79 protein-coding genes and 1 pseudogene are annotated in these 108,492 nt (G+C 40.6%); 44 read left to right on the top strand and 36 right to left on the bottom strand.

Translation table 11 applies throughout. The features are described 5' to 3' along the window. Window positions 1–1,321: 1,321 nt before the first annotated feature. Both H6G96_RS26170 and H6G96_RS26165 read right to left on the bottom strand, forming a co-directional pair. Window positions 1,322–1,669 (bottom strand): GNAT family N-acetyltransferase, encoded by a 348-nt coding sequence (locus tag H6G96_RS26170; RefSeq protein ID WP_190914935.1) that lies wholly within the window; start codon window positions 1,667–1,669, stop codon window positions 1,322–1,324. 38 nt (window positions 1,670–1,707) lie between these two features. Then, the gene (locus H6G96_RS26165) at window positions 1,708–2,601 is read right to left on the bottom strand and encodes a helix-turn-helix domain-containing protein (protein WP_190914933.1); all 894 of its coding nucleotides are present in this window, start codon (window positions 2,599–2,601) and stop codon (window positions 1,708–1,710) included. Window positions 2,602–2,805: 204 nt separating this feature from the next. On the opposite strand from H6G96_RS26165, the gene H6G96_RS26160 reads away from it, so the two are divergent. Further along, complete coding sequence (locus tag H6G96_RS26160; protein ID WP_190914931.1) at window positions 2,806–3,084, top strand: hypothetical protein; 279 nt, start codon at window positions 2,806–2,808, stop codon at window positions 3,082–3,084. Here H6G96_RS26160 and H6G96_RS26155 read toward each other — a convergent pair. Continuing rightward, entirely contained in the window at window positions 3,081–3,695 is a 615-nt protein-coding gene (locus H6G96_RS26155) for an NUDIX hydrolase N-terminal domain-containing protein (RefSeq protein ID WP_190914929.1), read from the bottom strand. The two genes, H6G96_RS26160 and H6G96_RS26155, sit on opposite strands and share 4 nt — an antisense overlap. Window positions 3,696–4,073: 378 nt before the next feature. Between H6G96_RS26155 and acsF the strand changes: the two genes are divergently transcribed. Then, a complete protein-coding gene (acsF, locus tag H6G96_RS26150; protein WP_190914927.1) occupies window positions 4,074–5,108 on the top strand; it encodes a magnesium-protoporphyrin IX monomethyl ester (oxidative) cyclase in 1,035 nt (344 codons plus the stop codon). Between the two features lie 341 nt (window positions 5,109–5,449). Here the strand turns inward: acsF and H6G96_RS26145 are convergent, their stop codons facing one another. From H6G96_RS26145 to H6G96_RS26125, 5 genes are all read right to left on the bottom strand, one after another. Further along, complete coding sequence (locus H6G96_RS26145; protein WP_242063400.1) at window positions 5,450–6,577, bottom strand: alpha/beta hydrolase; 1,128 nt, start codon at window positions 6,575–6,577, stop codon at window positions 5,450–5,452. Window positions 6,578–6,616: 39 nt separating this feature from the next. After that, window positions 6,617–7,513, bottom strand: a complete 897-nt coding sequence (locus tag H6G96_RS26140; protein ID WP_190914923.1) for a helix-turn-helix domain-containing protein — start codon at window positions 7,511–7,513, stop codon at window positions 6,617–6,619. 388 nt (window positions 7,514–7,901) lie between these two features. Next, window positions 7,902–8,666 (bottom strand): hypothetical protein, encoded by a 765-nt coding sequence (locus tag H6G96_RS26135; RefSeq protein WP_242063398.1) that lies wholly within the window; start codon window positions 8,664–8,666, stop codon window positions 7,902–7,904. A gap of 176 nt (window positions 8,667–8,842) precedes the next feature. Continuing rightward, window positions 8,843–10,591, bottom strand: coding sequence for a ShlB/FhaC/HecB family hemolysin secretion/activation protein (locus tag H6G96_RS26130; RefSeq protein ID WP_190914921.1), 1,749 nt, complete (start codon window positions 10,589–10,591; stop codon window positions 8,843–8,845). A 405-nt stretch (window positions 10,592–10,996) separates the two neighbouring features. After that, window positions 10,997–12,337, bottom strand: coding sequence for a cytochrome P450 (locus H6G96_RS26125; protein ID WP_190914919.1), 1,341 nt, complete (start codon window positions 12,335–12,337; stop codon window positions 10,997–10,999). Between the two features lie 213 nt (window positions 12,338–12,550). On the opposite strand from H6G96_RS26125, the gene H6G96_RS26120 reads away from it, so the two are divergent. Continuing rightward, window positions 12,551–15,088: a filamentous hemagglutinin N-terminal domain-containing protein gene (locus tag H6G96_RS26120; RefSeq protein ID WP_190914917.1), complete on the top strand. Its 2,538-nt coding sequence runs from the start codon at window positions 12,551–12,553 to the stop codon at window positions 15,086–15,088. A gap of 9 nt (window positions 15,089–15,097) precedes the next feature. Beyond that, entirely contained in the window at window positions 15,098–17,602 is a 2,505-nt protein-coding gene (locus H6G96_RS26115; protein WP_190914915.1) for a CHAT domain-containing protein, read from the top strand. Here the strand turns inward: H6G96_RS26115 and H6G96_RS26110 are convergent. Next, the gene (locus tag H6G96_RS26110) at window positions 17,560–18,606 is read right to left on the bottom strand and encodes a hypothetical protein (RefSeq protein ID WP_190914913.1); all 1,047 of its coding nucleotides are present in this window, start codon (window positions 18,604–18,606) and stop codon (window positions 17,560–17,562) included. The two genes, H6G96_RS26115 and H6G96_RS26110, sit on opposite strands and share 43 nt — an antisense overlap. A 65-nt stretch (window positions 18,607–18,671) precedes the next feature. Beyond that, on the bottom strand, window positions 18,672–20,537 hold the full coding sequence (locus H6G96_RS26105; protein WP_347242279.1) for a tetratricopeptide repeat protein: 1,866 nt from the start codon (window positions 20,535–20,537) through the stop codon (window positions 18,672–18,674). 324 nt (window positions 20,538–20,861) lie between these two features. Here H6G96_RS26105 and H6G96_RS26100 point away from each other — a divergent pair, with 324 nt between their 5' ends. From H6G96_RS26100 to H6G96_RS26090, 3 genes are all read left to right on the top strand, one after another. Beyond that, the gene (locus tag H6G96_RS26100) at window positions 20,862–22,520 is read left to right on the top strand and encodes an ATP-binding protein (protein WP_242063396.1); all 1,659 of its coding nucleotides are present in this window, start codon (window positions 20,862–20,864) and stop codon (window positions 22,518–22,520) included. An 11-nt stretch (window positions 22,521–22,531) separates the two neighbouring features. Next, the gene (locus tag H6G96_RS26095; RefSeq protein WP_190914909.1) at window positions 22,532–22,837 is read left to right on the top strand and encodes a fertility inhibition FinO-like protein; all 306 of its coding nucleotides are present in this window, start codon (window positions 22,532–22,534) and stop codon (window positions 22,835–22,837) included. A gap of 775 nt (window positions 22,838–23,612) precedes the next feature. Further along, window positions 23,613–27,065, top strand: a complete 3,453-nt coding sequence (locus H6G96_RS26090; protein WP_190914907.1) for a plasmid replication protein, CyRepA1 family — start codon at window positions 23,613–23,615, stop codon at window positions 27,063–27,065. A 102-nt stretch (window positions 27,066–27,167) separates the two neighbouring features. On the opposite strand, the gene H6G96_RS26085 is transcribed toward H6G96_RS26090, so the two are convergent. Together H6G96_RS26085 and H6G96_RS26075 are read right to left on the bottom strand one after the other, a co-directional pair. Further along, entirely contained in the window at window positions 27,168–27,830 is a 663-nt protein-coding gene (locus H6G96_RS26085; RefSeq protein WP_190914943.1) for a site-specific integrase, read from the bottom strand. A 1,163-nt stretch (window positions 27,831–28,993) separates the two neighbouring features. Next, entirely contained in the window at window positions 28,994–29,131 is a 138-nt protein-coding gene (locus H6G96_RS26075; protein ID WP_190914902.1) for a hypothetical protein, read from the bottom strand. A 994-nt stretch (window positions 29,132–30,125) separates the two neighbouring features. Here H6G96_RS26075 and H6G96_RS41555 point away from each other — a divergent pair. From H6G96_RS41555 to H6G96_RS26055, 4 genes are all read left to right on the top strand, one after another. Then, window positions 30,126–30,431 (top strand): hypothetical protein, encoded by a 306-nt coding sequence (locus H6G96_RS41555; protein ID WP_242063395.1) that lies wholly within the window; start codon window positions 30,126–30,128, stop codon window positions 30,429–30,431. 89 nt (window positions 30,432–30,520) lie between these two features. Further along, the gene (locus tag H6G96_RS26065; protein ID WP_190914900.1) at window positions 30,521–31,072 is read left to right on the top strand and encodes a GNAT family N-acetyltransferase; all 552 of its coding nucleotides are present in this window, start codon (window positions 30,521–30,523) and stop codon (window positions 31,070–31,072) included. Between the two features lie 21 nt (window positions 31,073–31,093). Next, window positions 31,094–31,633 (top strand): hypothetical protein, encoded by a 540-nt coding sequence (locus H6G96_RS26060; protein ID WP_069068817.1) that lies wholly within the window; start codon window positions 31,094–31,096, stop codon window positions 31,631–31,633. A gap of 269 nt (window positions 31,634–31,902) precedes the next feature. After that, the gene (locus H6G96_RS26055; RefSeq protein WP_190914898.1) at window positions 31,903–34,860 is read left to right on the top strand and encodes a hypothetical protein; all 2,958 of its coding nucleotides are present in this window, start codon (window positions 31,903–31,905) and stop codon (window positions 34,858–34,860) included. Here H6G96_RS26055 and H6G96_RS26050 read toward each other — a convergent pair. From H6G96_RS26050 to H6G96_RS26040, 3 genes are all read right to left on the bottom strand, one after another. Then, window positions 34,857–37,700, bottom strand: a complete 2,844-nt coding sequence (locus H6G96_RS26050) for a DUF3962 domain-containing protein (RefSeq protein WP_190914896.1) — start codon at window positions 37,698–37,700, stop codon at window positions 34,857–34,859. The two genes, H6G96_RS26055 and H6G96_RS26050, sit on opposite strands and share 4 nt — an antisense overlap. A 115-nt stretch (window positions 37,701–37,815) precedes the next feature. Further along, complete coding sequence (locus H6G96_RS26045) at window positions 37,816–41,364, bottom strand: hypothetical protein (protein ID WP_190914894.1); 3,549 nt, start codon at window positions 41,362–41,364, stop codon at window positions 37,816–37,818. Beyond that, window positions 41,357–42,670 carry a Fis family transcriptional regulator gene (locus H6G96_RS26040; protein ID WP_190914892.1) on the bottom strand — a complete coding sequence of 438 codons (1,314 nt, stop codon included), beginning with the start codon at window positions 42,668–42,670 and terminating at the stop codon, window positions 41,357–41,359. The genes H6G96_RS26045 and H6G96_RS26040 overlap by 8 nt, the downstream gene beginning before the upstream one ends. A 292-nt stretch (window positions 42,671–42,962) precedes the next feature. Here H6G96_RS26040 and H6G96_RS26035 point away from each other — a divergent pair, with 292 nt between their 5' ends. After that, window positions 42,963–43,115, top strand: coding sequence for a hypothetical protein (locus tag H6G96_RS26035; RefSeq protein ID WP_190914890.1), 153 nt, complete (start codon window positions 42,963–42,965; stop codon window positions 43,113–43,115). 31 nt (window positions 43,116–43,146) lie between these two features. On the opposite strand, the gene H6G96_RS26030 is transcribed toward H6G96_RS26035, so the two are convergent. Next, complete coding sequence (locus tag H6G96_RS26030) at window positions 43,147–43,788, bottom strand: hypothetical protein (RefSeq protein ID WP_190914888.1); 642 nt, start codon at window positions 43,786–43,788, stop codon at window positions 43,147–43,149. A 346-nt stretch (window positions 43,789–44,134) separates the two neighbouring features. Here H6G96_RS26030 and H6G96_RS26025 point away from each other — a divergent pair, with 346 nt between their 5' ends. The 16 genes from H6G96_RS26025 (at window position 44,135) to H6G96_RS25950 (ending at window position 65,196) form a co-directional block, all read left to right on the top strand. Continuing rightward, window positions 44,135–45,754 carry an ATP-binding protein gene (locus H6G96_RS26025; protein WP_190914886.1) on the top strand — a complete coding sequence of 540 codons (1,620 nt, stop codon included), beginning with the start codon at window positions 44,135–44,137 and terminating at the stop codon, window positions 45,752–45,754. A gap of 3 nt (window positions 45,755–45,757) precedes the next feature. Continuing rightward, window positions 45,758–46,273 (top strand): DUF192 domain-containing protein, encoded by a 516-nt coding sequence (locus H6G96_RS26020; RefSeq protein ID WP_190914884.1) that lies wholly within the window; start codon window positions 45,758–45,760, stop codon window positions 46,271–46,273. A gap of 466 nt (window positions 46,274–46,739) precedes the next feature. Then, the gene (locus tag H6G96_RS26015) at window positions 46,740–47,336 is read left to right on the top strand and encodes a hypothetical protein (RefSeq protein ID WP_242063394.1); all 597 of its coding nucleotides are present in this window, start codon (window positions 46,740–46,742) and stop codon (window positions 47,334–47,336) included. A 135-nt stretch (window positions 47,337–47,471) separates the two neighbouring features. After that, window positions 47,472–47,798, top strand: coding sequence for a hypothetical protein (locus H6G96_RS26010; protein ID WP_190914882.1), 327 nt, complete (start codon window positions 47,472–47,474; stop codon window positions 47,796–47,798). Window positions 47,799–47,826: 28 nt separating this feature from the next. Then, window positions 47,827–50,649 (top strand): hypothetical protein, encoded by a 2,823-nt coding sequence (locus H6G96_RS26005; protein ID WP_190914880.1) that lies wholly within the window; start codon window positions 47,827–47,829, stop codon window positions 50,647–50,649. A 2-nt stretch (window positions 50,650–50,651) separates the two neighbouring features. Next, window positions 50,652–51,362, top strand: coding sequence for a hypothetical protein (locus H6G96_RS26000; RefSeq protein WP_069074539.1), 711 nt, complete (start codon window positions 50,652–50,654; stop codon window positions 51,360–51,362). A gap of 201 nt (window positions 51,363–51,563) precedes the next feature. Then, window positions 51,564–52,682 (top strand): hypothetical protein, encoded by a 1,119-nt coding sequence (locus H6G96_RS25995; protein ID WP_190914878.1) that lies wholly within the window; start codon window positions 51,564–51,566, stop codon window positions 52,680–52,682. A 67-nt stretch (window positions 52,683–52,749) separates the two neighbouring features. Further along, on the top strand, window positions 52,750–53,541 hold the full coding sequence (locus tag H6G96_RS25990) for a hypothetical protein (RefSeq protein WP_190914876.1): 792 nt from the start codon (window positions 52,750–52,752) through the stop codon (window positions 53,539–53,541). Beyond that, entirely contained in the window at window positions 53,538–55,118 is a 1,581-nt protein-coding gene (locus H6G96_RS25985) for a TrbI/VirB10 family protein (protein WP_190914874.1), read from the top strand. Before H6G96_RS25990 ends, H6G96_RS25985 begins: the two co-directional genes overlap by 4 nt. Window positions 55,119–55,132: 14 nt before the next feature. Further along, complete coding sequence (locus H6G96_RS25980) at window positions 55,133–55,846, top strand: hypothetical protein (protein ID WP_190914939.1); 714 nt, start codon at window positions 55,133–55,135, stop codon at window positions 55,844–55,846. After that, the gene (locus H6G96_RS25975) at window positions 55,843–57,057 is read left to right on the top strand and encodes a leucine-rich repeat domain-containing protein (protein ID WP_190914872.1); all 1,215 of its coding nucleotides are present in this window, start codon (window positions 55,843–55,845) and stop codon (window positions 57,055–57,057) included. Before H6G96_RS25980 ends, H6G96_RS25975 begins: the two co-directional genes overlap by 4 nt. Window positions 57,058–57,084: 27 nt before the next feature. Beyond that, window positions 57,085–58,872: a type IV secretion system DNA-binding domain-containing protein gene (locus H6G96_RS25970; RefSeq protein ID WP_190914869.1), complete on the top strand. Its 1,788-nt coding sequence runs from the start codon at window positions 57,085–57,087 to the stop codon at window positions 58,870–58,872. Window positions 58,873–58,974: 102 nt separating this feature from the next. Further along, window positions 58,975–59,484, top strand: a complete 510-nt coding sequence (locus H6G96_RS25965; protein WP_206757676.1) for a relaxase/mobilization nuclease domain-containing protein — start codon at window positions 58,975–58,977, stop codon at window positions 59,482–59,484. 28 nt (window positions 59,485–59,512) lie between these two features. Beyond that, window positions 59,513–63,085: a DUF3854 domain-containing protein gene (locus tag H6G96_RS25960; protein ID WP_190914865.1), complete on the top strand. Its 3,573-nt coding sequence runs from the start codon at window positions 59,513–59,515 to the stop codon at window positions 63,083–63,085. Between the two features lie 12 nt (window positions 63,086–63,097). Then, window positions 63,098–63,940 (top strand): hypothetical protein, encoded by an 843-nt coding sequence (locus tag H6G96_RS25955; RefSeq protein WP_190914863.1) that lies wholly within the window; start codon window positions 63,098–63,100, stop codon window positions 63,938–63,940. A 560-nt stretch (window positions 63,941–64,500) separates the two neighbouring features. Next, window positions 64,501–65,196 carry a response regulator transcription factor gene (locus H6G96_RS25950; RefSeq protein ID WP_242063393.1) on the top strand — a complete coding sequence of 232 codons (696 nt, stop codon included), beginning with the start codon at window positions 64,501–64,503 and terminating at the stop codon, window positions 65,194–65,196. Window position 65,197: 1 nt separating this feature from the next. Here the strand turns inward: H6G96_RS25950 and H6G96_RS25945 are convergent, their stop codons facing one another. The 5 genes from H6G96_RS25945 to mobV form a co-directional block, all read right to left on the bottom strand. Beyond that, window positions 65,198–65,809, bottom strand: coding sequence for a DUF6753 family protein (locus tag H6G96_RS25945; protein WP_190914861.1), 612 nt, complete (start codon window positions 65,807–65,809; stop codon window positions 65,198–65,200). Next, complete coding sequence (locus H6G96_RS25940; RefSeq protein ID WP_190914859.1) at window positions 65,739–66,515, bottom strand: hypothetical protein; 777 nt, start codon at window positions 66,513–66,515, stop codon at window positions 65,739–65,741. Before H6G96_RS25940 ends, H6G96_RS25945 begins: the two co-directional genes overlap by 71 nt. Continuing rightward, window positions 66,499–67,353 carry a hypothetical protein gene (locus H6G96_RS25935; RefSeq protein WP_190914857.1) on the bottom strand — a complete coding sequence of 285 codons (855 nt, stop codon included), beginning with the start codon at window positions 67,351–67,353 and terminating at the stop codon, window positions 66,499–66,501. The genes H6G96_RS25940 and H6G96_RS25935 overlap by 17 nt, the downstream gene beginning before the upstream one ends. 136 nt (window positions 67,354–67,489) lie before the next feature. Continuing rightward, on the bottom strand, window positions 67,490–68,314 hold the full coding sequence (locus H6G96_RS25930) for a hypothetical protein (RefSeq protein ID WP_190914855.1): 825 nt from the start codon (window positions 68,312–68,314) through the stop codon (window positions 67,490–67,492). Between the two features lie 237 nt (window positions 68,315–68,551). Next, window positions 68,552–70,345 carry a MobV family relaxase gene (gene mobV, locus H6G96_RS25925; protein WP_190914853.1) on the bottom strand — a complete coding sequence of 598 codons (1,794 nt, stop codon included), beginning with the start codon at window positions 70,343–70,345 and terminating at the stop codon, window positions 68,552–68,554. Window positions 70,346–70,860: 515 nt separating this feature from the next. Between mobV and H6G96_RS25920 the strand changes: the two genes are divergently transcribed. From H6G96_RS25920 to H6G96_RS25910, 3 genes are all read left to right on the top strand, one after another. After that, entirely contained in the window at window positions 70,861–71,307 is a 447-nt protein-coding gene (locus tag H6G96_RS25920) for a hypothetical protein (protein WP_069070611.1), read from the top strand. 16 nt (window positions 71,308–71,323) lie between these two features. Beyond that, a complete protein-coding gene (locus H6G96_RS25915) occupies window positions 71,324–72,544 on the top strand; it encodes a ParM/StbA family protein (protein ID WP_190914851.1) in 1,221 nt (406 codons plus the stop codon). 949 nt (window positions 72,545–73,493) lie between these two features. Then, entirely contained in the window at window positions 73,494–73,856 is a 363-nt protein-coding gene (locus H6G96_RS25910) for a hypothetical protein (protein WP_190914849.1), read from the top strand. Window positions 73,857–73,938: 82 nt separating this feature from the next. Here H6G96_RS25910 and H6G96_RS25905 read toward each other — a convergent pair whose 3' ends face one another. Then, window positions 73,939–74,469 carry a hypothetical protein gene (locus H6G96_RS25905; RefSeq protein ID WP_190914847.1) on the bottom strand — a complete coding sequence of 177 codons (531 nt, stop codon included), beginning with the start codon at window positions 74,467–74,469 and terminating at the stop codon, window positions 73,939–73,941. A 47-nt stretch (window positions 74,470–74,516) separates the two neighbouring features. Here H6G96_RS25905 and H6G96_RS25900 point away from each other — a divergent pair, with 47 nt between their 5' ends. Then, a complete protein-coding gene (locus H6G96_RS25900; protein ID WP_190914845.1) occupies window positions 74,517–79,709 on the top strand; it encodes a hypothetical protein in 5,193 nt (1,730 codons plus the stop codon). Between the two features lie 14 nt (window positions 79,710–79,723). On the opposite strand, the gene H6G96_RS25895 is transcribed toward H6G96_RS25900, so the two are convergent. The 4 genes and pseudogenes from H6G96_RS25895 to H6G96_RS25880 all read right to left on the bottom strand — a co-directional run bounded on the left by H6G96_RS25895 (window position 79,724) and on the right by H6G96_RS25880 (window position 83,741). Continuing rightward, complete coding sequence (locus H6G96_RS25895; RefSeq protein ID WP_190914843.1) at window positions 79,724–80,560, bottom strand: SWIM zinc finger family protein; 837 nt, start codon at window positions 80,558–80,560, stop codon at window positions 79,724–79,726. A gap of 5 nt (window positions 80,561–80,565) precedes the next feature. Further along, window positions 80,566–82,318: pseudogene (locus tag H6G96_RS25890) on the bottom strand (DEAD/DEAH box helicase). 159 nt (window positions 82,319–82,477) lie between these two features. After that, window positions 82,478–82,771, bottom strand: coding sequence for a hypothetical protein (locus H6G96_RS25885; RefSeq protein WP_190914841.1), 294 nt, complete (start codon window positions 82,769–82,771; stop codon window positions 82,478–82,480). 10 nt (window positions 82,772–82,781) lie between these two features. After that, window positions 82,782–83,741: a ParM/StbA family protein gene (locus tag H6G96_RS25880; protein WP_190914839.1), complete on the bottom strand. Its 960-nt coding sequence runs from the start codon at window positions 83,739–83,741 to the stop codon at window positions 82,782–82,784. A gap of 851 nt (window positions 83,742–84,592) precedes the next feature. Here H6G96_RS25880 and H6G96_RS25875 point away from each other — a divergent pair. After that, entirely contained in the window at window positions 84,593–84,871 is a 279-nt protein-coding gene (locus tag H6G96_RS25875; RefSeq protein ID WP_190914837.1) for a hypothetical protein, read from the top strand. 115 nt (window positions 84,872–84,986) lie between these two features. Here the strand turns inward: H6G96_RS25875 and H6G96_RS40930 are convergent, their stop codons facing one another. After that, window positions 84,987–85,130 (bottom strand): hypothetical protein, encoded by a 144-nt coding sequence (locus tag H6G96_RS40930; protein ID WP_206757675.1) that lies wholly within the window; start codon window positions 85,128–85,130, stop codon window positions 84,987–84,989. An 838-nt stretch (window positions 85,131–85,968) separates the two neighbouring features. On the opposite strand from H6G96_RS40930, the gene H6G96_RS25870 reads away from it, so the two are divergent. The 4 genes from H6G96_RS25870 to H6G96_RS25855 all read left to right on the top strand — a co-directional run bounded on the left by H6G96_RS25870 (window position 85,969) and on the right by H6G96_RS25855 (window position 91,223). Next, a complete protein-coding gene (locus H6G96_RS25870) occupies window positions 85,969–86,724 on the top strand; it encodes a ParA family protein (protein WP_190914835.1) in 756 nt (251 codons plus the stop codon). Beyond that, entirely contained in the window at window positions 86,721–87,650 is a 930-nt protein-coding gene (locus H6G96_RS25865; RefSeq protein ID WP_190914833.1) for a ParB/RepB/Spo0J family partition protein, read from the top strand. The genes H6G96_RS25870 and H6G96_RS25865 overlap by 4 nt, the downstream gene beginning before the upstream one ends. A gap of 190 nt (window positions 87,651–87,840) precedes the next feature. Further along, window positions 87,841–90,084, top strand: coding sequence for an ATP-dependent RecD-like DNA helicase (locus tag H6G96_RS25860; RefSeq protein ID WP_190914831.1), 2,244 nt, complete (start codon window positions 87,841–87,843; stop codon window positions 90,082–90,084). Between the two features lie 188 nt (window positions 90,085–90,272). Beyond that, on the top strand, window positions 90,273–91,223 hold the full coding sequence (locus H6G96_RS25855) for an RpoD/SigA family RNA polymerase sigma factor (protein WP_190914829.1): 951 nt from the start codon (window positions 90,273–90,275) through the stop codon (window positions 91,221–91,223). A 160-nt stretch (window positions 91,224–91,383) separates the two neighbouring features. Here the strand turns inward: H6G96_RS25855 and H6G96_RS25850 are convergent, their stop codons facing one another. The 9 genes from H6G96_RS25850 to H6G96_RS25815 form a co-directional block, all read right to left on the bottom strand. Beyond that, window positions 91,384–92,190 carry an SDR family NAD(P)-dependent oxidoreductase gene (locus H6G96_RS25850; protein WP_190914827.1) on the bottom strand — a complete coding sequence of 269 codons (807 nt, stop codon included), beginning with the start codon at window positions 92,188–92,190 and terminating at the stop codon, window positions 91,384–91,386. 124 nt (window positions 92,191–92,314) lie between these two features. Further along, window positions 92,315–92,440, bottom strand: a complete 126-nt coding sequence (locus tag H6G96_RS42455) for a hypothetical protein (RefSeq protein WP_277932945.1) — start codon at window positions 92,438–92,440, stop codon at window positions 92,315–92,317. Window positions 92,441–92,685: 245 nt separating this feature from the next. Continuing rightward, window positions 92,686–94,326, bottom strand: coding sequence for an iron uptake porin (locus tag H6G96_RS25845; protein ID WP_190914825.1), 1,641 nt, complete (start codon window positions 94,324–94,326; stop codon window positions 92,686–92,688). 175 nt (window positions 94,327–94,501) lie between these two features. Then, window positions 94,502–95,125 (bottom strand): FMN-dependent NADH-azoreductase, encoded by a 624-nt coding sequence (locus H6G96_RS25840; RefSeq protein WP_190914823.1) that lies wholly within the window; start codon window positions 95,123–95,125, stop codon window positions 94,502–94,504. A 12-nt stretch (window positions 95,126–95,137) separates the two neighbouring features. Beyond that, on the bottom strand, window positions 95,138–95,569 hold the full coding sequence (locus tag H6G96_RS25835; RefSeq protein ID WP_190914821.1) for a hypothetical protein: 432 nt from the start codon (window positions 95,567–95,569) through the stop codon (window positions 95,138–95,140). A gap of 181 nt (window positions 95,570–95,750) precedes the next feature. Then, a complete protein-coding gene (locus tag H6G96_RS25830; RefSeq protein WP_190914819.1) occupies window positions 95,751–96,650 on the bottom strand; it encodes an AraC family transcriptional regulator in 900 nt (299 codons plus the stop codon). A 13-nt stretch (window positions 96,651–96,663) separates the two neighbouring features. After that, window positions 96,664–97,116 (bottom strand): cupin domain-containing protein, encoded by a 453-nt coding sequence (locus H6G96_RS25825; protein WP_190727755.1) that lies wholly within the window; start codon window positions 97,114–97,116, stop codon window positions 96,664–96,666. 16 nt (window positions 97,117–97,132) lie between these two features. Beyond that, the gene (locus tag H6G96_RS25820) at window positions 97,133–97,549 is read right to left on the bottom strand and encodes a RidA family protein (protein ID WP_190914817.1); all 417 of its coding nucleotides are present in this window, start codon (window positions 97,547–97,549) and stop codon (window positions 97,133–97,135) included. Between the two features lie 70 nt (window positions 97,550–97,619). Continuing rightward, window positions 97,620–98,342 (bottom strand): SDR family oxidoreductase, encoded by a 723-nt coding sequence (locus H6G96_RS25815; RefSeq protein WP_190914815.1) that lies wholly within the window; start codon window positions 98,340–98,342, stop codon window positions 97,620–97,622. A gap of 105 nt (window positions 98,343–98,447) precedes the next feature. On the opposite strand from H6G96_RS25815, the gene H6G96_RS25810 reads away from it, so the two are divergent. The 7 genes from H6G96_RS25810 to H6G96_RS25780 all read left to right on the top strand — a co-directional run bounded on the left by H6G96_RS25810 (window position 98,448) and on the right by H6G96_RS25780 (window position 108,470). Then, entirely contained in the window at window positions 98,448–99,089 is a 642-nt protein-coding gene (locus H6G96_RS25810; protein WP_190914813.1) for a metalloregulator ArsR/SmtB family transcription factor, read from the top strand. 85 nt (window positions 99,090–99,174) lie between these two features. Continuing rightward, on the top strand, window positions 99,175–99,423 hold the full coding sequence (locus H6G96_RS25805) for a hypothetical protein (RefSeq protein ID WP_190914811.1): 249 nt from the start codon (window positions 99,175–99,177) through the stop codon (window positions 99,421–99,423). Between the two features lie 328 nt (window positions 99,424–99,751). Beyond that, window positions 99,752–100,369, top strand: coding sequence for a hypothetical protein (locus H6G96_RS25800; protein WP_190914809.1), 618 nt, complete (start codon window positions 99,752–99,754; stop codon window positions 100,367–100,369). A gap of 558 nt (window positions 100,370–100,927) precedes the next feature. After that, a complete protein-coding gene (locus tag H6G96_RS25795; protein WP_190914807.1) occupies window positions 100,928–101,104 on the top strand; it encodes a hypothetical protein in 177 nt (58 codons plus the stop codon). 1 nt (window position 101,105) lies between these two features. After that, entirely contained in the window at window positions 101,106–105,317 is a 4,212-nt protein-coding gene (locus H6G96_RS25790; RefSeq protein WP_190914804.1) for a DEAD/DEAH box helicase, read from the top strand. A 197-nt stretch (window positions 105,318–105,514) separates the two neighbouring features. Further along, complete coding sequence (locus H6G96_RS25785; RefSeq protein WP_190914802.1) at window positions 105,515–107,005, top strand: glutamine synthetase family protein; 1,491 nt, start codon at window positions 105,515–105,517, stop codon at window positions 107,003–107,005. Window positions 107,006–107,264: 259 nt separating this feature from the next. Then, entirely contained in the window at window positions 107,265–108,470 is a 1,206-nt protein-coding gene (locus H6G96_RS25780) for a glutathione S-transferase family protein (RefSeq protein ID WP_190914800.1), read from the top strand. Window positions 108,471–108,492 lie beyond the last annotated feature (22 nt).

Genomic DNA, 108,492 nt, shown 5'->3' with positions numbered 1-108,492 from the left:
TTTGCAGCTTGAAAAACTTGAAACTACTAAATTTACGTATTAAAGCCCAAAAAGAGCAGGTTTTAAAGCTCCATTTTCAACCATAAGCTGTCCATCGCGGACAACTTATGGTGTAAGTCACACACTCCCCTGCCTCTTTGCTGGGGTTCGTTGGTTTTAATCGTAGTTTTAGTCGGATAAAAGATAAGGGTATCTTATTTTGTATTTCACTCAAACGAGAACCGTGTGACTTTAGCCATAAGTTGTCACAATCGAACAACTTATGCCTTGGATTGAACTCGGACAACTTATGCTTGGATCGAGGAGTAGAAGGAGATATAACTTAGAATCCGGTTGATGTTACTGCTTCGGTTGCAGGCTGACTGTTGGTAGGGCTGAATAATCGGCAGGAGTGAGCCTAACTTTTGGACAACTTTTAGCTGGTTTTTCAACTGTGTGACAAGTGATGCCTTGCTTTCCAACTTTGAGGCAACTTTTGGCTGTATTAGTTTTATGGCAGAAGAAATTTGCCTACGATAGTATCAGTGTTGGGCATTCAAAGGCGGACAAGTGATGCCTTGTGGCTTGGGCAGATTTTGTCTAAAGTCACAATTGTCACTGTAGGCATAAGATGAGCAATTTGCTCACTTTATGGTTTCAACTGGGTTGCTCAAGTTATGCGCCCCAAAGTAAAGACGGTAAACCTAAAGAGGGGAAATACCTCTGATGAAGAATCTGATTTCTTTTTCGACAGAGCGATCGCTTTTGTACCCGCCTATCTCAAAGTCCTATTTCTTCATGGTTCATTGTCATTAAAATAAAGTTATTGAAAATACAATCTGCTGCTAAACTATTGCTATTTCTAGCTTTCACGGCTTAAAAGGAAAATTTAAGTTGCTTGGTATCCTGCGTGAGTATGTTTGCTCAGGTTACAGTTACAAAACAGAACCTTTGCTCAGGTTATTGTTTCAAAATCTATTTACAACTAATAACTCCCAACGCAATTAAAGCCTTTGGGCTGCTTAGTTGCTCAAGTTATACTTTCAAAGTTGCTCACCTTATCCTTACAGTGACAGTATATTTGTCACTGAAAACATAAGATGAGCAATTTGCTCACTTTATGCTTACAAAAAGAAAAGGGAAGCACCCATCCGCTCTTGAGTGTAGCGATCGCCAGTCGTGTACCAGCAATAGCGGGTGACATTCCCTGACCGTCTTATTGGTATATAGCAATGAATTTAAAAGCTTGAATTCTAGCAAAATCGTTAGTGATTGGCTTAAATATACTGATAAGACAGTCAGGGGTGACATTGGCTCAATGCAAATGGATTGGATAAGATTGTTAGCGATTAACAAAATCCCGCCACATGCCCGTCATAGAGTAAGTGTCAGTAATCTTGATGGGGCAATATTTTGCAAATCCATGTCGCTCGTAGAAGGAAATATTGCGAGTATTTGAGGAAACAAGATAACAGGGAACTTGGTTCTCATCAGCGTAATCGAGGACAGGTTTGAGTAAATCTTGACCGATGCCTTTTCCTCGTGCAGATGGCTTCAGCCCAAGAAAAAACACTTCACAATGGTGTTGCTGCGGTTCGTGTCTCCCAACTTGTTCAATCAGATATTGCCAAAATTGTGCTGTTTCTGTTCCAGCAACCTTGGCAAGGATCTCAATAATTTCCACCACCATTTGCTCTGCCTCAGTTACCTGATAATAACGCTCTTGATTTATTGCTGGCGATAATCACTAGGAGTCATTCCGGTTGCTTCTCGGAATGCCTTGCCTAAGTGGCTTTGGCTGTTAAATCCACACTGAAGCGCAATCTGTGCGATCGGCAATTTCAATGTTTTCAATAACTGTTTAGCTTGCTCCACTCGCAGTTGCAGTAAATACTGATGCGGTGACATTCCCATTGATTGTTTGAACAGGCGGCTGAAATGAAATTGACTCACCGACACAACAGTGGCAAGATCAACCAATTTGATTTCTTGATCGAGGTGGGCATGAATGTACTCCGAGACTTGTAGGAGTTGGCGATCGCCCAAGCCTCCTGGATGCCGTGGGATACGGGGCTGGGTGCTGGAATACTCCCGCAATAAATGAATGGCTAACACATTTGCCAGCGATTCGACATAAAGCCGCCCAACGCCGTCACCTCCTTTGTAGAGTTCTGCCTTAAGCAGCATCAAGATTTGCTCTAGTTGAGGATCGCGCATACGAAATTCCGTTACTAATTCCAGGCGAGTGGGGTCAAGTTCTGCTGTTTGTTGGGCAACGGATTGAAAAAATTGGGTAGGCACTAGGACGTGAAGATAGTGATCGTTCCCTTCTGCACGGTAGGATGCAGGAATGTCAGCCGGAGTAATCGAGATATCGCCTTTTGAGTAAAGACCAGTGTAGCGGCGATCTCCCACCACTTGAGAGATGCGATGGGGACGAGGGGCTAAACAAAGCGCGATGGAGTGTCCTGCCCAGGCTTCTGGTAGATCGGTTCCCCCAGGAGGTTGCTGAAATTCCTCAACTAGCAGTGGTTGCCAGCCAAGGGTTTCACTGGACATGATTGGGATAGGAATTTCTGACTTGTGTGGCGGGGTGCTATTGACCTGAGATGTCTTTGCCATAGGAGTTTTGAGTCATTCCAAAACTGACAGCAAGATTTTGACAAACGGGCAAGATTCAAGTATTCCAGAGCTTTTAGATTCTCTTAAATTGTAATTGTAATCGATCTCGTTACAAAGTGTTATGAAAGGGAAGTTACAAAACCAGCACAGGAACCTTCCCTCGAACACTTCAATTCCTAAACGATTTAACGAAGGATAATTAGCGTGGAAAAACGAATTTTGATCGCAAGTTGGTTATTTTTGCTCGGTTCTGGTTTGTTTCTAATTGATTCAATGTTTGAGATTGCTCAACATTTTTCACCCATGTCTCTACTGCACTTATCAGAGGGTGTTTTATTTTTGATTGGTTCTATTTTCTTCATGCCATCTTCTTCAAGTTCTTCTCCATCTCTCCCAAAAACTGACTGCAATAGCTATTTAAAAACTCAAGGAAAACTCGTACCAGTGGCGACAGATTACACTGATGAGTCACCACATACCTAGCCCTGACTGCGTTGATTGCGCCAATACTGGTGTGCTGCTTCGGCTTCAACCTGATGATCGAGATGCCATCTATTGATAGACCATATATAGTAGTACCCAATCTTCGTTGTTTCATGCGACTCTTGCAACGTTCCACCGACAACCGTGCAATAAAACTGGAGATGATAAGTGGTGTGCGGCTGCCCAAAATCTCCAGGCATACGCCAACCAAGACGAATCAACGAACCAACTTCCACAAGCAAACCCGTTTCTTCTAGCACTTCGCGCACAATCGACTGCTGTGGCGTTTCTCGAACTTCAGCCCAACCACACGGCAAGCACCACGTACTATCGTCAGTTCGCTGAACCAACAATAACTGACCCTGGTCGTTTAATATTGCAGCGGACACTCCCACTTTCGGCGTAATGTACCCCAGCTCTGTGCGAAATCGCTTCTCTACTTCTGAACTAGGGAGGGAACACAGTGCTGAATACTGTGCCGAAGCAAGAGCAAGAAGTCGCTCGTAGCGTTCGCGATCATAACCGTCTTTTGAATAGTTCAATCCAAGCTGTGCTATTGCTCGCAGTTCTTCTAGCAATTCGATAATGCTCAAGGTGTCATCGTTAGCCACAACGGGAGTCCTAACTATTAATTTAACAGCACTGCGGTCTAATACCGCCACTCACGTTCTTTAGCAGCAATTGCTGTGGTTTAACTTCCGCAAGGCAGGCAGTTCAACCGATATATTGACTGAAATTATTGTAAATCAATACATCTATCTCAGAGGATGTTTGAAAAGTCGGACAGGTTGTAAAAAAGCTCTCTCAGTATACGCGCTCGTATAGATAGTAGGCAGTACCAAGAGAGCAAGATGAGTGAAGCATCATCAGTGAGAGGTTAAGGTAATTGCACTAATGTCTGCGAGGGTGCAGGAAAAGGCGATAAATCAAGCTTAAGATTATTCTATTAAAGTAGTATCGGGACTGACATTTAATAGAGGATTTAGAATATGGGATATGTTGAAAATACACAGCCAAACACTGAGGTTTTAGCGAAAGAAACTCTCATTTGCCCAGGATTTTATACAACTAACATCAAAAAACTTTCTAGTACTGATACCTCAAGTTTTCAAGGAGCCTTTAGTACTGCTATCGCCAATCTAAAGAAGGACTACACTAAAGACAAGTATATACGTGACGAAAGATTTGAGCAGTCTTGGGATCACATTCAAGGTGAGGCGCGAGAACTCATAATTAAACTTCTGGAAATGTACTGTGCTGCTGAGTACTCAGGATTTATCCTATACAAAGAATTATCATCTGAACTTAAGGAAACAAACAGCGTCCTTTCAGATGGATTCTCCCTGATGTCTCGTGATGAAGCCCGTCACGCTAGTTTTCTAAATAAAGCCCTCTTAGATTTTCATATTAAACCTGGATTAGGTTTTCTAGAGAAAGAACATAGAAAATATATTTTTCTACCTTTTTCATGGTTTATCTACTCTACCTATCTGTCTGAGAGAATTTCTAGCTGTTATTACATAACCATTTTCGAGCATTTAGAATCTTATCCTGAATACTCTATTTATCCTATTTTTGGCTTCTATAAATCATGGAGTGAAGATGAGAATCGACATGGAGATTTTTTTGGTGCAATTATTAAATCCGAATTACAACTTTCTAATGGATTAAAGGCAAAGTTAGTCTGCAAGTTCTTTTTGCTGCTGATTTTTAGTATGACATACTTCAAGTATAAAAGTAATGATAAGCTCCTTGCATTGCTTGGGCTAGATGCTCAGGAATATTACGTATCTACAATAAGAAAGGTCAACAAATCTATCAGTAAAGATTTACCTGTAGTTCTCGATTTTGAAAAGTCACAGTTCTTTGAAGAATTAGACATTTGCTTGCTGCATATTTCAGAAAATGAAAAAATCAATATTTCAAATCAGAACGCTCTCTTAAAATGGATTAGAAAAATTCCGCATTATTCCACTATTTTATTAGTTATGTTACGTCTATTAATACGTAGTCAAACTAATTAAAACATTAACCTAAAGAAACACGGTTTTCAAAAAAGCGAACGATTCACTCTCTTTTACTACTTTAATTCTAGTCAAGTGTGCGTAACGATGATCTCAATTGGGGGAGATTGAGCAGCATTGGCTTAACACGAGTGGCGCGAGCAGGCTTTTTATCAGGCGGGCAATCGCGCCTTGTATCACTTGTATCAATTGAGAAGGCTTTGAGGCTCTTATTACACGTAATAGCTTCAACGTGCAACTACATACATATGATGTGATGATGTTTTGACTCAGCTTGCTCCCTAATTGCATGAGAGTCTCTCTAGCTTTACCTGGATTTAACCAACATCATAATTTTAGGACTAATTTCTACTGAGTGTTTGTTTGAGCCATGCTGTTGCCTTAACAGCCGCTTCCTCCACAACTTCTTGTTGGTCGTAAAAGGCAATGTGATTTTCTGTAGTCATCCAGTGTAAATTTTTTTGATTGGTTGGTATGCTCTGGAAAAAGCGACGCGCACCATCAGGAACTAAAGCGCTATCTGAATGAATCACCAAAGTTGGAGTCTTGATATCACGACCAGCATCAATAGCATTGAATTGTAAGAAAGGCTCAAAGAACATCACTGCTGAACGATTGACCCAGCCAGAACGCAAACCACGGTTAGTTCCATAATAATCATAGGCTTCTTGACCAGGCATAGCTACGTTAAGGTTGTTTTGCTCTACGTTGGTCATGTAATCAACTTGACCAGTTTTTTCATACTTAATACGAGCTTGTCTTCCCATATTGAGACGAGCTTCGTAGTTCTCACCCAACCATTGACGCATTACCTGCGGGTCATGATAGAAGCCAGCTACGGTAACAAGGGCATTAATTGAAGAGTCCATTGCCGCCGCTTTTGCAGAGTATCCACCACCTGAACAAATACCCATCAAAGCAACTGCATCAGGCTTAACTTCCGGTAATGCCCGTAAAAAAGTTACTGCACTGTGAATATCCTCAACTTTCATTTGTGGGTTTTCAAACTGGCGGGGTGCGCCACCACTTTCACCAAAGGTGCGATGATCAAAAGTCAAAGCCACAAATCCTTGTGCTGCTAATTGACGGGCGTAAACTTGACTTACTTGCTCTTTGACGCTCGACTGAGGCCCTACCACAACCACAGATGCTTGTGGTGCTTTGATGTTGGCTGACAGATAGAGATTACCTACTACCTTTGTACCCTGGCTGAGAAATTGAACTTTACGAACTGTGATCTCATTCGCTGCAACAGTTTGGCCTTGGGTAGGCATAGATTTTGCTCCAACAGTTTGTAAGTCAGCAGTAGCGGTATAAGGTAGAGCTAGTAAACCAAAAGAAGCCAGTACCAGCGTTTTTATAGCAATTTTTTTCATAGACAGCATGATGTTTGGCTCCTTGAGTTGAGGTATAGCTTGATTTACGGCTGTTGTGGTTGTGTTCCCTTGCCGATAGTTAGATACTCGCAGAACTCACTACTGAAAAACTTGGAAATTCTTGCTCAATTTTTAGAGTGTTTTAGCGAAAGCGCGTGGAGTGACACCAAAAGCACGTTTAAAGACATTATTAAAGTGTGACTGGTCAAAAAAACCTACAGCCAATGCTACTTCCGAAAGGGACAGTTGGCTTGTGAGCAATAATTTTTTCGCTCGTTCTAGCCGTAGGCGCAGGACAAACTGATGTGGTGCTAAACCTGTGGTGTTCTTAAACAATCGGGCAAAATAATAGTCGGAAACTTGTGCGGCACAAGCAAGTTGGCTGAGGCTCAATTCTATACCCAGTTGCATTTGTGCTGTTTCAATCACGTCTTTTAGTTGCTTCGACGATAGTTTCCCTTTTGGATTTAAAGGTTTTTTGGCATTGCGGTGATGTTTGCTCAACAGGTGCAATGTGAAGGACAGAGATAGAGTTTGTGCATACAAGGGTTCCCCCGGTTGGGCCAACTCTTTTGATAAAGCTCTAGCATAGTTGTATGCCAACTCATCTGTGATGCAGCGACGTTCGGCAAAAGTATCAATGGCAGTTGGGGCACGGTCTTCGAGAATGGCGGTGATCAAATCTGGTGAGAGTGCGATCGCTGCTACTGTCAGTTCATCCTGCCAGAAAGGAGCGTTGGTTTCGCCATCCGATTGAAGGCAAAACCCCCCAGGCGGCAAAATGGCTTCATGGGTTCTTCCGCCGCTATGCCAACCAAAACGCACAGAGTCACCTAAATTGATGATCAGTCGATGCCCTTCAATATAATGTTCTGTAAGTTCCATTGGCTTGAGCCGTTGTACCTCTAGGGTGAAGTTGTGATCCCATCCTGCTTGAAAACTAGACAGAACAACCGAACTATCTGGGGCAGATGGAAAACGCTGCCCTGTGTGCGGATTAATTAAATTAATACTGCTGTGCAACGTCATGGCTCGGTCTTTAATTAATTCTGGATGTTGCTATTATCTCTAATTTTCTTGAGCCAAGGTAACTCTGAGCCGTACTTTAGCTCAATATCACATTTGGCTATTGGGTAAGCACCATCCATAAATCATAATCAAGTGATTCCCCGTATGAGCCATTAGGTGTAATTAGTGACTATATATATATTGATCTAACGTGATCGTTTTGGGGCTTAAAAAACAATCAAACGCGAAAGGAAAGATTTTTTCGTTGGTTTTTAACTTTCTGACGTTCGGGCCACAGAGCGTGAATAATCACGGTGAGAATAACGAGCTTTGCGATCAAGTGCGGCATCCAGTATAGATCGCACCTCGCTTGGTGTAAAATACTCTCTCTTGTTTACTAGCTATACCGTCACTTCTGCTGCTTCCAAACAAGGTTATACTCCCTTTCAACAGCTGCCAGCAGCTTTGCCTGCAAGGATGATAGATACGGTTTGGCTTGTTTCCCCAACCCCTGCAACAGCCAATCTACAGAAGAGTTACGGCTGGGCACTTGATGCAATTGCCGTAACCTCATACATAACTGCTGCATAAAAAAGCAATCTTCATCAAGCAATTTCAGTGATTTCATCTGTTCGATTTTTACGGTGTAGTCGCCGTCCCAGGTCTGGACTGTACAGTTGTATTCTCCAACATGAGTTACCACGCCCCAATAACCTGTTTTACCTCTCAAGTCTGGGTTATCTTTGGGCAACAGAAGGCATATTTCCCCAATATGATAAGGATTGGGTACTTTCGGACTTTCGCGTATCTTATCCACCACGTCTTTCACGAGCCGACCGGATGGAATCTTATTGCCAGCTTGCTCTACTGCCTGCTGCCATACATTCGCTTGCACAGCCGGTTCCAACTCAGCTTTTGCTAAAAACCGCAGTTGTCGTTCGTTGGTCGGCATTGGAATTTGCTGACCATTGGTCGGCAAAAACTTTTTAAGATTCTCGTAAACAGCAGTAGCCGAAATCTTCAAGTACGCTGCATCACGGCTGTAACCAAAGCGTTCGCGGCAGTATTCCTTAAAAGTTCGGTGCGTGGAACGATATAGCCGTCTGTCTCTCAACTCCATTAACGCCTGACCTGCTGACAAAGGCAACAAAGGAATGGTTAGCTCTCGGCTCAATTTACTATATAACTGAGTACCTAGAGTCCTACAAAAGCTTCGATATATTAGTAGATTTACGACAAATATTCCCCAAACACTACGCGTCGCTAGCACCAAAGTCACTACTGATAAAAGAAAGAAAATTATTCTTTGGTTGCAGCAGTTCATCAATCACAAGCGGCATAGCCACACGTTCAAAACGCATTGTACTGAATAGAAAATAAAATCCCGTTCTCCTGCCAAGTTCTTCTGTCTGAAGAATCTATCGGCACCAACGGAATCCCCCAATCAATACGTGCATTAAAGTCACCCCCGCGCCACTGCAATCCCAACCCCACAGAAGCCAACATATTTGAGTCGGGATTTTCTGTACCTGCATTCCACCCAAATCCGAAGTCTGCAAAGGGAATCATTTGCAAAGTACCTCCAGCCCTGAGAATCGGCACTTGCACTTCAGCTGAAGCAAACACACCATTATCAACTAAGAAAAAATCTTGGCGATATCCTCGTACACTATCTACACCACCCGCGCCAAACTGTTCTAGCGGCAAAAGCGTAGTAGTAGCTAGTTGCGTATTCAGACGCAGTAACATCAGAGTATCTCGAGCCAACAGCCGTAACCATTGGGCAAGCCCTTGCCAACTGAAAAAACGACTGTCCGCTCTATCTGAATTTATCGTCGCGTCGAATGCATCAAGTCCCACGTTGAACTGCGATCGCACTCCAAATACTTCTCGGTTATTGCGAGATACCCACTCCTGGAAAAATCGCAATGCTGATACCCTCGTGTTCCCTTTGTCATCTGCACCATCAGAGGGGAACGGAATTCGCCCAATTTCAAAATCTACATACGAAGCCTCGCTTTCTTTCCTGGAAGCAGTTATGCCAAGCGCAAATTCCTGGTTGGAAGTTCGGACTATTGGCTGTCGATACGTCAGTTCGTACTGCCGAGATTCTGCTTGAATATCCAGGATGTCGAAAGGTTCTTCGACAACATTAGCTGCTGAAGTCCCGTAGGTAAAAGAAATTGTCCCATCTCTCGGATTGATGGGTATTGTGTAACTAGCATCAAACAAGTTACTACCATCAGTGTTGGTATAGCCCACACTTAAACCATCTCCTACTCCCAGTAAGTTTGTTTCAGTTACTTGCAGCCGACGACGAAAGCTACCTACAGATGGCGATCGCCCGTTGTCGAGTATGATTTGAGTGTTAAATGTGTCTGCTTCTTCTATGTTGACTGTCAAGACAGCTGTGTTGAGCTTCTCCCCAGGTGACAACTCAGCAGATAGTCTTTTGATCAAAGGATTGTTCTGCAAGAGTTGCAGTGCATCTAACAAACGTTTTTCGTTTACAGGTCCCGTAGTGTTTAATTTCAGGCGATCACGCACGTAATTAGGAGAAAGTCGTCGAGTACCTGTTATCTTAATGCTTTCAAGTTTACCTTCAACTACTTGAATTTTTACCACACCTGACCCCGGACTAATTTCTTGAGGTGGAATATATGCACCAGAAGCAATGTAACCGTTTCTGATGTATAGATTCGTGATTCTAGAACGAGCTTCATACAAGTCGGCTATATCTAGTTGCCGATTGAGAAAGTTGGACACAGCTTTAGCTAACTCTTCCTCGCTGAAAACTGTACTACCAACAATCTCGAAGTGTTTAACAGTGACTCTTTCTGTCGGCTTGCTAGGGAGTTCCTCTTCTGAGGGTAGAGTTGGTTGTTGTGGCGGGAGTAGTTCTGGTAAGGGTTGTCGTTGGGGTAGTTGAGGTAAGGGTTGTGGCTGCGGTGTAGGGGGCTGGATGTTTTGTGGAGGCGGGAGGTTTGGCTGCTGTGTAGTGGTCTGTGCATGTAGGGTTTTAACAGTACCACTAAGCACTATCAATATACTTAAAGGCAACCAAAACAATATGCGCCTTGTGGGAGATTTATCGGTCATCAGATTCGGTAGGATATTGCCGCAAACTCTGAAATTGTACAGGATTGCTGTTTTATCAGAACAAACGCAATCTCAAAATTTTCTTAGCTTCAAGCATTCAATATCAAGCAGATAAATGTTAGATATTAAGTTCAATGTTAAAATCCTGATTTTCAGTTGATAAGGTACTCCTAAATTGGCAACTATGATCAAAGAAAGTTTTATGGCAAAAAAATTGTAGTTAGCAGCAATTATGAACGCTGTTAATCGTAGGATAAACAATTAATTTACATAATTTTTATTCTTACGGATAAACTTTGCATTTTTACCTAACTCCCTAAGTTCCCTAAATCATGATTAACAAAATACACCTTGTTGGTATTCGGAGTGTTAGTGCAAGACTATATAGGCAGAAGCAAGAATGTTCTAATGCACTCCAGTTACTACCATTTCAAATGTTGGAGGAACCATAATTAGTCCTCGTCTAATAGGCTTCATAGGACGAGAACTCACTAATCCCAATTGCAAGCGTGACAGTATAGTTGCCAGAACAAGCTTGATTTCAAGTTGTGCTAATGCTGCTCCGATACAGCGACGACTGCCACCACCAAATGGCAAATACTCGTATGGAGAAAATTGACGATCTAGAAATCGCTCTGGTCTAAACATCTTTGGTTGTGGGTACACTTGTTCCCTTTGGTGAGCTAAGTAAATTGAAACATTAACGATTGTATTCGGTTCAAGCTGATAACCCATGATCTCCATAGGCTTTTGTACAAACCGTGAAAAAGGCATTAAAGAAATTGGGTAAAAGCGTAATGTTTCAGAACAAACAGCACTCAGATAAGGTAATTGTGCTATTCTACTCTTGTCATTGGTGGTGGTAAAGGAGTTAAGTTCAAATAGGAGATTTTTGTGAATTTCTGCCGAAAAATAACTCCAGTACAATCCCCAAGAAAGAGCAGATGACGTGGTTTCATATCCTGCGAACAATAGCGTTATCAAAGAATCACGCAATTCAATATTTGTTAGTGGTTCCCCAGATTCATGAGATGCTTCCAGAAGCATACTTAAAATATCCTTCCCTGGATAATTACGTTGCGCTTTTCGTTCAGCAATAATTGCATATACTAATTTATCAATTTGCTGGAGTTGACTCATTAGACTCTCTTCCAATCTCCAAAATTCTAGTTTTTTTTGTAACACAGGAAGAAACATCAAAAAAATTGAATTAAAAGGATTGTGAAGAACATCAAACAGGGAAACTAACAATTGTTTCAGGCAATTATAACGATCATCGTTTTGTAGTCCAAATACAACATCAAGAATGATGCGAATAGAAATTTCTTTCATAACTGAATTAACTACAAATATCTTACCTGGAATCCATTCTCCAATTATTTGTTCAGTAATTTCACAAATGACTTGACTATAATCACGCATTCGCTCTGAATGAAAAGGAGGTAGCAGTATTCGTTTGTGTCGTTGATGCTGTTCGCCACTAGAAGAGAGAATAGAATTTTCTCCTAACAAAAGCTTTAATAAATTATTATTTTGAGTAGATTCAAAATATTCATAGTTGGCTGTAAAAATTTTTTGTATAGCTTCTGGATTACTAAAGAAAATAGTGGCAGGAAGCTCGTTTCCCAATACCCTAAAAGTATCCCCATACATTTGATACCAAACATCTAATGTTTCTAGTGGTCGAAGAAAAAACTGAACTGTTTGTATCCAAGAGGAAGCTTTTGGCCCGTTAGGAAGAGACATAATTAATCAAGCTACTACAATGATTTATATCTGAATATACAGTATATACTAAGTAATCATATAGGCTTCAAACTAAAAACTGCAATTTTTACTTGTGAGACAAAGTTGATTTACAATCTTATTACCATTAGTAGTAACATGGTTAATTCAATGATTAAGCTAGGACAAAAAAACAGCGTTGCAATGCTGAAAAAATATAAAAGTATTGCTATAATGCTAATACTTTTTTCTTTATCAACAATTTTCCCGTCCGAAGCTCAACAAATTGTTCCAGATGCAAGTCTAACGAATAATACTCTAATAAAATCGGAGGGAAATATCAGTAATATTGAGGATGGAACTCAATTAGGTACTACCTTATTTCATAGCTTTAAAGACTTCTCTATTCCTACTGGTAGCACTGCTTACTTTAATAATACTCCGAATATTCAGAACATTTTTAGTCGAGTGACAGGTAAATCTATTTCCAATATTGATGGATTAATTCGAGCTAATGGGACAGCAAATTTATTTTTAATAAATCCCAATGGTATTATATTCGGTAAAAATGCTCGATTAGACATTGGCGGCTCATTTTTGGCAAGTACAGCAGATAGCATTAAATTTGATAATGATATTGAGTTCAGTGCTAAAAACCCTCAATCTTCTCCTTTGTTAAAAGTAAATATAGCGAGGGGGCTAGAGTTTGGTATAAATCCTGGGGCAATTAAAGTACAAGGAGCAGGTCACACTATTCAAGGCTTCGATTTTAATTTTCCTTTTGATGCTAGTAGATTTGCTAATGGTTTGCAAGTAAATCCTGGCAAAACTTTAGCCTTGTTAGGAGGAGACGTATCAATAGAAGGAGGAATACTTAGTACAAGAAATGGAAACATTGAGGTAGGAAGCGTCGCTCAAGGAAACATAGGCATCAAACCAGATAATAATAAATGGGTTTTTAATTATGAAAACAAACAAATATTTAGAGACATAAGTTTATCACAAAGCGCTTTAGTTTACGTTGGAAGTAATGAAGGTGTAGGAAAAAGTATTAATATCCAAGGACGTGAGATAAAAGTTTTAAATGGCTCCTTGATCGCTAGCCAAACCTATGGTTATAAGCAAAATGGAGAAACCACTATTAATGCCTCTAATTTTTTAGAAGTTAAAGGAGAATCTCAATTTAATACCAGTGCTATCTTTACTAGTAATTTTGGCAAGACACCAGGAGAAAATATTGAAGTCAATGCAAAAAATTTTATCATTGAAGGAGCGCAAATAGCCACCACTACTTTTAGTGATACGCCAGGAGGAATAGTATCGGTGAATGCCAACAATTTAAAAATTGTTGGTTCTACTCCATCTATTATCAATCCTTCTGGCTTAGGTGGTATTAACACATTCAGCTATAGTTCTGGCAATGGAGGAGATATAACTGCAAAGATAGGAGAATTAATTTTAGATAACAGAGGAACTATTACTGCAATTTCCACTAGATCTTCGGGACGCAGTGGCAATTTAAATTTAACATCAGAAAGTGTCATTATTAGGAATGGAGGTAGCTTAGGCTCTCTTACTTTCGCTAACGGCAAGGGAGGAAATGTTTTAGTAAGCGCAAAAGATTTTATAGAGTTAACAGGACAATCTTCTTCTCTGGAGCCTAGTCTCATTCAGGCTAATACTTTTGGGAGTGGTAACGCTGGTAACTTAGAAATTAATACCCCAAAACTATTTATTCGAGATGGAGCAACTGTAAATACAACCACGGTATCTTATGGAAATGCCGGTAGCCTTACTATCAATGCTTTTGATTTTATAGAAGTTTCAGGCGTTAATCCAAATTCAAAGTTTCCTAGCTCCATACAGTCGTCAGCAGCTATTTTAAATGAAAGTTTAAGAGCAAGATTCCCCAGCGTACCACTAGCCCCCACTGGTGATGCAGGAAGCGTAACTGTCAATACCAGCCGCTTAAATATTATGGATAGCGGATCGTTGAGCGTCAAAAATGATGGAACTGGCGACGCTGGCACACTTCAAGTAAATGCCAATCGCATCAGCGTCGCCAGTTCCGGCGCTATTACTGCAACCACTGCTGTAGGACAAGGTGGTGATATTGACATCAATTCAAATTTTTTACAACTACGAGATGCCACCATCTCCGCAACTGCTGGGCAGCAAGGTAGTGATGGCGATGGTGGGAACGTAACTATTAATACGAAAAACTTATTCTCTTTAGGAGACAGTAGCATAACTGCTAATGCTTTTGAAGGAAGGGGAGGTAATATCAAAATCGATACTAAAGGGCTTTTCCTTTCTGCCAACAGCCAATTTACAGCCAGTTCTGAGCGAGGTGTTAACGGCACAGTTGAGGTTAACTTTTTAATAGGAAACAATGTACAACCCAAGATAGAACTAGAAGCAGTTCAAACAGATACAAAGATTGCATCAGTCTGCCAAGGGCGATCAGACACAATAGCAAGTACTTTCGTTGTTAGTGGACACGACGGTTTATTTCCTAGTCCTAGCAACCTGCTATCTCAAAACCCTATTTGGCAAGACAACTCTCTTCTAGATCAGTCCGACAATGATTTGGGAAAACTAAAATCAAGGGATCAAGAGCCTACGCAAATATTAGAAGCACAAGCTGTAGTACAAGAATCTGATGGCAGAATTTTTTTGACAACAAATTCTGGGTCAGTGAGTGCTAACAGTGCATCGTCTGCTAATCCATGTGCCGACGAAGTTAAAAAGGTAGGTTTGAATCAATTTTAGTAAAAATTAATGATTAAACGTCGAGATTGGGCTAAATACTTTTTTTTAAGCATTGCAGGGTTATTTACGTTTAATAACAAAGCATTTATTGCTCCTGCTTATGCTACAGATAAAAGACATAATCAGGCACGATTATTAACCCAAAGAGGAAAAAATTTTTTTGATGAAGGCCGAGCCGTAGAAGCACTTCAAGACTGGGAAGAAGCCACAAAAATTTATCGTCAAATTCACTATCAGGAGGGCGTTACAGGCAGTTTAATCAACCAGAACTATGCCCTACAAGCTTTAGGGTTAAATCGTCGAGCTTGTACTACACTTTTACAAGCTTTGAAGTTAGATACAGATGCCGATATTTGCGCCATCCCCTCAGAGCAATCTACTGAATCTACAACAGAACTACTGACGAAAGCAATTGATCAGCAAAAGCCAACACCTCTGAATCTGCTTGCATGGCATAACTTGGCAGATGTATTGCGCTCAATTGGCAAGTTAGATGAATCAAAAATAGTTTTGGCAAAAATATTGTCAACAGCTAAAAATCTTTCATCTGCTGACCATAGTAGAATTTTACTTTCTTTGGGAAATACTGAAAATTCATTTTACAAACAAGCAAGAGATAATTATAGTTCAATAGAAGAATCAGCTTTCAAAAAAGAAGCTAGCTTTTTAGTTCAAAAAAAAGCCTTAGAGTCCCTTGATATTTATCAGCAAATAAATAATTCATCAACGACTTCTCAAGAAGTACAATTACAATCTCAATTACAGCACTTGAATTTACTATTAGATTTTCAGGAATGGCTGACGATAGAGGTGAGATTAGGTAAAACGAATTTAGCTATTGTTCGCGCTAGTATTACTGAACAGATTCAGCCAGCAGTTGACTTAGTGTTAAAAAACTCCTCAATATTTTCTCAATTACCTGCTAGTCAATCTGTTTATGCCAAACTTAACTTTGCTAACAGCCTGAATCAAATCTCAGATCAACAATTACGCTCAGTAGCCATTGGATACGCTAAAAGCGCTTTGCGAACTGCTCAAAGCACGAACAACCATCGGCTAAAATCAGAAAGTTTTGGTATTCTAGGTAAATTAAATCCAAAGCAATCACAAACCTATTTTGAACAAGCTTTAAGCCAAGCTCAGTCAGTTCAGGCATCAGATATTGCCTACCAATGGCAACAGGAATTAGGAAAATTATACCAAAGGAAAAAAAGAACTAAAGCAGCCCTTCAAGCTTATGGTGCTGCAATTGAAAATATTACTCAAGTTCGTAAAAACCTCTTACCAAATAACGCAAATTTACAATTTTCCTTTCAAGAAAAAGTGGAGCCTATATACCGAGAATATATGCGATTACTCTTAGCTTCCCCTAATCCTGACTTAGAACGAGTAATCCAGACAAATGAACGATTGCATATAGCTCAACTAGAAAATTTTCTCCAGTGCGGAAATCTTGACATTATACCTTTGAACGAGGTTAAAAACTTGCCTACCGCTCCGACAGTAGTTCACATAATTGATTTGGATGAAAGTGTAGAAGTAATTTTACAGTTGGCTAATGGCTCCCTTCATAGCCATCCTGTTGATTCTAGGCTAGTTAAAACTAATGTTGATAATTTATTAGAAATCTTACAATCCCTTCGATTGTCCTCTACCGCTGAAATTGACATTCTTTCTTTTCCTCGGTCACTCTATGACTTGCTAATCGCGCCCATAAAAACATATTTGCCTTCATCAGGAACACTAGTGTTTACTTTAGATACATCTTTCCAAAGCTTACCAATAGGGCTGCTTCATGATGGTAACGATTATTTATTTAAATATTATAGTATTGCTCAAACTTTAGGCTCTAGAGTTCGACAACCCAAGCTCTTACTTAAAGAGCAGTTAAGAGCTTTAATTGGTGGACTGTCTGAAATCAATCCCAGTCTTAGGACTTTAAATGTTCTTGAAAATATGAAAGCACTACCAAAAGTGAAAGAAGAGATAGAATATGTAAAGCAACAAACTTCTTCTTCAAAAGTTTTGCTAAACGAAAAGTTTACTGGTCAAGCGCTTGGGCAACAGTTGAGTAGTTTTAACTTTCCTATTGTTCATTTAACTACTCACGCTCAATTTAGCTCTGAGGCTAAAAGGACAATGTTCTTTACTTGGGACAAAGCGATTAACGCACTAGAGTTTTATAGCCTACTAAAATTCAGCGCTCGATCCAATGAAGATGGAATTGAATTATTAGTTTTAAGTGCTTGTCAGACTGCCAAAGGCAATAAGAGGTCAGCACTAGGAATTGCTGGAGTAGCTGCACAAGCAGGCGCAAGAAGTACAGTGGCAACTTTATGGAAGGTAGACGCTGACTCCACTGCTTTACTTATGGAACAATTTTACAAAAATTTGAAAAATGGTGTTCCCAAAGCAGAAGCATTGCGTCAAGCGCAATTAAATTTAATATCAGACTCTAGATACAGCCACCCTTATTTTTGGGCAGGATTTATTCTTGTTGGCGGATGGTTGTAAAATTGTACTAAATTTACTCCTTGCTGCACTTTAGCTAATTCATCTAAGTTTCTACTACGTTTTGCCAATTCGTTTGCCACATTATAATTACGAAGCGCTTCATTCGGCAACCATGCTTCTAAATATCGATCTGCTAATACTCTATAAAGGGTAGGATTTTGACTTCCTACTGCTACTCGTGCTTCTAACGCCTCAATCGCTTCATTCAAAAGATTTCTAGACATATATATAGCATGTAGATCGAAAATGGCTGCTTCGTCTGGGGGTAAGTTTAATTCATTGATATGCTGGACTCTTTGTTTAATTTCATTTTGCTCTTTCTCTGGCAGAACAATAATTACTAACGGTTCGGAACTTGCTAGAGATTTATCCTTGTTTGCAATTACAGTAAAATTATACGTATTACCAAGTTTTAACTCTTTTTGTTCCTTGGGGTAAGGCAGGGTAGTAACAGTTTTATCTACTGTTTTCTCCCAATAAAATTCGTAGCTACTCACAATTACTGTATAGCTAATAGCATTAGAAACCGCATACCAAGATATTTTAGGCCGACTACTCAACATGGAACTGCCATAGGGACTAATTAATGTTGGTATATCCTGATCCTCATGCGGACTCTTAGTATTATTGCAACCGCTAGGGTTCAGTCCTGTGCATAGCTTTGCTTTTTTCTGAGGCAATGAACATTCGTCAGAGGCATCGAAAATCTTACTCTGTTTGAAATCTAAAAGTTTTCCGTTTAAATAACACAAAGCACTGACTGTGCGTCCATTAACTGGGTTAATACGATCTCCTGGGCACAGTTGACTACCTGCTGCCAAAAAACGATCTCCTGCATTAACAACTCGACCATTCGCCTTACACTCACGACTCCCTATTGATTTAAGTTGGCGACCCCATGCACTGCTCAAACCCAAAAAAAGGATTATTGATACAATCATTGAAATTGGGAAAATGTAGATTATTTTTCCTACTTTGTCTGTTCGCCTATCTGCCATTAACATAAAAACTGTTATGTTAGTACTTGCATATTAATAGCATACAGGAAGTTTAGGTATAAAATAAAGTGTCATTCTTCCCTTTGACGAATAGGATCTTTTAACCTGATTCTTTCTAATACTTGCGACCGCCAACCGAAAACCTCTGGCTCTCTAGACTCAGTTAGCAAACAAATTTCCCAAGAAATCCAGGCATAATCAACATCACCTAGAGCTTCTTGCACCTGCGCTAACAAGCAATGGGTAGATGTTCTGTGTATATCTAATTCTTTGGCTTTTTCCAGATATTTCTTTGCTTGGCTATATTCCTTTTGCTCAAAGAGCGCCCAACCTAAATTTTTATACAAAACAGCCCGTAATTCAGGCTCTTTAGCTTTTTGTAAACCTTGTTGCGCTAAAGCGATCGCTGCATTATAGTCACCTTTTATAATCTTCAATCTCGATAAATTATTGATGGGCAGAATGGCTTGGCTACTAGTTTTTATAGATAACTGATACTGTTTTTCAGCTAAATCATCTTTTCCTTGTTCATCATAAAATGTCCCTAGTCCGTAATGTCCTTGCCAATTATTAGGATCTAGCTCAATTGCCTTTCCATAGTTATCAGTTACGCATTCAAATTGCTGTAATTGTTGGCAAACCACAGCCAAATTAGTATAGATTTCCGAATTTTGATTATTATATTTAATTGCTAATTTATAGTATTTTTTAGCTAGGTCCAGGTTACTAGTACTACCACGCCCCTTCTCAAAATAGAATTCTGAAACGTCAGGCTTAAGTTGAGGATTAATTTTAATAGCCCAGTCAAAAGCCTCTTGCGCCCCCTGAGAATTATTTGCTGCTTCTAACTTTCGTCCTTGAGTTACTAAGTAGTTACTTAACAAGGGTATAGACAGAATAATACCCCCAACAATTATTAAACCTCTTAATGCAAGCTTGCTATATTTAACTATTTTAGAATTAGCTAATCTATAATTTTTAATTTGCTGAGGCAGATTTTTTAACCTCTGCAAAATCACTTGAGTACTTTGTGGACGTTGCCCTGGTAAAGGATCTGTTAACTCATCAATAAAATCAGCAAAAGGTTTGTCAATCTGCGGTGCTTTGTTTCTCCAGATTAATCTTCCTGTTTTTTTGTCTGTAGGTAAATCAATTAGTTGAATTGCAGTAAGTAGATGGATGAAAGTGCGACCTAAAGCATAAAAATCTGATTGCGGTACTGCCTGTCCATCCATTTGTTCTGGTGGAGAATAACGAGGTGTACCAACAGATGTAATTTCATACTTTCCTCCTCTAGTTGTGCTATCTCCTCCACTTCCACTTATTTTAGCTAGGTAAGTGCTAGTTACTCTTCGTACCACACCGAAATCCACTAATGCTAATTGATCATTTGACTGGAGAATTATATTAGAAGGCTTAATATCTCTGTGAAAAAAATTAGCCTGGTGTACTGCGACAAGAATTTCAACTAATTGTTTTACCCATTCTAATGCTTGAGATTGCGAAATACACCCGTTAGATTCTATCCACTGGTCTAAATTCTGTCCCTCGATTTTATCCATAACCAAGCAATGTAAGGTTAAAGAACTATTGATAGGAACAAAAGTGAAAAAGTCATCTAAGGTACTTTTGGGAATCTTTGGATGATGGATTAGCCGTAAACTAAGAGATTCCCGCTCGATTAACTCAACCAGTTTAGGCGAGTTCAATTTTAGAACTTTCATAACTCGCTGCTTGCGGACAGGATTCCATTGAGTACCAGCATCCTCCACTTCAAAAACTTCAGTATAGCTGAATGGATTTTCATTCAGAGGTCTTAATGGCTTAATCAAGCGGATGCGGTTATTAATTAGCAGCGAAGTACTACAAAAAAGACATTTTTCAATGTCTTTAGGATTTTGACGTTGCTCGCATAGGGGATTTATACAGTAACTCACATTCGCAGGAGGATAGCCAAATATAAACTACCTACCGTAAATCTAGTCTTTCTTCCTATCAACGATAATGTAAGTGAAGATTTAAAATTTTGAGTAGTCATTTTCAATAAATAAAGTATATTTTATAACTTCAAAATAAAGAATAACTAGGAAAGTTGTTAATATTTGTGTATCGGTAATAGTCTAACAGCAGCATTTAAAGTAATCCATTTGATAACTGCTACTGTGATCTAGTGACGGCAGTAGTTTTATTAACTACTTTTTCAAGATGTGCGTAAGTAATGATTCTACTCTATCTTTCGTCCCCTTTGCATAATTGGTGACTTGAGTTATTATTTGTTTGGAGCAAACAGCTATCAAGTAGAGAAATCAAGTATCACCGAGTTGTATTTGACACCATTAATTGGCGGCTGCATCAAGAAAAAGCGTATGGGGTTGGTCGCTCGCTCGAACAACAGAATGAGTATAACTATGGATTCTAATGCTGTCCAGATACTAAATTCACCAGTTTATTCTCCCCTTGTTTCAAAGAAACAAGAGCTTTTAGGGCAAAAACACTCTTCTGTGACAGTAAATTTTGATGAAACTTTAGTAATAGTCAATGATTTAGTACTTGCCAAAAGAGGTAGATACTTATCTCAACCAGAGATACTTATTATGAGGGGAGCGTGGTATAACCGTGAGTTTGTAGAGATAGCAGAAAATTCAGCTTATAGCGTCAATTACTTACAACGAGGTGTAGCTACTCGGTTATGGGATATACTCACGAAAACAATTGGAAATGGCAAGCGAGTTACTAAAAAGAATGTACGGAATTTTTTAGAGCAAGTTGCACAAGAGTATTATGCTCAATCTGCTTCTACTAGTGAAGAAAAAAGCTCCCCTGTCAAAAATCGGATACAAATTATAGGAAGTAAACCTCCTGACATCTCAAGTTTTTATGGACGCACAGGAGAACTATCTTGCTTAAAAGAATTAGTAATAAAGCAACGCTGCGTATCGTTAGTAGGGGTAGCAGGCATTGGTAAAACTGCATTAGCTGCAAAGCTAATACAAGAGATTAGTGTAGAATCAAAACCCAAATTTGATTGCATAATTTGGAAATCAGTTGCCCATGCACCACTGTTTGAAGACTTTATAGCCGAGCTAATAGAGCTAATCCAACCTTTAGAGCCTAAGCTAGACTCACCTAAATTTACTCAAGCAATGGTTTCAGCATTGATCAAGCAGATGCAATCGCGCCGATGTCTTTTGGTATTGGATGAATCTGATTCCTTGTTTGAAACAACTAATTTAGAGCAACACTTAGAGTACAAATTATTTTTTCGCAGATTAATAGAGGAAATGGATCAAAGCTGCTTGCTCTTAACTAATCGAGTCTTTCCTGATGAATTTGAGGATCTTATAATAGCAGGACGTCCTATTGAATATCTAAAAATAAAAGGTTTAGAGACTGATCCTGCAATGCAACTTTTATTTGATCAAGGATTGGATGACGAAGAGAAATGCAACGAATTAATTAAAATTTACTACGGCAATCCTTTAGAGCTAAAGACGGTAGTTACCCGAATTCACCATTTTTTTGGCGGAAGTGTTCAAAAGTTTTTTGAAAATAGAACTACACTTTTCAGTAGCCAATTTCAAGCAATGCTTGATAAAGCCTTTGGTTACTTATTGAGTAAAATACAACAACAAATTATGATTTATATAGCAGAGGAGTTAACTTTAAACTCAAAACCTGTTAAGTTTACTAACTTATTAAATGGCTTGAATCAAAAGGAATCAATATCGTTATCAGTATCAGATTTAATTACAGCATTAGAAGGGTTGGAAAAGCAGTTTTTAATTGAAATTATTAAGGATTCTGCGTCTGAAGAAGCTAGTTTTACTCTTCAACCTATAGTCAAAAAATATATTAGGAAAAATATACCAGGACTGGTGCATACATCTAATGCTTCACCAGAATTAGCGCTCACATTTTAACAGAGGTAGCTATGATTGCAGGCAAACTAGAAATCACAATTAAAATCAATGAACTGCCACAACCTAAGGACATAGAGAACGGTTGGCAGCATTTTGACTTAGACTGCAACAGACAAATCATTTCAGCCACAGCTAAAGTAAAGATTTGGAAGAAGCTGACCGATGCTGCAAGTAATTATTCTCAATGGGTAGGAGCAATTGTAGGTAAACTTGGACAGCAAGCAGAACAGGGTTTCGTGTTAGAGAAACCCAACATACAAGTTTTCGAGCGCAAGCCCAAGGCAGAAACAACCTCTGCGTTAGGTGCTACTTCTTGAAAAAGCGATTACCCAATCAGGGTAAGCTGGAACAAACGCTGATAAATATGGAGGAGTCAAACAAAAATCAGAATCTCGCTAGATACGGAAAGACCACAAGTTGTGTAAAATCAAGCTGAATAGTTACGTAAAGGAGATAGAGGTGAAGAATTTACAACAATACTCGCATTTAACGCACAAAGCGCCACTAGGGAGTCGCGCTTTGTACGAATCTTAAATTTCATATAACCTCAGAGCGGGGTTGATCTCGAAGGAACAAAATAAGTGGTTGTTAAAGTTTGGCGACTAAGATTACCACAATAATTTGTCCGACTGAGTTAAATCCGCGCTGCTTTCCCCATTATACAGGGGTTGTCACCAAATCGTCGAATTTTTGGTGGCGGATTTTTGGCTGTTGAAATTCTTTAAGTTAGTGAAATATTAAATTTAGTTAAGAAAAAACTCCGAATTTTGTAGCTAAAAGATGTAGCAGCGCGAATAACAGTTATCAGTTACCAGTTATCAGTAGGAGTAGACCTTTATTTGATAACTGTTAACTGTTGACTGATAACTGATAAAACCCCCTCTGAAGCTTGTCAACCAAGTTATCAGGGAAAAATATCATGGCAAACAGAGAACACCCTAAGAGCGCTGTAGTTAAGCGCATGGGGTTGAGTACAGCTTTCGCATGGCAATTTTGTGCTGTGACGAAGGGAAATTTTTGGAATATCCAGGCTAGAGCAAGAGTTTCGCAGCTTGAAAGAGTTCTCCCCAAAAAATTCCTTGGAGAGAACCGATGAATGCAGCGACAACTGAATATCCAAACAATCTCACGGCAGCCCAATACCATGAGTTGTTAGCTGGTAGCGCCATTCATCCGGCGTTGATTAAGCGCAACTTCTTTCACGTTGAGGGAGAATCAGTTTATGATTTCCTGTTCATATCTGATAAACTGCCACGCAAGAATGCGGGTCGGGTAACAGATGGATACATAAAAATGTATCAGCATCTATTACTGGGTGGAACCTGGATTCAATCACTTGACCCCTTTAAAAACTGGCAACCAATGGAGTGGGGAAGGATCAAGCCCAACTTCCCCCGTATTGATTGGCAAAAAGGTAAACCCGTCAAATACGAGTCACCACCCAAAACCCCCAACCGCGTTACCTACTTTGATGTCGCTAACCCCATCTGGGACAAAGTTGCAAAGCGTTATTTAATTAAGCGCTATCATTCACTTTTAACATTGCGCTTACTGGATCAACTCAATCCACTAATATTTTGGGAGTGGGTAAAGCAACATCCAGAGATTCCAGTTATCTTATGCGAGGGCGAAAAAAAAGCGGCCTGCTTGCTTTCTTTAGGGTTTGTAGCGATCGCACTTCCGGGAATTTGGAACGGGCGCGTGGGCAAACAAGATTTTGATGAACGGTTGCATCCTGACTTAGTACCAATGGCTCAGGCGGGGCGCAAGTTCATTATATTATTTGATTACGAAACTTCTTCTAAAACCAGGTGGTCAGTTTACCAGGCAACGGTACGGACTGCCAAAGCGATTGAGGCAGTAGGTTGTGAATGTGAAGTTGCGCTGTTGCCGGGGCCAGAAAAAGGTGTAGATGATTTCGTGGTAGCCAGGGGTCTTGATGCTAACGCTCTACTGACTGCAATTGTAGATGATGCCAAATCACTTGCCGATTACCAGCGCTCGTATCGGGCTAAGAAATGGGGACTTAGCAAATACAAACCAGATGTCACTATTAATATCAAGTATCTTTCTGAGGCTTTGTGCATTCCTGAACTTGAAGAAAAATGCTTGAGAGTACCTGAGCTTTATGATCTTGAAAAGGAACAACTTTTCACGCCATCTATAAAAGGACATCACAGAAAGAAGGAGTCTACGGATTCTAGCGGAGTTGATTCAGACAAATCGAAGAAATCCCCTACCTTCAATTTCCCAAAATCAGGACTAGTCGTACTCTGGAGTGACATGGGTACAGGCAAAACTGAACTTATGCGCTGGTGGCGTGACCAAAATCCTGATGCCAGATTTCTCAACAATGGACATCGGGTTAACTTGTTGAAAAATCTTGCCGAACGCTTGCGGACGGCGATGTATTCCGACTTGGGTTACACAGGTTTAGCCCAGGCTCAAGCCCTTAGTATTACTATTGACAGCTTGCATAAGCTGAATACCCAGTCTCTCACTTACGGCTGCATATTTATAGATGAAGCCTGCCAATACCTCACCCACCTACTGCACAGTAATACTTGCAAACAGCACCGTGCCGCCATTTTGGAGGTACTGGAATATATAGTATACAATGCGCCACTGGTCGTCATCGCTGATGCACACATGGATGATTTAACGGTAAACTTCTTTCTTGCAATGCGACCACTCGGTGAAGTACCTTACATCATTAAAAACGAGTGGCGAAACGGTTCACGCACAATTTATTGGTACGAGGGGGATAATTCAAGCGCCCTAGTCGCCCAAATATCGGCAGCGCTGATGCTTGGTGAGAAAGTCATGGTTGCAAGTGACAGTAAGCGTTTTATCAAAAAACTCGACAAATCCTTTACTATCAAGTACGAAGAATCTAACTCCGAAAAATCACATACACAAAAAAAATGTCGTATCTGGTCGGTTCACTCTGACAATTCTGGCAGTGATGAGAATGTCGCTTTCATCAAAGATATCACCAACGCCGTCAAAAACTTTGATGCCTTGTTCACCTCTCCCAGTCTCGGTACTGGTGTCGATATTTCTGAATATCATTTTGACTTAGTGTTCGGTGTCTTTCACGGCGTTTCCCAAACTGCTACTGAATGCGCCCAACAACTGTACCGCTATCGCCCAAAAGTCCCGTTTCATATTTGGGTGGCCCCGCGTCCTCCCTTTGGTTACAAGGATACAAACGCATCCAAGATTAAAGAGCGCTTGCTCCAAACCAATGAAATGACCGCTTTTCTGTTGCGGATTGACCGTCAAACAGGCAAGCGCGGAGCCGAGAAAGATTGGGCGCTTGAGGCTTACTGCCAAATTATGGCTAACCGCCACTATTCTCTCAATAATCTGCGCGATGACTTGCGATCGCTTCTCACCGAAATGGGCAATACATTTATATATGTGGGAAATGATTCAGATCCTCAATCTCTTGAAAGTCTAAAAGCAGCAGCACAAGCTTTGGATAGTGCCCACAATTCGGCTGTTGCCAAGGCGAACAATATTACTTTGAGTGAGTACCGCGCCCGTCAGAGCAAAGATTACCTTGACCCTAGCGAAATTTTTGAATGTGAAAAGTTCCGCATTTCTGATTCTTACGGCATCGAAGTAACCGAATCACTCGTAGAAATGGATAAAGGTGGTCGCTTAATAAGAGCGATCGCCGGACTTGAGGCCATTTTAGCCCCACCCGAAGAATCGTTTACTGACCCCAAAACTGGGCAAAGTTATCCTACCCCACCAACAATTGTCACCCAAAAAGACCGCACCGAGCGGGACAATCTACCTTTGTGCATCGACTGGGGTAATTACTCGGCACGGTGGCTTGCTAGATTTAACCTGGGACTGCATCAAATTCTCTTAAGTTTAATGAAGGGTGAAGAAGTTACCGCCGACGATTCCACCTTACTTAAGATGAGGGAGATCGCTATACATTGTGCAGCTCACGTCAAAGCAATTCTTGGGTTTACTATTCCCAGTGATTGTAAACCTATTTGGTTGCTAGCCACTTTAGTAGAGCAGCTGGGGCTAAAGTTGACTTTCCGCAAGCAGGGCAAGCGCGGTCAACAGGTGAAACTTTTCTCTTTATCAAAATCGGAATTAGAATTTGCAATGCATGTAATTGCTCATCGCGTAGAAAAGCGTAATCAAAAAGAAAATCCAACCTATTATGCCCCTCAAACCCCTGCTGCGTATAGTGTAAACCCTAATCAGCAGGCCGTATCCACACCCCCCCTTGATGCTATAGGGAACTCCCATTGCCAAGGGGAGGATACTACCGAATTTGAGTCGCCTCCGACCGATCGCATTACGCTACTCCACTGCGTGGAAATGCTTCGCTCTGGTATCAAGCAGGGGGTTGATGCGATTAAAGGCATTCTCAAGCGATGGGTTGAGGATTTGCGCTGGGAGACGGTGTTGGAACTTGAGGCGATCGCCGCGAGTGAACTGCGACTTGTGGAATCTCAAGTTCCTGAATTTTATGCCTTGCTGAATGAAGAAGTATTGCCGATGGAATTCTCCTAAACTTTCGTCATAACTAACCGCATCATTGAAGTAATTTCTACTTTTGCTTTCAGCAATTGCGCTGATGCTGCTTTGCTAAATCGATTTTTGGGTAAAATGGGGTCAAGAGCTTTCATGCACTGAATTATCGGTCACTTCGACAAAGCAGGATTTCCCGAAGTCGTCTTCATCAACCGGAGCAAGTAGTGCTAAAGATGATACCGCTCCCAATATTTGATCCTCTCTTACCTCCAGGTACTTGTACAGCTCGTCCAAGGTGCGATGCCCAGAAATTTCCTGAATCACTCTTAAGGGAATTCCGGCATTACTCATCGAGGTGAGTGCTGTGCGCCGAAAGCTGTGAGAGCTTACGCCTTCAACTCCTACTTTTTTGCAAGCGACTCGCACTATCCACAGTGCCGAATCTCGGTGCAGGTGGTTATTGGCTCTTGAGTGGTCAGCATTTCCAGGGAACAACCAAGGAGAATCATCACGCGGTTTATATGCTTGCAACCTGACTCGCAATTCTTGAATTACCGGGATGGCACGGGTAGCCAGTTTCCCTTTCGTGTTACCTTTGCGAAAGATGATTTTGGCTCTGACTTTTCCTTTGGCATCATATACGTCGCGCTTAAGCAACGTCACTGCTTCATTCACCCGACACGCTGTGTAAAGCATCACCGCAAACAGCGCTTTGTCTCGTAGCGAGTCTACCCCCTGCGAGAACAGAAGTTGGATTTCCTGCAAAGACAGAATCTTTGCTCGACCATGCCTATCAATTTTCAAGGTTGCTGTCCCATCAACACCCCGCCCTGTTCTTATTATCCCAGTCCACGGGACAGGTTTTGCCAGGAGTGCAATTTTCACAGTTATGGCCCTTACCAGTAATAAAATGCCCAGCCGTATCAATAATATTTTTGGCAAAACCGAGGTATTTAGGCGCTTTCGCCTTGAGGGCGAAAGCGACGGCTGGGCATTTTATCTCTTGGATCTCCCTATGCAGATGAGCAGTATGGGTATTTTCAGCAACTAGCGGAATTACTGTGAATATTTAATACCTAGTGTGTGGCGAAGATGGCTGATGCTGGAATTGCTACGGGGTGATGTCTATATTTATCAAGAAAGGCAGAGGGCAGGAGGCAGAAGGCTTTTATGGAATTCTGACTCAAGACTCTGCCCACGACAATCATGGAGTAAGGGTTTAAGACCCCCACCACAATCTCTGATTTGGTGGTCCCAAGTCAGGAGGGGTCTGAATCCCCTTCTGACTTGTTCCTTCTGCCCTCTGCCCTCTGCCCTCTGCCTCCTGCCTTCTTCAATTGCAATCGCCAATGGACAGTTGCGCTCCGTGCAATCGCCGCAGCTTTCACCTGAAAGCACCAGTTGTTGTGGTTAGCCAATATCAATATTGATTGATAACAATGCAGAAACGGCCGTTGGGACTTTACCGAATGGCAAGTTAGTTTTTGATGTCTGAAATTACAATGTGTTTTCAACGTGTAAGTACTTACCCAAGTAAGTGATCGGTTCGTCTTCAGGCAAGTCAATTTTCCCGATTTGGGTGGTAAGGCACTTACCCGCTCATAAAGATACGAAAGTACGAGCCAGATCCACGCCACACAACGAGCAATTAAGAACAAGGCTGGTATCTTTTTTTTGTGGTTCCCCCTAAAAATACACCTCTAAAATAAAAAACTAAAAATAGGTGAAAAAAATAAACCAATAATGACTTTATAGTTAATAAGTGATGCATTAGGTCAAAGAGCATACTCATAGCATTTAAATACACAAATATTACAGGTGTAGGTTTGGGTTAAAGAAAAGGGGCAAAGGTGCTTATTTTAAAGAACTTGTACAAAATTCTTCCCTGCTTCTGTTGCTTTCATACCAAATCAAGCTTATCGGAATAGCCCGCTATTTAATCGCTATCACGCCATAAAACTATAGAGTCATTTTAAGTTTATTTTTTGAGAGTGGTTTAATTCCTCTATAAAAAATTCTTCAAAAAACGGACGGGTAAAACTTGCTCCCCAAAAACTCAAACTTTTCTCAGCAGCGATCGCCACCGAAAAGAGCGAGTACGCCATCGCTTAGGCTTAGTATCAGCCATTCCCCAAAGTATAGTGTCAGAAACTCGCTCGGGAAGCCAGATCGCGATTTTACTGGAAAAGCTTGAGTGGATAATGAAGGCCTTTGTTGTAAGTGAAAGGGACATTAATTTTAAAAAACTGGATTTACAGAGCTAGACCATCATTTAAATTGCACAGAGCTAAAAAATCGAGCGTTTGGACACTAATATATTTAAAACTGACACAACTAATTCTTTAATGGACACCAGGGCTTAAAAGCAGGGGCAACTTTTAGAGACGCTATGCGTAGCAAGATCCCCGTAGGGGTACAGACTTACTGTACTGAATGCAATTATTGCTTTCTTACTCAGCAATCTAACTAGGTACTCAGCACTGTTTCGATGAGCAAAAATTAGATAAAGCAATCCTGCAAGTGTTTAAGCCTGAGATAATTTTTGATCGCCAATGGTAGCCGTTGGCAGTAGCATCTCTTTACAAAAGGCATCGCTTGAAGAATGCGCTGAGACATTTGGGGATGATACTATCAAGGTAATTCATCATGATGAATTATACGATTTAATAAGCGTGGAGAGTCCCAGTTTACCTAGATGATACGTGAACATGAGCAATACAGGGCGTAAAAAAAAAATTAGCATCTTTCAACTGTGACCAAAGGAAGTGGGAGCAGTTTATCGCCTGTTGCAACTCGAAAGGCACAACAGCAACAGCCACGCTGCTCGAATTTATCGATCTCTACTTAGGCGATTCCCAAGATAAGGTTGATGCAATAGGTGGTAACGATTTAGACGAACGCCTAGACTCAAAGATTAAGGCAAGTGTAGAGAAGTACTTAGTTAAAAGTAATAAAAATCACAGTAATTCTACTAATAAAACGATAAGAGCTATTTGCGAAAGACTTGATAAGCTTGAGTCAGAGTTTTCAAATGAATCTAATAGCAACCAAACCACAGCAATTGATAATCTCGCCAATTTAGAACAAAAAGTGGAGAGAATGACAGATCGAATGACACAGTTGGCTGAGGCGATCATTAAAATTCAAGACTATCTCAACAACCAACAAAAGCGGGGACAGAAATCGTACTACAATAATTCATCATTCAAAGTGCATACTCCCAGAATGCAACCGTTAACTGAAGAAGCTTTGGGCAAGAGACTTGGTGTAAGTGAGGAAACTGTACGTAAGGAGCGAATTAAACTCCCCCCACCGCTTTTTGTAGCATGGTGTAAGGGCAAAGATAGAGCAGGGCTAGGGTGGGAATTTAACGAAAATACGGGATTTTATCATCCGGTAAGTTAGTAATTTTATTCTTTTCAAGAATTTTGGAATTTACACTGATTCGCCCGCCGAATAGAGTGATTGCAGATAATGACAATTAGGAGCTTTAGGTGCAGCGAAAAATCGAATTAAAAAGGGGTTTTGATAATACAACTGTTGAAGAAGCATATTTGGTTGATTTAGAACAAAGACATGTTGATGATTATGTTAATGAGTGGGTCGAAAAATTAAGGTTATTTAGTCAAGAAGATAAATATTGGGACTGGATATTTAAATTAAGATATATTGGCAATCAACAAAATCTTGAAGGTTACGCAGTTGAGTGCGAAAACAAAACTCAAGGATTGATGATAATAGAAACACAAATGCACGGTTCTCGGTTGAATATTGGTAAGAGGTTAGTTTATATTGATGGCATTGCCACTGCCCCCATTAACCGAATCGAGATTCAACGCCCACCTCAATTCAAAGGTGTTGGTCAAGCACTGTTAAATTTCGCAAGAATTAGAAGTGTTGAGTTAGGGTATGAAGGTAGAGTTGGGTTGCATTCCTTACCAAGGTCTGAAGGATTTTACGAAAAACAAAACATGTTGAACTGCGGTTCGGAAGAAGAATATGAGAATTTAGTTTACTTTGAGTATGGTGTATTGAGACGAAGATAAAGTTCGAGCGGGTAAAAATTTATGAATCATCAACAGCAAAAGGATAATTTTGAGGCAAACGAGTCAATAACAACCCAAGAAGCTATAGATTTACTTTTTGGTGAAGGATGGCTCGAAGAGGCTGTTTGCATCGAAGATGAAGCAAATTGCACTATTGGCGCTGGTTTGGATTGGGGTAATGCATTACCACCTTTAATGCTCAACCTTCCTTTATTTGGCCGCCTATCAACGCTGCGTGTATCTCTCAACCGCGAAGTCAGGCTAATAATTGAAACATGGGATTTAGGTATAGGTACAACTTCTGCAACAGAAACTGCAAGGGCACGCATTAAAGAGCGGTTGCTATCCCCTTCGTCTGAGCTAATACCTCACTTGGAAGCTACTTTGTTGCAAGATGATTTATACAATGAAGAGTTTATATCTAACCGAGAAGCTCTAAAATCCTTACTTGCAGTAGTTCTTACTGATTCTGATAGAGAAGAAATTGCAGAGAAGGCTGCGAATTCAATACGCACACAAGTTATGTCTCAAGTGGATTTTTCCGGAAAACTTTCTGCGTAAATATAATCACAATAATATCGTGTCAAATTAAATAGTGCATTTTTGTTCCAGTGCTACTCCCGGTTGTCAACCAGCTTAGATCAAGGAGTTGACAAATATAAATCCTGATTCTTTCGTTGATTGATAAGTTTTGCTTAAGTCTCTTCTTTAAATGTGGTGCTTGACGGCTATTGATTTATGCTAAACAGCGTTTTATTCAGGGTTATTACGGTTGTTAATGTATAAAAAAGTATGAACTATTAATATATATTATATTTTAGTTCTAACGTATGAACAACCTTGATGTAATACTTAATAAGGCTTTGATGCTTGGTAGTTCGATGGCATTAGATTGCCATAATTCAGATGTCATTGAAAAACAACTAATTATAATTTCTAACACGATTTTAGATTTGCATCATATAAAAGGTGAGTTAGCACCTACACTAAAAAAACTCGATGAAGAAATTGCACGGATTGATGCTATTCGTTTGACAAAAGGTGTTGTAGGTGTTGGTTTAATTTTACTTGGTCAAAATGGTAGTGATGATGATAATATACTCTCACAAATAGCTTCAGAAATTGCTTTAGAAATTGGACATGATTTTTTGGATGAAGCGATTCACGATGAAAACCATCTGCGGGAGGTTCGGAAAAAATTTTGGGATTTGGTGCAGACGATTGATATTTTTATTCAGCAAGGTACATGGCTAAAAGAGATTAGCTCTCAATGTTTTCTGATTTCAGATAGTATTTTCGATACAGAAATTCAAAAACATTCCCAAAATTTACCGTCTTTGGCTGCACAAATATCCAAATTATCATTCAGCATTCGGTTAGATTTTAGCTTTAGCCAACCAGAATTAATGCAAGACAAAGCAGCAACAGCAATGCTTGCATTAGAGCGCTTAATCAAAATAAAAGATAAATTAAACAGTTTGTCATCTTCAATTGATAATACAAAAAATTTTTTGGTTAGCCATCATACTATAAATTCGTTATTTTTAGTATTTGGTGCAGCGATTACACGAATAGTATTTAATAATAAAAACGAAATAATTGTTTATATTGAAAATCAACAGTATAGGCTATTAGATATTATTAAAGAATGTGAAGAGTATGAGCATAAAATTATAAACATAATAGCACCTGCAAAGTTTTTACAAAATTTTATAGATACTTGTCTAAGTGATGCAGGCTTTTTACACATTCTTACGCAAGTACAGTCAAAAATTAGCATTGATCAATTACACGAAAAAGTTTCTGCTGTTTTAATAACAGCAGAAAAGCGATTAAATTTTGATAGTCTCCCTGTAATGCAGCAAAATTTACATCGGATGTCTCAAGTACAAGTACAATTGAGAAACGTATATAGACAACTAGATATAGTTACAAAAAAAATTAACAAGCAAGCGAATAATCCATTAAATATTGATGTTATAAAAGCCTTAATTGGTGTTCTTGGTAAATCCATTACGGCATTAGGTTTGGATGAAAACGGAGTTATTATTTTATATAATAATTATCAATACGAATCTGTAAAATCTATTATTAATAAATGTATTAATTTAAAGCAAATTATTGAAAATCCTATACTACAGTTAGCGTATCTTATTTCATTTGGAAAAGAATGCACTCAACATCCGGGACTGATAACCGCATTAGAAGAAATACATTCAAATAAATCAATAAGCGATATTAAAAATGATGTCAAAACCAAAAGTCGTATAATCAAGAACAGTTTAAGTTTTGGGAATCAAGGTGTCATGTTATGCCAGCTTGAACAAATCAAAACTGTACAGAAAGATTTAATATCAATAAACAAAAACTTCCAGAATATTATTAATACAGTTGAAAAAGGAAAAATTACTTATATTAAATCTACTACACTAGAAAGTTTGTTATTGCTTTTTGGCAGCATTTGTGCAGTAGAGTTTAGCCCAAAAGATGAATTATTTATTGATTTTAATAGTCAAAACGAAAAAGTTTTAGATATTTTAAGTTTTTGTCAAAAGCTACAACCAAAAATTGAAACTTTAATTCAAGAAGGAGAAGGAAAAATAAAAGAAGCACAGGAATGTTTAAAAAATCCACTATTGATGAAACAGTGTCAGCGACAACAACGAAGAAAATCTGTTCAGATTACAACTGCAATTGTTGCAAGTATTTTAATTTTAATTAGTCCTGGAGTTTGGTTTGGTTGGAAGCGTTTTTCTCAAGAGCAAGTACGTTGGAATGCACAAACGTTAATGTCAAGCATAGGTGATGTAACACAAGCAAAAGATATTAATGAAATCAGACTAATGCGTGACAAAATTAAACAGGCAATTGCATCAGTTGAAATAATTCCGAATTCATTTGCATCTGCATATCTTGCAGCACACCAGGATATTAGTAAATTTCGCGTGCAACTCGATCCAGTTGAAAAACGACTGCAAATAGAAGAAGATACAGTAGCTAAGTTTGAATCTACAAAACAGTTAGCAATGGATGCAGCTATTTTGGTGCAAAATCCACCGCACCCAGCAACAGTATGGAATGAAGCAAGTAATAAATGGCAAGAAGCAATTACTATCTTAGAGTCGATTCCCGAAGATTCATTTGTTAGCGTAGATGCAAAAACAAAACTTGAACAATATCGTAATAATTATGCTGTAATTTCAGCGCGTTTGTCATCTGAAATCCAAGCATCTGATTCGATTGAAAATGCCAAAAAATTGAGTTGGGAAGCAGTAAAAATTACACAGAACCCTCCACATTCTAGTACAACTTGGAAACAAGCCAGCAATAAACTTGAACAGGCAATAAAGCTTTTAGGAACAATGCCTAAAAATTCCCCTTTGTATGCACAAGAACAACAGCGGCTTCAAGAATATAAGGCTAACTATACTACAATTAATAAACGGCTAATAATTGAAGATAACGCTGTTTTAAAATTTAAACAAGCGCAAAAATTAGCTAAACAAGTTGAGAAAATTGCTCAAAATACGCCTTACACGTTAGCTGGACTGCAAGATGCACTTGCAAAAATCAAACAAGCAACAAATTTGTTAAGCACTATTCCTTCTGGAACAACAGTTTCAGTACAAGCATCAGAAGTTGTACAAATATATAGTCGTAATTACAACACAATTTACAACCGCTTTCAAGCTATCAACACTTGTAGTTCGCCACAATCAAGTGATTGTTTTGATGCCAATTACAGTTTTTATCTAGAATCTATAGACAGTAGTTTATCATCACTTTAATCAACAGATTCAGAAGAATCTTCCTCCTCGTCCTCCTCTTCTAAGTCAACAGATTCCACTCTATCTTTAGCACTCACAGCATATTGTTTAGCTGAAGTTGCAAACGGAAAAGGTAACGGTAAAGAAACCTCATTAGCAAAATATGGCCATCGATCTCTAAGATTATGAACAAAACAAGCTAACTTATCGTGTTCAAGACCTGGGTGATGAATAACAGCTATTTCTAATGGTTTTGGATTGCCGGCTTGTAAGCTGCCATTATCAAGTCGAGACTGTTTCTGTTGTAATGTATTTGTACCTTGCTCGGTATTTAACAGCTTCCTCATGCTGAGGTAAAGTGCTGTTGCCTCATCATCGCACACATCCTGCCAGCAGAATAAACCATTAGTTCTGCTACCAGGAGAACCCTTAGCAATAGCAACGGGAACTTCACCATTACCTGGAACTCTTAACCGCACAACCGAAAGCCGATTTATTTCCGATTCTGTCATGTGCCGTTTTAGTTGATCGGGTAAATTGTTAGCTGGTAGTTGGGGATTTTGTAACCATGTCAGCATTGTACGAGCATTTATGGCTTCAGCCATAAACAGCACATGGGGAGGTTTTTCCTCTTCAATTGATGTACTTAAACAATCACGCAAGCAATCGGTAACAAATTTATTGAGAAACTTCTGTTCGTTTTGGGTATCACTAGACTGTTGTGCATCGCTAGTATCACCAGTCGTTTCATCAGCATAGCTATTAGGTTCCCATTTTTCACTGAGTAAATATCCCAGCCCTGCTGAATACGATACCCAGCCTTGTGTAGCGAAGAAAGTAGGGGTAGTGACCTGTACCGTTCCCTTGATTGGGTTGACTCGTACCATCAACGCGACAGTAGAAGCTTGATTATTAGCTGTTGTTTTTCGAGTGCGGCGTAAAACATAAAAACAAGTCAGCCACATATTTGGATCTATGCCATCTTTTTCAAAGTCGATGAGAGGAGTAGGTAAAATTCCAAATTGTCGTAATAAGTCTGATACTGCTCTTTGCACTCGATTTTGAGATTTTTTCGGAATGTATTCTTTACCATTTGTTTGAGATGTTTTTAAAGCATGGATGTGCTGATTGACATAACCAGCCTGCATTACCCCAATTCGCACAGCAAGTTTTGGATCTGACTCCGGTGGAAAGAAATATTTCTTTGGTTTAATTTCTACTAAAGCACCACTTAATCCTTTTGGTGAGGGTAAATATGAGGTAATCTGATGAATACGCTTGTCTATCAAATTAGTGCGTTTTTGTTGTCGGTTATTGCCCTCAACTTCAGGATTATCAACATCTAGTCTTGCTGTTATGTCTGAGACATGCTGAGTTACAATCCGTAAACATACATCCTGATTTTGATAAAGAGTTTCTTCTCTTGTTAACCCAGTTAAAGTTTCGTAAGTGATTGTTTCTCCTTGAGGTGAGATTGAAAGTAATTTACAAATTTCTGCAATGAGTGCATCTCGACATTTTTGGGTTTCCCACAAAATTAAGATGGTATTAGGAGAGCTTTCAGGGTGTCGAAATGTAGCTGGGGCAGCAATTTTTGGACGCAACATTGGCGTAGATAAATCATCAGGATTTTTCGGTTCTAGACTACCTTTTTTTTGTGACTTTCCAGGCTCCCAAAAAGGTAAAGATTCACCAGATTTTCTCATCGCTTCACCTATACGGCGAACTGGGAAATTTCCTTGCTCGATCTTATTTTGAATAGCACTATCTAAACTAGCTAAATCTAGCGGACTCACACCAGGAAAACAAGGAAATTCACCAGAATGTCGAGAGTCATAAGCAATAGCAGCTTGTATTCCAGTGGGGGCAGCACCAAAGACAGACCAATTATAAACTGGCTCACTAGCTAAACTATCAGGATCGGGGAGTGGAGAATCATTAATTTTCAGTAATTCACTAATAGCGAATGGCCATCTTGCTTTCCTTCCTTCTTGTGTTGTAATTTGCTTAATAGGCATATTAATCAAGCAAAATGGTTGTTTTTTCCCATCTAACCACCGTCGATCATCACCAATAAAAGCGGTAACACCTCGATAAGGTAGGCGTTCCATAGTTGCGGTGAGCCATCGCCGAATCGAAAGTTGATGATAAATCATTGGCTGGCTGCGCCAAGGAACTGTTTGCAACTTGAAATGAATGACAAATGAGATATTTACTGTGCCAACTTGTTTTTTATTTTTAATTAGTGGAACCTCATAAGGAGGCCATGATATTAGTTCGGCTCCTTGCTTAAGGTTTACTACTTGGTAAAAAGTTAGTTGGTACTGATTATCCGAACCAAAAGTGACCTGTGGATTTTTGAGAAATTCCCCAGCCAGATAATCAGGTATTGCCTGCCAGCGAATGTCTATGCCATACGGGTTATTTGGTGGAAGTTGCAAAGGATAAACTGTTGATTTATCCTTCCATTCCCAAGCATTATTATCCAGTTGGTCGAGAATAGATTCAACTTCATCATCACCTAAACAGTAGCTAAATTCCTCACGCAACCAATCTTTGATCAAGTCAGGCAAGTTAAAAAGTTCAGCGCGTTCTGTCGCTAACATCCAAGGTACACCGGGACGTTGCCAGCCATTACGTACTGTATGAATGATTTTAGGAAAGCTAGCAGCTATAATTGGGTCGAGGGAGTATACGGGGACGGAGGGATAACCTCTACCTAGCAAATTGAAACGTTTTTGCGCTAGAGATTTAGCAACTTGCTGCCATGTAGTAGGGACATGGAGAGAAAAAAGCTCGTATTGTTGATCCTTAATCAGTTCCCAAGCTCCAGGAAGAAGAGTTTGAATTTTAAAGGGCATAATTTAACTCCTTATCTTTGAGTTTATTCTGTGCATTGAAGAAAGCACTATAGAGGGGGTTCGCTATTTTTTTTTGAAAATATTGTTTACCAATAAAATCGATAGCGAAATGATTTTATTGGTCATAGCGTAAATCCTTTGTTTGTTTGAGTGCATTGAAGAAAGCACCATAGAGAGATTTGGCTAATGTTTTTTCCCAAGGTTGTTTGTCTTCTGGCTCAATAGCAAGTTGAAGTTCCTTGATTATGCCTACTAACAGTGAGGTTCGTTCGTTGTCGAGTTCACTGTCAACTGATTGAGGTGCAAACTTTGCATCTAGAAAATGGACAATACAGGGAACTCCTCCACGTACCAAACGCCCGATAATTTGCCAAACACTTACCAATTGAGTCCAGCAGAGTATAGAACGTTCATCACTGGTTAACTGTTTGAAGGACATCGCCCGACAGTTTAAGTCAAGCATTTTCGCCACCGCATACTGGTAGAACTCATTTTCTATATTCGTCAGCGTGAGAGGATCGCCTCGTTTTTCTAGTGCCTCATAAAGCCTAGAATCTTCAGACTTTTCCAGCGCCCAATTATTGAGTTGCTGGACAGTAGTTTGCCAATCATCGGGAACTGGCATTGGTCGGCTCAAGAATACCGCCGCCCCAAATGCTGCTATCCGCTTCTCATTGAGAATGTTGTGTCCTCGCTCTAATGCCATCAAAGGTGCAACGACAATTGGAATAGACATTTGGGCGAGGTCACGAATTTGACCGCGACGAATACCACTCAAGTGAGCCGGAGCATTGTCACGGCGTAGGGTAGCAATGCCGTTAAGATTTTCAACATTACGGTAGAGGGGTTTTAAAATTGACTCCACCAATTCTGCTTCGTCATAGCTGTTGGTGATCAGCAATAAGCGTTGGCGATCGCCCCAACGTTCTGGATCTTGTTTGGCTAAATCACTCAAGGTTGCAAATAATTGATCGAGAAAGCTGTTGGCTTGTCCAGGATTGTGACAGATGGCCTTGACCATTTCGTTAACAGCTATTTTTCTCACATCTGGTGGCAGTCCCGATAGGGCGATGTACTTGCCGACTGCATTAGGTTGGGAACTGAAGAAAAAGTCGCTTTCGCCAATTCCGGCATCACCTGCTGTGTAATTATTGGTAGCTGGTTCTAGCAATATAGTCGGTTTTTTGCGGATGTGATAAGCAGGTGTCCCTGGAGCGTAGCTAGTGCCTGAAATCAAAACTGTATGGGGGCCATCCCAACCATCAACAGCAAAGAGATGGGGAAAATTCAGGAGTAAATAGCGTCCAACCCCAACGTAGCGAAAATATTCCAACTTCCCACCAGATTTGTGACTCCGATCTCGCGTATACCTGAAGCCTAAAATGTTTCCCACAGGTGAAGATGGCACAACTGGCAGATAATCACGGGGTGGGCGGTACACAAGGGCAAGACTCGTGTCATGCAAGTCAAGAACTCCCGCCCGCATGAGTGCATTCAGATTATCAACTAGAAAGCCCAGCTTATCGTTGAGTACCGTTACCAGAATTGCTAAGTGCAAATGGTGCGTAACTTCCTCGAGTTTAGTTTTTTCTGCGAGAGAAATCCCCAACAATTCCAGCCATTTGTGTAACCATTCAGCAACCTCAGTTAATGCCCTAGCATCATTTTCGGCACTCAGTAGAGTAAAGGCAAGGTCTGAAAGTTCTCCTCCTTTGCGACGATTAAGGGGAGCTTGCAAAAATCCCTCCAAAGTTTGCATGATTTTTTTACGGCGCTGGCGTTCCTCTTCGGGGGGTAAACCAGCCTGAATGCGTTTTTGTCGTTCCTTGCTGCGTTCCGCACGTTTCAGCTTGGGAGATGGTTCGTTCTGTTCTGTTTCTGGTGTTTCCAGAATGTCGCGGATTATATGGGCGAAGAGTGAACGACCTGTAAAGGGGTTTTGTCCCACCCATTCCACAAGTTTTGGCTGGTTATGGAGCCGGGGGAGAATTAGGTCTGTTGCAATTTGCGCGTAGTCATTAGCTCTTTTTGCAGTGGCAACGAGTTCAGCCGCCATGCTGCGGCGGTCAGAATTGTAAATAGTGGTAGCAAATTTGAGTCCTAGCTTATTTAATAGGGAGTTTCCAGAAGAATTTACTAAGACTTCATCGGGCGCACAAGCTTCATCAAACTGCACCTGTACCCTGTCGGCTTCATCAACAAAGAGAAAGTCACATTCACGGTAAACGGCTTCAGCAAAGGTCAGTTTTTCTGCAAAAACTTGCGGGGGAACGCGCGTATGAATGAAGCTGGCTGGTGTTAACACCCAAACCAATGCTGTAGCTATGTCTCGTTCTAATTGGTGACGCGGACATTTGTAATACAAGGGGCAAGTATATTTATCTTCACTCTCCCCCTCTTCCAAGTCCTCAAAATCCTCATCATCCTCTGCCTGAGAATTGCCGTTTTTAGTAGTGGGTTGTTTTTGGTAAAGATTGTGACATGGTTCTTCACCGAACTCCCATTTTTCTTCTGATTGCACTAAAGGTAGTAAGGGACAGACAGGACTAAACCAACGCCATGCTGGGTGGATTGCTCCTGTTTCGATTTCTTCACCTTTGGTTGCTAGAATTGGTTCATAAACTTTTTCTAAGTGTTGAAAGCGATCGCTGCTTCCCAACACAGGGGCCGCAAGAATTCCCAATCCATCTCGAAATAGGGAAGCCAGACGCACTGCTGCCACAACATCATTTACCAGCAATGCACAGCGATATCCAAGTTTCGCAAAATGGTAAATCAGAATATCAAGCAGTGTTGATTTACCCACATTCAATAAACCGACAATGTGGACAAGTTGCTCTAGTTTAATTACAGTGTTTGGTAGGGAAGGTTGAAAATCATCTATTGATACGTCATATAACTTTAAGGCAATTCCTGTTAGACGTTGATGATAATTTTCTGGCTCGTACCCAGCTTGGCCCAGTTTTTCATCCATTTCCTGAGCATCTTGTAGCAATTTTTCTAAGGTGACAAGATGAGAGGGATTCACAGCTGTGCGTGTGCCATGAAAAGATATCTGCGGAGAAAGAGCCAGATTAGCGACAGCTTCAGGAATATTGATCGGAACATCAACGGTAGTGTGACCTTTATGGGAAACTTTGGCATACCAATAACCAGAGGTTGCTAGTTTGACTTTTCCTTTTTTGTGCGATGGAGTTTTTGATAGGGTTTGGCGGTACAGTTGTAAGCGTTGGGGGTAAGTGCTACATGGAATCAGTTGAGCAACATCATTTGTATCCGTTAAGCTGAATATCCTGATAATTTCAGGTAATTTAATGTATTCAGCCAGAGTCCGCTCCCACTGTCTTCCTTTACGACGCACAAGATAAAAACGGGCTTTTTTTACGAGCAGCCAGTTTTCTTCACTTTCAAGTGCTTTGACTGGAAAACGATATCCTAAAAGTAACGCTGATACGGAAGTCGCTCTTTCTTCTGGAGCTACCTCCATCAGTAAGGTTAACCCCAATTCCACTTCCGCAATAAGTTGAGCAAGACGTGCTATTTCTAGTTGCTGTATATTATTAGCCTCCGCATCAGGTAAACTTTCTTTCACATAAGCTTTTAAGTCCTGCGATTTGCGAAGGGCTTGACGCAATGGTTTACCCCATTGAGAAATATCACGCATGATTTTTCTTCTCCAGAAGTTTTTTAGCTTGGGAGATAATTTCACTAATCAGCTTCAAGCGCACGCCACCCAATTCTGGTTCGAGTCTTTGGCGTTCCACCTCAATTCGTAAGACATCATTTCGCTCATCTGGGAAGACTATAAAGGTTTCAGTAGTATCAAAGCGATAGTCTACTTCCCGCAAACGCTCTTCATCTAAATACGACCAATCTTTAACGTCAATTGCCCAGCGAACTTTTTTACTAAACTCTACGAGTAAGTCAAATTGATCAATTTCAGGCCAAAGAGTAACGTGTACTCCCAGTTTTGTCAGGGTTTCTGCAAGCTGAATTTCCCAAAGTCCTGGCAGTGTCCCGTACCGATGCACGCCAGGGGTAAGGGCTTTCCAATCTTCTGCCTCATGCTTGGGAATTGACGCTTGGGGTGGGAGGCGGAGTTTCGCACTCAGCTGTTCACAGGTCATGTTTCGGCAGTTATAAGTCCCATCTCGACGGCGACGCATTACATATTTGCAGCGAGGGCAGAAGTGATAAGTGGGGTCACTTGTTAAATCAACCAAATCCACATACATTTGCAGCAAAAAATCACGCAGAGGTCTTAATTGGGATGAAGACAAAAGGCGACGGTATTGAGAGTAGGGGAGGACAGGACACTCAATAATCAGCTTTCGTAAAGCGCGATAAGCTTCTTCTAGTTGGTTTACCCGACAGTATTCCAGGACATCTTGCAGGACTTTCTCTTGCACCTGCATTTCTACATCAGCACCCGTAACTTGCCACTGGAGGGCAAAATCGGAAACTAACCCATCTTCTATAAGAGTGACTTCCGATGATAGGTGTTTAATCTCTGCTGCTGGTTGCCAGTCAAGAACTGGTTTTTTTGCCCAGTTAAAAAATTCTGGCAGGCTTGAAGGGGCTTGTTCGTCTCCAGAAAGCAAAGATGTTAAGTGCATTCTGGACATCCCAACACGAAGAGCTTTTGGAATATGCGCTCTGTTCATAGGTTCTTGTTTTTCCCACTCTACTAAGCCGGTTGCTAAATACCGCAATGTTTCCGTTACGGGTATTTGTAGTCCTGGTTCAATGTCCGGTTCAGGGGTGAGGAAGCGCAGACTACGGGCAGCATTATCTTCCCATTCCACATCGATACCTCGCATCGTCTGCAACCATCGTTGCAGTGTTGCTTTCTGGCGGGGTTGCATTCCCAGTTCAGCACAGAACTCCTCCAGAGTGGGTGCTTGTTTATGAATGCGAAACCATTCCCGTAGCGCTGCCAAAATTTTGTCTCGATGTCTAGTGACTTTCATCGATTAATCTCCTACTCGCGCTTGTTTGACCAATTTTGGCATCCCTTCACTGATAGGTCAAGAAAATTTTGCAATGTTTCCGTAATGTTTCCGATGTTTCCAAAATTATTTAAAAAAAACCTATGATGCCAACAAGTTTAGGCAGGCATTGCAAAGAATTCGGACTCTGACTGTGAAATAGAGATTTTCAGAATATTTATCAGTTAATAGGAAGAATTTAAATGCGTTCTCCCAACGGCAAATGGAAGCCGTGGATACGTCTACAACGTATACAAATGTAAACATTAGGGAGATGGTGAGACAGTTCTGGTCTGCGGCGATTGGCTTTCTTCGCACAGATGGAGGTAAACAAACGCGAAAGGAAAGATTTTTTCGTTGGTTCCTAACCTTCGTTGCGATCAAGAGTAATTCAGATGCGTTTGCTCTGGATGGGATGGGGACTTGACCCCAATATTAGTTAAATTGAAAGAGAGTTCCTAATCAGCTTTCTTCCACTCATCAAATGATTGACAAGCTTTCCCTGTAGGAATTAGTCCATTGGAGGATACACCAAAATTTGTAAGAGTTGCATTTTCTATTTGTGCATTTGCGACAGCATCTCGCAATATATTCTCTTTTTCCTGTTTTGGCACGATTTCTATTTTCGCATCTTTAGGTTGAGGATTACTGCCTTTCTTTAGTGGAAATTCTCTGACAACATATAATTGCTCTTGTTTAGCAGTACCTGATGCAAGACATCCCCTAGATTTGACAAAAAGAGTTGAGTCCGATGAAATATCAGCAAAGAAGCTAGGCTTAGTGATAAACTTTATTTCTCCAGCAGGGCCCCATACATAAATGGGTGTCTGGAAACCTTGAGTAGGAATATCTTTGGTTTCATCACAGCCCAAATTTATTTTTCTATTTAAATCTACGCCAGCATTTCCGCAAACTTTCCAAGTTACTTTGTATAAATCAGGTGTACTCTGGACAAACTGTTTGAACTTTTGCTCTCGCTCTGTTTCTACTGCTTTTTGAGTATAAGCAGCTTTTTGTTCTGGTGATTGGCATGAAGACACTCCTAAACTTAACAGTAATGCAAGTACATAAATCTGGTTTTTGTTAAGATTGAATCTCATAAAAACACACCTAATTTTGCACAGTTATTTGTTACTATTTTAACAGATAAAATAAGGTTAAAAATTAATTTGTTAAATATATCTATTTTATTTATAGATAAATATAGCAAATATTAAACACGAAAAATGTTGAGATTTAAATATTAATATGAATTGCATTTTTCTGATATATAGCGTTGATTTTAAGTAAAATTGCTCACTCAGACAATACGGATAAATTAAGAGAGAATGGCATATTGTAGTCAAAAAGCAAGAGGTAAAAGTACTGTATTTTTCAATACTTTTGTCTGTGGAAACAATTTTTTACAACTTTTATTATCAGGATGACCAACAAATAAAAAAACTGATGAATACTGCGCTGATAGAGCAAGTATTTGACCTGATAAAACTAAACAATCCTTTGATTGCGATAGAATCCCCACTGCAAGAAAGGGCAAGACTACTAAAAAGCATTGCTAGGGAATGTCAACAAAAGCACGTTTTATGCTATCTGTGGACACTATCAGACGATCAATTACATCAGTTAGAGGTTAATGGGCAGGACTTGATTTTACAACAAGTACTAGAGTATCAGCCGATGACCAAAAATAAACGCGAAGATTACTTTGAGATCCTGCGATTTTGGAAAGCTACTGAAAAAGAAGGCATTTTAATATTAGAGGGGATATTTCCTTGGTTGGGAAACTCAACTACTGACCCAGATTTTTTCTTAACCGCCGAATGGATTAAGTCTGCCCTTATAAATCTGAAACTTGACAACCGGAACTCAAATAGAACAGCTATCCTGTTGGGGCCAAACGCCAGTCTTTCATCTGAAATTACCGCATTTGTGCCGACGATTACACAAGAACTGCCAACAGTTGAAGAAATCAGCAATTATCTACAAGGGATATTGCCAAAAAACTATAGTGAAAAGGAAATTCATGAGATCGCCCTTGCTGCTGTGGGGATGTATTTAGCAGATATTGAGTATGGGATTAATTGGGCTACAGCTTCTTGTACCAAAGCCCAAGAACTGACAAAAAAACTTTCTCTTTACAAAACTGACCTGCTCAGGCGAGTTTACAATATTGAGTTTCTCCAGCCGCCAGCAATTGAAGTTGGCGGACTGGACTTGATGCAGGAATCTTTTAAGACATATAAGCGCTTATTAACGCCGTTAGCTAAAGCATATAATCTTCGGCTACCCAAAGGTATTTTATTGATTGGGCCCCCAGGCACAGGTAAATCTCATTCAGCGAAAGCTTGCTCCCAGCGATTGGGGATTCCGATGATCGTTTTAGAGTGGGGCAGTTTTCGTAGTTACGGCAACATGGCGGAGTACAAGCTAAAAAACTTGCTGGCACTAGTAGACAGGATTAACCGTGTAATTCTATACCTAGACGACTTTGACAAGGGATTTACTCTCGATGATGATTTGTCCCGAAGACTAGCAGGGATGTTGTTAACCTGGATGCAGGAAAGAAAGAGTGATGTATTAATTATTGCTTCTGCCAACAACATTGAATGGCTACCACCAGAACTGACTAGAAGCGGGAGATTTGACGACATTTTTAAGGTGGATTTACCCAATAATGGGGAACGACACTCGATTTTTAAAATTCATCTCGCTAGATTTGATTATCGGTTCCGTGATAGAGATGTGTTCAGCGATGAAGAATGGCGTAGACTACTCAAAGCGACCCATCGCTGTGTGGGTGCGGAAATCCAAGCAATTGTGGAAAGGGCGGCTATCTCTACTTTTTGCCTGATGTTCACAGACGATGTTCCACCTATGGGTGAACTGCCGCCGCTAGAAATTAGACTTGAAGCATTATTGTCAGCGAGAAATAATATGAATCCTCTGGCAATCCGGGAAGCTGAACGGATTGAGGCTATGCGAAACAAAGCTGATTTACAAGGTTTACCGTCCAGTCCCCTTGACTCAAGTATATATAGTGCCGGCAATGTCAATATTTTTGGTTAAATTATGCAATTAGTCAAAATTCCCACAACAATCGACTTATATGCTGCGGCTTACAAACTGTTAAATATTCTTGGCCCAATTGCGGGAATATCAATTATTGTCGCTTCATCAACTATCGCCTACTTGCAAACTCGTCCCCAGCATTTACCCATAACGCAGATGCTCACCTACAACAATCGCACATTCAAGTTGGAAGTAGCCACCACACCTGTTGAATTAGAGAAGGGGCTGAAGTTTCGCAATCATTTGCCCGGCGATCGCGGGATGTTGTTTAATTTGGGCAAGGAATACAAAAATGTCCCCTTTTGGATGGAGCAAGTAAAAATCCCCCTAGACATCATTTTCATCAAGGATAGTATGGTGACGACGGTGATTTACAACGCTCCACCCTGTGCAAAAAATCCTTGTCCAATTTACAAGGGTAGTGTTGCTACTCAGGTTTTAGAACTGCCCTCTGGTACTGTTAAAATTCAAATCGGCGACAAGCTCAACATCCAGCCTTTATCGGTTCCATACTGACCAAGCCCCGTTGGGGCGGTTATGAATTCACCGCAAACGAGTCGCACTACCCCCAATACGGTTCGGTGAAAGGTATTGGTATTGGTATTGGATACATCCTTTACCCAATACCTGCAAACCCATTCCACAAGGAAAGTGAAAAATGCTTATCTGAACTGTATTCGCACCACCCCACACCCTCCTGCTTGACGAGAAAACCAATAAAAGGAAAAAAGTCAATAGGCAATCTGACGCTTATTTCTCTAATTTTCATTAATGAATATAAAATTGTATACCTATATAATTTTAAATACTGATAATAAACAGCTATAACATCTATATAAGCAGTCTACTTGCTAGATTTGCTGTGAAATAGATTGTATTAAATATTCTATGTAGGCAAAGGTACGGTTTTTTTTAGTACTTTGGTTTGTAGGTTTTGTGGGTGAAAACCCGAATAATATGCGTATCGTTTCAGGAGAACGAAATGCATACTTACCGCAACGAGACTGAAGGTTTTGTTAATTCCGATACTGCTGCTGTACTGGCTTCAGGAAAAAATAACAGCACGATAACAAATAGTACACTAGTGCTAATGGGAGCGACGGGTGCGGCAATGATCGTGTCGATGTCAGTCCATAACATCCTCTTAGGTGGATTGATGATTGCTACGGCGATCGCTATAGCACTACCAAAGCAATCTCAAGCTCTGTTGACTAATTTTGAGCAGATACAACGCAAGTATGGAGTCAATCTTTATGCGGTGTTGTTTACGATTTTGACAGTTGTCTGTGTACTTGACTTTGCAGCAGCCCCAGCCGATGCACAGTTTTTTAACAATGCCCAAACCTGGATGACTAATACCTTTGGCAATGCTGGGAATGGGCAAACACAAGCAGTTGTAGAATTGTTCTTCAACGTATTGAGGGGTCTGTTCCTACTCTATGTAGGCATCAGCTTAGTCCGAATTGTTCAAGCGGCCCGCAACGATGAAGATTGGCAAACATTAGCCAGAACTCCATTAATTATTGTCCTTTCAGTTTTTGTAGGAGATTTAGTTACTGGCTTAATTACTGGAGCTTAAATCAGTGAACAATTATCAGTTATCAGTCTCTCATTGATAACTGTTAAAGAGAAGATCCATTTGGTTAGAGCATTTCTTGAATAAGAGAAATTGCCCATATTCAAGAAATGCTTCATCTCAACAAGTAGTAAAAAAATGAGAAATGAAAATAAATTTCGGATTGTAAATAGGATCTTAGGAGACAGACCCAGATTAGGGCCATTTCCCGCCGACCAGATTTTTCCTTGGTCAGTAATAGCAGTATTAAATGTATTTATTGTTGATTACACATTCAAAGCTGGATGGTTAGCAACTGGATTAAGTATTGCTTGGGGATGGGCTACTTGGTGGGTAGTTTCTACAAATAAAGATTTTTTGGGGAAATTTGTCGGTGTGCCTCGTTTAAGCAGAGGTTATATGCCTTTTAAAACCTTGAACAATAACACAGGGTTCAGAGATCAGAAGCCAGGATTAAGGAAATAGGTTGAACTACATAATTAATGCGCCCATCATGACACCTCAGAAACAATCCAAATATCCAGATAAATTAGGTAAAAAAATATTAGAAAAGGAGCAGATTGAGTTTGCTAAAGTCTTGACTCCCTTTGAGGATATTATTCATTTGGCGGGGATCTGTAACTTGAACTTAGGCGGCAGAAGAGGCATAGGTGCATTGATCCTCAAAAAAGGTGAATCGATTCAAATTAAATTTTGTTTTGATTGCTTAGGGATTCATCCGAATTTAGGCAGCGAACAGATGTTACCAATGTTTGAGGGAATAGAAGCCGGACTCAAGGAAATCCCGGAGCAAGAATCATTGACCATACATTTTGGTTCATTCACTTCCGATTATGAACGACAGCAGGAACTCAAGTCCATTGAGAATAATTGCTCAATCGAGCAACTTAAACTTTTAATCCGTAGTGAAAGATTACGAATAAAAGCTTTAACCAAAAGTGGAACTAGGAAAAACAAATTTTTGAGGTTATGGTGTACTTATACTGTTACCTCTGATGATGAACGAAGCCAAGATTTGGTGGAATCTATCATTAGGAAATTAGAAAAAGTTTGGTATAATTTTACCGGAGAAATTCATTCAATTAACAACACCAAAATTGAAACCATTTTGCAAAATTCATTTAATGATGGTTTTCAATCATGGGAGAATTTACTGAATAATAAGATGAAATTGGGGATTAAAGCTTTGAGTGCTGAAGAACTCTGGACGGTAATCTGGCAGCAATTTAACCATTCATCACCAGCAGTAATCCCTAATCCCTTAAAAATAGATGAAGTAGGTGGACTAATCGAAACCCAAACAAGCGATTTTCACATCCGGCATCATCTATTAGACAATGAGCAGTCCATACCATTTTTAGATCGCAAATGGGTAAAAATCCAAGATAAATATATTGGAGCGTTGAATTTTAGTCAAAAGCCGGGAGGTTGGATAGATGAACAGGCACAATTAAGATATCTCTGGTCACTGATATCTCGTGATAGTATTTTCGATACTGAAATCTTTTGTCAGGTGACAAAAGCTAACCAAGGAATCACGAAAACCAACCTCCAAAGACTAACTAAACAGTCGATTACTTCTACGACATTATCCAGTGATAAAGGTAATATTGATGTCAAGGCGGGACTGAATATTGAGTCAGCAGTAGAAGCCCAAAAGACGATTTATAAAGGAAATGTTGTCGTACACACGGCTGTAGTTTTTCTAGTACATCGTCAATCAACACGCTCTTTAGATGAAGCTTGCCGTTACCTTGCGAGTTACTTCTTGCGTCCGGCGGCAGTTGACCGGGAGATAGAATACGCCTGGAAGACATGGTTGCAGTGTTGTCCATTTGTTTGGGAACCACTGTTAACCAAGCCTTTTAACCGCAGACTGCCATATTTTAGTTCCGAAGCACCAGGGCTGATGCCTTTGATCCGCACAGCCACAGGAGATCGGACTGGGTTTGAGTTAATTGCAGAAGAGGGCGGAACACCTGTATATCTAGACTTGTACCAAAATCACAAGAATCTAGCTGTTTTCGGTGCAACTCGTTCGGGGAAATCAGTTCTGGTGGCTGGAATTCTCACACCAGCACTTGCCCAAGATATCCCAGTTGTCGCTTTAGATTACCCCAAACCAGATGGTACATCTACCTTCACTGACTACACTAATTTGTTAGGAAAAGACGGGGCTTACTTTGATATTTCTAAAGAATACAACAATCTTTTTGAGTTACCGAATTTGCAAGGACTAGAACCAGAAATTATCAATGAAAGATTGAATGATTTCAAGGAATTCTTGAAATCGGTGCTGATGACAATGGTGATTGGAACTAGCATGATTGGGGTTAGTCCTGGAATGATTACCAATATTGAGTCAATCATTGCTTTAACATTAAAAATATTTTTCAACGATGATGAAATCAAAATGCGCTATAAGTTAGCGCTCTCATCGGGAGTAGGAACTTTAGAATGGGCAGAGACTCCAACGCTGCAAGACTTTTACAAATACTGTTCCCCAGCTTTTGTTAAATTAGATTCTATTGCCAGTAACAGTCGAGATATAATGTCAGCTTTAGAACAAATTCGACTGAGACTTAGTTACTGGTTAAGCACAAGAGTTGGACAGTCAATTTCTCGCCCTTCTAGTTTTAGAACTGATGCAAAATTACTTGTTTTTGCATTAAGAAATTTATCAAGTGAAGCGGATGCAGCCATCTTAGCTCTGAGCGCTTATGCTGCTGCACTCAGACGAGCGTTAGCATCGAAAGTCAGTATCTTCTTCCTTGATGAAGCACCAATCTTATTTCAATTTGAATCAATTGCAGATTTGATTGGTAGATTGTGTGCAAATGGTGCAAAAGCGGGAATTCGCGTAATCCTATCTGCTCAGGAGCCAGAGAGTATTTATCAAAGCAAGGCAGCATCTAAGATTTTTGCAAATATTGGCACTAGATTAGTCGGGAGGATACAAACCTCAGCAGTAGACCCATTCATAGAGAGATTTAAATATCCTGCCGAAATCATTCGAGTTAACAGTACAGAAGCTTTCTATCCCCAAAAATCGGGAATTTATTCTCAATGGTTGCTTGATGATAATGGTAAACTAACTTTTTGCCGTTATTATCCCGCCCACTGTTTACTGGCATCTGTCGCCAACAATCCGCACGAGCAAGAATTACGGAGTCTTTTTCTGAAAAATTATCAAGATAATCCTTTGTTAGGAATGGTCAAGTTTACTGAGGATTATATCAAGATGATTCGAGAAGAAGAGTTGTCTGAGGAAGGTAAAAAACTCATGTTTCAATTAGAAAAAACAAAGGTGGCTTAACTATGAAGAATCGTCAAAAAGTTGCTGTACTACTTTCTGTTACTGTAGTAAGTTTATTACTAGCTACACCCAGTTATGGATTAGTCATTAGTGACTTTTTTAGCTCTCTAGTTGATGATATTAAAGGTGAAGTAAGCCAGATCCAAACTTGGACAAAATTGCAAATAGATCAAAGTTGGGCTGGGATTAAGAAAGATGCTCAAGCTGCAATTGATAATACTGTCGGAGAGATGGGAGCGCCAGATCCGATTGCTAGTAGCGATGAACTCAAAAATCGGATTGCTGATACTTACTCTTTACCAGTCGCCAAGGAAAAGGGGCAAGATTTAGAGCGAGAACTCACAAGAGCTTCAATCATCAGTGTTGTAGGTAAAACTGGGCAAGCAGATACGTCTCAAAAAATAGAGAAAACAACACAAATAGCTCAAGACGCGAAAACCATTGCTGACCAAGCTCAAGACATGGATGCTTCTCAAAATGTCCTGAAAGCGATCGCGGCTCAAAATGGTCTGGTGGTTTCCATGTTGGCACAACAGCGCACTGATTCATTGCAAGCAAGGCAGGATAATTCATACTCCAATCTCATGCTGACTCAAGTTGCAGAAAACACAGCAAATGCACGCAAAAAACAAGATTTGAATGAATTAGGTACTCTTTCTTTGACCCATGAACTTATCGGTATATCTCGTTTAGATCCAACGCAAGAAAATTAACCAGGAAGAGGGAAATCTTAACAAGGAACTCTTAACAAGGAACTCTTAATAGGAAACAGCAAGAAAAATGTGCAATCGATGTTTCTCCACCTCTAGTTATTGTAGAGATTGTCTAGTTTTAATTATTGAATTTTCTCTATTCCCTGTTGCCTGCTAAGAGTTAACTCTTAGTCTTCTTTATCATCAATTCACCCTTATCTTATGCTTTCAAAAAATTACTTATTCGCTCAATCTCAGTTTGCTGGTGCAGATTTACTTGAACAAGCAAGTAATACAGCAGATTTTATTGCTCAAGGTTTTAATCAGATTTGGGAAGAAACTATCACAGGTGATTTATATGCTGCTATGTGCAAAGTCGGTGTATTATTCGCCGTTGCAACGTTTGTTTTTTTCATGGTTGAGTGGACAAAGAAAATGCTCTTAGGTGATGAACAACGTGCATACACAGATTTTATTTGGGTGTTGATAGTTATAGTACTCTTAGCAAATAATGGCAAAGCTTTAGGAGCAGGTACTCTCGGAATCAGAAATTACATTAACAGTACAAACCAATACATGCTAACACGTACAGCAAAAGGTATTGATTTAAGAGCTGCATATCAAAAAGCTTTGGGTGTAGAAGCGGTGCGTGGAGCTATTGCGAAAGAAATAGAAAATTGCAAAACCTCGTCTTTGAGTCCAGAAGAATCTGTTAAATGTCTGTCGGATGCTAAAGATAGACTTCAACAAGACTATCCGAGTTATTTTACTGGTGAAAGCGGCCCGTTTTCGTGGGTCATTCAAAAAATAGACAGAATTATTCAAGCTCCAATAGAGGCAATTAAAGGTGGGGCTAATCCTATACAAGTAATACTTTCTCCTTTCAGTGCTTATATTGGTTCTTCGGTCATCGAAATTGTTTCCATTGTACTGATTGGGTTGAACGGAGCTTACCAATGGGCGATTGAACTAACGATGTTGTTAACAGCACTTCTCGGCCCTTTAGCTGTAGGTGGTTCTTTGTTACCTTATGGTGGAAAAGCAATTTTTACTTGGCTTACGGGTTATTTCGCTGTAGGAATGGCAAAACTTTGTTTCAACGTAATTGCCGGATTAGCCGGACAATTAATTGCTACCTCTAGAGCAGATCAACCTCTATTCTTTCTTTTTACAATTGGGATTTTTGCTCCTTTCTTAGCAACTGGATTAGCTGCTGGTGGTGGTTTAGCTGTACTTCAACAAATCAACAAAGCGGCTGAAACCTATAGCACAATCGCTATTGATGCTACTAAAGCTATAACAACATCTGGTGGTAGTTTAGTATCAAAATTCAGTAAATAGAGGTAATACCTAGATTAAGAGTTCTCTATTAAGAGTTAAGAGTTCCCTCTTCACCAATAATCTAACAATGTTTAATACAAAGAATGGTACAAAGGCAAAACCAGAGCCGTTACAGCTTCTGCAATATAACAAATCTGTCCCAACTAGAATCGGAATAATTTCACTAGCTGGATTTTCGATGGCTTTGTTCTCTTTATTACTACAAATCCTTAATTATGGGGCAGTGAGTAGTTTAGGTAAAAAGCAGTTAGCTCTAGTGCAATTGTCATCAGGAGAATCAGTTGTTGCCCAAGCAGTAGAACCGAATGAACGCTCCGATGAGGTTATTAAAAAATTTATTTCTAACACATTTATCAAGATGTTTAACTGGGATGGACTTGTTCAAACTTTTAATGAAAAAGGAGAACCCATTACTAAACAAGATGCTGGTATAGATGTAGGTAGAACTGAACGTTCTAATGGCAGAGTAACTACTTCTTCTTATGAAGCTGCTTATGCAATCAGTGAAAAGCATGATTTTCGGACAGCATTTTTGCGTAAGCTAGCTCAAATGACCCCAGCAGGGGTATTTAACGGTGATACACAAGTATCTTTGATTCCCCGCTTCATTTCATCACCTCGCAAAATTAAAGATGGTCAATGGTCAGTAGATTTAGTAGCTACTCTCGTTACTTTTAATAGAGTTGATAATGCAGGCAAAGGTATCTCCTTTAACAAAACTATTACTGTAGAAGCCATTAGTACACCGCAAAACATCCCTAATGATACTACTGCTCTAGCAAAGAAAATATATCAAGTCAGGCAAGCAGGATTAGAAATTACGCAAATTGTTGATTTAAATTTGGCTAACAGACAATGACAAATACTCAGATTAATAGCTCATCAACTGTAGATGATTTTCTCCAAATAGATGATGACTTAAAATCTTCAGCAATGATTTCAGATTCCAGCCCAAGGGAAATTACGTCAGAGGGAGAATTAGATAATCCATCAGTCACAACTAAACATACAGTAATTACTTCTCCCTGGTCAAGATTGTTGGTCATAGCACTCCCTTTCGGATTGACCTTCCTAGCTATATTTTGGCTGCTGAATGGGATTTTTAATCCTGATAGCCGCGATACTACTAAAACTATTGAAGAACCAAAGTCTTCAGAAACTAAAGAACAAGTTGAGCAAACAGATGGGGATGTTTACGCTAAGTTAGCGCTGAATCAGCAAGAAGATGAATTAAATAAAATTAATCAGAGTAAGCAGGAAGTTAAAGTTAATAATAAACCTGTCAGTGTTGCAGCTTCACCACCACCAACAGCTAGACCTGTGGCACAAACACAAAGTCTTAGTCCTAGACGAGATTACGTTCCAAGTAGAACTAACCCGACTATTTCATCACCACCTCGTAATCAAACGTTGCCAAGAATTAGTAATCCTTTTAGGACTGTTACGCCGAAAACAGAAACGCCAACAGACGTGATAGCTGAATTTAATCGACTTCGCAGCTTAGGATCTTACGGAAAAATCGCTTATACACCTACTTCAAATAACCAGCAGATATCAACAGAGGCGACATCCTTTCAAACACCGAATATAACACGAATTCAAGTACAGCCACCCAATAGTGCTTATACAACACAGCAAACACGCCCTAACTTCTCTAACAGTACATCCACAGAAATTGAGAAAATTCGCCCTCGTTGGTTAGCCGATTCTAAATCTGATAAACAAATAGCAGATGGTAATTACTTGCCTCAAGAAAACCAAATTCTGCAACAGCGTAAAACTCGCTATTTAGTTGTTGGGGAATTCGCAAATGGTATTTTAGTGACTTCAGTCATCAAGCAGCAAAGCGAAAATCGCTTCCAACAACAGCAAAATCCAGATGATAGTAAACGCTATGTTGCTAGATTAACGGCTGATTTGCATGACAACTATGGAAATGTGGCAATTCATAAAGGCACTTTATTAGCCGTTGAACCCCTACAGGTTAATGGTGGCTCTTATGTAAGTGTGCAAGTCACGAGCATTATCAAAGATAACACTGAGTACCCAATTAGTAGCGGTGCAATTTCTGTATTAGGAGAAGGCGGGAAACCGTTGTTAGCTAAACAGTTCCAAGATAAGAAAGGGGGAGGTTCTGACTTGACTGTGGGATTAGTCAGTGGTTTGGGTCAAGTAGGAACTATTCTGAATCAATCTGATTCCAGTAGCAGTGTAGTTAATTCTGCTACAGGGACATTTAGCTCTAGCACGACTTCAAACAGCCAGCGCAATATTGGCGGGGCATTTTTACAAGGTGCTTTTGGCAAGCTTAGTGACATTATTACTCGTCGTGCAGAAACTTCTAACCAACAAATCACCGCTCGTCCCAATGTTTGGTATATCCCACAGGGGACGAAGATTACCTTTTTGGTGAACCGTTCTCTGGAGTTGCCATGAAGAAGTTAAAACTCATGACAGCGTTCCAGCTTGGGGTTGCTGCTTTTTTGGCAGTGTGTCTAGTTCCAGTCAAAACCTATGCTCAAAGTACAGTCCGCACCATAAAGCAATCTCAGGTTAGTGGCAGTACTGCCAAGCTACAAAAAATTCAAGTCTGGAATGGCTCAGGCGTATCAATTTCATTTTATGAAGTCAATGAAATGGTAAAGCGGGTGTGGATTGACGATCCCTCGCAAGTTCTGATTGACACTGATGGTTGTTTAGAGGGAATCGACCAGAACTGTCAAAACAGTAGTGCTGGACTACTTCACTTACGCCGGATCAAAAAGGTTCCGGTTCCAGGACTGCCGCAAACAAGTGCAACTTTGCTTACAGTGATTACTCAAACTGCTTCTGGCTCGCGCAAAGTTTACCACTTTCAAGTTACCCCATCTAATTCCCGTCCTGAATATAGTCAAGTGTCAATTATTAACGACAAGCCATTTTCTCTAGTAGCTCGACCGAGATTATCGCCCTTAGTACAAACTATCAACACCATAAAACAAATCAGAGCGGGGATGAGAGTAGCGATTAGTAATGGTTTGCTCTCTTCATCTGATGAACTTCACAATCGGATTGAGCAATTCTTGACTCATTTTCAAGGTGGAGAGCAAATGCCTGCTGCTGCTGATAAAGCTGGTGTTTCACTTAAATTAGTTAACAAATTAATTGAGCTTGGACAAATATGAAAACATCAAAGCGTTCGCCCAAAATTAGTTTTGACACGATTCGCTATTTAATATTGTTTGGGTTGCTAGGAGGATTGTTTATTCACAGTTTTTGTAAGTATGGAATCATGAATCAGGTAATTGGATTTTTATTGCCCAAAGCATCAGCACAAGTCCCATTTGTTAGTAGCAATAATGGCTTGATTCCAGACTGGTCAAAAATGAAGTTTCAAGACATGATTGTATCTGAATCTGGTAATGTAACTTACCCAACTGACCGAGGGAATCAGACTAGAACTTGGCAAGCTGGACAAAGTATTGGCGATTTTATGGAGCTTGGGGATTTTGAAGATGCCAATCTGAATATTGAAAAGCTTACCCTTTCGACGATATCTCAGGCATTAGCTATTGATTTAGATAGTTTAAAGCTTGATGATTTTGGAATAATCAAAACTCAAACCCTTAGCGATTTAGTCAAGGCTATACCTGAATTAGCTAATCAATCAGCCAATAGTGTAGCACCAATAGCTGACTTTCTTAGGCAAATGGGTATCAGCACTAATCAAAGAATTGGTAATGTTGCTAATTATTACAATTTAGATAATATCACTCTCGGCAATGAAATTGATTTGTCTAAATACAAGCTGACATCGATTCCGGGGATTGAAAACTCATCATTTGATGAATTTGCTAATTGGCAAGATACTCTAATTTCAGACATCCCCGGATTAAAGGATTTATCTTGGAATAATTTTCCTAATGTGCCAGAGCCGGATCTTTCTTTCGTTGGTCAAGTAGATTTGCCATTGGGAGATATAGAAGCTAACCGGATTCGCAGCATTTCTGGCAGTTATCAAGAGGGTTTTAATGTCCCTTGCAATCAAAATAATTGCGTCCACTTTGAAGCTTCAGGTTTTGGGCAGACCACTGGAGCGCAATGGATTTCGGGTAAAGTCCAAAAAGTAAAAGGTGGCTATGGAATTTTAGCTGTAGCTAATGGTGGTCTTGAGCCAACAGGTCGTCATCCCTTTGGTAAATCATTTAAACAAGTTGTTTGGGATATAGATGAATCAAGCGGTTCCGTTAACACTGCTATGTTTTTCCGTTTCTGCAAGACTATTCCTTTTGTTGGTCGGACTTGTACTCCCTACTTTATTGGGCCAGTTCCGTTTATCAATTATCACGAAAAAGACCCAGTTATTTTTGGTAGTCCCTCTACTGTTCCTGATTAGCTATTCTTATTCCTGAATTTTTGCGTGATGAGCAATAATTTGACTACTTCTACAAACAACCAACCATTTCATTTTGAACAGCTACAAAATCCACATAGCGACATTGGCAAGTACACTCATCATTTATTTAAGCCAAGTGGATTAGCAATTATAAGTATGTTAGCTGCTTACATTTTAATGAGAGTATTTTTTGGCGATGGCAGTAATAAAAAGAAGATTGCGACTAGTTACTGGGGAGGTACTAAAGAAACTGCTGCTGCCAAGAAAAAGGCGCTACAACAAATAAATTCACCCAAATGTGATAGTGCTGCACTTTACATAGGTAAGCATAAATGCAAGGGTGCTAAACAAGAAAGTGGCGCTGGCACTACTTTTTATATTCCTGATGTTCAACGAGGAACGGCGGCAATTGGCGCTCCCGGTAGTGGTAAAACTTTCAGTGCTATTAACCCCGCAATTTACTCTGCCATTGACCAAGGATTTCCGATAATTGCTTATGATTTTAAGTATCCCTCTCAAGCCAAAATAGCTGCTTACGCTAAGGGTCAGGGCTATGATGTTCACATTTTCGCCCCAGGATTTCCAGAATCGGAAGTTTGTAATCCATTGGACTTTTTACGAGACAGTAGTGATGCTGAAACAGCTAGGCAAATCGCTACTGTAATTAATAAAAACTTCCGCATTCTTAGTAATAGTAATGAAGATGGTTTCTTTGCTCCAGCAGGGGATCAATTGACACAAGCTATCTTGATGCTGACTAAAGAGTTTGGCGAATGCGCTGATGTTATGACTAGTGCCGCCATCCTTTCTTCTGAACTTATGGTGCAAAGATTGATGGCAGCTAATCTCAATCCTTGGATTAAAATTGCCTTTGGTCAGTTGTTCAGTTCCGCCGCAAGTGAAAAAACTGTTGCTGGCATTGTATCTACCGCTAGCATCATGTTCACTCGCTTCATGGCCAAAAATACTATTGGTTGTTTCATTGGTAAGACTACTCTTCCCTTATCAATCAAGGGTAAACAGATGATTATCTTCGGGCTAGACAGAGAACGTCGGGACGCAGTTAGCCCTTTGCTCACCAGCATTTTACACATGACAATTGCTCGGAACATTGCTAAAAAGCGTTTTGACCCTCTTATAGTTGCACTCGATGAGCTGCCTTCTCTTTACTTACCAGACTTATTCAAATGGCTGAACGAATCACGCTCTGAGGGGTTCTGCGGTATCCTGGGCTGGCAGAATATGGGGCAGCTTGAGAAAAACTATGGAAAGGAAGTTGCTAAGACTATTCTTGGGGCCTGCGGGACTAAGTTTGTTTTCAATCCTGGTGAAAATGAGTCTGCACAATTATTCTCCAGTTTCTTGGGCGACGAGGAAATCAAGTACAAGCATAAAAGCCGTTCTACAGGTGGGGGAAAAGCAAACACTACTACTAGTGAGCAGGAAAAAACTAAAAAACTCTTTGAGTCAGCCCAGTTTTTGAAGTTGCCTCCAGGTAAATGTGTCTTCATTAACCCTGCTTATTCTAATAAAAATGAGGGGTCGGTTCCTTTGCTAAAATCTCTCAAAATACCTCAAGCTATTCGAGATATTGAAGAATATAACCAGCAGAGATGGACTAACATTGTCAGTCTTTTAGCTCAAAAAAGTACTCAGAAATTTCCAACTCAGCAAGACTTAGATATCCGAATTGCTAATATCAACAATCGTTTCCCTTTATCTCAAAAGTCTCCAGAAGTTTCTAATAACTCTTTGCCTTTGGATATGTCTGAAGTCAGTTCATTGATTGCTCCTGAATCAAAGGTTTTTATTTAAAAGAGTCAGTAGCGAATTGTAGATTGGGATAAATTCTCCTTTCCATTACCCCAGTTAAAAGTTCCTTATTCCCTATTTGCCTTTAATTGAGAACTTTTCCTTATGCGAATGATTATTGAAGAATCTGCTATTGAGAGTTTTAGTATCCTTGAAGAAATAGCATGGAATCGAAAGACTTGCTCAGTCAACTTTTTAGATATTCATGCTGAGACTTCCGAAATCATTGCCAGTTTTCAAGCTCTCTCTTATCGAAGGCCAAAACTTAAAAAAGTTGGCATTTACACCATAATTACTTTAAAAAATCTTCATCAGCCTCTGACAGAAGAATCTTGCCAACAAATTTTAAATCAATATGTTCATGGTATTGGTTGGGATGATTTGCAGTTTATTAGCTTTTTGGAAATTACATCTGATTCTTTTCATCTGCATATTATATTTAATCGCGTTACTCCGTCAGGTAAACTTATTGATTTAGTCTGCTTGGGAGCTGATTGGAAACAATATGAACTCCTCCAAAGGTGCTGTTCTCAGGCTATGCAAGAATCTTTATCTCAATGGTACGAAGAAAAACTGAACTCATCGGCAAGAGTTGGTATGAAAACATCGGTATGAAAATTAAAAATTAACAACTAATAGTCTTATGTTTGATGAGCGAAATTTACAGTTGAGTTCTGCTTATGCCAAAAGCAGTGAATACTTTGCCAGAGCAGTGATAGCTCCTTATCTAAAATTTGTATTTGACTCGATAGGGTTAGCAATTGATGATGAAATAAATAAGAGATTAAAATTGTCAATTGGTCAAGAAGCTTATGTGATGACTCCTGATGAAAATGGTGGTTGGAAATGGCAGAAATTTGACCCGCAAACTGAGGAATTTAGTCAAGCAGAGTTTGAAGAATTTGAGGAATTATTAACAGAACTATTAACTCCGCTTTTACCATCTTCTGGTGAAACTCCACTTTTACCACCAGATAATACAGATCCGCTTTTACCTGGCTCTAACACACCTCCTAAATTATCTCCGAGTGATTCACCTCCGCTTTTGCCACCCTCTGATAGACCTCCATTTTTGCCCAATTCTGCTACACCTGTTGAATTGGTGGCTATACCAATCGCTCAAGAGGCTGACTCAATTTGGCAGGAGGCAGAGAGCAGAGGGGCACAGAAGCAGAGGAGTAGAGAAGAGGAGGAGCAAACAAGTGAAGAAGAAATTTGTACAAGTTTTTTCCCTCCTGCCCAAAAGCCTCCTTCTCCCGTGCCCCTGCCTCTTCTGACATCACGCATAGATATAGATCCAAATCATTGGCAAGAATTAGTCGAGGGGAGTGGGATTGCTCCAGAAATTGTCGAGCTTAATTTTAAGAGTTTACATTTAGACCCAATAGAATTTGAGCATGAAGCATGGGAATATCTCATGTACAGCCCAGAACTAAAACGTATTAATACTGGACGACTATCTACTGGAATACTCAACCAATATTCTCACCTTGAAGATGGCGGGTGGTGGTGTAATGCTGGTGTAGATCCTCGCTTATTTGCTTTGCTCCAACCATCACAAAAGCCAACCCAGAAACTTTGGGGATGCTACAAACCTAATAACAAGAGAGAAAAGCTCGATAATCCAGGTAAGTTTATCAAATATGAGCATCCACCAAAGACTGGTTTAAGCATCTTCTTACTGGATGTGCCGATAAATATCGCTCAACAAATTTATGAATCGGCTGGAGTTGAACCAAGCATTAGCGATCGCACCAGTGGGTTTTGGTACTGTGTGTGGAAGCACAATGTTCCAGTCACACTCACTGAAGGAGCTAAGAAGGCCGCTAGCTTATTGAGCCAGGGTGAAGCAGCAATTGGATTACCAGGGATTTATGCTGGCTATCGTAGTAAAGATGGGCTGGGAAATCAAATTGTGCCTGTATTACATGATGAATTGGCAGTTTTTGCTACCTCAAACAGGGACATCAAAATTTGCTTTGACTATGAAACTCGGTATAAAACCAAGCGCAACATTGATATCGCTACATCCCGGACTGGTCAACTTTTATCTGATGCTGGCGCTCAGGTCAGTGTCGTTGAATTACCAGGGCCAGAAAAAGGTGTAGATGATTTGATTGTTGTACAGGGGGTAGAAGCCTTTAAGCAAGTATTTATGGCATCTGTCCCCTTGGATGATTGGATTAAGAAAAATCAGCCACCCGATTTACGCTTGACAGTCTTTCTTAAAAATGGTGAACAGATCCATCTTTATGAACAACTTGGTGATGGCACTGTTAATCTAAGTCCGTCAAGAGAAAGTGTGGAAGAAGAACAGACAATAGCTCTTTTTGGAAAAACTCGTTCCAAATTGTCAAACATACAACCAACAGACTTAATTACAACTCCAGAAACCTCATCTCAAAATATAGGAGGGCAAGTAATAGATGCTGAAGTACTTGCCGATGAAAGTAAAGAAGAAGTTGCTCCTGCTCAAAACGCTTCTCTACCTTTAAAGGAGGTATCGGTTGACTCCTTTGATTCTTGGGCAAGAAGAGAACAGGTTAAACAATACCAGCAGAATTTTTTCAGAAAGCGTTTAGAAGCTAGAGAAAATAAGGAAATTGCTTCTGTAGCTTATGCCCTTGTGAAGAATTATGGTGTTGAAAAAGATGGTAATTTAGTTTATCAGGCTGATGCTTTTACTATCATAAAATCCGGCAATAATTACAGTATTCATCGCCGCGCTGACGAAACCTTGGCACTAATGCAATTTCATGCCGATAAATGGGGAGCTATCACTCTGTCTGAGCAACCTAAAGATATGTTTCCAATCGAAAGGCAGGAGTTTTTGTTAGTTGCTGATTATCTCAAAAGTGGCAAACAACTACCTTCAGTCGATGAAGACCCCAGGAAGATTGCTAATACCCTTGGTTCACTCTCCCTTAATGGTACGCACACAATTTTAGAGAGCTTTAAAACTTCTGAAATCTTGCAAATCCTCACTCAAACTCTAAAAAGGACTGGTTGTGATGATTTGGAGTTGGGCAATTACCGTATTCTCTACCAGAAAAGTCAACTTGATACTACATCTACTCTGCAACTTCTGAAAACTGAACATACGGGTGCTACAAGAGTTGCTGCCAGCTTTGAATTCAGCAGAACAGATTCAGGTATGACACATCAACTTAAGACTCTTGCCCTTAGTGAACAAGACATAGCTAAACTCAGATTACTTGCTCAAAAGTTGGATATTCAACAACCTGCCAAGGAAGCAACTGCCAATCCTCATGCTACCCGTGATATAGAAGTGCCTATTCACCCGAAAATTGCAAAACAATGGAAAGACTTAGAAAATAGGCAACAAAAAAGTAATTCTGTTCCTTACACAGCAGCACAGGTTGAACAAAATTTTCTTTCCCCGGACTCTACGTTTGACCTAGCTAGCAACTCTCAAGATATCAATTTGCAGCCAGCCAATACAGCAGTAGCCAAACCAATCAAAAAAACATCTACTTTTCAACATCAATTAAGCAAATCTGACATCGAGAGCATTCCTTTACCCCTTCATCCTCTGCTTGGTCAATACTGGCAAGAGCTAGAAGATAATCATCGATGGGCTGATATCGCAAAACAGGAAAATGCCGAATTTCGTTTAAAGATTCAATCCAATGGCAAACTCTCCATTGGCGAACAACGCGAACTTTATCATAAAATTCAGGTTCAGGCTCAGACTGAAATCCGCCAACAACAAAGAACCAATCTCGTACTTCCACCTTTAAGCGAAATTACTCATGATTTGCGACAACAAATAAATCAACAACCTGATTCACAACATCTTACTGATTCTTCTAACTCTATTCGTAATACTCTCTTGCCCGTTCACCCGTTAATTGCTAAACCTTGGCAAGATTTAGAAACTACTGGCTTATGGGCGGGAGTCGCAGCGCAAGGTAATTATCCATTACAAGAGAAACTTAAACATACTGGCAAACTTACCCTTGGTGAGCAACGTGAACTTTACCATAAACTTTTAATTCATAGTGTTGTTGAGCAATGCCGCAAAGGATTAACTGATATTTCCCTTCCCCCATTAAGGGAAATTATCCAAGATTTGATGTCTACCCGTAGTGAAGTCATTCATAACACCTACACCCCAAAAGTTGAAGTGCATTCCCAAAAATCTCAACAATCACATCATAAGGCTCAATCTAATCCTGCTGAAAATGAACTGTAAACTACATTAGCCATGTATTCTAACCAATCATCTAATTTGCTTCAAGAAACAGTCAGCGATATCAATCGTGACAGTGGCATTTCTAACAATATGATGGCTTACAGACTAGCACTCTTTCTGGAGAAACATTCACCGTCGTTACAATCAACCACCACATTGGATGCATCTGAGCGAGAAAATCTTCAGTCAGAACTGAGAACAACCTTATCTCAAAATCTTCAAAATATTGAAAACTACAGACAAAATCTCAAACAGAAATATTACACAGAGTATTTAGAAAAATTTGCTGTAACTCAACAGTCATCTGTTACATCTCAACCAGATAATTCAGCAATAGTTGAAAACTTAATTGCCCAGAAGAAGAATACATTCCTCCAACAGATATTTGAATCGGGAGTGCAAAAACTACCTTTAGGCCAAAGGGTCAGCAAAGAAGAAAAGGAGCAGAGGACAGGGAGTGAGGCACAAAACAATATAAATAAATCTAGAGAAAAGAATGTCTCACCAGCTATTGATGTTGCTGAAAAATCTCTTATTAAAGCAGTCATGAGAACTGTTATGACAATGGGCAAGGATACTGAACAAGGACGCATTTATGAAGGCATAGCCTACAGATTGCAACTGTTTATTAAAGAAGGAATGCAACTTCTCAGTGTTCACAGAAAAACTGGTAATCCCGAAACAGCTTTTACAGCCTATAAAGATGACTCTAATGAGTTTCAAATTACACAAAACAACCTTTCATACTCAGAGACTAATCGACTCATTGCCTTTGATAAACAGCAAACAGCACGACAACCCACATCTCAGTCTAATCATATTGATAAGGATAATAGCACTGAGCTTGGTGACTAAGCCCCTTTGCGGAGTGTGGGAGGGGTGGGGCAATACGGTAGATAAGCTCTTGAGGCAAGGGGGTGCAGGGAGGAAAGAGAGTAGCAATCTCTCTTCCTTGCTCCTCTCAACAAATAACCAAATAACTTTGTTAACCGAACCGTACTGCCACACCTCCCACACCCATTTTTGACTAGCTAAAATAACCAGCCAATCTACCCAAGAAAAAACCACCAATCAATAAATAACGTTTTGTCCGCCTCTCTATTCTTGAGAATGGGGCAATTATTGTTCCCAACATTATGTAAAAGCTCGCCTCCATTATATTGCTACTAAATTTGAGCGTTGCCGCAATCATCAAACCTATAAATATCAGCCATTCCACTATCACTTCAATTTTATCCCAGAGTTTTGGGTCGTATAAATAGCGCATCTGGTATTTCTCTAGTTTTATAGAATCTACTTAATCTAATTTCATCATCTCCAAAAGGTTTCTAGCTTTTACTTTAATTTTACCTAAATTCTAAAAATTTTTTAATATTGCAACGATGGAAACATTTACTTAACTAAATATGTTATAAATGTTTTATGTTCCTGTAATCGAAGTAATCAAGATGATTCGATTAGTAATTATTGAAAATGAAGCTCTGAGTCGGCTCGGAATCAAATCAGTTATTAATCAAGAGCAAGACTTTGAAATGTGTGGGGAAGCTGATAACGGAAGTGAAGGGATGAGGCTTGTTGAAGAACTTAAGCCTGATATTGTTTTGCTCGATATTGCTTTGCCAGATATTAGTGGTTTGGATCTCATCTATAACATTAAGACGAGAACGGATAGTAAAGTCATTGTTCTCACTTATCACTCTAGTCAAGATGTAGTAAATTCTGCCTTCCAAAATGGCGCTGATTCATACATTCTTAAGAAAATGGATCTGCAATTAATTAAACACGCTATCAATACTACTCATCAAAATAGTTCTTTCATTGACCCAGAGATTGCTAAAAGATTTTTTAGAAACTTCGCTTCTGGCAACACAAAAATTAAGGGTAAAAGATACAGAGAAACCCTTACTGCTACAGAAGCCCAAATTCTCAACTTAATTGCCCGTGGTTTTTCTAATAAAGAGATCGCCGAAAAACTCTTTATTACAGTCAGTACAGTTAAGGGACACACCAGCCATCTTTTTTCCAAGTTAGGAGTTAGGGGTCGTGTTAACGCGATCATTATGGCTAGAGAACTTGGCTATTTAGAAACAGAAACCTCTAGAGTTAGTTGAGCTAGTTTTTGGGTTTGGTTTTCTTAAGCTGAATCAAGCAATATCCTTGTAATCGGTTTTCTTGTTGACAGGCTGCTACGGCTGATTGGTTGGACAACAATAACTGGTACATTTGTTTTCCTTCGCTTGATTTTGCCCACTGCAAAATCTTCATCTCATTTGCTGACACTACAACTGACTGAGTTCCACCCAAATTTGAGACAACATTCCAAGTTGTCAGCGAACCTAGAAGCGCTCCTACCGCCATTACTCCTGTGCATATCCCTGATATAGACCAAAGTTTCCACCAACCCAAACCTTTGAATGAGCTATTTAAGGTTGATGGTGTTACATTTTTCATTTCATCACGCACAGCTTCCGATACTACTGTATAGTGCATCGACTGAGCGGCTTTGCTAGTCGATTCTAATTTTTGGTCAATCATTACTGCCCAAGCTTCTACCATTGCCTCCATTCGTGCTTGCAGGTCAATCATTGTTTCTTCGTTTCTGCCTAATGTTGCCATCAACTTAAACATCGGGTCATCTTCAGCTATTCCTAATTCATGGGATATTTGAGCTATGCGTTGTTGTTCTGCTTCCGAATATCCTTGTAAAATTTGTTCTGTTCTCATTTTTTAACCCTAAATATTCAATTGCTTGATCATTATTTAAAATAGAATCGTAAAAGTTTTTAATCCAGTGGTAAATGTAAGTCCGGTAAACCAGATAAATTGACTTATCTCTACAAGCTAGTGAGTAAGGTTTTCCCGTCCTCTCCAATTTTTCGTAATGGTCACGATGTAACGCTGGCAAGAATATCTCAGTCCCACCCATTCTTTGTAACTTATCCTGCATTGATTGCTGATACTCTCCAAATCTCGTATCAAAATGCTGATTTTTTACTACTACATAGTTAGCATTATCAGTAGCAAACTCTCCCAAACTTTTTAGGTAAACTACACAATCTATTCTGTGTGAAATTGGTTGCAAAAAAGTTAGTTTCCATTGATATGTAATCAAGAGAGCGAACAGATCCGAACCCACAATATACTGACAAAGCTTATCTACATATTGCCCTGGCATATCAACAATAATTATATCTAATTCATCTTTGGTAAAATCATCTAAAATTTTATCCGTACCTCCATTAAAAAAGTTTAAGCTTTCAATTGCCACTAAATTTTCATAAGCCTTTAATCTCTCACGATTGTCATGATCGTAGACCTGAATTTTTCTTCCTTGAACTTGAAACCAATCAATTAATAGTTTCGTAACTGTAGACTTCCCCACACGAGAGTCTCCTACAGTCATAATCATTCGCTTAGGAGAGTTCAACATTATTTAAACCTAACGACTCTTTTACTGCTTCAATCTCTTCTTTGAAAGTTCTTAACCAACTTGTGACTCTACCTTTAACCGAAGGTAAATCTGTTTGCTCCATCCCTTGCCTAAAAGTCATGCTATTTTCATCCAAATAATCATAACTACGTTCTATTAGTTCTGGCATTTTAATGTCAGAAAATGGGCTGTTTTGCGACTTTAGTTGTTCCTTAATTTTCTGAACTTCGGGAGAGTTTTCGTATCTTGTAAATTCATCAGGCTCCCCAAAAAATAAGTTCTTTACTACTATGTAATCTACTTGATTTCCACAAAAGCTATGCAAATCTATTAGTTGATTTATAGAATCGATAACGCGGCTAATAACTACTACCATAGTCACACGGATATTGTAATGTTTTTCGGCTGTTTCCAGGAAAGTCATTTCTTCTACAAATTTCCGCAATATTCTTCTGGACTGTGGTGGTAATTCTAGTAAAAATAAAGATTCTGGCTGGATTATTTCACCATCTCCTCCTACCTTGGGATTCGCTTTTGTTTTCATTTCATCAAAGAACTGATCTATATTGCCTGTTTTAAAAATATCAAGTGGTTCTATATGGCAATGCCGACCATAAAATCTTAATAATTGAGAATTGGAGCTATCAGCATCAAAGCCGATAAATCTTTGTCCTTTATCCAAGTATGTTTGCACTAGTCCCCTTGCAAAAGTAGACTTACCTACACCACCCTTATCTCCAGTTACTATCACTAATCTCTTTTTGGTTATTTGCTCAATTGATCCTTCTTTCGCCTTGTCTTCTGAACCATTATTCATAAGTTCGATACTATCTGTCACTTTCTTTCTCCTCCTCATAATTATTAGTGGTCAAAAACTATAGGTTTAGGGGGTAGATAAATGGCACGCTTGATAACGTGAAACCTTGCCGTTAGAAGGCGTGGGAGGAAAAGAATCTATATTCCCCATACTCCCCTTAGTCCCCTGAGAAACATTCCAGTATTTGAAAGTAAAATATTTCTAAATATCTTTGTTTGCTAAAATCTGCTAAATTATCCGTAATTGGCTTGAAGGTTTGAAGAATTAAACCCTGCTCTATAATCTTCATCAAATCGTAATTACTATTTAACTTTAAAAATTTATATATAGAGAAATCTAATTCTTGAGCTATTAATAAGTTCGGAGCTAATGCTACTAATCTAGTATACAGTTCTTCGTAATTTATAACTTCCGATAAGACTATTTTTACCAATTCTAAATACTGCTGCCTGAAGGATAATTCTTGATAGTTACTAGTTCCCGGACAATTAGCAGCTAGGGGAACTTTCTTATAAATCAATTTTAAATATAATTCAATAATTTCTATTTCTACTTCCCATATCTTCTGCCCCTTTGAATATAGGTAGTTTATTAAAGAATCTCTCTTTGGAAAAATAATTCCTGAAGTTATATGCTTAATGTTAGTTTCTATATCCAAATTTGTCTGTTTTCTAAAAATTGGTACTATTTGGCTCCTTACCCATTGCATAAATTGCCTGACCACATCAGCTTTTACTATACCTGTCAATGAATGAATCCCCAAGGCATTCAAAGTATTAACGACGACTATTTTTTGATTCATCATCACTTGTCGCTGATTTGTTTTCGCATCTATTAATATTACTTTTCCATCGTTCAGGGCTGGAGCAATTATTTGGAATACATCAACCGCAAACAACTCTAATCCACTTGGAGCATCTATCACTCGTACTATATTGTTCGAGAAATGCTCAAATTCCCAAAACTGCCAAACTTCTACCATCGTTTTATGGCTCAGAACGATATTACTATCCCATATCTGCCAATCACAAAGGAATCGATAAAGGTACGGAAATAATCAGTACTTTCGTATCTTGATTTTTTACTTCTCTTTGTTATATATTTCTAGTTTTACTTTTTTTAATTTAAAGGGTAGGGTGAATGGCACTGCGCTATCACTGCCGGAACGCTTATGCTGACGCTTTACAATCACAAAACATAATTACGGATTACGAATTATTTAAAGCTCCATTTCCTGATTTTGATGCCGTTGTTGTTGTTGTAATTTCTGCGAGAGATTGACCAGTTCTTGGTTCCAATCTCTCGCAAAACATTTATTTCTTTTAGCCTGTGGCAGCAATTGTTTAATAGCCCGTGCATTTGCATGTCCAAGTTCCGAAGAATCAAATGCTACCTGTACATTAGGAATATGCTGCAATTGCTCAACAGGCAAGGTGTTGGGGCGATCTATTGCCAGGAAGAGCGTTCTTTTGAGCGGTACGTCGCCCTTGACAAGATATTCCAGCATGGCAAAAGAGATGGTATCAATGGGGGATTTACACAGCACTAACCTTTCTGCTGAATCTGTTGGCTGTCCACCTAAGTGAAAGTAAAACCAGCCCTCACGCCGCTTAGTCCCTTTCTCATACCCAAGAAAAGTGTTGTTTTCTCCCCGTGTTCCCCGCAGGAATGCTCCTATTGCCTGGGGTTCTTTGCCAAGATTTCGCATGACGAACACAGCGTTTTGCTGATCATCAGCGTAAACTAACCCCCTTTTATGTAGAAGTTCCACAAAATTTTCAGGTATTCCCCGTTTTTGGGTCAGGTAGTTGGAGACAGAAGACCACTTGCTTTTTTCCTCAACAGGTAGCTGAAACGGGGTTCGTGGTTCTAACTGGATAATCTCAGCAGCCACTTCACGAGTAAATGCTATCGCTGCTCGTTCTGCCCCAGCTTCACCAAATCGCTCATGCAACCAGACAACCGCCTGCCGTAGATTGCACTGGTTAACGTGCATCACCAAATCAATCGCACCCCCTGAGCCTTTCTGTTGTTCGGGTGCAAAGTCGTAGAATTTGGGCCCATCTATATTAATGATGTGTCTGTGACCCTTCCATTTTCCTTCCTCGTGGTGTAGCCCCAACTCCCAGGCGACATCAACAAGTGGCAAGTCGCGCAGTTGTTGGGTTTTCAATTCCAGCTCGCGCACAATTTCTTCTAGCCGTTGTCGTTCCTTCTCGCTGGCTCTTGCCCGTTGTTCTGCACTCTCTAGTCGCTCTTGCATGAAAGCCCGGTCAGCCAGTTGGTGATTAATCGCTTGAAACTGGTCATCAGACTGAATCCTGGCAACGTAACTCCTAGCTGATTCAAATGGTGTGGGTGCTAATTGGTTATTTGTAATGACTGCGGTGAGTGGTTCACTATTAACAGCTTGGTAATATTCTTTGACTTTGGTGTGGGTTGCTTTGCTGCCCTTTACCCCGCGTTCAATACCCAAAGGAGCGAGTGCAGCAGCATAACTATCTTGGAGTTTGGATAACTTAATTCTTCCCTGTCCACCTCTGCCCCCAAACATCGCGTCATGACTGACTCTCCCAGTTTTCTCGTTCAATGGCACGATGTAGGCGTGAATGTGTGGGGTACTTTCATCTAGGTGAAGCTCTGCCCTGACGCATTTTGATCCATAGTTTTGATCTAGCCAGTCACGAGATGCGATCGCCCATTCCTGCATCAGTGAATCAGACCACTGCCCCGACAGAGATGGATCTTTTGGGCGGAAATATTCAGGCGATGCCGAGAGAAACATTTCGGTGCATAACACTGCATCATGCCGAGGGCGATGCAGTAGCGTAGAGATTTTTTCTTTGACTATTTCCTCTAGGGCGCGATCGTCTTCTCCCCCAATCAACCGGACATTCTCTTTGGTTGGATCTGCGTTGGGTGTTTCTCTATTCCTGGTAACATGGTCATCACTTCCCGCAACGTTACCAAATGTTTTTAGTTTCTCTATTCTGAGAATTGTTAGTGGCGACATAAAAGTTTTATGCTACAAATGCAGTGCGTTGTAGTACTCAAAAACCCTCCAAGTGAACTGCTGTTTCATGTCATGAGCGCAGCGAGAGATGGCGCAGCCACCCGCAGGGCATGAAACCATAGTGAGTATGGTTACTTTATTCTCTAAGCGAAGAATTGTTGAGGGCAAAAAATAGCAATTAAGAGCGCTAAGTTTTGGCATAGTCTAGGAATAGTCCAGGCATAGTCTAAGGAACTTACTTTCTTGAAAAAACTGATTAAGAGCGCTAAGTTGTGGCATAGTCTAGGAATAGTTCAAGCTAAGTTGTGGCATAGTCTGGAGAAAATGTAGTTTGGTATACAATTTCCTTCTTCAAAATCCACTAATTACATAGATTTAGGGGAGATTATAACTCAGTTTTTAAAACAGAAAAAATCGATTAGACTTTAATAAGTGATTCTGCATTTTGATTTTCTGCAAGTAAAAAACCGAAGCAACGCGGCTGTAAATGTACAGAAACTTTTGCATGAAAAAAAATGGAACAGAACCAACAAGTCTTTTTTTCAATTAGGCGAAGGTTAGGCACTATTGATGGACAGATAATTAATTATCTCCACTCTAGACCCTTCGATTTAGGGAACCTACCTGAAATAGTAATGTTGACCCTGCTTGAATATTGGTCGCCCTTTGCCATATCTGCTGATGGAGTGGATGGTGACGAACTCAGGCAGAGGGCAATTTGGTCAATTAAAAAATTAGAAGCACAAGCGGCTTTGATTCGTGAAATTTTTTTGTCATCTCATGTCCAAACTGCTGTGACTGCGAACAACGCTGAAGTTGGCGACAGTGCCTCGGATCAAAGGCTGGTGTCCACCATTAATGATGAGGATGACCAAATCTTGGATGAGGACGCTGATGATTTGGCAGAACTAGTTCTGCCAGAAGAAATAAAGCAGATTAACAGCTTGTTTAATGTCGAGTAATAGTTGAGAAAAATTCATGAATACGTCGAAAAGAGAGATTGCACCCGTTTACACAAGGGTAGCTGTGTCCATTGATTTAGGTGGGAGTCAGAGCAAGGTAATTGTTCAGATATATCCTTCGGGTGTGCCGATAGTAATAGCAATGGAGCCAGAAATTGCAGATGTGGGAAAAAACTCAATTACTCAGTTGTCAGGAGACTGTACTTGGGTAGGAATAGATGATGAGTATTATGTCTTGGGCGCTCTAGCTAAAAATACTTTTGCTGGCACACCAGCGCTCAGGGATCTGAAATATTACTATGCTTTACCAAAAATAGCGGGATTATTATGGAAAATTTGTCTTCAATTGGGCTTGAGTAATGGTGTTGATGCTTCCGTGCAATTATTGCTACCACCAGGAGAAATGTCGGACGGCAAGGATTTGGGCAAGAAGCTGTCGGCAGCGCTAAGAAAAGGAATTGCCACACCTACAGGCAAGTTAAAACTTAAGCTACATAATTTTTACGTGGCTCCAGAGGGGAGTGGGATTATGGCTTACCGTAGTCGGACTTTGGGGGCATTGTTTGGGCAAAAAAGTATTGGTTTGTTGATGTTGGGCTACCGGAATGCTAGTTTTTTTGTTTCGGCTAAAGGTAATCAAGCAAAGGCTGAATCTACAGAGTTGGGGATGAATTGGTTAGTGCAGCAATTTGTGGAGCGTACTGCTGTTGGGCTAGCAAAAGATGATTTACGTATACCAAAAGCTTTAGTGTCAGCAAGCTTGGGCAACGTGAATGCATTACAGTCGTTATCACGTAAAGCGACATCTGCTGGAGTTGAATCTGATTTAAAGTTGTTTAACTCAGTTTTACTAGATGTCCGTGGTGATTACTGTCGAGCTTTAATTCGCTGGATTAGAAATATTGCCGTATTGGATGAAGTTATCATTTGCGGCGGGACTGCTGAGTTTGTGCATAAGGAATTAACTCAACATTTTGAAAAAGAGGGCATACCTATTGTTTGGAATGGCAACGTCGAGATGCCTAAGTATCTCGATACCCTCTCTCTAGGTAGCCGAGTTACTGATGTCTGGACTGCACACATTACCTATATCAAGATGTTAGACTACAATTTTGGCTACCAACGTAAAACTGATTTGGTTCCAGACTATCATCAATCCCCACCTGTAAAAAATTCCACCCCACCCAAAGAAGTTTGGGAGAAAAACGGGTTTTTGACCATGCACCCTGGTGTTTAAAGCCCTAATTTGAAAGTGATTGCCTATACGTAGATTCTCTGCGGCTTGCTCCCAGGCGATCGCTTTCAAATTTGCACACTATACAAATGCTGGTGCGCGGTTATTAGCTATATTGTTATACATTCTAGTAAGTTCCTGTAGACGCTCAACTTGATATGATTCAAGTGAGTAAAAAGAAGCTGATTTGATTATTTGTTTGAGTTCTTCTGCCCACTGGCTATAAGTTAACGAATTTAACTCTGTGGGCAAAACATTCAACCAGATGATGTTGACTAAATACCCCTTTGAATCCCTAGTATCCCTGAGTGGACTTGGCGCAGATGTGGACAAAGACTTGTGCTGGCAGAAAACTGAGCAGCAACGTAAAGCGTTATCAGAAAAACAATCCCTCGGCTGTAGATGTTATGGGGCAAGTGTGTTTAAAAAGTGCAAATTCCCAGGGATTGGTAAAGTAAAAACTCATCGTTTTTAAATGCTGATTTATTAAAGGTACGTTTGCTGATTCAGGGAATTTTTGATAGCTATGGGAAAACTTTTAAAATTGATTTGACAGAAAATCTATTTTCTATGTTGAGATTAATTTTTTTATTAATGATGTTAATTCTACTAGCCCAATTTTTCAAAGGTTAGCAAGGAAAAATACTTATAGCTGAAAGTTCGCTCATTCCAAGTAGCCTGTACGCTATCTCTAACACCCAGGAGAGAGTATTTGATTAACTCTGAAAAAATACTCAATCAGAGCTTTAGCATAAATAGACTTATTTTTCTACAGACAAAAGTACGGTTTTTTTCCGTACTCTTGTCGATTGATTTTTTCAGAGCAGAAAATATAAACTCTGCGGTGGGAGTAATTATAATTTCCATTTTTACTTGCAGAATCTGGTGTGGAAGAATATTCTTCTGCACCTTTCCCCACTTATTTTCATCTCAAATATTTCTTAAGGAAACCATGCAACAACTAAAATTATCAACCCACAACAACGTTACACACCCTCAAAAGTTAACAGACTCATTTACTATCTCTCAACAGAAAGAACAACTAGAGAATCTGTTGTATCAGAAGGTTCAACAAGGGGAAGATATATCCCCTTGTATTGAAGCTCTCTATTATTTAGCTTCAAAGCAGACAACAGAAGACCAACTGCAAGTAATGTGGGCTGAAGTAGCTAGAGAACGCTCGGCATTCAATTCACTGCAAAGAGTAATCATTACAGCCTTTGCCATTTTAGGAATGATTGCCTTTTTCAATGGAGCGTTTCGCTCCGTCAAACCATCGGCAGCTGCTAACCCACCTGCTGTTCAACCTCATTAAAAGGATTTTACCAAAAAGCTGAGAGCGTTTTGTTTGATAATGCTTTCAGCTTATATTACCACTCGCTCTGCATAGCTCCCGCTTAATATGCTGTGTCCTTGTCAAAAGGCAAACTGTCAACATCCTCAAAGTTACGCAGGTCTTGCTCCATCTGCTGCCGACGTTGGATGTATGTTCTGCTGTTGACAATCCTCCCTTCCATCAACCATTCACCAAAGTTGATACCTTGTTCTACGTGTGAGGCAGACATTTCATTGTAATCATCAACCTCTATTTTCTTACGCCACTCAAGCTGTTCCAGGGCACTTTCACTGATGCCAATTTGACGAGCATATTCTACATATTCAGGTCTGAGAGAACCATCTGGGTTAAATTCCTTTTTTTCTTGTTCAGTGAAGAAATCGTAGGCTGTGTAGATTGGCCACGGCTCTGGATCAGTCTCGTCCAAGTGCTTCCACTCGTCATACTCTTCTTTTACTCTACGAGCATAACTATCAATTGCTCCTGGATCTTCACCCTTGGATAACATTTCTTGCCGAGCTTCACTTTTCAAGCTTCCATCTGGGTTGAATTCTTTTTTATTCATATTTATCCAACGCTTAATCCTTGACATAAAAACCTCTCAAAAATTTAATTAATATTCATCAAATTTTAAATCTTATGACTCTGGAATTGAAGCATTTTGATCCTCGTTTAAATCAGTGGATCTATATAGACGATAGCAAAACTAACTCTCAATCAATTTTAACTGAAAAGCTCAGTAATACTTTACTAGAATTTTACTTTCCTGACAAAAAATTTTCATTTGGACATTCAGATGAATACAGCACTGCTGAAGAATTAAACAATCATCCAGATGGACAAATTTTATTACTGTCTTCTAAGACTCGCTTACTTTATGGAGATAAAGAATGTTTAGAAACGATTCAGAAAATTTGTCCAGACAGTAAAGACCGGGGCGCTTATGGTTCCATCTTCATTGGGGCTTGTAAAAATGCGATTTACGAAAAGCTAAACATTCTGGTAGTAGATGATTCTACTGATAACAGGGGTGAAAATAGAGGGATATTATCAAATGATTTGGCATATAAATTAGTTGGCGATTGTTATGGGCAGATTTCAACACAACTTTATGACAAAGTAACCTTAAGAGATTCTCTTGCAGATAAAAGCTATCGTGTGATTCAGCATCGATTTGGTTGGGTGGATGGAGTTGGAGAGGATACTACTAAATACCGTTTTGGCAAAGGAACACTCCGACCATACAGACTAGATAAAATAAAATATGCAGATACTAAAAATGAACCAAAAATCGATATAATTCTTCCCGTAAGCAGTTTTAAGGGAACAGACAAGGATAGACCCAAAGGCCCTACTAAACCTCAAATTCAACCAGGATTATATCAGCAAAATATTTGGTTAGCTGAAAAAGGGCAATCTCAGCAAGGTCAGATGTCTATCTCCCAACTGCTGGCATCTTTCCCCCAAGGAATTAAAGATTTTGCCGAGGAACTAGAGGTACAAGCTCAAAGATTAGCCTCTATTGAAGATGACCCAAGAATTGTTGCTGCTTACTATTGTGAAAGATATGAAAAACGTAAAGACTCGTTGAGCCAAAATAAATTAAAAACAGGAGAAGTCACAAATCTTGAAACAGATGTTAAAAACTTAGAGAGAAATGATGGCTTAGATGCAGATGAGGAGTTGGATGACGAGAGTACTAAAGATGACTTGTTCATGTACAAACTCATTAAAGCCGATTTACTAGGGCATCAACAGTTATTAGAGACTGAGAAGGTCAAACAGGAATTAAGTCGGTTTGTACAAAGTGAGTGGCGAGATATTGCTGTTGGGAAAACGCTTACTTTTGACCGAGGGATGATTATTCCCTCCAAGGAACTCAAAAATGGTGAAATCTGTGTCCCTTGGCTGAAGCTTGGAGAAAAAGTTCTTAACTTTCGCTCTCCTTTCCTCAACTCTAATGGATTGTGTGTCTCTACTAATAAACACGTTGAAGACCGTGTTGCTCCAGATGGTAAATCTTTGCAAGGCATAATTGTAGTCAATGACGAAGACCACAAGCGCATACAAGCCAGAATTACAGAGTTAGAAGCACGAGGGATTGATGTTGATTTTATCGACCCAGCAGAAACCGAATCAGAACGCCAAGCACGAGACTATGATGGTGATTGCATTGGTGTAGTAAGAGCTAGCTTATATCCTAATTTAACAGCAGAGGCAGAGCGAAGAAATCTTCCCCAAAACGCCTATTCGCCCACGGTTAAGCTCAAAAAACAATCATTTTATTTGGAAGATGGAAGCCAGCCCCCATTTGAAAAAATTGCTATTCACATGAGCGATAGCATCAGCGTAGGCATAATCAACAATCAAGTGACAGCACTGGAAGCATTAGAATCGGAAATTGAGGTACTTAAAACTTATGGGACTATCGAACAACAATCAACTTATTTAGACCAAGTATCTAAGCGGTATCAAAGTTTATTTGAACAGGAACATGACGAGAAGCCCAAACCAATTAGAGCAGAGTACAAACCTTTTATGCAATCTGTTGTAGCTCTAGCAGAGAATCCTAACAAAAGAAGAGAGATTATTCAACAGGCGATGGATGTTAACCGCCTGATGTACCGAGAAATGATTGGTGAGGGGTGTTATCAAAACCAAATAGCGGTTGATTTATTCAAAAGCGCTAAAAAACCTGAGATGAATAAAATCCGGGAAAACAGCCGCTACTTATATCGTGATGTTAATTATATTAAAGATAAAAAATCTTCGTCAGTTTATTTAAGCACGGGGATAACACCAAAGGGCTACTCACCAGTAGAATTATTGATTAGCCAAACCAATAAATATTTCCAAGAATCACAGTTAGAATCGCGTCCCATAGTCCAGTTTAAAGACTTATTCAAAGGAGTAGAATTTACACCACAGCAGAAATTTGCAGCGATCGCCGCCAAGTACGAGTTTGATCAGAAATTCAACGCTGCGGTTCGTGCCTCAAGGCGGCGAGAAACAGAGTCTGGCCCTAGCGCAATTGTTCAAACGGATTCAGGAACGCAACTCGAAATTACCAACCTCACCCGCTACGGGCATCCCCTAATCTGGAAAGCCCAGACGTTGAACATTCGCCTAGATGAGATTAAATTCACAAACAGTGAACGCCCCCATAAATTATTAGCGGTTGCACAGATAGATGGTGAGAAAGGTTCGGATGGAAAACCCGCATACCGTAACCTGGGGACAGTTAGCCAACAATCGCAAGTTCCTTACAATCTCAAGGCGGGGATGACCATGCAGGGAGCTAAACTCCTAGAACTAAAACCAGAACTTACTAGAAGCCAAACTAAATTACTTTTCGACAAGGCACAGGAGACGGCTCTCGCATTTTACGCGAAAATCCCAGAGTCAGAAAAACTTGCATCCGCCGCCGCCGCTTGGAACATCTGTGCATCTCGCCAGGATGAACTCGAAGTTGCAAGAAAAGAAAACGCAAACCCCCAGGCTTACGCTAAAAAAGTTTCCAATTTCGCCTTCGCTGCTTTCCCCAATGAGATTATTTCTCGCTTAGATAAATTGCAATTTACTGAGCCGAAGTTAGTCACATTAAATAATGAAGCGAATCATTTTTTGGGTCGAGAATGGAATCCAACCGAAAAACATCCTATAGAAATCAGAGCTTCTCACCACCTAGTCGGACATGAGCGCCATGTTTCCAGGCTAATGTTTGTCCAGGATAGTGACGGCGAATATAAGGAATTCGCCATGCTTTCAACCAGAACCGCACAGCTTCCCATTGGTACAAAAGCGCTCTCTTGTATGGTTGGGATAGAACCTGCTACCGCCAAAGCAACTATTGGACTGCCAGGAAACGAGCCGGTTGAAATTACTATCCGTGAACTCAAGAACTTCTCTTATGCAGGACTTGTTTTTAATGCCGAATCGGTCAACTTAGAATTTGGCACTGTGCCTGTTCCTGACAAAACAGTAAAAATCAAAATTGATGCTTTGACTTTGGGTGAGTTAGACAGTGATTCTGCCCAACAGTTAAAAGAAATTGATTACCTGAAAAGTGGTAATCCTCTAAAATTAAAGCTCACGTCAATTTCTGAAACTGGAGATCAAGCTTTTGTGCTGGGTGAGTCTCCCAATGGTAATCTCCTAAAAATCAATAAAATCAACTTTTATGATTTTTCTGGTCAAACATTCAATGATCAAGATTACCGAAAACTGACTATCGAAACCTCAGCTTCTAAAACTAGAGATGCTGTGTTTTTGAATGGTGAAGCCTTGGGGGTATTGCACTTCAAAAAAGACAAAGACGCGCTCAGACAACTTGGGCTACTCAAAACTGGAAAACTTACACCCGCCGACGCTATCATTGAAAGTAATTTTTCTGTTATTTGCGCTCAAATTGACCCTAATACCGTTGAATATCCCCAAAAGTGGACGAAGGAATTTCAGATTTTTGGGATTCAATCAGTTAACCCTCAGCAACTGTATATGATTGATAGTAGTGCGAAAATTCTACATCAGATTAAAGAGCGTCCTACCTTTTTATTTTCTACAGAATCAAACAAAAAACTTGGAGTCATGGGCTTGGCTGTTGACAACCAGAAAGCTGAGACTGTGACAAAATGGTTAACTGCTCAAAAAGTTGAATGGCAGCAAGTACCAATAGAAGATGTCATCAGGGAAACCAAAAAAGGTCTAGCAGTATTTCACTTAGTCAGCAGTTCAATTCCCCCCAAAACTTTGGAGAACATGACCAAGAAATTTGGTGCTGTGATTGAATCAAGTAGTGAATATCAACAAAAAATTAAATCTTTGTCCACGCGATCGCAATTCTTGAAACCTCCATCTCAATCAGCATTGTCCCCGCCTCAACAAAGCGCTCAATTCCACCCAAACCAAGAGGTTCAAAATGTCGCCCCTCCTGTCATCAAAGGTAAACCAATTCCCATGAACTACCCTTTAATGATGCATGGTGAACCGAACCCACTATCTGTAAATACTTGCATTGATGCCATGCGCGGATACGGCAGAACTCATACCACCAGAGCTAAAGAGCCATACAAACAGTATGGGTTTAAGGAAGGCGATATTGCTCTGGCGACAGGCATTGATAAGCAAGTCGCCTTTCGAGTCGGAGAACAGTATCAAATCACACCTGATATGATTGCTGACCCCGTTTATCAACAGCAATGGGCTGATATGGAAAAGCACTCACCCAAAGCATTACCAAAACTGTTCACGGGTAAACAGCAGGTGTGGGGACTACATCTTGAACCCTTGGGGGATTATGTGGAGGGTTTTATAGTCCCGTTTCCTGAAACACAAAACAGAGCCGTACCCAACCAAGAAGTCCAACCTCAATCAGTTACTATTGATGATTTAAGAAATTGGTACAATGCCGCAGATAAGTTAGGGAAGTCGGAGAATTACAAAAAACGCATTGTGGAAGTGGCAAATGGGTTTAAAGCTGGTGAGCAATTATCAGCCGAAGCGTTGACAATAATGAATAAAGATACATTTGAGCTTGAAGCCATCAGTCGGCTCACTCAAATTGCTCAAAGGATTGGCATGGTTTTGGGACAATCTCGGCAAGATGGTTTCACTGAAGTTAAAGGCAAGGTTTATGACCTCAGCTTTAACACTGAGCGTAAAGATTTGACTATCCAACAGAAAAATGGAGATGTAGTTTTAGGTGTTCAATCAGGCAAAGTGCATACCTCACGAGTCACGCCTGAAATCCTACAAACTTTTGAAGGAGCTAACTCTCTTCTTGACAAGACTTACTCCTCTTATCAAGCCCAGTCAAGAGAAATTCATAGATAACCCTAGCCCTGAAATCAGAACTGATGATTTTTGGTTTTGACTCGCTGATACAGTTCTTCCATTGTTTCAATAAAGGAAGCATCATTGTGCCAGAAATCAGGAAAATCCCCTTGTTTCTTAATCAAAATTGCACAGATACTACCTGGAGTTGCCACTTCAATAGTTTGTGGTAATCGTTTTGTACCTAACCAAAATTCTCTGGCATTTGGGATTTGGTTAAGAGATTCTTTTTCTAGCTTAGTGTACAGCGAATTAGAAAGTTCTAAAGGAATTTCCTTAGTATTCAATTCTTCAGATAGAGCTTTTCCCAAAGGAGAATCAGCTAATTTGGCTTGAAGTTCTGCTTTCGATAATCCCCGTAATTCAAATAACAACCAGGGATTATTATCTAATTGAGAAGCTACTAAATAGTAAACTCCAGCAATGTGCTTACAGGGATTAGCATAATCTGGACAAGAGCATTTAGTTTTGAAATCCTTACTACTATGGGGCAATAAATGTAGTCCCAAATTAGAGAAAGTATCTTCAATATTTTCCGGGACTTCATTTAGAAGCAATCGAGAAATAATACTGGCTTTAGAAGAAAGCTGTTGGATAGCTTCATTCCAACGGGTTTTAGCAATAGGTGTAATCTGAATCTCTATATTATAAGTTGGTTCTTTGTAGACTCCAAAATAGGGATTAACTGAGCCTCGGACTTTGGCGGTAATTTTATTTAAGTCAATCTCAAAGGTTTTAACTTTACCACCGCTAGCATAAGACCGTCCTCTTTTGAGTCGGTTATCATCTGTAAAAGCTTCTAGTGCTTGAATAAAGCGATCGCCCCACCAAGTTCGACTAAATTTAGCCATAATATCTACTCCAAAATTGCACTCTTGTTCAATGAAATCAACCGTTTAAAGGCTTCATTATCTAATTCTGTGAGCCAAGATTCATCACTACCAACAACAGCATTAGAGAGTTTTTTCTTATCTTCAATCATTTGGTCAATTCTCTCTTCTAAAGTCCCAATAGCAACAAATTTATGCACAAAGACATTCTTTTTTTGACCAATACGGAAAGCACGGTCAGTTGCTTGGTCTTCAACTGCTGGGTTCCACCAACGGTCAAAGTGAAAGACATGGTTGGCTTTCGTGAGGGTGATACCTACGCCCCCTGCTTTCAAGGAAAGGATAAAAACCGATGGTTCTGTATTTGGGTCTTGAAATTCGGTAATCATTTGTTCTCGACGTGGGCGACTAGTGCCACCATGCAAATAGTAAGTATTGCAATGCAGACTATGTTTGAGATGTTTTTCAATCTTTTCACCCACTTCCGTAAATTGACTAAAAATGAGTAAACTTTCTCCTTCATCAACTGCCTCCTCAACCATCTCTGCTAACCGACTGAGTTTGTGCGAACGTAGTGGGGAAAAATCACTCCCATCTTGCAGAAATTGGGCTGGATGATTACAAATCTGCTTCAATTTCATCAGGGTTGAAAGAATCAGTCCTTTACGTTGAATTCCCTCTGCTGATTGTAATTGTTTTTCTACATCTTGTACTACCACTTCATAAAGCGATGCTTGCTCTTTGGTCAGGTTAGTGTAGAGTTTTTGCTCAACTTTATCTGGCAAGTCATTAATAATAGATTGGTCAGTTTTTAACCTTCGCAGAATTAGAGGTTCTACCAGTTTTTTCAAGGTAGCAGATTTCACGCGGTCATTGTCTTTTTGAATCGGAATCTCGAAGATTTTCCGAAACTGGGCTTCTTTACCCAAGTAGCCAGGATTGAGAAAGTTAAAAATTGACCACAAATCCAGTAAGCGGTTTTCTACAGGAGTTCCTGTTAATGCCAGCCGATGTTTAGCTCTTAATTTTAAAATCGCTTTAGTTTGGGCAGCTTTCGGATTTTTAATATTTTGTGCCTCATCCAGCTTTACCTGCCACACATATTAGTGGCATATAGTCAATATATTTAAGAATATTTGCTTCATATTGTTCGGAAATAATTTCCCAGGTAGCATAAATTTCAAATGCTGCTTTAGCAGTCTTGCTTTTGCCTTTTTTCTTCGGATTTTCCGATGATAACTGTCGATATTTTAGTGCGGGAATAAATTGGTCTTTGAGGATTACTTGTTTAAAACTTTGAGTGTAATGATACCAAAATAATAAATCTGAACCTATTTGAAACTTCTCCGCATTATATATTGCTAAAAAATGGATATCTTTAAGTAGTTTGATAATATTAAGTGCTATTCCACTTTTGGTAGATACTACTGTTTCATAACAATCTACCTGCCAGTACTGGAATTCTTCATAGCTGTCAGTCAACTCAATTTCTAAATACTTGGTTAATTCTGGTGAAGGTAGGGGCTGATTATTGGTGGTTGGTAAGGCAAAGTATTTAGGAGATATGCGTTGGACAAATTGAGTATTGTCTTCTTTAATTCCCAATTCCTGTACTAAAAAGGCGATTAATTCGGATTTAACCAAATGTCCAGGATGAATTTGTTGACTATTGGTGTGACTTTTTTGGGATAATTGAGTTTCTACCCACAAGTAAAAAGAGCCTGACTGGATAAAGTCAGTTTCCTCGTTTGGTATCCAGGTGCCATGAAGTATTCTCATTGTTGTGATGTCTCTGGATTGTTCGGAAATTCACGCGCCTTAGAATTACTTTAGCAAACAGAGGTGCTAGAATTATCTCCTTTATGCAAAAGAAAGCGATGGTGTTTTCGTGCGATCGCTTGACTTACGCACGATAGAGGCAGCAGTCCCATACTTCCCTTACAACTCAAAATCAAGAGTGAAGGTTTGGTCATCAGAATCAAGAATTTGGTTTTCGATAGTAGATGGCTCTTGAGTCATTGAAGGAAGTTTGTTATCTTCAGTATTATTCGGCGTGAAAGCTACTTGTTGTGTGGGAAATGCACCCTTTCTGAAAGCAAAATAACAATCAACTATAAAGTAAAGCGTGTCCAGGTAACTTTTATCTAGTTTTTGCGATTCTGCAAATATGCGCTCTCGGTAATTATCTTTGAGGCGAACTTTTTCCGGTGCTAAGTCTTTTTTATCTGCCATTGTTATAACTTCACTTAAAAGATGTAGTAGTTGGGTTCTTGCTGCTGATGGTCTTTGCCATCTCTAAAAGCCCAGAGACATTGGCTTCTACCGGATTGTCCAGGATTTTGAAGCCGTTTTTCTCCAACAGCTTCTTGAACCCTGGTAAAAGGCAACCTCCACCGATCGCCCAGATTTCATCCCCCTGGTGCTTGGCATCAAGTGTCAGATTCACCACTTTCTTCAAGTATTTTTCATACCAATCTTTCAAACAAGTACTGTAAACATCTTTGATATCGATGTCACGGCTGTATCGGGTATGCCCCATTTCCAAACAAAATCGGATTTTGGATGGGTCTCCGATTTTTCCGCCATTCAAATGTTTCATTTTTTGGGAGATATCATCGATAAGAACTTCTACACCGATGGGGTAAGCAGTATGAACTTCTCGCTGACCCCGGTTGTAACGAGAATACAAAGTCGTACCATTGCCAAAGTCTAAAATGGTTAGCTTTTTCGGTAGTGGATGCCCAAACAATGCACCCATACCCTCTAGTACAACTTTCAGGACTTCTACTTTTACTTCTGATTGTTTGCCAGCAAGTATCGGCTGATATTCTCCATTGAGTACTTTTTGTAGTTCTTCAGCTAGACCAACATCATGTAAGCTAACGACTAATTTTAAGTGCCAAGCCCTACGGTGTGGTAGATGTGCCAATGCGCCCAACAAAGTCAACAACGCATTATTGACTTTATTTTCATTATTGTCTGTGTTGCGGTCAAAATAATTTCCTGTACGGTAAGCTGACTCTCCAACTGTGTAAGCAGTGCCGTTAAAAACTACCCTCCCTGGAACATCTTCCATCTCGGCATTGGTTATATAGCTGGGGACACGAACTACCTCAAAGCCATCGACTAAAAGTTTGAGACTTCCGTAACCGTTATCGAAACCCGCAGGAAAAATTTTTTGTAAGGTGTGAATGTTTGACATAGGCTTCAAGTAATACACTTTAATTTGTAAAAATTCTTTGTTTAGATGATTTGGAGAAGCAGAGGTAGAGAAGGATAAAATAACTCCTGTTTTTTCTCCAGCCTCAAGAGCTTATCATATTCCCTTGGGGGCTAAGTGGGGCATAAAATGTCGATCAGTCAGATATACCCTACTTAGCACCTATATATATCCTATATAGGGGTCAAAAAGTTCCCGAAGTCCTGAACTATTGTTGGGGTATATATAGCCCCCATATAGCCCCTATTAAGAATTTCTGAAATCTTTTTTATCAACGTAGCAGAAATTAATTTAGATCATTGACTGTTTGATTTATAGTCTATTGTCAATGTCATTGCGATCAAATTAGCACTCATTAAATGTCTAGCCAAAGCTCTAATGCACTTGGAATTTACCCAAGAGAAATTGGTTGCTTCGAGAGACTATTACTTGAGATAAGAGATTTTCTACGCAAGAGAAGTAAGGTCAAACCAGTTCGCAATGGGCAACTTTTAGAGCTTGTCATCTAACGACCTTGCCTCTTTTGAGCTATAAATGCTTTCTCAGTAAGCTTTCTAGATAATAAATTGTAAAAGTTGTTTCTTGACAGGCTCTTAGAGACGCTAAACGCGAACGCCCCGCTGCACTAACGCAATTCGCAATGACGCTCTCTACGAGACGCTAAAAGCGAACACAGACTCGCTACCGCAATTAAAATACGTTGAACTCCAATTGTATAATTTGTGGGTTTCTGAGCTTGGACTAATTCTTGTAATCATTGGTCTACAAGACGCTAATCCAACTCTTGGAGACGCTGCGTGTAGATTGCTTTATGTAAGAGTACGCTATCAGTAGTGAGTTCAAGCCCCAAAGAATTGCGAATTGTTTTGGTCAACTCGGCATTTCGTCCGCTAGTTTCTTTAGAGTTAGGAATTGGCGAAGAGCGAGAAACTCAACTGCAAGAGATATTACCCGACGAAAGAATTTCGACTCAAGAGTACGTTACTCTAGAATATCTCAGGTCAGACTTGCAGGATTTATTAGCTACCTTGAAGCCAAATCAACGTCTTGTCTTAATATTACAGTTTGGGCTGGAGGGCGAGGGGAAGCTAACTGCAAAACAGGTTACATAAATACTCAATCTTAGTCATTCCAAGATACGCTCTGCTCATGGACAGAATATGAAAACTTTACGGCGTGAGCAAGACCAGATTAAAGATTATTTGGCTAGTTGAAAACTATTTATATTCAAGGGAAAGGAATTGCTGCTGTCAAAAGCACTTCTGCTATATTCAGTTGAATCGCCATTGGTTCACAGTTGGGGCAATTAACCTTAATTTGGATGATTGAAGGTTGCCCAATATAATCTTCAACTACAGTTCCATTACACAATAATCCTGCCGAATTAAATAGTTAGAACAATAAATGGGTTCTTATCAGCTTTTGGTGATCAATAGTGGGCTGGTTTAGGCAAAAGGCAGAAGTAAGAAAGAATAAAATTACAGAAAGGACTGTGGTACAAGGGTTACAGAATTTCCACATCACAAGAAAAGTCTTCAGGTTGGATCTGGATCTTTGTCACAACTCCTACGACGACAGGCAAAATATTAAAACCCTTCTGCCTTAAAGTGCGTAACCTTTCATCATCACCAAAAGTTGCCAAGAACCAATAAATGGTACAGTAACGCAACATTAACTATATTATTCAGATGCATGAGGCTACACAGGCAATTGATACTTTTTTGTCCCTTGTGGCTAACCCTCGTAAGTTTAAGATTAATTTTTTGAGTCTGTGTGCGTAGGCGCAGCCCGCCGTAAGCATCGCATCACTCTGGACAAGAAAATAGGGTCGCTAGCTCAGATGACTCTGGATAAAGCTGCTCTTAATCTGCTCGGCTATTCCTACTAGACAGAGCAACTGGCTCCCCTAGATTCTTGAGATAATACCTTGCATCCTTATTAAGTAAGGCTTTTTGCTGATTTTCCAACATAAATTATGAGTAAAATATTTTCTCATTTATAGTCAACACTTAAGATGTACTATGACCCTAAATATACTCTTCGTTAAAATTTACGTTTAGCAAGGAGAAAAATACTAAAGCCGACTTCCTTGATTTCGCTTATTTAAAAATAAAAATATTAGTGGCGAATAACGTTATTCGCTTCTGATAGTCCCTTATATAAATTTCAGGGATTAACAGTAAATCACCGTTTATTCTCAGTAAGAACTATGACTCGAAGAATTATCGCACTGTTCAACCAAGCCGGAGGTGTAGGAAAAAGCACTCTTACAATGAATCTTGGTTATCATTTAGCACAACGAAATAATAAAGTACTACTTGTTGATATGGACCCACAAGGGTCATTGACGATGTTTATGGGTTTAGAGGCATCAGAGTTGGAAGATACAGTTTACAATGCAGTTGTCGATGGTGATGCCTTACCTATCAACAAAAACATTCACGGTATGGATCTTGCACCATCCAATATTGACTTGAGTGGTGCTGAATTGGGACTGGTTATGGCTGATATGCGAGATTTTAAGCTGAAGCAAGCCTTAGAACCAGTAATAAATAACTATGACTTTATTTTGATAGACTGTCCACCTAGTCTAGGAATATTAAGCTATATTAGCTTAGTTGCGGCTACTCATGTCCTAATCCCTATTCAGACACATAACAAAGCACTTCGAGGAACAGAGCTACTATTCCAAACACTTGCTCGTGTTCAAAGGGGAGCAAACCAACAACTTAAAGTTGCTGGTATCATTCCTACCATGTATGATGGCCGCACCGCACAAGGTAATAGAAGCCTTGATTCTGTCCGCCAATTAGGAGCGCAAATCCCTGTTTACGAAACTATTCCTATTGCTATAGCCTTTGCGGATGCCTCTGAAAAACATATGCCTTTGGCACTTTATAGTTCAAGCCATCCAACAGTAAAAGTTTTAGAAAAAATTGCTAAAAGTCTGGATGCTTTACAATGACTAATAAGAAAAGCTCTGAGCCTGCCTATAAAGTAAAGGGTGTTGATTTACTATTTTTACAAAAAAATGAAACACCTTTAGAATCAGTTTTATTATCAGCTATTCATCTACCCTCAAAACAACCTAGACGCTACTTTGATCTTGAGGCAATGGAAGCGCTTACAGCATCAATTAGACAAAAAGGGGTGTTACAACCACTTCTTGTTCGTCCCAAAGGGCAAAATCAATATGAACTCGTTGCAGGTGAACGACGTTATCGCGCTGCCAAAGAAGCTAGGTTGGAAACAGTTCCCGTCATCATAAAGGATTTTTCCGACGAAGAAACTTTTGAAATTGCTCTTGTGGAAAATCTCCAACGAGAGGATTTAAACCCTCTTGAGGAAACAGAAGGTATTTTAGACTTATTATCCTTAAAACTTAATCAGTCAAGAGAAGCAGTTATTTCACTGTTTCATGTAGTCTCTCACCCTGAGCGAGAGTCGGCGAATAACGTTATTCACAGCGATGAGTGGAAGGTAGTTTTGGACGTTTTTAACATCATAGGAAAATTTACTCCTAACAGTTTTCGTACTAATCGCTTACCATTACTCAATCTTCCAAAAGATATTTTGGAATATCTTCGCCAAGGAAAAATAGAATATACAAAAGCAAGAGAAATAGCCCGAATTAAAAACAATAGCCAGAGGGAAGAACTGTTAACAGTAGCAATTACTGAAAAGTTATCTTTGAATCAAATTAAGGAGCGTATTGCCAGCATAAAGACAGCCGTCACTAAAACAACGTCTGAAAAAAGTGCATTGTACCAAAGCCGTCTCAAGGCTATATCTACAAAAGCCAAAAAGACTAAAGTATGGGATGACTCTAAAAAAACACAGAAGTTTGACAAGCTCCTCGCAGAAATAGAAAAGCTTCTTGCAGAAGAATAGGTAGCAAGGCATAACCGATATTCACTCCTCCAACCATGTACTCCTAGTTCTGACTCCTGACTCCTGATAGAGGTATTCTTTGAAAATGAGTTTTCGATGAGACTACTACTGGATGTTTAATTTAGTACTTGTGTACTATAATAACTCCACTCCCAGTATTATAATGATGTGCGGCATCTGATGATAAGCAATGTCCACTCCTCCTAATCTTTCCCCTCAACAAGTAAGCGCCTTTCCTCAACACGAAACAATCACTGGAGTTGTAGAACGTTTAACTTTTTACTCTGCTGAATCGGGTTACACAGTGGCAAGGCTGACTCGCCCGCGTAGCACCGAACTCACAACAATTGTTGGCAGCTTTGCTAATATCCAGCCAGGGCAGACTTTACAGCTAACTGGGTTCTGGCGTGACCATCCACAATTTGGGCCACAGTTCCAAGTAGTCAACTACAAAGAAACCAAACCAGCTACTCTCACTGGAATTGAGAAATATTTGGGCAGTGGGCTGATTAAAGGTGTTGGACCAGTCACAGCAAGACGGATTGTTGCCCACTTCGGGCTAGAAACCCTGGACATCATCGAAAACCAGATTGAACGGCTGATTGAAGTCCAGGGTATTGCCAAAAAGCGGATTAAGTTAATTAAAAATGCCTGGGAGACACAGAAGGCCATAAAAGAAGTAATGGTATTTTTGCAAGGGCACGGTGTTTCAACAACATACGCGGTCAAAATTTACAAGCAATATAAGGATGAAGCGATCGCTACAGTTACCAAGAACCCCTACCAGCTAGCAGCCGACATCTACGGTATTGGTTTTCTGACTGCCGATAAAATTGCACGGAATATCGGAATTGCCCCTGACTCAGAATTTCGTTACTGTGCGGGGATTATCCATTGCCTAAGTGAAGCTGCCGAAGATGGCCACTGTTACCTGCCACAAAGCGAATTGATTGAGTCGGTAATCAAACTGCTGACTACCGAATCTCATCAGCCCACAGAAGAAGCGGTCGCGAGCATTATTAAAGACATGGCTCTAGCAGACGAACTGATTAGAGAGCAGGATGAAGAGAAAACATTACTTTGTTACAAGCCGACTTACTTTCATACAGAACAGAATTTAGCTCAACTGATCCGCCAACGCTTAGGAAAGCCTGTTGGTACTGACATTGAGCGTGTGCGTGATTGGATTGAGCGTTTTACCACTAGCCGTAAAATTCAGCTTTCAGAACAGCAACGCTTGGCAGTAGAAACAGCAGCTTATTCTAAAATCACGATTTTGACTGGTGGCCCTGGCGTTGGAAAGACTTTCACTACCCACACTATTGTCTCACTTTGGAAAGCAATGGGTAAATCTATTGCCCTAGCTGCACCCACTGGGCGGGCTGCTCAACGGTTGGGTGAAATGACTGGGCTGGAAGCAAAAACCATACACCGATTGTTGGAATTTGACCCCCGCTCAAGGGGTTTCAAGCGCGATAGCGAAAATCCTTTACCCCACACGGCAATTATCGCTGATGAAGCATCGATGCTTGATTTGTTTTTGGCTTACTCCTTAGTTAAAGCAGTGTTAGCTGGCGCTCTACTGTTATTGGTAGGTGATGTTGACCAGTTACCATCTGTAGGGCCAGGTCAAATACTCGCTGACCTGATCAATTCTGGGCGAGTTCCGGTGGTGCGGTTGACCCAGGTATTTCGCCAAGCCCAACAGAGCGCAATCATCTCTGTTGCTCACCAAATCAACCGGGGCCAGTACCCAACAATCGAGCCAATTTCTGACAATCCCATGTCCGACTGTATTTGGCATGGCGGCGGACATCAGCCCGAACATGGTGTACAGGCAATCTGCGAATTGATTACCGATTTGATTCCCCGCTTAGGTTTTAATCCTGCCACTGATGTCCAAGTGCTTTGCCCGATGACACGGGGAGTAATCGGGACTCGTAACCTGAACACAGTATTGCAGCAGTTGATCAACCCACCCAGCCCCAGCAAGGTAGAGATTAACAGAGGTGGGAATTTGTTACGCGAGGGCGATCGCATTATCCAGTTGACCAACGACTACAACCGCGAAGTCTTCAACGGCGACTTGGGAATAATCCTCACCATTGATACTGTCGAGCAGGAAGTTATAGTACTGTATGGTGAGCGGACTGTGGTTTACGATTACGCTGACCTGAATGAAATTGCCCTTGCCTGGAGCATTTCTATTCATAAAAGCCAAGGCTCAGAATATCCGGTGATAGTTCTGCCAATCTATATGCAGCACTATATGATGTTGACCCGGAACCTGTTTTACACCGGGCTGACCCGTGCCAAGAAGTTAGCGATTGTTGTAGGAGCAAAAAAAGCGATATCTCTGGCGGTGCGCTCTACTGATGACCAACGGCGATACACAAGGTTACAGCAGAGGTTACTTCAGGCAGGACTGCATTGATATGCCTTGGCTATTAAATAATTCGTAATTAAGTTTTGTGATGGGGATTTAGACCCCGACCCAAAACTTGCTTATTTTTTGAACTGCGGGATTTAAACCCACGGTACTCGGTTAAAAATAGAAAATTTTAATGAGCTATTTGATTTATACTTTTAAATCCCCTGGTTTAAAAAAGTCGAAAAGTTTGTATGTCCAGCCTGAGTTCCGACATGGTTCGCATCTATTTGCAAGAAATTGGTCAGTATCCTTTATTAAAGCCAGAGGAAGAAATCGCTTATGCAAGACTTGTACAAGAAATGATTGTCATTGAGCAATCTAAAAATGAACTAACTCAACAGCTAGACCGCGAACCAACAATGACAGAATTAGCCAACGCTGTTGAAAAAACTGAAACACAAATCCGAGCAGCGCTACACCTTGGTCAAAGAGCTAAACAGAAAATGGTGACAGCTAACTTGCGATTGGTAGTATCTGTTGCCAAGAAATACCAGAACCGCAATTTGGAATTTCTTGATTTGATCCAAGAAGGAGCGATCGGTTTACAACGGGGTATAGAAAAATTTGATCCCAACCGGGGCTATAAGCTATCAACTTACGCCTACTGGTGGATTAGTCAAGCTATAACCAGAGCAATTGCAGAACAATCCCGCACTATTAGATTACCTGTTCACCTGACTGAAATACTTAATAAAATTAAAAAAGTGCAGCGAGAAAGCTTTCAAAAACTCGGTCGTCATGCCACTGCTGAGGAAGTTGCATCAGCATTAAACATAAGCACAGATAAACTTCGAGAATATCTCACCGCTTCTCGCACAGCCATCTCTTTAAATAAACAAGTTGGAGACGAGAAAGAGACAGAATTGGGCGAAATTCTAGCAGACGTTGGGGCTTCACCAGAAAAACTGCTCACCCAAGAACTTCTATCGCAAGATGTCGCTAAATTTTTAGAACCATTGACACCTATACAGCGTCAAGTGTTGACTTTAAGTTTTGGGCTAGAAAATGATCAGCATTTCAATCTCGCTCAGATTGGCCAACAGCTAAACCTCAGCCGAGAGCGGATTCGTCAAATCCAGGTCAAGGCAATAAATATTCTCCGCCATCGACAAAACGCCATGCAAGAGTATTTATTTGATTAAACCATCATGTAAAAATAAGTTGTACAAATTTAATTTGAAATAAGCTGTTAGCCTTACTTTCCAATTAAAAGTGTTCAAGTTATTTTTGCGTGACTCCTACGCTGCCACCAATAATCTCAATTGTTTCCCAAAAGACCATCTCGAAATATAAGCCCAATCTTTAAAACGCAACATCCGTAGCAATCTCCTGCCAGCGAGTAGCCAAATCCTCCGCAGTAGAACTTTCAACAGCGGCAAGGTTTAATGGATAGTCCACGTTGTCTCGCTCGATCCAGCGCACGGCTTTGAATTGACCATTGCTTGCCCTTAATATAAATCCAGACTCTCGGCATTCACCAGAAGCTAGATATAACACTCCGGGGGCTACTTGCTCGGGTCGCAAATCAAGAGGCTTATCTTGTACGTTCCACATCCGCGTTTTGGCAACTGGCGAAATCGCATTCACGAGAATTCCATGCTCTTTGCCTTCAACCGCAAGCACATTCATCAGACCTATCTGTGCCATTTTTCCCATAGCATAAGGGGCGAGACCACTGAGTGCATATTGCTGATAGATAGCTCTATCCGAAGTTGTAAGCACAATCCGTCCGTAGTTTTGCTGTTTCATAATCGGAAAGACGGCTTGAGCCAGCCATGTTGGTGCCTCTAAATTAATGCTGATGGCGCGCTGTAGAAAATCAGGCGTTAGTTCTTGCACTGACTGATAGGTGACCCATCCGGCATTGTGGATCAAGATGTCGAGACGACCAAACTTCAAAAGCGTAGTTTCCACTAGACTTTGGCAGTTATCTCTACTATCAAGGATTACGTTGCTCGGAAATGCAACTCCACCCGCTTCTCGAATCCTGCTTGCAGCATCAGCCGCCACGTTCGGATCGAATCCGGTTCCATCTTTGTTAACGCCTGCGTCATGCACAACGACACACGCTCCTCTTTCCGCAAGCAGGCGGGCATAGGCTGCCCCCAAACCTCCCCGCTTCCAGTAATAATTGCTACATGATTATCGAGTCGAATCACTTAACTTTCTCCTGACTTAAATTCTGCTTCTTAGCGGGTTTATGCAGCGTCTAATAACTAGCGAGCGAGTTTAGCTACCAGACTCGAATTAATGTTAGGCGGCGTACCACTAGGCTGTTGACTTTGGCTATTTTTTGGGGAATTACCGAAAAATTATTTGTGCTGGTTTTTGCTTGTGTGAAAGCGCCCGCAACAGCCATCTTACACCAAAATAAAAAGCACAATTTCTGCATGAAGTCTTGTGGGCTAAAGAGTACAGAGTCAACAGCCTAGATTGTTACTGCTATAAGAATTCTTCGGATTGGCGCTGCTCTCGTTGCGAGCGCCCTTGCCTACACCCAGGTGAAAAGCCACCAGAATAGATATAAGAGAGTTGTCTAAACAATTGCTAATTGGTAATACTCGCGCTACGAAGAAACTTGTTTCTTCGCTAAATAGAGGTTTGTTAGAAGGAGAAGACGGTGCGGAGTGTACCTGTCAGGATTGTGCTATTGACGCTTTGATTAGCTGGATTTGTAATCACTTGAAATACAGGTGTGACACGGATATTGTCATTAATTGGAAAATTGTAGAAAGCCTCGAAATTCGTTTGCGTCAAATCTCCTATTTCACTTGTGATAAACGGCTGACCTACAGCTATGCCTGCCAGAGCATTTTCAACGAATAGATCAGGAAAAGCGACACCCCCCATCCAATAGCTAGGCTTTAAATCACCAAAGGCAGTATCAGCGTAGCTACCGTAACCGTAGCGTCCAAAAACAGCAAAACGGTCTGAAAGGGTCAATTCCAAGTTTGCTCCAAAGACATCAAACTTCCCTCCTAAAATACTACCGCCCGTATATTGCAAGCGTAGCGCAAACATTCTAGAAGGAGCGTATTCTAACTCAATGATTCCTTGATAAGGATCGCCAAACAGCCCTCCTTCTCCTCGTCCGTTGGGATAAAGAATGTATCCCAGTGGGAAAATACCAGGAACTGGAGAAGAACTCTCTATTCTGGAGCGACTGGCAGATGCCGCCACATAAGCAGCTCGCACCGTAAATGCGCCTTCATTTGGATTCCACCTGACAGCAGCACCCGCTCCTAGCCCTTGAACTGGAAAAAGAATATAGTTATTTACCAATGCTTGCGTAGAGAAGTCTAGAAAACTGACATTTGCATAGCGGTTGATGTCTACATAGTCAGTCAGACTGATGACTGGACCCAGGGAAAGCGTTAAATCCTCGGATGGAGAAAAGGTATAATTCAGACGGGACACGCCAAACTCTTCAACGGGCGGTTTGGCTGAATAGTCTAAAACGCTGCCAAGACTGGGTTCTAATAATCCTGCTGCATTGTCGTCTGCCCCATTGCTGCCAATTTCTAGCCAGAGTTCTAGTGCATCTGTTCCATTAAAACTTGTAGTCAAGTCTAGGGTAGCTCGGTAAAGGAATGTAGGATTTGGATCTATTGTCGCAATTTCTCTACCTGTGACATCAACAATGTGATCGCCACTATAGTCTCCCCCAGTGACTCCAAACACAACTATTCCTGACAATGTGGTGGTTGTCGAGAACTTGTTAGCTTCCAACTCAGCAGTTCGGGCTGCCAATCCATGTACACGTTCTTGTAATGTGTTTAGTTCACCAGAAAACTCTTCTTGAAGTTGTTGTAATGTCTCTAAATCATCACGAGATATTCGTGAACCAGTTCCTTGAGCAATTTGTTCGCTGATTTGTTTAAGTGTTACGTTCAATGCTACTGCAAATTCGTAACGAGTCATTGCTTGCTCGCCCCGAAAAGTTTGGTCTGGATAGCTTGTAAGAATGTGATATCGAGCGATCAAAGATTGAAGCATCTGAAATGCCCAATGTGTAGGTTGAACATCATCTAATTGATTTACTGAAGTCACTTGTCCTTGTAGCATTGCGCCTGATTTTTGGGGAATACTTTCAGGAATTAGCTGGGTAATTGAAGTTGGAGTAACAGGAGAAAGTTTTTCCTCAACAGTCTCGGCTAAGGTAGGAGTTGCATGATTTAGGATGACGAAGCTCAAAAGACTCAAACAACCCATTATATGGAAATTTGCAAACCAATAATTTTGCATACTTCAGCAGTAGATTTTAGAAGGATTAGCGTTTACGTCCAAGCGTGAGTGCTGCTAAAAGCAACGAGCAACACAAAATATCCCGGCGGCATTAGCTAAATGATGTTGCGATTCATAATCATTGAAAAGATAGAGAGCAAGACATTACAGGCAATACAGAACTTAGTCGCTCGATTCAGATGCAGGTAGTAGATTGCCAGGTTTCTACAACTTGTTGGATGGCTTCATGAGCAGTTGCGATCGCTCTTTTTCGTTCGTCAACCCCCATTGCTAGATTTTCGGCATGGATAAACGTGACATCAGCTACACCAATAAAGTCAAACACTGCCCGCAAGTAAGGCTCTTGAAAATCGAGTGGTTCGCCTGCATAACTTCCGCCTCGTGTTGTAATTACCAGCGCTTTTTTATCGTTCAACAGTCCTTCGTAACCATTAGCACCCACCACAAACGTCCGTCTGACTCTCACAATCTGATCGATGTATGCTTTGAAACTGGCAGGTACACTGTAGTTGTACATAGGAATGCCAAAGATATAGAGGTTTGCCGCCAGCAGTTCAGCAATCAATTCATCGGAAATCATCAAGGCAGATTCTAATGCTGGAGTGAGTTGAGCCGGGGGGCAAAACGCAGCAGTAATCCAGGCTTCATCGATCACGGGTACTGGATAACGTCCTAAATCGCGATAGATGACAGGAACATCTGGATGCATTTGTTTCCACAAGGTCACAAATTGCTGGGTTAAGGAGCGTGAGATAGAGCGCTCGCCGCGTGGGCTAGAATCAAGGTGCAAAAGTTTCATGGATTAATCCTCTTAAAACCTGTTTGTAGAGTCAAAAGAACAATTACATGCCGTTCCAGCGATCGCTACTCCTGCCAGCACCAGCCCTAAATGACCGAGCCACGCTCCATATATGAAGCTAAAATAGCCAGCTACCAGCAGGACAGCATCGATCTGAAGTGATCGGCGTGCCTCTAGCCGACGGGCAAAAGGTTGAAACATAACCCCCGCGATCGTAATGATGAACAACATCAAACCTGCCCAGTTCGGTAGACCATATCTTGCTAACTGAGTAGGTAAAATTACACCGACAATTCCTGCCAAAGACCATGCCAATGCGATCGCCGAAATGCCACTACCAAAACCTGCCATCTTTGCATAAGTACCATATAGGGGAATTTGCAAATTCGTTGCGTGAGTGATGAGGAAAATGGCTATTGCCGCAATGAACTGGGGCCGTTTCATTGTGAAACTCCTGAAAGACAAGTTGTATCCGTCAAAAAACCTTGGTTTGGATTAAATATGCGATAGTTCCAGCAAACTTCAGGCGGTGTAGCTGCACTTTATAAAGAACAATCTTGATAAACTAACTTTACAAAACCGTCTTAATGCCGTCTTGCACGTTCTTGAGTTTTTGGACACATTCTTACTGACTTTTGAGAAATGCTTTGGGACTTACGCCCACCAATCGTTTGAAGTGGCGGCTGAGGTGGCTTTGATGGGTGAAGCCAAGACTGTAAGCAACTTCTGCGATCGTCAAATTACTTTGTCGCAGTAACTGCTTGGCGCGATCAACTCTGCACTGAATCACATACTGATGTGGTGCTAATCCGGTCGAATGTTTGAATAACATTGAAAAATAACTCGGACTCATTTGCACAATGGCTGCCAGTTCGGCAAGCGCTAAGTCCTGCTCAAGGTGCTGATGAATGAAATCAATCACCTGCTGCAATTGTCTTTTGGCTAAACCACTCTGAGGTCTAGAGATGGATCTTTGGGCTGAGTAGTGCCGCAATAAATGAGTCATCAGAGCAGCCGTTAGCGAATTAATATAGAGACGACTGCCAACTCCGCTAGACTCAAGCTCTGACTTGAGCGCGAAGCCAAGACTGTAAATCAAGGGGTCAGGTTTGCTGAAACTGGGGACAAGCTCGACATCAGTAGCAGTCGTCAGATCGAAGGTATGATGTGCAAACGTCTTCGCCTCAAAACTGAGAGTAATAAATTCGTATTCAGTGTTCCAATAAGCCGAATTGAGGACATCAGCTGGCACAACCGTCACATCGCCATGTCCAAATTGCCGCTTTTGAAAGCGATGCTCGATCATCTCTTCAACCATTGGTGGCGATGGACTGCGATCGTGAATGATAATGCGATGTTGGCTGGAATAATTTTCTGCCAACTGATGCGGTGGATGGCGATGATATTGCAGTTGGATGCCGTCCCATCCTGCTTTGTCACTGGAGACTAATGGTGCTTCCGGGTAAAGCTTCAGCACATCATCCTGCTGAACAAAGTCAACAACTAAGATATCTGAAGCTACCATTGCTTGACTCCTTTTATGGAACTGGATACTGATCAAATTGCTGCATCAGATGTAGTAGCTCAGTTTGGCTGGGTTGCCGCCCGTTTTCGGTTAACCGGGCTAACCCCTCAAAGTACTGCTCCCGTGAGTCGGCAGGACAAAAGAGGATCAGTAAAGTCGATCTCACTGTTCCAGGATTAGAGAACCCATGTGGCGTATTTTCTGGCACGAGCATCATTGCGCCCGGTGCAGCCATAATTGTTTGCCGATCCAACAGCAACTCCACTTCTCCCTCCACCACATAGAATATCTCGGTTAATTGCTTGTGGATGTGTGGACTGGCTCCTTTCGTTCCTGGTTCCATAACAAATTCAAACAAGCCAAAGTGTCCATTTGTATTCTCCCCAGTCACTTTGAATGTGCAGGTACTGGTGCCGAGTTTAACGGACTTTCCTTCACCGGGTTGCAGAACAATCGGTAACGACATCAGAAGCTCCTTTGGATTAAGAATTGGGAATTGCAGCAACCGCGTCTATTTCAAACAATAGCCCCTCGACTGCTAATCTCGGTACAGGAATCAAAGTACTGGTGGGTTTGCGATCGCCCGACCACATCTCATTCCGTGCGGCTGAGATCAATTGCTGTTTTTCGGCATCGTGATCAACTGAGAGCACTGTAATTTTCACAACGTCTTCTGGGGTTGCCCCAACCGCTGCTAATGCTGCACGAAGGTTAGCAAATGCCTGTTTCAACTGAGTTGCAAAGTCAGCCGCAACCAGATTGCCCGTCTCATCCATGCCCAATTGACCTGCGATATAGACAAGAGTGGTGTTAGCGGGAACCGTTACAACATGGGTGAAACCGTAATCAGATGGATTGAAGAATCCAGGGGGATTGAGGTGCTGAATTTGTTGAACCATGATTTGACTCTTAAATCAATTTTGTTGAAAGTTGCCAGTGCAGAGATCAACCCAGTGGAGACATAATTGCTCAGGCATAGCGATCGGACATCGCCGGAATATCAATCTCTTTCACACAGGAGACGCGCGATAGTTGACGCAAACAGCGCATTAAGAGAACCAAATCCTGCATTGGAATTTGCCTGCTGTCGTAGGTTTGGATTGCTGCCTCTGCCCCAGCTTCATAGGCGATTTCTGCCGCAATACTACCTGGGTTGAGCGAAGTCACTGGAATACGATGCTCTCGTAAACATTCCCGCAGGGCATGAACCACACCCCGCAGACCAAATTTAGATGCGGTATTCGCCACTTCCGGTGCGCCAGAGTTATCTAAACCCGAAAGCGAACTCATATAGACAACACGGGGATTGCTTGAACGTTTAAGATTTGGCAACAACCGATGAGTACAGAGAATCGCAGCCAGCAGATTCACTTGGATAATTTGTTCCATCTCCTCTAGAGTGGATTGTTCAAAGGAATAGGTTGGCTCAAACGCATTCTTCTCCCAAATCCCGGCGTTGTAGAACAGAAAGTCAACCGCGCGATCGCCAATTGCCTCAGCCACCTTGATCGCAGCAGTTTGAGGAACCGACAAGTCTGCCCAAATCCAAACTTTAGACACTTGATCGGCGCGATCAAGGCTAGGAGGGCGAGTTCTGGAAATGAGAAACACAGTATCGCCTGCATCTGGCAACCCAACGCTGAAGCCTAAGCCAACGCCGCGACTAGCTCCAAAGATCACAATATTTGCCATTACTGCACCAACTTCAGAAGTTGCGACTTTATAAAGAAAAACCTTTAGTAAGAATCATAAGTGCTTAACTTGACTTTGTAAAGCTTTTTCTTTAATTTGTTAAGTATGAAAGCAGAATCAACCAGCGTTCGGACTCGACGGGCGATCATCCAATATCTCAAACAGGAAGGAGCAGCGGATGCGGAAACGCTCGCCTCCCACTTAAACATCACCGCAATGGCAGTGCGGCAGCATATCTACGCTTTGCAAAAAGAAGGATTGGTGACGTACCAGAAAGAAGCACGTCCGATGGGACGGCCTGCCAAGTTATGGGAGTTAACGCCTGCTGCTGATCATTTCTTCCCTGATCGCTACGCTGAGTTAACATTGTGTCTGATTAATTCAATGAAAGAGGCATTTGGTGAAGAGGGATTTGATCGGCTATTGGAAGTTAGAACTCGCGAACAAATTCAAGCGTATCGAGCGATCATGCCTCGGCTTGCTCCACTTCAACAGCAGCTAGAAGCGTTAGCAGAGCGGCGAACCGAGGAAGGCTACATGGCAGAGGTCACGGCTCAAGCCGATGGCACTTTTCTCCTTGCTGAAAAGCATTGCCCTATTTGTACGGTGGCGACTGCTTGTACCGGGCTTTGTCGCATGGAGTTAGAAATCTTTCAAGCGGTTTTAGGTAACGATGTGAGCATTGAACGAATTGAACACATTTTGGCAGGCGATAGACGTTGTGTATACCTGGTTATCAGTGCTTAAAAAGAACTGAACAATAAAAAATTCAATTCTGACTCCTGACTTCTGAATTCTCTATTATTAAGAAGTAAGGCCATTTTATTAGCCGATGCCCAGCAAAACTATTGAAGTCCGAGAGTACACCGTCAGAGCACATAAGCGGGAAATTCATACCCGCGTTTTTAACTTCGTATGTAAGCAGTGCGAACAGCCCACACAACGAGAAACCTTTGGAGTTCGACCGCTCTACTGTGAAACATGCCGTCCACCACAAGCACCTAAGAAATCAGTAGTCCCTCTCAAGAAGAGAAAACCCAGAGCTATGACTTACAAGAGTGGTAAAGACATAGCGGGATGATTTGTTGTCTCAAGGTTTTGAGTGAGCGCACGAAAGTGAGTGAAGCAGTGCGCTCATTCGCCTAACCAAACTCAAACTGGTAAAAAGTAACTCTAATGTTTAGGAATCATTCAGGAGGTGCAAACTGTTTTTTGCAGGGGGAGTCAAGAGAAAATTCTATGTCTTATGTTTGCTAAGTTCGTCAAATAATTACTTTAATTTATGGTTTTGACAATTAAGAGTATTTGATTTTATTATTTAGTCGCAATATGTTGAAGATGTATCTACGGTTTTCGCATTCAAAGCAAATTTTCACCAAGAAATGATGCTTTCACAAAAGAAGAAACTTATGAAACCTGGGAAAATTATTTTAATCGTCTTGCTGTTTGTGATCACTATAGGGCTAGCTCAACCTTCATGGGCAGATAGAATTTCTGAAGATAGCCCTGACTATCCAAAAGTTGTTCAAACACTTAATAGTCTGATTCAAGTTAGGAAAAACCCAGAACAAATGGGATATACCACAGAAGAGCTACAGCAGAAAATCGCTGCTTTAGAATTGCAAAAACAGACTATGGAGACTTCAGAAGATTGGGCTAGATGTCGCAATGAAACGGGGAAACCATTAGCTATCTATGCTCGGAAACCTGAAAACTCAACTTTAAACTCTCTTTACTATCTCGGTAATGGCGAAACTACAGATGAAGACTGGGATTGTGACGCTATTTACCTGCCAAATGATGCGAAAGTTGCTGGGCTAAAACTGCCAATCGGAGAGCCAGCAATTCTAAAAATTATAGATGGGACTCAATTAGTTGCTAAAACTAATCCTAACACCCAAGAACTTGAGTTCATTGCTCCAACTGCACTGATTGAAGTACTCAAAGCCCAGCAACTCAATTGGCAAATTCCTAATTTAGCTTCATCTGATATTGATGTACAAAGTCCCAATGCTCCAATCGATTGAGAGTCAGAAATCTGAATCGATAACCAGACAAAACAGTAGCAATTAAAACATTGAAGACTTCGGCGACAAGACTATTAGTCCGCCGATTTTTTTCGGTTAAAGAAGAATGCTACATCTTTATCTTGCCATCAGCAACTTACTCAAGCGATCGCATGGCACTTTTATGAAGGCAAGTTTTCCCGAACGCCTCACTTAAGGCGTGGACATCTCCAATTTTGACGGAGCAACAAAAAGTGTCGCTTCTGGGCTTGAGCGATTCTTCGAGAACACCACAGGCATCGCAGAACTTTTTGGTGTACTGAGTGTATCTTAAGTTCCCAAGGATGTGATAGCATACCTTCAACAATTTTAGATAGCATAGCGATCAGCCAGATTGGGGAATAGGAGAAGCTCAAGTCGATATTTTCCTCCATGAAGGATTAATTGATGATGCAATAAAAACAGTAGAGAAAGATACTTACTATGATTCCAAACTGGTTCATCGAGTCATGAATGTAGCAGTTTCCCATCGTGCAGATTGGGTAATTGATAACGCAAAGCAGACGGGCAGAACCAATTATGGAACAAGGGAAAGCTGACCGTTATGACGCTGCGGTTAATTGGCTCAAAAAAGTCAAAGCTGCGTATCTACAACTAGGACAAAAAACTGAATGGTCTGCTTATCGCTCACAACTAGAAGCGGCTCATGGACGTAAAGGTAAATTAATGGAATTATTTAAAGAACTGAATAAATAATATGACTATCTTTGAACCTAATTCCACAATCCAACAAGCACTACTCACAAAGAAATATTTCGAGTTACACCCTTCATTACAAAAAATTATCCAGTTATTTTCGGTAATTTATGCACCGATAGACAAAAATTCCTTCGTAAGTTGTATTAGTAAAACTGGCGCTTTAGATGAAAACAATAAGCCTTGGGGTACTAAAACCCTTAGCCCCCAAATTGATAAATTGTTAAAAGCAGGCTTGTTAATACAGGAGAACAGGCAAGGTGCTGAATGTCATCCGTTACTTACAGAGATTGCTACTCGTCATGCTGTACAAACCGGACAGTTTGAAATCCTGGTGACAGCAGTAGAGGAGAAGCTACCAATACGGACTCACTGGAACAGAGATTCTCGGATATTCTCCAGTCTGCGCCAGTGCATCAGAGAAATCCGCATTGGTATTTATCGTCAAGACCTTAGTTTTATTAATCAGCAAATTGAAGATTACCAGAAGTACAGTGATAGCGAAGAAAAAATAGTAATAGAAAATATTTTTGAACAGATATACAATAATCCATTTGATGCAGATTGGTTTAAGACCCTTCCACTTGGATTATATGAAAGTGGCATATCAAGTATCCTCTTCAATTCAGCCTTAAAATTATCTGCTTCTGAAGATACGTTGACGCTGCTAGAAGAAGAATGCTCTAACAGTGGAAAAAATTGCTCAGATTATCTACATCTAATTTTGACAGAACAACTGTTGTTACAAGGTTGTACCCAAGAAGCACAAGAAAGTCTGGAGCGTGTATCAAATGAATATCAAAATAACGCTGCTATCTTTTGGGGTTGGTTAAGTTTTCTGCGAGATGAAAATGAACAAGCGATAAAATATTATACAGATGCCCTGAAAGCGATCAAAAAGGCTACAGGCAAACGGCAAATATATTTCAATACAATAGGGGGTTTATTTTTTATCCTCGCATTGTTAAAAGATGGTTCAGTGCAACGCCTCAAAGAAGCAGAGGAATATAGCAGTTTGATGTCCCGTCAAGGGGATCATTGGCTCAGGTTCACTTATGGCAGACTGAACATGGTACTGCAAGTTCACCTTGGTGATATTACCCAAAAACAATTTGTAGTCAGCGGTCATATTTCTTCCGTAGAAGAAGAAAATAGCTTACAAACATTGTTTTGTTCACTATGCCTTTACTGGATGGATGCAGAAAGTGCTAAAAAACGCTTACCTAATTTACTAGAACCACTATATCGGCGCTCGCTTGCCTCTGGTTATCACTGGTTGGCAATGGAAAGTGCAGAACTTCTATCCCGGCTAAAACCTAGTAGTAACTATAATCAACTTGCTCCCGCACTGCGAGAAGATAGCAATATTCAAACCATCGTAGACTTAATTCGACCCCAAGAAGCTTGGGAAATGTGCCTCAATGCCTTGGCAAATCTCCAATCAAGACCACAAACATCCCTAAAACCAGAATCGGAGCTGCGTTTAGCATGGTTCATAACCTTCTATCCCAGCAGATGTGTCTTGCAACCACGAGAACAAAAAGTTAATGCCAAAGGAGAATGGAGTAAAGGTCGCCCCATAGCCCTTAAGCGTCTAAGCAGTGCATTATCTGAGTTTGATTACATCACCCCCCAGGATATGCGGGTATGTAGTTGTATTGAAGCATATAGTGATGGCTATTACGGCAAAGTTGATTATACCTTCGGTGAAAAAGCTATCTCTGCTTTAATTGGACACCCGTTGGTTTTTTGGGAAGATACACCCACTATCCGTGTAGAAATTGTCAAAGGAGAACCAGAACTACTGGTTAAAAGAGGGAAACAAGATCGTCTCACCTTAGAATTTTCTCCCAAATTACCAGAATCACAAAATATTCTGCATATTAAAGAAACTCCAACTCGGATCAAAGTCATTGAAATTACTACCGAACACAGACGCATTGCGGAGATTATTGGTAAAGATAACAAATTAAATGTACCTGCCTTCGCCGAGAAGCAAGTTTTGGCAGCAATTAATGCCGTCTCTGGCATCGTTACCGTACATTCTGATATTGGTGGCGGACTCGAAGGTACAGAAGAAGTACCTGCCCAGACTCTACCCCATATTCACCTTTTACCTGCCAATACCGGCTTGAAAGTCGCGCTTTTGTCGCGCCCCTTTGCCCAAGGTGGCCCCTACTACCGTCCTGGTACAGGTGGTGAAACTGTAATTGCCGAGATTGACGGGAAACGTCTGCAAACTAGACGAAATCTACCCCAAGAGAAACAGCTTGCTAAAGCTGCCATAAAAGCCTGTCCTACCTTGACGCGAACTGAAGAACAAGATGGTGAATGGGTTATAGCTGACCCAGAGGACTGTTTAGAATTGCTGCTAGAACTGCAAACGCTGGGAAATAACGTAGTCATAGAATGGCCACAAGGAGAAAAACTGCGTGTTAGCCACAATGCCGATTTGAAAGACTTTAATTTATCAATTCAACGTCAGCAAGACTGGTTCGCAGCAACTGGGGAGTTGAAATTGAATAACGACCTCGTGCTAGATATGCAGCAACTACTAGAACTATTGGAAAAAACCCCCAGCCGATTTATCCCCCTTGGTGATGGTCAATTTTTGGCTTTAACTCAAGCTTTTCGGAAACGCCTCGACGAATTGCGGATATTTTCGGAAAAGCATAGTAAAGGTATTCGTTTTCACCCCTTGGCAACATTAGGGTTAGAGGATTTTGTCGATCAGGTAGGTAAGGTAAAAGCAGATAAACACTGGAAAACACATAGAGAGCGTCTCCAGGAGGTAAAAAACCTCCAGCCGGAACTGCCATCTACGCTGCAAGCAGAACTACGTGACTACCAAATGGAGGGTTTTTGTTGGCTAGCGCGTCTGGCACATTGGGGTGTGGGCGCTTGTTTAGCAGACCAAATGGGACTCGGTAAGACCTTGCAGGCATTAGCTGTCATCCTCAGAAACGCCCATGAAGGGCCAACCCTAATAATTGCGCCGACTTCCGTGTGCATGAATTGGGTGAGTGAAGCGCAGAAGTTTGCCCCAACTCTGAATATTATTCAATTTTCTGGTGCCAACCGCCAAAAATTATTAGATGGGTTACAACCATTGGATATGTTGGTATGTAGTTATGGCTTATTACAGCAAGAAGAAGTAGCGCAAATGCTTTCTGGTGTACAGTGGCAAACAATTGTTCTGGATGAAGCGCAGGCGATTAAAAATATGACCACTAAACGTTCTCAGGCAGCCATGAACCTAAAATCTAATTTTAAGTTGCTGACTACTGGGACTCCGATTGAAAATCACCTGGGTGAGTTATGGAATTTATTCCGCTTTATTAATCCTGGGTTATTGGGTTCTTTTGAAAGCTTCAATCAACGCTTTGCTACCCCCATTGAAAAATATCAGGATAAACTTGCACGTAATAAACTCAAAAAACTGATTCAACCATTTCTGTTGCGGCGGACAAAAAATCAAGTATTAGAAGAGTTGCCATCTCGTACCGAAATTCTGTTGCATGTAGAGTTAAGTCGAGAGGAAAAGGCATTCTATGAAGCGTTGCGCCGTCAGGCCATATCTAAACTTACCGAAACTGATGCCGAAGCAGGAAAGAAACATTTGCAAGTTTTGGCTGAGATTATGAAACTGCGTCGCGCTTGCTGTAATCCTAGTTTGGTTATGCCTGATACTAAATTACCCAGTTCTAAGTTGCAACTTTTTGGTGAGGTGCTGGGTGAACTGCTGGAAAATCGTCATAAGGCGTTGGTGTTTAGTCAGTTTGTTGACCATTTGCACATTATTAGAGATTATTTGGAGCAGCAAGGTATTAATTATCAATATTTAGATGGCAGTACTTCAGTGGCAGAGCGGAAAAAACGGGTGGATGCATTTCAAGCTGGTTCAGGAGATGTATTTCTGATTAGTCTCAAGGCAGGCGGTACAGGACTGAATCTAACTGCTGCTGATTATGTGATTCATACAGATCCTTGGTGGAATCCCGCAGTGGAAGACCAAGCCTCAGACCGCGCCCATCGCATTGGGCAACAACGCCCTGTTACCATTTATCGTCTAGTAGCAAAGGATACTATAGAAGAAAAGATTGTGCAATTGCATCAGCACAAGCGAGACTTGGCAGACAGCTTATTGGAAGGTGCTGATATCAGTGGCAAGATTTCAACGGAAGTCTTATTACAATTGATTAGTGAAGGTTAAGCTGCTGTCCTTAGCAAGAAAGGCAGCTATCTATGCAAGGAATACTGCCCTCTGCCTTTCTTGATCATTTTTAATAAAAAACTCGGATATTAAAAGTGAAGCATAAACTATTCGCGGTTATCACCAAAAATGGAAGCGCCTGATCTGCTAATTTCAAACTAACCGCACAGACAGTTGAATATGATTAGGCAATCTAAATGAAAAGACTTGGATTTATTGAGCGTCATCACCTGTGGACAGAAATTCAAAAAGAAGCATCTGAAAATATCAAAGCTGTTGTCAAAGAACGGGATCTATTGTTAATTCGTACCGCTTGGGCAGATCAGCATGGCATTGTTCGCAGTAAATCGCTCTTACCCCAGGCATTTTTAAGCACCTTAGAAAACGGTATGCAAATCAGTACAGGGACATTCCTGTTTGATACTGGTGGTGCAATAGTATTTAACCCCTTCGTTCCGGGCGGTAGCTTAGATATGTCTCAGATGACAGGTGCGCCAAATCTTGTGGCTGTTCCTGACCCTGATACGTTCAAAATTGTGCCTTGGGCAAAACGCACAGGCTTTATCCTTTGTGACGAGTACTTTCAGAATGGTCAGGTAATGCCCTTTTCCAGTCGCAGTATTTTGCGGCAATCATTGGTAGAGTTACATCAAAGAGGGTTGGAGCATATTGTCGGCTTAGAAGTTGAGTGGTATCTGGCAAAGCTGTTAGATCCGATGTTAGCGATGGCTGATGTTGGGACTTCTGGAAAACCAGGTGAACCGGCATTAGTTAGCGCTGTAGAGCATAGCTTCCAATACCTTTTAGAATCCCACAATCCAGAGATTCACGACCTGTTGGGCGTTCTAGCAGAAAACTTAGTTGAAATGGGATTGCCTTTAAGGAGTGTAGAAAACGAAGGAGGTGTCGGTCAATTTGAATTTACCTTTGACCCAATTCCGGCGTTGCTTGCTGCGGACACGATGATGATATTCCGAATGGCGACCAAGCAAATCTGCCGTCAACAAGGTTACATCGCATCATTTATGTGTCGTCCAGGGCTGCAAGGTTCTTCTTCTAATGGCTGGCATTTGCACCAATCCCTTGTAGACCGAACCACAGGCGAGAACGCTTTCATGTCTGGAAACTCTAAAATTTTGATGTCAGATTTAGGTAAACACTTCGTTGGTGGTCTTCTTAAACACGCCAATCCTGCTTCTGTGTTCACAACCCCGACAATTAACGGCTACAAAAGATTTAGGCCTTATTCCCTAGCTCCTGACCATGCCGGATGGGGATTAGAAAACCGAGGAGCAATGATTAGATTACAAGGCGGTTATGATGACCCCACTACCCACATTGAAAACCGAGTTGGAGAACCAGCAGCCAATCCCTATCTCTACATGGCATCGCAATTGATTTCTGGGTTAGATGGTGTAGATCATAAAGTTGACCCTGGTTCCCCAACAGAGTCACCTTACGCTACAGAAAGTCCGACCTTACCCAAAAGTTTGCCAGAGGCGATTTTATATTTAAGCCAAAGCGAACTTTTTTCTCAAAAAATGGGGCAGCAGTTCATAAACTTCATCATTAAGATGAAAGAAAGTGAAATTAATCGCTTTTTGCAGTCCGTCGCCGATCAGCAACCAGAAAACTATTTATTACAGGTGACTAACTGGGAGCAAAGAGAATATTTTGAATTATTTTGAAGTAAATAATTCTTGGGAATGTCGCGCTGCAATCGCATCTCGCTGTTGTATGAGTGAACAGCGCGATTGCATTTTATTGGTGAGTTGCTAAATGGCTCAAATCTTTGTATGTTAGGCATTTACCGCGATGTCGTTAGCTGCTATTTGTCCAATATGTTTTCCAAATGGGCGAACCTATCGGTAAAATTATGCCTTGGTGTAACTGAAAATATTGTAGAGTATAGAGTTGTCCTAAGCATTGCCCTACGCAACTCCCCCTATGACTACCGCATCCTTAAGCTGGGAAGAACTAGAAACCCTCACGGATTATCAAATAGATACCGTTAATGGTTTTACCAACGCTAGAGCCAGGTTGCGCTTGTTTGGTCAGCCGGAATCTGATGTGCGGGTAACGCTGTACCGTGATAACCACGCCTGGTGTCCTTACTGTCAAAAAGTTTGGTTATGGCTAGAGGAAAAACAGATCCCCTATCGAATCGAAAAAGTAACAATGTTCTGCTATGGGGAGAAAGAAAGTTGGTACAAACGTAAGGTACCATCAGGAATGCTCCCTGCGATCGAGCTAGATGGACGGATTATTAAGGAAAGCGATGACATTTTGATCGCTTTGGAAAGGGTTTTTGCTCCATTGAACCAAGGCATGGAAGACCCCACGGTGCTAACTCTGCGTCAATTAGAACGACTTTTATTTAGAGCCTGGTGCGTTTGGCTGTGCTCTAAAGCCGGTTCCTCTCAACAAGAACAACGCAACCAAGAACAATTTATTGGAGTGGTGGCTAGGGTCGAGGAGGCTCTGGGTAACACCCCAAGCCCTTACTTTCTAGATAGCTTTGGCATCGTCGATGTCATTTTTACGCCATATCTCGAACGGATGAATGCAAGCCTTTACTACTACAAGGGCTATTCCCTGCGTTCGGAAAACCCCCGCTTGAGTGCATGGTTTGCGGCAATGGAAAGCCGACCGACCTACTGCGGAACCCAGAGTGACTTTCACACCCACGTACATGATTTGCCGCCTCAAATGGGGGGCTGTTGGGAAAACGGCGAACCCCAGATGCTTCTCAATAAAGCGCGGGTGGATAACGGCCCCTGGTTCGGGCTACCGGATGTTACTTATCCAGAACCCGAAAACTCCCGCATGGAAGCTCTTCAACGAACTATCAAGCACCGCATCAACATTATCCGAGTCAACCCCTTAGATGAGAAATTGTTTGATCAAGCCCTACGTTGTACTTTAACACACATGATGACAGGTGAAGACTGTGTACCTCCATCGGGTTCTGATGTCGCTCTGCGATATTTGCGCGATCGCATTAATGTACCACGAGATATGTCTATCTACGCAGCCAAGCGATTGAGAGAATCCCTGGAAAAAACCGCAGCCCTTGCGGGTGATGGGCAGCCAGCCCCCATTCCCACTCAGCATCGACGAGATCAAGACCCGTCTAACTTTGTCATCAAGTAGAATTTAGGCACCCGTATTAACA

Source organism: Nostoc sp. FACHB-892, assembly GCF_014698795.1.
GTDB lineage: Bacteria > Cyanobacteriota > Cyanobacteriia > Cyanobacteriales > Nostocaceae > Nostoc.
The sequence above is the reverse complement of the archived record's forward strand: the minus strand, read 5'-3'. Positions and strand labels throughout refer to the sequence as shown.

Excerpts from the sequence above, each read along its gene's own strand:
- H6G96_RS26170 (WP_190914935.1), bottom strand. The coding sequence starts at position 1,669 with ATGGTGGTGGAAATTATTGAGATCCTTGCCAAGGTTGCTGGAACAGAA.
- H6G96_RS26165 (WP_190914933.1), bottom strand. The coding sequence starts at position 2,601 with ATGGCAAAGACATCTCAGGTCAATAGCACCCCGCCACACAAGTCAGAA.
- acsF (WP_190914927.1), top strand. The coding sequence starts at position 4,074 with ATGGGATATGTTGAAAATACACAGCCAAACACTGAGGTTTTAGCGAAA.
- H6G96_RS26140 (WP_190914923.1), bottom strand. The coding sequence starts at position 7,513 with ATGACGTTGCACAGCAGTATTAATTTAATTAATCCGCACACAGGGCAG.
- H6G96_RS26130 (WP_190914921.1), bottom strand. The coding sequence starts at position 10,591 with ATGACCGATAAATCTCCCACAAGGCGCATATTGTTTTGGTTGCCTTTA.
- H6G96_RS26125 (WP_190914919.1), bottom strand. The coding sequence starts at position 12,337 with ATGTCTCTTCCTAACGGGCCAAAAGCTTCCTCTTGGATACAAACAGTT.
- H6G96_RS26120 (WP_190914917.1), top strand. The coding sequence starts at position 12,551 with ATGCTAATACTTTTTTCTTTATCAACAATTTTCCCGTCCGAAGCTCAA.
- H6G96_RS26115 (WP_190914915.1), top strand. The coding sequence starts at position 15,098 with ATGATTAAACGTCGAGATTGGGCTAAATACTTTTTTTTAAGCATTGCA.
- H6G96_RS26110 (WP_190914913.1), bottom strand. The coding sequence starts at position 18,606 with ATGTTAATGGCAGATAGGCGAACAGACAAAGTAGGAAAAATAATCTAC.
- H6G96_RS26095 (WP_190914909.1), top strand. The coding sequence starts at position 22,532 with ATGATTGCAGGCAAACTAGAAATCACAATTAAAATCAATGAACTGCCA.
- H6G96_RS26090 (WP_190914907.1), top strand. The coding sequence starts at position 23,613 with ATGAATGCAGCGACAACTGAATATCCAAACAATCTCACGGCAGCCCAA.
- H6G96_RS26075 (WP_190914902.1), bottom strand. The coding sequence starts at position 29,131 with ATGGCGTACTCGCTCTTTTCGGTGGCGATCGCTGCTGAGAAAAGTTTG.
- H6G96_RS41555 (WP_242063395.1), top strand. The coding sequence starts at position 30,126 with ATGACAGATCGAATGACACAGTTGGCTGAGGCGATCATTAAAATTCAA.
- H6G96_RS26060 (WP_069068817.1), top strand. The coding sequence starts at position 31,094 with ATGAATCATCAACAGCAAAAGGATAATTTTGAGGCAAACGAGTCAATA.
- H6G96_RS26055 (WP_190914898.1), top strand. The coding sequence starts at position 31,903 with ATGAACAACCTTGATGTAATACTTAATAAGGCTTTGATGCTTGGTAGT.
- H6G96_RS26050 (WP_190914896.1), bottom strand. The coding sequence starts at position 37,700 with ATGCCCTTTAAAATTCAAACTCTTCTTCCTGGAGCTTGGGAACTGATT.
- H6G96_RS26045 (WP_190914894.1), bottom strand. The coding sequence starts at position 41,364 with ATGCGTGATATTTCTCAATGGGGTAAACCATTGCGTCAAGCCCTTCGC.
- H6G96_RS26040 (WP_190914892.1), bottom strand. The coding sequence starts at position 42,670 with ATGAAAGTCACTAGACATCGAGACAAAATTTTGGCAGCGCTACGGGAA.
- H6G96_RS26035 (WP_190914890.1), top strand. The coding sequence starts at position 42,963 with ATGGTGAGACAGTTCTGGTCTGCGGCGATTGGCTTTCTTCGCACAGAT.
- H6G96_RS26030 (WP_190914888.1), bottom strand. The coding sequence starts at position 43,788 with ATGAGATTCAATCTTAACAAAAACCAGATTTATGTACTTGCATTACTG.
- H6G96_RS26025 (WP_190914886.1), top strand. The coding sequence starts at position 44,135 with ATGAATACTGCGCTGATAGAGCAAGTATTTGACCTGATAAAACTAAAC.
- H6G96_RS26020 (WP_190914884.1), top strand. The coding sequence starts at position 45,758 with ATGCAATTAGTCAAAATTCCCACAACAATCGACTTATATGCTGCGGCT.
- H6G96_RS26015 (WP_242063394.1), top strand. The coding sequence starts at position 46,740 with ATGCATACTTACCGCAACGAGACTGAAGGTTTTGTTAATTCCGATACT.
- H6G96_RS26010 (WP_190914882.1), top strand. The coding sequence starts at position 47,472 with ATGAGAAATGAAAATAAATTTCGGATTGTAAATAGGATCTTAGGAGAC.
- H6G96_RS26005 (WP_190914880.1), top strand. The coding sequence starts at position 47,827 with ATGACACCTCAGAAACAATCCAAATATCCAGATAAATTAGGTAAAAAA.
- H6G96_RS26000 (WP_069074539.1), top strand. The coding sequence starts at position 50,652 with ATGAAGAATCGTCAAAAAGTTGCTGTACTACTTTCTGTTACTGTAGTA.
- H6G96_RS25995 (WP_190914878.1), top strand. The coding sequence starts at position 51,564 with ATGCTTTCAAAAAATTACTTATTCGCTCAATCTCAGTTTGCTGGTGCA.
- H6G96_RS25990 (WP_190914876.1), top strand. The coding sequence starts at position 52,750 with ATGTTTAATACAAAGAATGGTACAAAGGCAAAACCAGAGCCGTTACAG.
- H6G96_RS25985 (WP_190914874.1), top strand. The coding sequence starts at position 53,538 with ATGACAAATACTCAGATTAATAGCTCATCAACTGTAGATGATTTTCTC.
- H6G96_RS25980 (WP_190914939.1), top strand. The coding sequence starts at position 55,133 with ATGACAGCGTTCCAGCTTGGGGTTGCTGCTTTTTTGGCAGTGTGTCTA.
- H6G96_RS25975 (WP_190914872.1), top strand. The coding sequence starts at position 55,843 with ATGAAAACATCAAAGCGTTCGCCCAAAATTAGTTTTGACACGATTCGC.
- H6G96_RS25970 (WP_190914869.1), top strand. The coding sequence starts at position 57,085 with ATGAGCAATAATTTGACTACTTCTACAAACAACCAACCATTTCATTTT.
- H6G96_RS25965 (WP_206757676.1), top strand. The coding sequence starts at position 58,975 with ATGCGAATGATTATTGAAGAATCTGCTATTGAGAGTTTTAGTATCCTT.
- H6G96_RS25960 (WP_190914865.1), top strand. The coding sequence starts at position 59,513 with ATGTTTGATGAGCGAAATTTACAGTTGAGTTCTGCTTATGCCAAAAGC.
- H6G96_RS25955 (WP_190914863.1), top strand. The coding sequence starts at position 63,098 with ATGTATTCTAACCAATCATCTAATTTGCTTCAAGAAACAGTCAGCGAT.
- H6G96_RS25950 (WP_242063393.1), top strand. The coding sequence starts at position 64,501 with ATGTTTTATGTTCCTGTAATCGAAGTAATCAAGATGATTCGATTAGTA.
- H6G96_RS25945 (WP_190914861.1), bottom strand. The coding sequence starts at position 65,809 with ATGAGAACAGAACAAATTTTACAAGGATATTCGGAAGCAGAACAACAA.
- H6G96_RS25940 (WP_190914859.1), bottom strand. The coding sequence starts at position 66,515 with ATGTTGAACTCTCCTAAGCGAATGATTATGACTGTAGGAGACTCTCGT.
- H6G96_RS25930 (WP_190914855.1), bottom strand. The coding sequence starts at position 68,314 with ATGGTAGAAGTTTGGCAGTTTTGGGAATTTGAGCATTTCTCGAACAAT.
- mobV (WP_190914853.1), bottom strand. The coding sequence starts at position 70,345 with ATGTCGCCACTAACAATTCTCAGAATAGAGAAACTAAAAACATTTGGT.
- H6G96_RS25920 (WP_069070611.1), top strand. The coding sequence starts at position 70,861 with ATGGAACAGAACCAACAAGTCTTTTTTTCAATTAGGCGAAGGTTAGGC.
- H6G96_RS25915 (WP_190914851.1), top strand. The coding sequence starts at position 71,324 with ATGAATACGTCGAAAAGAGAGATTGCACCCGTTTACACAAGGGTAGCT.
- H6G96_RS25910 (WP_190914849.1), top strand. The coding sequence starts at position 73,494 with ATGCAACAACTAAAATTATCAACCCACAACAACGTTACACACCCTCAA.
- H6G96_RS25905 (WP_190914847.1), bottom strand. The coding sequence starts at position 74,469 with ATGTCAAGGATTAAGCGTTGGATAAATATGAATAAAAAAGAATTCAAC.
- H6G96_RS25900 (WP_190914845.1), top strand. The coding sequence starts at position 74,517 with ATGACTCTGGAATTGAAGCATTTTGATCCTCGTTTAAATCAGTGGATC.
- H6G96_RS25895 (WP_190914843.1), bottom strand. The coding sequence starts at position 80,560 with ATGGCTAAATTTAGTCGAACTTGGTGGGGCGATCGCTTTATTCAAGCA.
- H6G96_RS25885 (WP_190914841.1), bottom strand. The coding sequence starts at position 82,771 with ATGGCAGATAAAAAAGACTTAGCACCGGAAAAAGTTCGCCTCAAAGAT.
- H6G96_RS25880 (WP_190914839.1), bottom strand. The coding sequence starts at position 83,741 with ATGTCAAACATTCACACCTTACAAAAAATTTTTCCTGCGGGTTTCGAT.
- H6G96_RS25870 (WP_190914835.1), top strand. The coding sequence starts at position 85,969 with ATGACTCGAAGAATTATCGCACTGTTCAACCAAGCCGGAGGTGTAGGA.
- H6G96_RS25865 (WP_190914833.1), top strand. The coding sequence starts at position 86,721 with ATGACTAATAAGAAAAGCTCTGAGCCTGCCTATAAAGTAAAGGGTGTT.
- H6G96_RS25860 (WP_190914831.1), top strand. The coding sequence starts at position 87,841 with ATGTCCACTCCTCCTAATCTTTCCCCTCAACAAGTAAGCGCCTTTCCT.
- H6G96_RS25855 (WP_190914829.1), top strand. The coding sequence starts at position 90,273 with ATGTCCAGCCTGAGTTCCGACATGGTTCGCATCTATTTGCAAGAAATT.
- H6G96_RS42455 (WP_277932945.1), bottom strand. The coding sequence starts at position 92,440 with ATGGCTGTTGCGGGCGCTTTCACACAAGCAAAAACCAGCACAAATAAT.
- H6G96_RS25845 (WP_190914825.1), bottom strand. The coding sequence starts at position 94,326 with ATGCAAAATTATTGGTTTGCAAATTTCCATATAATGGGTTGTTTGAGT.
- H6G96_RS25840 (WP_190914823.1), bottom strand. The coding sequence starts at position 95,125 with ATGAAACTTTTGCACCTTGATTCTAGCCCACGCGGCGAGCGCTCTATC.
- H6G96_RS25835 (WP_190914821.1), bottom strand. The coding sequence starts at position 95,569 with ATGAAACGGCCCCAGTTCATTGCGGCAATAGCCATTTTCCTCATCACT.
- H6G96_RS25830 (WP_190914819.1), bottom strand. The coding sequence starts at position 96,650 with ATGGTAGCTTCAGATATCTTAGTTGTTGACTTTGTTCAGCAGGATGAT.
- H6G96_RS25825 (WP_190727755.1), bottom strand. The coding sequence starts at position 97,116 with ATGTCGTTACCGATTGTTCTGCAACCCGGTGAAGGAAAGTCCGTTAAA.
- H6G96_RS25820 (WP_190914817.1), bottom strand. The coding sequence starts at position 97,549 with ATGGTTCAACAAATTCAGCACCTCAATCCCCCTGGATTCTTCAATCCA.
- H6G96_RS25815 (WP_190914815.1), bottom strand. The coding sequence starts at position 98,342 with ATGGCAAATATTGTGATCTTTGGAGCTAGTCGCGGCGTTGGCTTAGGC.
- H6G96_RS25810 (WP_190914813.1), top strand. The coding sequence starts at position 98,448 with ATGAAAGCAGAATCAACCAGCGTTCGGACTCGACGGGCGATCATCCAA.
- H6G96_RS25805 (WP_190914811.1), top strand. The coding sequence starts at position 99,175 with ATGCCCAGCAAAACTATTGAAGTCCGAGAGTACACCGTCAGAGCACAT.
- H6G96_RS25800 (WP_190914809.1), top strand. The coding sequence starts at position 99,752 with ATGAAACCTGGGAAAATTATTTTAATCGTCTTGCTGTTTGTGATCACT.
- H6G96_RS25795 (WP_190914807.1), top strand. The coding sequence starts at position 100,928 with ATGGAACAAGGGAAAGCTGACCGTTATGACGCTGCGGTTAATTGGCTC.
- H6G96_RS25790 (WP_190914804.1), top strand. The coding sequence starts at position 101,106 with ATGACTATCTTTGAACCTAATTCCACAATCCAACAAGCACTACTCACA.
- H6G96_RS25785 (WP_190914802.1), top strand. The coding sequence starts at position 105,515 with ATGAAAAGACTTGGATTTATTGAGCGTCATCACCTGTGGACAGAAATT.
- H6G96_RS25780 (WP_190914800.1), top strand. The coding sequence starts at position 107,265 with ATGACTACCGCATCCTTAAGCTGGGAAGAACTAGAAACCCTCACGGAT.